Source organism: Geodermatophilus sp. SYSU D00663 (assembly GCF_054050655.1).
This window is the reverse complement of record NZ_JBJGZT010000001.1, coordinates 113314-225507: the sequence shown is the minus strand read 5'-3', so window position 1 is coordinate 225507 and position 112194 is coordinate 113314. Positions and strand designations below refer to the sequence as shown.

121 protein-coding genes and 4 tRNA genes (2 of these 125 cut by a window edge) are annotated in these 112194 nt (G+C 73.9%); 105 read left to right on the top strand and 20 right to left on the bottom strand.

The annotated features are described in order from the left end of the window. On the bottom strand, positions 1 to 1259 hold the 5' portion of the coding sequence (locus ACI79Z_RS01130; protein WP_456901424.1) for an isochorismate synthase. 16 nt of this gene lie to the left of the window's left edge; the window shows 1259 of its 1275 coding nt (coding positions 1-1259); the start codon lies at positions 1257 to 1259; its stop codon lies off the left edge, out of view. Positions 1260 to 1295: 36 nt separating this feature from the next. Between ACI79Z_RS01130 and ACI79Z_RS01125 the strand changes: the two genes are divergently transcribed. From ACI79Z_RS01125 to ACI79Z_RS01035, 19 genes are all read left to right on the top strand, one after another. Next, positions 1296 to 2015 carry a demethylmenaquinone methyltransferase gene (locus tag ACI79Z_RS01125; RefSeq protein ID WP_456901423.1) on the top strand — a complete coding sequence of 240 codons (720 nt, stop codon included), beginning with the start codon at positions 1296 to 1298 and terminating at the stop codon, positions 2013 to 2015. 212 nt (positions 2016 to 2227) lie between these two features. Continuing rightward, positions 2228 to 2914 (top strand): phosphoribosyltransferase, encoded by a 687-nt coding sequence (locus ACI79Z_RS01120; RefSeq protein ID WP_387987838.1) that lies wholly within the window; start codon positions 2228 to 2230, stop codon positions 2912 to 2914. 40 nt (positions 2915 to 2954) lie between these two features. After that, on the top strand, positions 2955 to 4229 hold the full coding sequence (locus ACI79Z_RS01115; RefSeq protein WP_456901422.1) for a geranylgeranyl reductase family protein: 1275 nt from the start codon (positions 2955 to 2957) through the stop codon (positions 4227 to 4229). A 152-nt stretch (positions 4230 to 4381) separates the two neighbouring features. Continuing rightward, on the top strand, positions 4382 to 4744 hold the full coding sequence (locus ACI79Z_RS01110; RefSeq protein ID WP_456901421.1) for an NADH-quinone oxidoreductase subunit A: 363 nt from the start codon (positions 4382 to 4384) through the stop codon (positions 4742 to 4744). 15 nt (positions 4745 to 4759) lie between these two features. Further along, positions 4760 to 5437: a NuoB/complex I 20 kDa subunit family protein gene (locus ACI79Z_RS01105; RefSeq protein WP_456901420.1), complete on the top strand. Its 678-nt coding sequence runs from the start codon at positions 4760 to 4762 to the stop codon at positions 5435 to 5437. Then, the gene (locus tag ACI79Z_RS01100; protein ID WP_456901419.1) at positions 5434 to 6171 is read left to right on the top strand and encodes an NADH-quinone oxidoreductase subunit C; all 738 of its coding nucleotides are present in this window, start codon (positions 5434 to 5436) and stop codon (positions 6169 to 6171) included. Before ACI79Z_RS01105 ends, ACI79Z_RS01100 begins: the two co-directional genes overlap by 4 nt. Next, the gene (locus ACI79Z_RS01095; protein WP_387987835.1) at positions 6168 to 7490 is read left to right on the top strand and encodes an NADH-quinone oxidoreductase subunit D; all 1323 of its coding nucleotides are present in this window, start codon (positions 6168 to 6170) and stop codon (positions 7488 to 7490) included. The genes ACI79Z_RS01100 and ACI79Z_RS01095 overlap by 4 nt, the downstream gene beginning before the upstream one ends. Before the next feature lie 73 nt (positions 7491 to 7563). Then, a complete protein-coding gene (nuoE, locus tag ACI79Z_RS01090; RefSeq protein WP_387987834.1) occupies positions 7564 to 8586 on the top strand; it encodes an NADH-quinone oxidoreductase subunit NuoE in 1023 nt (340 codons plus the stop codon). Positions 8587 to 8590: 4 nt separating this feature from the next. Further along, complete coding sequence (gene nuoF, locus ACI79Z_RS01085; protein WP_387987833.1) at positions 8591 to 9919, top strand: NADH-quinone oxidoreductase subunit NuoF; 1329 nt, start codon at positions 8591 to 8593, stop codon at positions 9917 to 9919. Beyond that, complete coding sequence (locus tag ACI79Z_RS01080) at positions 9916 to 12402, top strand: NADH-quinone oxidoreductase subunit G (protein WP_456901418.1); 2487 nt, start codon at positions 9916 to 9918, stop codon at positions 12400 to 12402. The genes nuoF and ACI79Z_RS01080 overlap by 4 nt, the downstream gene beginning before the upstream one ends. Continuing rightward, entirely contained in the window at positions 12399 to 13934 is a 1536-nt protein-coding gene (gene nuoH / locus ACI79Z_RS01075; RefSeq protein WP_456901417.1) for an NADH-quinone oxidoreductase subunit NuoH, read from the top strand. Before ACI79Z_RS01080 ends, nuoH begins: the two co-directional genes overlap by 4 nt. Further along, positions 13927 to 14574 carry an NADH-quinone oxidoreductase subunit NuoI gene (gene nuoI / locus ACI79Z_RS01070; RefSeq protein WP_456901416.1) on the top strand — a complete coding sequence of 216 codons (648 nt, stop codon included), beginning with the start codon at positions 13927 to 13929 and terminating at the stop codon, positions 14572 to 14574. Before nuoH ends, nuoI begins: the two co-directional genes overlap by 8 nt. After that, a complete protein-coding gene (locus ACI79Z_RS01065) occupies positions 14571 to 15374 on the top strand; it encodes an NADH-quinone oxidoreductase subunit J (protein WP_456901415.1) in 804 nt (267 codons plus the stop codon). The genes nuoI and ACI79Z_RS01065 overlap by 4 nt, the downstream gene beginning before the upstream one ends. Further along, positions 15371 to 15670, top strand: coding sequence for an NADH-quinone oxidoreductase subunit NuoK (gene nuoK / locus ACI79Z_RS01060; protein ID WP_387987828.1), 300 nt, complete (start codon positions 15371 to 15373; stop codon positions 15668 to 15670). Before ACI79Z_RS01065 ends, nuoK begins: the two co-directional genes overlap by 4 nt. Before the next feature lie 17 nt (positions 15671 to 15687). Then, positions 15688 to 17595, top strand: a complete 1908-nt coding sequence (gene nuoL, locus ACI79Z_RS01055) for an NADH-quinone oxidoreductase subunit L (protein WP_387987827.1) — start codon at positions 15688 to 15690, stop codon at positions 17593 to 17595. Positions 17596 to 17629: 34 nt separating this feature from the next. Further along, a complete protein-coding gene (locus tag ACI79Z_RS01050) occupies positions 17630 to 19243 on the top strand; it encodes an NADH-quinone oxidoreductase subunit M (protein WP_456901414.1) in 1614 nt (537 codons plus the stop codon). Beyond that, complete coding sequence (gene nuoN / locus ACI79Z_RS01045; protein WP_456901413.1) at positions 19243 to 20772, top strand: NADH-quinone oxidoreductase subunit NuoN; 1530 nt, start codon at positions 19243 to 19245, stop codon at positions 20770 to 20772. Before ACI79Z_RS01050 ends, nuoN begins: the two co-directional genes overlap by 1 nt. Then, positions 20772 to 21830 (top strand): polyprenyl synthetase family protein, encoded by a 1059-nt coding sequence (locus tag ACI79Z_RS01040; protein ID WP_456901412.1) that lies wholly within the window; start codon positions 20772 to 20774, stop codon positions 21828 to 21830. Before nuoN ends, ACI79Z_RS01040 begins: the two co-directional genes overlap by 1 nt. 12 nt (positions 21831 to 21842) lie before the next feature. After that, positions 21843 to 23105: a PQQ-dependent sugar dehydrogenase gene (locus ACI79Z_RS01035; RefSeq protein WP_456901411.1), complete on the top strand. Its 1263-nt coding sequence runs from the start codon at positions 21843 to 21845 to the stop codon at positions 23103 to 23105. A 130-nt stretch (positions 23106 to 23235) separates the two neighbouring features. Here ACI79Z_RS01035 and ACI79Z_RS01030 read toward each other — a convergent pair whose 3' ends face one another. Next, a complete protein-coding gene (locus ACI79Z_RS01030; protein WP_456901410.1) occupies positions 23236 to 23895 on the bottom strand; it encodes a pyridoxamine 5'-phosphate oxidase family protein in 660 nt (219 codons plus the stop codon). A gap of 90 nt (positions 23896 to 23985) precedes the next feature. Between ACI79Z_RS01030 and pdxR the strand changes: the two genes are divergently transcribed. Next, positions 23986 to 25392, top strand: a complete 1407-nt coding sequence (gene pdxR, locus ACI79Z_RS01025; RefSeq protein ID WP_456901461.1) for a MocR-like pyridoxine biosynthesis transcription factor PdxR — start codon at positions 23986 to 23988, stop codon at positions 25390 to 25392. A gap of 3 nt (positions 25393 to 25395) precedes the next feature. Here the strand turns inward: pdxR and ACI79Z_RS01020 are convergent, their stop codons facing one another. After that, positions 25396 to 26508: a 2-oxoacid:ferredoxin oxidoreductase subunit beta gene (locus tag ACI79Z_RS01020; RefSeq protein WP_387987820.1), complete on the bottom strand. Its 1113-nt coding sequence runs from the start codon at positions 26506 to 26508 to the stop codon at positions 25396 to 25398. After that, positions 26505 to 28448, bottom strand: coding sequence for a 2-oxoacid:acceptor oxidoreductase subunit alpha (locus ACI79Z_RS01015; protein WP_387987818.1), 1944 nt, complete (start codon positions 28446 to 28448; stop codon positions 26505 to 26507). The genes ACI79Z_RS01020 and ACI79Z_RS01015 overlap by 4 nt, the downstream gene beginning before the upstream one ends. Positions 28449 to 28650: 202 nt before the next feature. Between ACI79Z_RS01015 and htpX the strand changes: the two genes are divergently transcribed. Beyond that, positions 28651 to 29526, top strand: coding sequence for a zinc metalloprotease HtpX (gene htpX / locus ACI79Z_RS01010; RefSeq protein WP_456901409.1), 876 nt, complete (start codon positions 28651 to 28653; stop codon positions 29524 to 29526). 7 nt (positions 29527 to 29533) lie between these two features. Here htpX and ACI79Z_RS01005 read toward each other — a convergent pair whose 3' ends face one another. Beyond that, a complete protein-coding gene (locus ACI79Z_RS01005; protein ID WP_387987814.1) occupies positions 29534 to 30574 on the bottom strand; it encodes an anti-sigma factor RsbA family regulatory protein in 1041 nt (346 codons plus the stop codon). A gap of 92 nt (positions 30575 to 30666) precedes the next feature. Beyond that, on the bottom strand, positions 30667 to 31158 hold the full coding sequence (locus ACI79Z_RS01000; RefSeq protein ID WP_387987812.1) for a YajQ family cyclic di-GMP-binding protein: 492 nt from the start codon (positions 31156 to 31158) through the stop codon (positions 30667 to 30669). An 89-nt stretch (positions 31159 to 31247) separates the two neighbouring features. Between ACI79Z_RS01000 and ACI79Z_RS00995 the strand changes: the two genes are divergently transcribed. Then, positions 31248 to 31329, top strand: a tRNA-Tyr gene (locus ACI79Z_RS00995). A 69-nt stretch (positions 31330 to 31398) separates the two neighbouring features. Here ACI79Z_RS00995 and ACI79Z_RS00990 read toward each other — a convergent pair. Further along, entirely contained in the window at positions 31399 to 31842 is a 444-nt protein-coding gene (locus ACI79Z_RS00990) for a pilus assembly protein TadG-related protein (RefSeq protein WP_456901408.1), read from the bottom strand. Between the two features lie 524 nt (positions 31843 to 32366). Between ACI79Z_RS00990 and ACI79Z_RS00985 the strand changes: the two genes are divergently transcribed. The 7 genes from ACI79Z_RS00985 to ACI79Z_RS00955 all read left to right on the top strand — a co-directional run bounded on the left by ACI79Z_RS00985 (position 32367) and on the right by ACI79Z_RS00955 (position 37813). Then, positions 32367 to 34916 carry a putative bifunctional diguanylate cyclase/phosphodiesterase gene (locus tag ACI79Z_RS00985; RefSeq protein ID WP_456901407.1) on the top strand — a complete coding sequence of 850 codons (2550 nt, stop codon included), beginning with the start codon at positions 32367 to 32369 and terminating at the stop codon, positions 34914 to 34916. An 85-nt stretch (positions 34917 to 35001) separates the two neighbouring features. Further along, positions 35002 to 35074: transfer RNA gene (locus ACI79Z_RS00980), tRNA-Thr, on the top strand. Positions 35075 to 35119: 45 nt separating this feature from the next. Next, positions 35120 to 35193 (top strand) — tRNA-Met (locus ACI79Z_RS00975). Between the two features lie 100 nt (positions 35194 to 35293). Next, complete coding sequence (gene rpmG / locus ACI79Z_RS00970) at positions 35294 to 35458, top strand: 50S ribosomal protein L33 (RefSeq protein WP_387987806.1); 165 nt, start codon at positions 35294 to 35296, stop codon at positions 35456 to 35458. Between the two features lie 32 nt (positions 35459 to 35490). After that, positions 35491 to 35937: an FAS1-like dehydratase domain-containing protein gene (locus ACI79Z_RS00965; RefSeq protein ID WP_456901406.1), complete on the top strand. Its 447-nt coding sequence runs from the start codon at positions 35491 to 35493 to the stop codon at positions 35935 to 35937. Beyond that, positions 35934 to 36362, top strand: coding sequence for a MaoC family dehydratase (locus ACI79Z_RS00960; protein WP_387987802.1), 429 nt, complete (start codon positions 35934 to 35936; stop codon positions 36360 to 36362). Before ACI79Z_RS00965 ends, ACI79Z_RS00960 begins: the two co-directional genes overlap by 4 nt. Further along, entirely contained in the window at positions 36359 to 37813 is a 1455-nt protein-coding gene (locus ACI79Z_RS00955) for a M1 family aminopeptidase (protein WP_456901405.1), read from the top strand. Before ACI79Z_RS00960 ends, ACI79Z_RS00955 begins: the two co-directional genes overlap by 4 nt. A 1-nt stretch (position 37814) precedes the next feature. Here the strand turns inward: ACI79Z_RS00955 and ACI79Z_RS00950 are convergent, their stop codons facing one another. Continuing rightward, complete coding sequence (locus tag ACI79Z_RS00950) at positions 37815 to 39047, bottom strand: pyridoxal phosphate-dependent aminotransferase (RefSeq protein ID WP_387987798.1); 1233 nt, start codon at positions 39045 to 39047, stop codon at positions 37815 to 37817. A gap of 276 nt (positions 39048 to 39323) precedes the next feature. Between ACI79Z_RS00950 and ACI79Z_RS00945 the strand changes: the two genes are divergently transcribed. From ACI79Z_RS00945 to ACI79Z_RS00850, 20 genes are all read left to right on the top strand, one after another. Beyond that, a tRNA-Trp gene (locus ACI79Z_RS00945) sits at positions 39324 to 39396 on the top strand. 142 nt (positions 39397 to 39538) lie between these two features. Continuing rightward, positions 39539 to 40084 carry a preprotein translocase subunit SecE gene (gene secE, locus ACI79Z_RS00940; RefSeq protein ID WP_387987796.1) on the top strand — a complete coding sequence of 182 codons (546 nt, stop codon included), beginning with the start codon at positions 39539 to 39541 and terminating at the stop codon, positions 40082 to 40084. A gap of 42 nt (positions 40085 to 40126) precedes the next feature. Beyond that, a complete protein-coding gene (nusG, locus tag ACI79Z_RS00935; RefSeq protein ID WP_387987794.1) occupies positions 40127 to 41032 on the top strand; it encodes a transcription termination/antitermination protein NusG in 906 nt (301 codons plus the stop codon). Positions 41033 to 41087: 55 nt separating this feature from the next. Next, positions 41088 to 41519, top strand: coding sequence for a 50S ribosomal protein L11 (gene rplK / locus ACI79Z_RS00930; protein WP_387987792.1), 432 nt, complete (start codon positions 41088 to 41090; stop codon positions 41517 to 41519). A gap of 131 nt (positions 41520 to 41650) precedes the next feature. Further along, complete coding sequence (gene rplA / locus ACI79Z_RS00925) at positions 41651 to 42370, top strand: 50S ribosomal protein L1 (protein WP_387987790.1); 720 nt, start codon at positions 41651 to 41653, stop codon at positions 42368 to 42370. 401 nt (positions 42371 to 42771) lie between these two features. Further along, the gene (gene rplJ / locus ACI79Z_RS00920) at positions 42772 to 43380 is read left to right on the top strand and encodes a 50S ribosomal protein L10 (protein ID WP_456901404.1); all 609 of its coding nucleotides are present in this window, start codon (positions 42772 to 42774) and stop codon (positions 43378 to 43380) included. A gap of 16 nt (positions 43381 to 43396) precedes the next feature. Continuing rightward, a complete protein-coding gene (rplL, locus tag ACI79Z_RS00915) occupies positions 43397 to 43792 on the top strand; it encodes a 50S ribosomal protein L7/L12 (RefSeq protein ID WP_387987787.1) in 396 nt (131 codons plus the stop codon). A gap of 278 nt (positions 43793 to 44070) precedes the next feature. Beyond that, the gene (locus ACI79Z_RS00910) at positions 44071 to 45201 is read left to right on the top strand and encodes an ABC transporter ATP-binding protein (RefSeq protein WP_387987785.1); all 1131 of its coding nucleotides are present in this window, start codon (positions 44071 to 44073) and stop codon (positions 45199 to 45201) included. Beyond that, positions 45198 to 46013: an MlaE family ABC transporter permease gene (locus ACI79Z_RS00905; RefSeq protein WP_456901403.1), complete on the top strand. Its 816-nt coding sequence runs from the start codon at positions 45198 to 45200 to the stop codon at positions 46011 to 46013. Before ACI79Z_RS00910 ends, ACI79Z_RS00905 begins: the two co-directional genes overlap by 4 nt. Before the next feature lie 4 nt (positions 46014 to 46017). Then, entirely contained in the window at positions 46018 to 46887 is an 870-nt protein-coding gene (locus ACI79Z_RS00900; protein ID WP_456901402.1) for an MlaE family ABC transporter permease, read from the top strand. Between the two features lie 7 nt (positions 46888 to 46894). Continuing rightward, a complete protein-coding gene (locus tag ACI79Z_RS00895) occupies positions 46895 to 48295 on the top strand; it encodes an MCE family protein (RefSeq protein WP_456901401.1) in 1401 nt (466 codons plus the stop codon). Next, complete coding sequence (locus tag ACI79Z_RS00890; RefSeq protein ID WP_387987781.1) at positions 48292 to 49329, top strand: MCE family protein; 1038 nt, start codon at positions 48292 to 48294, stop codon at positions 49327 to 49329. The genes ACI79Z_RS00895 and ACI79Z_RS00890 overlap by 4 nt, the downstream gene beginning before the upstream one ends. After that, positions 49329 to 50363, top strand: coding sequence for an MCE family protein (locus ACI79Z_RS00885; protein WP_456901400.1), 1035 nt, complete (start codon positions 49329 to 49331; stop codon positions 50361 to 50363). Before ACI79Z_RS00890 ends, ACI79Z_RS00885 begins: the two co-directional genes overlap by 1 nt. Beyond that, positions 50360 to 51601, top strand: coding sequence for an MCE family protein (locus ACI79Z_RS00880; RefSeq protein ID WP_456901399.1), 1242 nt, complete (start codon positions 50360 to 50362; stop codon positions 51599 to 51601). The genes ACI79Z_RS00885 and ACI79Z_RS00880 overlap by 4 nt, the downstream gene beginning before the upstream one ends. Continuing rightward, positions 51598 to 52866 carry an MCE family protein gene (locus ACI79Z_RS00875; protein ID WP_456901398.1) on the top strand — a complete coding sequence of 423 codons (1269 nt, stop codon included), beginning with the start codon at positions 51598 to 51600 and terminating at the stop codon, positions 52864 to 52866. The genes ACI79Z_RS00880 and ACI79Z_RS00875 overlap by 4 nt, the downstream gene beginning before the upstream one ends. Then, complete coding sequence (locus ACI79Z_RS00870; RefSeq protein ID WP_456901397.1) at positions 52863 to 54131, top strand: MCE family protein; 1269 nt, start codon at positions 52863 to 52865, stop codon at positions 54129 to 54131. The genes ACI79Z_RS00875 and ACI79Z_RS00870 overlap by 4 nt, the downstream gene beginning before the upstream one ends. A gap of 58 nt (positions 54132 to 54189) precedes the next feature. Next, positions 54190 to 54771 (top strand): hypothetical protein, encoded by a 582-nt coding sequence (locus ACI79Z_RS00865; RefSeq protein ID WP_456901396.1) that lies wholly within the window; start codon positions 54190 to 54192, stop codon positions 54769 to 54771. Between the two features lie 5 nt (positions 54772 to 54776). After that, on the top strand, positions 54777 to 55553 hold the full coding sequence (locus ACI79Z_RS00860; protein ID WP_456901395.1) for a hypothetical protein: 777 nt from the start codon (positions 54777 to 54779) through the stop codon (positions 55551 to 55553). A 384-nt stretch (positions 55554 to 55937) separates the two neighbouring features. Continuing rightward, on the top strand, positions 55938 to 59447 hold the full coding sequence (gene rpoB, locus ACI79Z_RS00855; protein ID WP_456901394.1) for a DNA-directed RNA polymerase subunit beta: 3510 nt from the start codon (positions 55938 to 55940) through the stop codon (positions 59445 to 59447). 96 nt (positions 59448 to 59543) lie between these two features. Next, positions 59544 to 63449 carry a DNA-directed RNA polymerase subunit beta' gene (locus tag ACI79Z_RS00850; protein WP_387987766.1) on the top strand — a complete coding sequence of 1302 codons (3906 nt, stop codon included), beginning with the start codon at positions 59544 to 59546 and terminating at the stop codon, positions 63447 to 63449. A gap of 158 nt (positions 63450 to 63607) precedes the next feature. Here ACI79Z_RS00850 and ACI79Z_RS00845 read toward each other — a convergent pair whose 3' ends face one another. From ACI79Z_RS00845 to ACI79Z_RS00835, 3 genes are all read right to left on the bottom strand, one after another. After that, complete coding sequence (locus ACI79Z_RS00845) at positions 63608 to 64651, bottom strand: LLM class F420-dependent oxidoreductase (RefSeq protein ID WP_387987764.1); 1044 nt, start codon at positions 64649 to 64651, stop codon at positions 63608 to 63610. A 78-nt stretch (positions 64652 to 64729) separates the two neighbouring features. Then, complete coding sequence (locus tag ACI79Z_RS00840; protein ID WP_387987762.1) at positions 64730 to 64960, bottom strand: hypothetical protein; 231 nt, start codon at positions 64958 to 64960, stop codon at positions 64730 to 64732. A gap of 146 nt (positions 64961 to 65106) precedes the next feature. Continuing rightward, positions 65107 to 66072: a chymotrypsin family serine protease gene (locus tag ACI79Z_RS00835; RefSeq protein WP_387987760.1), complete on the bottom strand. Its 966-nt coding sequence runs from the start codon at positions 66070 to 66072 to the stop codon at positions 65107 to 65109. Positions 66073 to 66697: 625 nt separating this feature from the next. Between ACI79Z_RS00835 and rpsL the strand changes: the two genes are divergently transcribed. From rpsL to truA, 37 genes are all read left to right on the top strand, one after another. Beyond that, entirely contained in the window at positions 66698 to 67072 is a 375-nt protein-coding gene (rpsL, locus tag ACI79Z_RS00830; protein WP_012950487.1) for a 30S ribosomal protein S12, read from the top strand. Between the two features lies 1 nt (position 67073). Next, positions 67074 to 67544 carry a 30S ribosomal protein S7 gene (rpsG, locus tag ACI79Z_RS00825; protein WP_075013303.1) on the top strand — a complete coding sequence of 157 codons (471 nt, stop codon included), beginning with the start codon at positions 67074 to 67076 and terminating at the stop codon, positions 67542 to 67544. A gap of 103 nt (positions 67545 to 67647) precedes the next feature. Continuing rightward, complete coding sequence (gene fusA, locus ACI79Z_RS00820; protein WP_387987757.1) at positions 67648 to 69747, top strand: elongation factor G; 2100 nt, start codon at positions 67648 to 67650, stop codon at positions 69745 to 69747. A 93-nt stretch (positions 69748 to 69840) separates the two neighbouring features. Continuing rightward, on the top strand, positions 69841 to 71034 hold the full coding sequence (gene tuf, locus ACI79Z_RS00815) for an elongation factor Tu (RefSeq protein ID WP_387987755.1): 1194 nt from the start codon (positions 69841 to 69843) through the stop codon (positions 71032 to 71034). A 166-nt stretch (positions 71035 to 71200) separates the two neighbouring features. Further along, a complete protein-coding gene (rpsJ, locus tag ACI79Z_RS00810) occupies positions 71201 to 71506 on the top strand; it encodes a 30S ribosomal protein S10 (RefSeq protein ID WP_014742859.1) in 306 nt (101 codons plus the stop codon). Positions 71507 to 71522: 16 nt separating this feature from the next. After that, positions 71523 to 72188 (top strand): 50S ribosomal protein L3, encoded by a 666-nt coding sequence (rplC, locus tag ACI79Z_RS00805; protein ID WP_387987752.1) that lies wholly within the window; start codon positions 71523 to 71525, stop codon positions 72186 to 72188. Continuing rightward, the gene (gene rplD, locus ACI79Z_RS00800; RefSeq protein WP_456901393.1) at positions 72185 to 73003 is read left to right on the top strand and encodes a 50S ribosomal protein L4; all 819 of its coding nucleotides are present in this window, start codon (positions 72185 to 72187) and stop codon (positions 73001 to 73003) included. Before rplC ends, rplD begins: the two co-directional genes overlap by 4 nt. Beyond that, positions 73000 to 73302 (top strand): 50S ribosomal protein L23, encoded by a 303-nt coding sequence (rplW, locus tag ACI79Z_RS00795; RefSeq protein WP_100497379.1) that lies wholly within the window; start codon positions 73000 to 73002, stop codon positions 73300 to 73302. The genes rplD and rplW overlap by 4 nt, the downstream gene beginning before the upstream one ends. A 41-nt stretch (positions 73303 to 73343) precedes the next feature. Beyond that, entirely contained in the window at positions 73344 to 74177 is an 834-nt protein-coding gene (gene rplB / locus ACI79Z_RS00790) for a 50S ribosomal protein L2 (protein ID WP_387987748.1), read from the top strand. 24 nt (positions 74178 to 74201) lie between these two features. Continuing rightward, a complete protein-coding gene (rpsS, locus tag ACI79Z_RS00785; protein ID WP_089402109.1) occupies positions 74202 to 74483 on the top strand; it encodes a 30S ribosomal protein S19 in 282 nt (93 codons plus the stop codon). Positions 74484 to 74509: 26 nt separating this feature from the next. After that, on the top strand, positions 74510 to 74989 hold the full coding sequence (gene rplV / locus ACI79Z_RS00780; RefSeq protein WP_456901392.1) for a large ribosomal subunit protein uL22: 480 nt from the start codon (positions 74510 to 74512) through the stop codon (positions 74987 to 74989). Continuing rightward, complete coding sequence (gene rpsC / locus ACI79Z_RS00775; protein ID WP_387987745.1) at positions 74989 to 75894, top strand: 30S ribosomal protein S3; 906 nt, start codon at positions 74989 to 74991, stop codon at positions 75892 to 75894. Before rplV ends, rpsC begins: the two co-directional genes overlap by 1 nt. Positions 75895 to 75897: 3 nt before the next feature. Next, positions 75898 to 76314 carry a 50S ribosomal protein L16 gene (rplP, locus tag ACI79Z_RS00770; RefSeq protein ID WP_387987743.1) on the top strand — a complete coding sequence of 139 codons (417 nt, stop codon included), beginning with the start codon at positions 75898 to 75900 and terminating at the stop codon, positions 76312 to 76314. Continuing rightward, the gene (gene rpmC, locus ACI79Z_RS00765) at positions 76314 to 76547 is read left to right on the top strand and encodes a 50S ribosomal protein L29 (protein WP_387987741.1); all 234 of its coding nucleotides are present in this window, start codon (positions 76314 to 76316) and stop codon (positions 76545 to 76547) included. Before rplP ends, rpmC begins: the two co-directional genes overlap by 1 nt. Further along, a complete protein-coding gene (gene rpsQ, locus ACI79Z_RS00760; protein ID WP_387987740.1) occupies positions 76544 to 76843 on the top strand; it encodes a 30S ribosomal protein S17 in 300 nt (99 codons plus the stop codon). Before rpmC ends, rpsQ begins: the two co-directional genes overlap by 4 nt. Before the next feature lie 221 nt (positions 76844 to 77064). After that, the gene (rplN, locus tag ACI79Z_RS00755) at positions 77065 to 77433 is read left to right on the top strand and encodes a 50S ribosomal protein L14 (protein ID WP_387987738.1); all 369 of its coding nucleotides are present in this window, start codon (positions 77065 to 77067) and stop codon (positions 77431 to 77433) included. A gap of 2 nt (positions 77434 to 77435) precedes the next feature. Continuing rightward, the gene (gene rplX, locus ACI79Z_RS00750; RefSeq protein ID WP_456901391.1) at positions 77436 to 77789 is read left to right on the top strand and encodes a 50S ribosomal protein L24; all 354 of its coding nucleotides are present in this window, start codon (positions 77436 to 77438) and stop codon (positions 77787 to 77789) included. A gap of 2 nt (positions 77790 to 77791) precedes the next feature. Then, on the top strand, positions 77792 to 78376 hold the full coding sequence (rplE, locus tag ACI79Z_RS00745; RefSeq protein ID WP_387987736.1) for a 50S ribosomal protein L5: 585 nt from the start codon (positions 77792 to 77794) through the stop codon (positions 78374 to 78376). Between the two features lie 22 nt (positions 78377 to 78398). Beyond that, entirely contained in the window at positions 78399 to 78584 is a 186-nt protein-coding gene (locus tag ACI79Z_RS00740; protein WP_012950469.1) for a type Z 30S ribosomal protein S14, read from the top strand. A gap of 122 nt (positions 78585 to 78706) precedes the next feature. Beyond that, on the top strand, positions 78707 to 79111 hold the full coding sequence (gene rpsH / locus ACI79Z_RS00735; protein ID WP_456901390.1) for a 30S ribosomal protein S8: 405 nt from the start codon (positions 78707 to 78709) through the stop codon (positions 79109 to 79111). Positions 79112 to 79125: 14 nt separating this feature from the next. Further along, positions 79126 to 79665, top strand: a complete 540-nt coding sequence (gene rplF, locus ACI79Z_RS00730; protein WP_387987731.1) for a 50S ribosomal protein L6 — start codon at positions 79126 to 79128, stop codon at positions 79663 to 79665. Beyond that, positions 79665 to 80072: a 50S ribosomal protein L18 gene (gene rplR / locus ACI79Z_RS00725; RefSeq protein WP_387987729.1), complete on the top strand. Its 408-nt coding sequence runs from the start codon at positions 79665 to 79667 to the stop codon at positions 80070 to 80072. The genes rplF and rplR overlap by 1 nt, the downstream gene beginning before the upstream one ends. Positions 80073 to 80112: 40 nt before the next feature. After that, positions 80113 to 80727, top strand: a complete 615-nt coding sequence (gene rpsE / locus ACI79Z_RS00720) for a 30S ribosomal protein S5 (protein WP_387987727.1) — start codon at positions 80113 to 80115, stop codon at positions 80725 to 80727. A gap of 1 nt (position 80728) precedes the next feature. Continuing rightward, positions 80729 to 80908: a 50S ribosomal protein L30 gene (rpmD, locus tag ACI79Z_RS00715; protein WP_387987725.1), complete on the top strand. Its 180-nt coding sequence runs from the start codon at positions 80729 to 80731 to the stop codon at positions 80906 to 80908. Between the two features lie 13 nt (positions 80909 to 80921). Next, the gene (gene rplO / locus ACI79Z_RS00710) at positions 80922 to 81365 is read left to right on the top strand and encodes a 50S ribosomal protein L15 (protein ID WP_387987723.1); all 444 of its coding nucleotides are present in this window, start codon (positions 80922 to 80924) and stop codon (positions 81363 to 81365) included. A gap of 183 nt (positions 81366 to 81548) precedes the next feature. Next, positions 81549 to 82859 carry a preprotein translocase subunit SecY gene (gene secY / locus ACI79Z_RS00705; RefSeq protein WP_387987721.1) on the top strand — a complete coding sequence of 437 codons (1311 nt, stop codon included), beginning with the start codon at positions 81549 to 81551 and terminating at the stop codon, positions 82857 to 82859. Continuing rightward, positions 82859 to 83467, top strand: a complete 609-nt coding sequence (locus ACI79Z_RS00700) for an adenylate kinase (protein WP_387987719.1) — start codon at positions 82859 to 82861, stop codon at positions 83465 to 83467. Before secY ends, ACI79Z_RS00700 begins: the two co-directional genes overlap by 1 nt. A 70-nt stretch (positions 83468 to 83537) precedes the next feature. Next, positions 83538 to 84341 (top strand): type I methionyl aminopeptidase, encoded by an 804-nt coding sequence (gene map, locus ACI79Z_RS00695; RefSeq protein WP_456901389.1) that lies wholly within the window; start codon positions 83538 to 83540, stop codon positions 84339 to 84341. Between the two features lie 314 nt (positions 84342 to 84655). After that, complete coding sequence (gene infA, locus ACI79Z_RS00690) at positions 84656 to 84877, top strand: translation initiation factor IF-1 (protein WP_012950459.1); 222 nt, start codon at positions 84656 to 84658, stop codon at positions 84875 to 84877. A gap of 73 nt (positions 84878 to 84950) precedes the next feature. Continuing rightward, positions 84951 to 85064 carry a 50S ribosomal protein L36 gene (gene rpmJ / locus ACI79Z_RS00685; protein WP_012950458.1) on the top strand — a complete coding sequence of 38 codons (114 nt, stop codon included), beginning with the start codon at positions 84951 to 84953 and terminating at the stop codon, positions 85062 to 85064. A gap of 15 nt (positions 85065 to 85079) precedes the next feature. After that, positions 85080 to 85460: a 30S ribosomal protein S13 gene (gene rpsM / locus ACI79Z_RS00680; RefSeq protein ID WP_089402121.1), complete on the top strand. Its 381-nt coding sequence runs from the start codon at positions 85080 to 85082 to the stop codon at positions 85458 to 85460. A 95-nt stretch (positions 85461 to 85555) separates the two neighbouring features. Further along, entirely contained in the window at positions 85556 to 85963 is a 408-nt protein-coding gene (gene rpsK / locus ACI79Z_RS00675) for a 30S ribosomal protein S11 (RefSeq protein WP_012950456.1), read from the top strand. Between the two features lie 35 nt (positions 85964 to 85998). Beyond that, on the top strand, positions 85999 to 86625 hold the full coding sequence (gene rpsD / locus ACI79Z_RS00670; RefSeq protein WP_089402122.1) for a 30S ribosomal protein S4: 627 nt from the start codon (positions 85999 to 86001) through the stop codon (positions 86623 to 86625). A gap of 162 nt (positions 86626 to 86787) precedes the next feature. Further along, positions 86788 to 87864, top strand: a complete 1077-nt coding sequence (locus ACI79Z_RS00665) for a DNA-directed RNA polymerase subunit alpha (RefSeq protein ID WP_387987713.1) — start codon at positions 86788 to 86790, stop codon at positions 87862 to 87864. A gap of 147 nt (positions 87865 to 88011) precedes the next feature. Then, entirely contained in the window at positions 88012 to 88650 is a 639-nt protein-coding gene (rplQ, locus tag ACI79Z_RS00660; protein ID WP_456901388.1) for a 50S ribosomal protein L17, read from the top strand. Next, positions 88647 to 89024, top strand: a complete 378-nt coding sequence (locus ACI79Z_RS00655; RefSeq protein ID WP_387987711.1) for a hypothetical protein — start codon at positions 88647 to 88649, stop codon at positions 89022 to 89024. Before rplQ ends, ACI79Z_RS00655 begins: the two co-directional genes overlap by 4 nt. 4 nt (positions 89025 to 89028) lie before the next feature. Continuing rightward, on the top strand, positions 89029 to 89880 hold the full coding sequence (gene truA, locus ACI79Z_RS00650) for a tRNA pseudouridine(38-40) synthase TruA (RefSeq protein ID WP_456901460.1): 852 nt from the start codon (positions 89029 to 89031) through the stop codon (positions 89878 to 89880). Here truA and ACI79Z_RS00645 read toward each other — a convergent pair. Beyond that, on the bottom strand, positions 89877 to 90572 hold the full coding sequence (locus ACI79Z_RS00645; protein WP_387987709.1) for an NAD(P)H-binding protein: 696 nt from the start codon (positions 90570 to 90572) through the stop codon (positions 89877 to 89879). The genes truA and ACI79Z_RS00645 overlap by 4 nt on opposite strands. Continuing rightward, entirely contained in the window at positions 90569 to 91159 is a 591-nt protein-coding gene (mobA, locus tag ACI79Z_RS00640; RefSeq protein ID WP_387987707.1) for a molybdenum cofactor guanylyltransferase, read from the bottom strand. Before mobA ends, ACI79Z_RS00645 begins: the two co-directional genes overlap by 4 nt. A 41-nt stretch (positions 91160 to 91200) precedes the next feature. Between mobA and fdhD the strand changes: the two genes are divergently transcribed. Further along, positions 91201 to 92031: a formate dehydrogenase accessory sulfurtransferase FdhD gene (fdhD, locus tag ACI79Z_RS00635; protein ID WP_387987705.1), complete on the top strand. Its 831-nt coding sequence runs from the start codon at positions 91201 to 91203 to the stop codon at positions 92029 to 92031. Positions 92032 to 92131: 100 nt separating this feature from the next. On the opposite strand, the gene ACI79Z_RS00630 is transcribed toward fdhD, so the two are convergent. From ACI79Z_RS00630 to moeA, 3 genes are read right to left on the bottom strand one after another with little or no spacing between them, the layout of a single operon-like run. Next, complete coding sequence (locus tag ACI79Z_RS00630) at positions 92132 to 92635, bottom strand: MogA/MoaB family molybdenum cofactor biosynthesis protein (protein ID WP_387987703.1); 504 nt, start codon at positions 92633 to 92635, stop codon at positions 92132 to 92134. After that, a complete protein-coding gene (gene moaC / locus ACI79Z_RS00625) occupies positions 92632 to 93099 on the bottom strand; it encodes a cyclic pyranopterin monophosphate synthase MoaC (protein WP_387987701.1) in 468 nt (155 codons plus the stop codon). The genes ACI79Z_RS00630 and moaC overlap by 4 nt, the downstream gene beginning before the upstream one ends. Beyond that, positions 93096 to 94289: a molybdopterin molybdotransferase MoeA gene (gene moeA, locus ACI79Z_RS00620; protein ID WP_387987699.1), complete on the bottom strand. Its 1194-nt coding sequence runs from the start codon at positions 94287 to 94289 to the stop codon at positions 93096 to 93098. Before moeA ends, moaC begins: the two co-directional genes overlap by 4 nt. Before the next feature lie 69 nt (positions 94290 to 94358). Here moeA and ACI79Z_RS00615 point away from each other — a divergent pair, with 69 nt between their 5' ends. The 11 genes from ACI79Z_RS00615 to ACI79Z_RS00565 all read left to right on the top strand — a co-directional run bounded on the left by ACI79Z_RS00615 (position 94359) and on the right by ACI79Z_RS00565 (position 105608). After that, on the top strand, positions 94359 to 95324 hold the full coding sequence (locus tag ACI79Z_RS00615) for a PfkB family carbohydrate kinase (protein WP_387987696.1): 966 nt from the start codon (positions 94359 to 94361) through the stop codon (positions 95322 to 95324). A 76-nt stretch (positions 95325 to 95400) separates the two neighbouring features. Then, positions 95401 to 95886 carry a beta-class carbonic anhydrase gene (locus ACI79Z_RS00610; RefSeq protein ID WP_387987695.1) on the top strand — a complete coding sequence of 162 codons (486 nt, stop codon included), beginning with the start codon at positions 95401 to 95403 and terminating at the stop codon, positions 95884 to 95886. 319 nt (positions 95887 to 96205) lie between these two features. Next, on the top strand, positions 96206 to 96649 hold the full coding sequence (rplM, locus tag ACI79Z_RS00605) for a 50S ribosomal protein L13 (RefSeq protein ID WP_387987693.1): 444 nt from the start codon (positions 96206 to 96208) through the stop codon (positions 96647 to 96649). Beyond that, positions 96646 to 97065: a 30S ribosomal protein S9 gene (gene rpsI, locus ACI79Z_RS00600; protein WP_387987691.1), complete on the top strand. Its 420-nt coding sequence runs from the start codon at positions 96646 to 96648 to the stop codon at positions 97063 to 97065. The genes rplM and rpsI overlap by 4 nt, the downstream gene beginning before the upstream one ends. A gap of 11 nt (positions 97066 to 97076) precedes the next feature. Further along, a complete protein-coding gene (gene glmM, locus ACI79Z_RS00595; RefSeq protein WP_387987689.1) occupies positions 97077 to 98426 on the top strand; it encodes a phosphoglucosamine mutase in 1350 nt (449 codons plus the stop codon). A gap of 68 nt (positions 98427 to 98494) precedes the next feature. Then, positions 98495 to 99334, top strand: a complete 840-nt coding sequence (locus tag ACI79Z_RS00590) for a DUF427 domain-containing protein (protein ID WP_387987687.1) — start codon at positions 98495 to 98497, stop codon at positions 99332 to 99334. An 88-nt stretch (positions 99335 to 99422) separates the two neighbouring features. Beyond that, positions 99423 to 101297 carry a glutamine--fructose-6-phosphate transaminase (isomerizing) gene (glmS, locus tag ACI79Z_RS00585; RefSeq protein WP_456901387.1) on the top strand — a complete coding sequence of 625 codons (1875 nt, stop codon included), beginning with the start codon at positions 99423 to 99425 and terminating at the stop codon, positions 101295 to 101297. Between the two features lie 120 nt (positions 101298 to 101417). Further along, positions 101418 to 101810: a holo-ACP synthase gene (locus ACI79Z_RS00580; protein WP_387987683.1), complete on the top strand. Its 393-nt coding sequence runs from the start codon at positions 101418 to 101420 to the stop codon at positions 101808 to 101810. After that, positions 101807 to 103261 carry an NAD(P)H-hydrate dehydratase gene (locus tag ACI79Z_RS00575; protein WP_456901386.1) on the top strand — a complete coding sequence of 485 codons (1455 nt, stop codon included), beginning with the start codon at positions 101807 to 101809 and terminating at the stop codon, positions 103259 to 103261. Before ACI79Z_RS00580 ends, ACI79Z_RS00575 begins: the two co-directional genes overlap by 4 nt. Next, on the top strand, positions 103258 to 104388 hold the full coding sequence (gene alr / locus ACI79Z_RS00570) for an alanine racemase (protein ID WP_456901385.1): 1131 nt from the start codon (positions 103258 to 103260) through the stop codon (positions 104386 to 104388). Before ACI79Z_RS00575 ends, alr begins: the two co-directional genes overlap by 4 nt. Next, positions 104388 to 105608, top strand: coding sequence for an alpha/beta fold hydrolase (locus tag ACI79Z_RS00565; protein ID WP_456901384.1), 1221 nt, complete (start codon positions 104388 to 104390; stop codon positions 105606 to 105608). The genes alr and ACI79Z_RS00565 overlap by 1 nt, the downstream gene beginning before the upstream one ends. 4 nt (positions 105609 to 105612) lie before the next feature. On the opposite strand, the gene ACI79Z_RS00560 is transcribed toward ACI79Z_RS00565, so the two are convergent. Continuing rightward, positions 105613 to 106422, bottom strand: coding sequence for a TIGR04222 domain-containing membrane protein (locus ACI79Z_RS00560; protein WP_387987675.1), 810 nt, complete (start codon positions 106420 to 106422; stop codon positions 105613 to 105615). Between ACI79Z_RS00560 and ACI79Z_RS00555 the strand changes: the two genes are divergently transcribed. The 7 genes from ACI79Z_RS00555 (at position 106312) to tsaD (ending at position 110978) form a co-directional block, all read left to right on the top strand. Next, the gene (locus tag ACI79Z_RS00555) at positions 106312 to 106911 is read left to right on the top strand and encodes a uracil-DNA glycosylase (RefSeq protein WP_387987673.1); all 600 of its coding nucleotides are present in this window, start codon (positions 106312 to 106314) and stop codon (positions 106909 to 106911) included. The genes ACI79Z_RS00560 and ACI79Z_RS00555 overlap by 111 nt on opposite strands. Continuing rightward, complete coding sequence (gene tsaE / locus ACI79Z_RS00550; RefSeq protein ID WP_456901383.1) at positions 106908 to 107357, top strand: tRNA (adenosine(37)-N6)-threonylcarbamoyltransferase complex ATPase subunit type 1 TsaE; 450 nt, start codon at positions 106908 to 106910, stop codon at positions 107355 to 107357. Before ACI79Z_RS00555 ends, tsaE begins: the two co-directional genes overlap by 4 nt. 73 nt (positions 107358 to 107430) lie before the next feature. Next, positions 107431 to 108153, top strand: a complete 723-nt coding sequence (locus ACI79Z_RS00545; RefSeq protein WP_456901382.1) for a hypothetical protein — start codon at positions 107431 to 107433, stop codon at positions 108151 to 108153. A 241-nt stretch (positions 108154 to 108394) separates the two neighbouring features. Next, a complete protein-coding gene (locus ACI79Z_RS00540) occupies positions 108395 to 108760 on the top strand; it encodes a GNAT family N-acetyltransferase (RefSeq protein ID WP_456901459.1) in 366 nt (121 codons plus the stop codon). 11 nt (positions 108761 to 108771) lie between these two features. Beyond that, positions 108772 to 109407 (top strand): tRNA (adenosine(37)-N6)-threonylcarbamoyltransferase complex dimerization subunit type 1 TsaB, encoded by a 636-nt coding sequence (gene tsaB / locus ACI79Z_RS00535; protein WP_456901381.1) that lies wholly within the window; start codon positions 108772 to 108774, stop codon positions 109405 to 109407. Between the two features lie 73 nt (positions 109408 to 109480). Continuing rightward, on the top strand, positions 109481 to 109948 hold the full coding sequence (rimI, locus tag ACI79Z_RS00530) for a ribosomal protein S18-alanine N-acetyltransferase (protein WP_387987665.1): 468 nt from the start codon (positions 109481 to 109483) through the stop codon (positions 109946 to 109948). Continuing rightward, the gene (gene tsaD, locus ACI79Z_RS00525) at positions 109941 to 110978 is read left to right on the top strand and encodes a tRNA (adenosine(37)-N6)-threonylcarbamoyltransferase complex transferase subunit TsaD (protein ID WP_387987663.1); all 1038 of its coding nucleotides are present in this window, start codon (positions 109941 to 109943) and stop codon (positions 110976 to 110978) included. Before rimI ends, tsaD begins: the two co-directional genes overlap by 8 nt. Here tsaD and ACI79Z_RS00520 read toward each other — a convergent pair. The 3 genes in view from ACI79Z_RS00520 to ACI79Z_RS00510 are tightly spaced (at most 32 nt apart) and all read right to left on the bottom strand, a layout consistent with a single transcriptional unit that may run on beyond the window. After that, a complete protein-coding gene (locus ACI79Z_RS00520; RefSeq protein WP_456901380.1) occupies positions 110968 to 111453 on the bottom strand; it encodes a Clp protease N-terminal domain-containing protein in 486 nt (161 codons plus the stop codon). The two genes, tsaD and ACI79Z_RS00520, sit on opposite strands and share 11 nt — an antisense overlap. Then, entirely contained in the window at positions 111453 to 111695 is a 243-nt protein-coding gene (locus tag ACI79Z_RS00515) for an RNA polymerase subunit sigma-70 (protein WP_387987661.1), read from the bottom strand. Before ACI79Z_RS00515 ends, ACI79Z_RS00520 begins: the two co-directional genes overlap by 1 nt. A gap of 32 nt (positions 111696 to 111727) precedes the next feature. Beyond that, positions 111728 to 112194 carry the 3' end of a THUMP-like domain-containing protein gene (locus ACI79Z_RS00510; protein WP_456901379.1) on the bottom strand. 748 nt of this gene lie beyond the right edge of the window, so the window shows 467 of its 1215 coding nt (coding positions 749-1215); the start codon falls outside the window, past its right edge; its stop codon occupies positions 111728 to 111730.

The following is a 112194-nucleotide window of genomic DNA, read 5'->3' as shown; positions in this document are numbered from 1 at the left end:
GCCTGGAAGGCGGCGAACTTCGACTGGGTCTCGGCGAGCTCGGCCGCCGGGTCGGAGCCGGCGACGATGCCGCAGCCGGCGAACAGCCGGGCCGAGCACGGGTCGTCGTCGACCAGCTGCGCGCAGCGGAGGGCCAGCCCGAACTCGCCGTCCCCTCGGGCGTCGAGCCAGCCCACCGGCCCGGCGTAGCGGCCGCGGTCCATGCCCTCCAGCTCGGCGATGACCCCGGCGGCGGCCTCGGGCGGGGTGCCGCAGACGGCGGCGGTGGGGTGCACGGCGTCGACCAGCTCCAGCAGCCCGGCGCGGCCGCGGGCGCCCGAGCGGCGCTGGGTGCCGACGACGTCGGTGGCCAGGTGCCGCACGTTGGGCAGCGTGAGCAGCGAGGGCTGCTCCGGCACCGACAGCGCGGTGCAGAACGGGTCGAGCGCCCGCACGAGCGAGTCGACGGCGAGGGCGTGCTCGGCGCGGTCCTTGGCGCTGGCCAGCAGGCCGGCCGCGAGCCGCTCGTCCTCGGCGCCCGCGCCGCGCGGGGCGGTGCCGGCCAGCACCCGCGCCGACAGCTGCCGGCCGGTGCGGCGCAGCAGCAGCTCGGGGGTGGCGCCGAGCAGCCCGTCGACGGCGAAGGTCCAGCAGTCGGGGAAGCGGGTGGCCAGCCGGTCGAGCAGGCGGCGGGGGTCCAGCGGCACGTCGGCGGTGACCAGCAGGTCGCGCGCGAGCACCACCTTGGCGAGGTCACCGGCGCCGATGCGGCCGATCGCGGCGGACACCGCGCCGCACCACGAGGCGGGGTCGAGCGCGCCGTCGGCGTAGCGCAGCCGCCCCGGCGCGGGGGTCAGCGGCTCGCGGGCCGCCGCCAGCACGTCGCCCGGGTCGGCGTCGCCGGTCGTGGTCACCCAGGCGACGCCGTCGCGGCGGCCGACGACGACCTCGGGGACGACGAACACCGACGTCTCCCGCGCGGGGTCGAACGCGACGCTCGCGAACACGACCGGCCCGGAGCCGGGCACGCCCACCTCGTCGTCGACGGCGAGGGCGGCGCTGCGGTCGGCCCACCAGGCGGCGGCCTCGGCCAGCGCGCCGGGACCGGAGACCTCGAGGCGGTCCGCCTCGCCCCAGCCGACCAGGCCCTCGCCGCGGCGCACCCAGGACAGCGCGCCCCCGCGCGGCAGCAGCGCCAGCAGGCCGGGGGAGTCGGGCAGCGCGACCGTGGTCACGGCGGGCGCGGCGGCGTCCGGGGTGGTCACCGCCGCTGCCGTCACGTCCCCCAGCGTAGGCAGCCGGTAGCGTCGTCCGCCGTGGCAGACCGGCGAGACAGCGCACACACCGCCGGGTCGAGGGCCGGGCTGGACAAGCAGCCGCACGAGGTCGCGGCCATGTTCGACGGTGTCGCCCGCCGCTACGACCTCACCAACACCGTGCTCTCCGGCGGTCGCGACGCCGCCTGGCGGCGGGCCACCCGCGAGGCGCTGGGCGCCCGGCCGGGGGACCTCGTCCTCGACGTCGCCGCCGGCACCGCCGTCTCCACGGTGGAGCTCGCCGCCGGGGGCGTGCGCGCCGTCGCCTGCGACTTCTCCCAGGGGATGCTGCTGGCCGGCGCGGGACGGCCGGTGCCCAAGGTGGCCGGCGACGCGATGGCGCTGCCGTTCGCCGACGCGAGCGTCGACGGGCTGGTCGTCTCCTTCGGCCTGCGCAACGTGGCCGACCCCGACGCCGCGCTGCGCGAGTTCGCCCGGGTCGTCCGGCCGGGCGGGCGGCTCGTCGTCTGCGAGTTCTCCAGCCCCACCTGGAAGCCGTTCCGCACCGTCTACACCGAGTACCTCATGCGGGCGCTGCCGCGGATCGCCCGCGCGGTGAGCAGCAACCCCGACGCCTACGTCTACCTGGCCGAGTCGATCCGCGCCTGGCCCGACCAGCCGGCGCTCGCCGCCCGCATCCAGGCCGCCGGGTGGACCGACGTCGCCTGGCGCAACCTCACCGGCGGCGTCGTCGCGCTGCACCGCGCCGTCCGCCCCTGACGGGCCGCCGGCGAGGGCTCCCGCGGCACGCCCACGGGGATAGCGTCGCCGCATGACGACACCGACACCGATGCCCGAGCCGCCCGGTCCGTCGCCGTCCCCGGTCGACCCGATCTCCCCGCCGTCGCCGGCCCCGCTGCCGCAGCCGAGCCCCACCGACCCGAGCGCCCCGCCGCCGTCGGGACCCCAGCCCGTCTGACCCGGGCCGCGCGGTGGACGGCCGCCCGTACCGCGACCGGCGCGACGCCGGCCGGCAGCTCGCCGCGCGCCTGACCGACCCCGCCCGTCCCCCCGCCGTGCCGCTCGGCCCCGACGCGCTCGTCCTCGGCCTGCCCCGCGGCGGCGTCCTGGTCGCGGCCGAGGTCGCGGCGGCGCTCGGCGCGGAGCTCGACGTGGTCGCCGTCCGCAAGCTCGGCCTGCCCGAGCGGCCGGAGCTGGCCATGGGCGCGCTGGCCGCGGTGGGGGAGACCGTCGAGAGCGTCCGCAGCGAGTCCGTCCTCGCCCGCAACCCCGTCGGACCGGCCGCCGCGGACGAGGTGCGCCGCTCCGAGCTCGCCGAGCTGCGCCGGCGCCAGCTCGCCTACCGCGGCGACCGGCCGCCGCCCGCGCTCGCCGGCCGCACCGCCGTCCTCGTCGACGACGGGCTGGCCACCGGCTCCACCATGCGCGCCGCCCTCGCCGCGGTCCGCGCGGCCGGCCCCGCCGCGGTCGTCGTCGCGGTGCCCGTCGGGGCGCCCGACGTGTGCGCCGACCTGTCCGTGCTGGCCGACGAGGTCGTCTGCCCGGTCACCCCGCACCCGTTCGGCGCGGTGGGCCGCTACTACGACGACTTCGGCGAGACGTCCGACGACGAGGTGCGCGCCGCGCTCGCCGGCGGCTCCGGCGGGGGGCCCGCCTAGGCTCGGGACGACCGCAGACCGAGCACCGAGGGGGCCGCGCGTGACGAGTCCGACCGCCGGGGGCAGCGCCGACGTCGTGGTGGTCGGTGCGGGGCCGGCCGGGTCGGCCGCGGCCTGGACGCTGGCCACCGCCGGGCTCGACGTCGTCGTGCTGGAGAAGGCGCGCTTCCCGCGGGAGAAGGTCTGCGGCGACGGCCTGACCCCGCGCGCGGTGAAGGCGCTCGACGAGATGGGGATCGACGTCTCCCCGGAGGCCGGCTGGGTGCGGCACCGGGGCCTGCGGGTCTTCGGCGGCGGCCGGGTCGTCGAGGTCGACTGGCCGCAGCTGTCCTCCTGGCCCGGCTACGGGCTCATCCGGCCGCGGAAGGACCTCGACCCGATGCTCGCCGAGCACGCGGTGGCCGCCGGCGCCCGGCTCGAGCAGGAGGTCACCGTCACCGGCCCGCTGCTGGACGACGCCGGCCGGGTCGTGGGCGTGCACGCGCAGGCCGGCCCGGACAGGGAGGCGGTGACCTGGCGGGCGCCGCTGGTCGTCTCCGCGGAGGGCCTGTCCGGCCGGCTGGCCAAGGCGATCGGCCTGACCCGCCGCGAGGACCGCCCGCTCGGCGTCGCCGTCCGCCGGTACGTCGAGACGCCGCGCGGCGAGGACCCCTACCTCGACATCTCCTTCGACCTCTCCGCCGAGGGCCCCACCGCCGACTCGATGCCCGGCTACGGCTGGTCCTTCGGCATGGGCGACGGCACCGCCAACGTCGGCTTCGGCCTGCTCGACATCCGCCGCGGCGGCGAGACCGACGCCCGCACCGTGCTGCGCCGCTGGCTGGCCACCCTGCCGCCGGAGTGGCAACTGGGCGAGGAGCACGCGGTCACCCCGCTGCGCGGCGCCGGCCTGCCGATGGCGCTCAACCGCGGGCCGGCCTACACCCGCGGCCTCCTGTTGGCCGGCGACACCGCCGGCGTGGTCAACCCGTTCAACGGCGAGGGCATCAGCTACGCGCTGGAGACCGGCCGCATGGCCGGGGAGACGGCGGCCGCGGCGCTCGCGACACCGGAGGGGCCGGCCCGCGAGGCGGTGCTGCGCCGCTACCCCGAGCGGCTGCGCGAGGCCTACGGCCGCCACCACCGGCTCGGGATGGCCTTCCTGGCCCTGCTCGACCGGCCCGGCCTGGTCCGCTTCGCCACCGCGCACGGGCTCGAGCGGCCGGCGATGGTGAACGCCGCGCTGCGGCTGATGGGCAACCTCTCCGACGGCCGCGACGGCGACCGCTTCGACCGCGTGGTCGCCGTCCTCACCCGCCTAGCGCCGTCCGTCTGAGGAGCGCCGGAAGCGGTCCGTGACCGGACCGTGACCCGGGGATGTGAACTCACTCACCCCCTGCGCTTCACTTGCCGCCCCCGGCGGCATAGGCTCGTGGCGCGAGTTTGTGAATTTCTTCACAAGCCCACGAGCCGCCGAGGGAGGCGCCGGTGCTGTCGTCCTACGTCCCGATCGTGGGGCTGTTCGCGCTCGCCGCGGCCTTCGCGCTGTTCTCGGTGACGGTCGCGCCGTTCGTCGGTCCGCGCCGCTACAACCGGGCGAAGCTCGAGGCGTACGAGTGCGGCATCGAGCCGGTCGACCAGCCGCTGCACGGCGGCCGCTTCCCGGTGAAGTACTACCTGACGGCGATGCTCTTCATCGTCTTCGACATCGAGATCGTCTTCCTCTACCCGTGGGCCGTCGCCAACGACGCGCTGGGTGTCTTCGGCCTGGTCGAGATGGTGGTCTTCATCGCCACCGTCTTCCTCGCCTACGCCTACGTCTGGCGCCGCGGCGGCCTCGAGTGGGACTGACGGAGGGGAGCTGACGTGGGTCTCGAGGAGAAGCTGCCGAGCGGCTTCCTGCTGACCACGGTGGAGAAGCTGGTCAACTGGACGCGCAAGTCCTCGCTGTGGCCGGCCACCTTCGGCCTGGCGTGCTGCGCCATCGAGATGATGGCCACCGGCGCCGGCCGGTACGACCTGGCCCGCTTCGGCATGGAGGTCTTCCGCGCCTCCCCGCGCCAGGCCGACCTCATGATCGTCGCCGGCCGGGTGAGCCAGAAGATGGCGCCGGTCCTGCGGCAGATCTACGACCAGATGCCCGAGCCGCGGTGGGTGCTCGCCATGGGCGTCTGCGCCAGCTCCGGCGGCATGTTCAACAACTACGCGGTGGTGCAGGGCGTCGACCACGTGGTGCCGGTCGACATGTACCTGCCCGGCTGCCCGCCGCGCCCGGAGATGCTCATGGACGCGATCCTCAAGCTGCACCACAAGATCCAGAACGAGCCGCTCGGTCCGAAGCGGGCCCGCCGGCTCGAGGAGGAGCGGGCCGAGGGCCGCGCCCCCGACCTGCTGGTCGAGATGCCCTCCAGCGTCCGCGCCGACAAGGCCAAGCGGGCGGCCTACGAGCAGGCCGCGGCCCTCGGGCGCACGGGCCAGTTCGCGATCGAGCAGCGCGGGGGCGACGCCGTCCTCCTGCCCGGACCGCGCGGCGGGTCCCGGTGACCGGCCCCGGCGACCGCAGCGGCGCCGACGCCTCGCAGGGCGCCGCGGCCGCGGGCGGCGGCTTCCGCAAGGGCGCGTTCGGCGTCAGCGGCAGCGGCGACACCTCCGGGTTCGGCGGCCTGGTCCGCGTCGAGCCCGGCGGCGCGGTCGCGCTGCACTCCACCGACCGCCCCTACGGCGGCTGGTTCGACGAGGTGACCGACGCGCTGATCGACGCCGTCGGCGCGGCCACCTACGCCGCCGCCGTGCACCGCGTCCTCGTCGACCGCGGGGAGATCACCTACTTCGTCGCCCGCGAGCACCTGCTCACCCTGGTCCGGGCGCTGCGCGACGACGACGCCCTGCGCTTCGAGCTGTGCAGCAGCGTCTCCGGCGTCGACTACCTCGACAGCGGCGGCCCCGCGGTGGACGCCGGCCGGCCGCGGCTGCACGTCGTCTACCACCTGACCTCGATGACCTACCGGCGGCGGATCCGGCTCGAGGTCGCCGTCACCGCCGAGGACCCGCACGTGCCGTCGGTGTCCTCGGTCTACCCGACGGCGGACTGGCACGAGCGGGAGACGTACGACATGTTCGGCGTCGTCTTCGACGGCCACCCGGCGCTGACCCGGATCCTCATGCCCGACGACTGGGACGGGCACCCGCAGCGCAAGGACTACCCGCTCGGCGGCGTGCCGGTGGAGTACCACGGCGCGACGATCCCGCCGCCCGACACCCGGCGGAGCTACCGATGAGCACCACCTACGACCCGTACGCCGGCTCGCGGGAGACCACCGAGGGGCGGGTCTACACCGTCACCGGCGGCGACTGGGACCAGGCCTTCGGCGCGGACCTCTCCGGCGAGGAGCGGCTCGTCGTCAACATGGGGCCGCAGCACCCCTCGACGCACGGTGTCCTGCGGCTGGTCCTCGACCTCGAGGGCGAGACGGTGACCAAGGCGCGGGTGGTCATCGGCTACCTGCACACCGGCATCGAGAAGAACACCGAGTACCGCAACTGGGTGCAGGGCACGACCTTCGTGACGCGGATGGACTACCTGTCCCCGCTGTTCAACGAGGCCGGCTACTGCATGGCCGTCGAGAAGCTGCTCGGCATCGAGGTGCCGCAGCGCGCGCAGACCATCCGCGTGCTGGTGATGGAGATCAACCGGATCGCCTCGCACCTCGTGGGCCTGGCCACCGGCGGCATGGAGCTGGGCGCGCTCACCGGCATGACCAACGGCTTCCGCGAGCGGGAGCTGTGCCTCGACCTGCTCGAGGAGATCACCGGGCTGCGGATGAACCACGCCTACATCCGGCCCGGCGGCGTCGCCCAGGACCTGCCGGCCGGCGTGGAGGAGTCGATCCGCGAGTGGCTCGAGGTCATGCCGGAGCGCCTGGCCGGCTACCACAAGCTGCTCACCGGCCAGCCGATCTGGCAGCGGCGGCTCAAGGACGTCGGCTACCTCGACGTCACCGGCTGCCTGGCGCTCGGCGTCACCGGGCCCGTGCTGCGCGCCACCGGGCTGCCCTGGGACCTGCGCCGGACGGAGCCCTACCTCGGCTACCAGGACTACGACTTCGAGGTCCCCACCGCCGACACCAGCGACGCCTGGGGCCGCTACCTGGTCCGGATGGCCGAGATGTTCGAGTCGCTGAAGATCGTCCGCCAGGCGCTGGACCGGCTCGAACCCGGCCCGGTGATGGTCGAGGACCGGAAGATCGCCTGGCCCGCGCAGCTGTCGCTGGGCGCCGACGGCATGGGCAACTCCCTCGAGCACGTCCGCCACATCATGGGCACCTCGATGGAGGCCCTGATCCACCACTTCAAGCTGGTCACCGAGGGCTTCCGGGTGCCGGCCGGCCAGGTGTACGTGCCGATCGAGTCACCGCGCGGGGAACTCGGCTACCACGTGGTCAGCGACGGCAGCACCCGGCCGTGGCGCGTCCACGTGCGCGACCCCAGCTTCGTGAACCTCCAGGCGACCGCGGCCATGAGCGAGGGCGGGATGATCGCCGACGTCATCGCCGCCATCGCCTCCATCGACCCCGTGATGGGAGGGGTGGACAGGTGAGCGAGCTCGCGAGGTCCCCCAGGAGCACAGCAGCGCCGCGAGCGGCGTCGACGAGCGCCGGCGAGGAGAAGCCGTGAGCGCGCTCCCCGGGTCCCGGGAGGGCGCGGCGACGACGGGGCTCGTCGACAGCCCCGTCGAGCCGACGCCGGCGGACCTGCCGCCGCTGACCGAGCAGGCCTGGCTCGAGGCGCGGGAGATCACGACCCGCTACCCGCAGCCGCGCTCGGCGCTGCTGCCGATGCTGCACCTGGTCCAGAGCTACCAGGGCTACGTGACGCCGGAGGGCGTCGCGCTGTGCGCCGAGGTGCTGGGGCTGACCAAGGCCGAGGTCGGCGCGGTCGCGACCTTCTACACGATGTACAAGCGCCGCCCGACCGGCCGGCACCTGGTCAGCGTCTGCACCAACACGCTGTGCGCCGTCCTCGGCGGGCAGCGGATCATGGACGCGCTGTCCGCCGACCTCGGCGTCCACCACGACGAGACGGCGGCCGACGGCTCGGTCACCCTCGAGCACGCCGAGTGCCTGGCCGCCTGCGACTACGCGCCCGTGGTCACCGTCGACTACGAGTTCTACGACCAGCAGGACGTCGAGAGCGCCCGGGCGCTGGTCGCCGCGCTGCGCCGCGGGGAGAAGCCGCACCCCACGCGCGGCGCCCCGCTCACCGACTTCCGCGGGGTCTCCCGGCAGCTGGCCGGCTTCTCCCAGCACGCCGACGCCGGGGCCGCGCGCGCCGCCGTCGACGCGCCGGGCGAGTGGGGGCCGACGCTGGCCGGCGTCCGGCTGGCCGCCGAGCGCGGCGAGTCCGCCCCGCCGATGAGCGGCCCCGAGCCGGAGCCCGCCGACGCCGGCGAGCCCGCGGACACGGTCGCGCCGTCCGGCGACACCGGGCAGACGCCGGAGGAGGAGGCCGCCGACGCCCGCGTCGCCGCCGCCGACAACCCGGCCGAGCGGGCCGGCGCCGCGCAGGCGCACCCCGACCGCGGCACCGAGTACGGCCGGCGCACCCCCGGCGGCGACCGTCCCACCCCCGACACCCCCGCGGGCACCGAGCCGGGCACCTCCGGCCAGGGGCCCGCGACCCAGCGGGAGGCCTGACCCGATGCCCCTCACCCCCGTCCTCACCTCGCGCTGGGGCGCCGAGCAGCCCTGGCGGCTGTCCACCTACGAGTCCCTCGACGGCTACGCCGCGCTGCGCACCGCGCTGTCGATGCAGCCCGACGAGCTGGTCTCCCTGGTCAAGGACTCCGGCCTGCGCGGCCGCGGCGGCGCAGGCTTCCCCACCGGCATGAAGTGGAGCTTCATCCCGCAGCCCAAGCCGGGGGAGACGCCCACCGGGCCGGCCGCGATGCCCAAGTACCTCGTGGTCAACGCCGACGAGGGCGAGCCCGGCACCTGCAAGGACCTGCCGCTGATGATGACCGACCCGCACTCCCTGGTGGAGGGCGTGATCATCTCGGCGTACGCGATCCGCTGCCGGTTCGCCGTCATCTACGTCCGCGGCGAGGCGGTGCACGCCCACCGCCGGCTGGTGTCCGCCGTCGAGGAGGCCTACGCGGCCGGCTACCTCGGCAGCGACGTCCTGGGCTCGGGCTACGACCTGGAGCTGGTCGTGCACGCCGGCGCCGGGGCCTACATCTGCGGCGAGGAGACGGCACTGCTCGACTCGCTCGAGGGCTACCGCGGCCAGCCGCGGCTCAAGCCGCCGTTCCCCGCGGTCGCCGGGCTCTACGGCGCCCCGACGGTCATCAACAACGTCGAGACGCTGGCCACCGTGCCGTTCGTCGTCCGCGGCGGCGCCGACTGGTTCAAGCGGTTCGGGCCGGAGAAGTCGCCCGGGCCGAAGATCTACTCGCTGTCGGGCCGGGTGACCCGCCCCGGCCAGTACGAGGCGCCGATGGGCACCACGATGCGCGAGCTGCTGGAGATGGCCGGCGGCGTGCGGGCCGGGCACGAGCTCAAGTTCTGGACGCCGGGCGGCTCCTCGACGCCGTACTTCACCGCCGAGCACCTCGACGTGCCGCTCGACTTCGACTCGGTCGCCGCCGCGGGCTCGATGCTCGGCACGACGGCGCTCATGGTGTTCGACGAGACCGACTCGATCGTCGAGGCCACGCTGCGGTTCACCGAGTTCTACGCGCACGAGTCCTGCGGCAAGTGCACGCCCTGCCGCGAGGGGACCTACTGGCTGGTGCAGGTGCTGCGGCGGCTGGTCGACGGCCGCGGGACGGCGGCCGACCTCGACCTGCTCACCGACACCTGCGACAACATACTCGGCCGCTCGTTCTGCGCCCTCGGGGACGGCGCGACCAGCTGCATCACCAGCTCGCTCAAGTACTTCCGCGACGACTACGTCGCCCTGCTGCCGCCGGAGGAGCAGGCCCGCCTGGGCCGCTCGCTGCGGCTCGAGCCCGTCGGAGTCGCCTCGTGACGCTCACTCCCACTGCCCCCGAGCCCGCGCCGGCGGTGCCGCCGGGCGTCCCCGGCCCGCACACCCCGCCGGACGCCGTCCGCTGCACCATCGACGGCTTCGACGTCGCGGTGCCCAAGGGGACGCTGATCATCCGCGCCGCGGAGATGGTCGGCATCCAGATCCCGCGGTTCTGCGACCACCCGCTGCTCGACCCCGTCGGCGCCTGCCGGCAGTGCCTCGTCGAGGTGGAGGGCCAGCGCAAGCCGGTGGCCTCCTGCACCATGCCGGTCACCGACGGCATGGCGGTGAAGACGCAGCTGACCAGCCCGGTCGCCGACAAGGCGCAGCAGGGCACGATGGAGCTGCTGCTGATCAACCACCCGCTGGACTGCCCGGTCTGCGACAAGGGCGGCGAGTGCCCGCTGCAGAACCAGGCCATGAGCAACGGCCGCGCCGAGACCCGCTTCGTCGACGTCAAGCGGACCTATCCCAAGCCGCTGCCGATCAGCAGCGAGATCCTGCTCGACCGCGAGCGCTGCGTGCTGTGCGCCCGCTGCACCCGGTTCTCCCAGCAGGTGGCCGGCGACCCGTTCATCGAGCTGTTCGAGCGGGGCGCGCTGGAGCAGGTCGCCGTCTACGAGGACGAGCCGTTCTCCTCCTACTTCTCCGGCAACACCACCCAGATCTGCCCGGTCGGCGCGCTCACCAGCGCGCAGTACCGGTTCCGGTCGCGGCCGTTCGACCTGCGCAGCGAGCCCTCGGTGTGCGAGCACTGCGCGTCGGGCTGCTCCATGCGGACCGACTACCGGCGCGGCAAGGTCATGCGCCGGCTGGCGGGGGAGGACCCGGCGGTCAACGAGGAGTGGACCTGCGACAAGGGCCGCTTCGCCTTCCGCTACGCCGCCACCAACGACCGGCTCACCACCCCGCTGGTCCGCCGCGGCGGCGTCCTGGAGCCCGCCTCCTGGCCGGACGCGTGGGCCGCGGCCGCCGAGGGCCTGCGCGCGGCGCGGGCCGCGGGCGGCGTCGGGGTGCTGCCGGGCGGCCGGCTGACCGTCGAGGACGCCTACGCCTGGGCGAAGTTCGCCCGCGTGGCCCTGGGCACCCACGACGTCGACGCCCGCGCCCGCGCGCACTCCGCCGAGGAGCAGGCGTTCCTCGCCGCGCACGTGGCCGGTACCGGCCCCGGGCGCGGGGCGGTCACCTACGACGACCTCACCGCCGCCCCGGCCGTGCTGCTGGCCGGCTTCGAGCCGGAGGAGGAGTCGCCGATCGTCCTCCTCCGCCTGCGCCGGGCGGTGCGCAAGGGCGGGCTGGCCGTCTACGACCTGGCGCCGTTCGCCACCCGCGCGGCGCAGAAGCTGCAGGCCACCGTGCTGGTCACCCGGCCCGGCGAGGAGGCCCGCGCGCTCGCGGCGCTGGCCGAGGGCAGCTGGGGCGGCCCGGCCGTCGAGGCGCTGCGGCAGCCCGGCGCGGTCGTGCTGGCCGGCGAGCGGCTGGCCGAGGTGCCCGGCGCGTTCACCGCGCTGGCCGCCCTCGCCCGCGCCACCGGCGCCCGCCTGGCCTGGGTGCCGCGGCGGGCCGGGGAGCGCGGCGCCGTCGAGGCCGGCGCGCTGCCCGCGCTGCTGCCCGGCGGCCGGCCGGTCGAGGACCCCGTCGCCCGCGCCGAGGTGGCCGCGCTGTGGGGCGTGGACCCCGCCGACCTGCCGGCGTTCCCGGGCCGGGACACCACCGGCATCCTCACCGCGGTCCGCGACGGCCGGCTGGCCGGCCTCGTGGTCGGCGGCGTGGACCCCGCCGACCTGCCCGACCCCGCGCTCGCGGCGGCGGCGCTGGCCGCGGCGTCGTTCGTCGTCAGCCTCGAGCAGCGGCCGACCGCCGTCACCGAGCACGCCGACGTCGTCCTGCCGGTGGCCGCCGCGCCGGAGAAGGCCGGCAGCTACCTGGACTGGGAGGGCCGGGTGCGGTCCTTCGACGCCACGCTGCACGGCACCGGCCAGCTCCCCGACGGCCGGGTGCTGCACGGCCTGGCCGAGCACCTCGACGCCGACCTGCGGCTGCCCACCCCCGACGCGGCCCGCGCCGAGCTCGCCCACCTCGGCGACACGAGCGCCCGCGCCGAGGGCGGCCTCGACGTGCCGCCGGCCGTGGCGCCGGAGCCGGGCGAGGGGGAGGCGCTGCTGGCCTCCTGGCGGCAGCTGCTCGACGTCGGGACGCTGCAGCGCGACGAGCCCGAGCTCGCCGGCACCGCCCGCCCGCCGGTGGTGCGGATCAGCGCCGCGCGGGCCGCCGGGCTCGGTGTGGCCGACGGCGCCCCGCTCACCGTCACCGGCGCCACCGGCTCGGTCACCCTGCCCGTCTGCGTCACCGAGATGCCCGACGACGTGGTGTGGCTGCCGATGCGCTCACCCGGCAGCGAGCTGCGCACCGGCCTCGGCACGGCGCCCGGCGGCGTCGTCCGGCTGAGCGCTCCCGGATCGAGCGCGGGAGGTGCCGCGTGACCCTGCTCGCCGCCGCCGACCAGCCGACGCTCGAGGACTTCGGGCACGACGTCTGGTGGATCGTGCTCGTCAAGATCGTCGGCGTCTTCGTCGTGCTGGTCCTGATGACGCTGTTCGCGATCGTGTTCGAGCGCAAGGTCGTCGCCCGCATGCAGCAGCGCATCGGCCCCAACCGGGTCGGCCCGCGCGGCTACCTGCAGAGCCTCGCCGACGGGCTGAAGCTGGCGTTCAAGGAGGACATCCGGCCCGCGATGGCGGACAAGCCGGTCTACTTCCTGGCCCCGGTCATCGCGACCATCCCCGCGTTCCTGGCCTTCTCGGTCATCCCGCTGGGCCCGGTGGTCAGCATCTTCGGCCAGCAGACCCCGCTGCAGCTCACCGACGCCCCCATCGGCGTCCTCGTCGTCCTGGCCTGCTCGGCGATGGGCGTCTACGGCATCGTGCTGGCCGGCTGGGCCTCGGGCTCGACCTACCCGCTGCTCGGCGGGCTGCGCAGCGCCGCCCAGATGGTCAGCTACGAGATCGCGATGGGCCTGTCGATCGTCGCGGTGTTCCTCTACGCCGGGTCGATGTCGACCTCGGAGATCGTCGCCGCCCAGGCCGACGGCAACCGGCTGTCGTTCTTCGGGCTGGAGTTCACCGGGCCGAGCTGGTTCGCCGTCCTGCTGCCGGTCAGCTTCGTCATCTACGTGATCGCCGTCGTCGGCGAGACCAACCGGGCGCCGTTCGACCTGCCCGAGGCGGAGAGCGAGCTGGTCGGCGGCTTCCACACCGAGTACTCGTCGCTGAAGTTCGCGCTGTTCTTCCTCGCCGAGTACATCAACATGGTCACCGTCTCGGCGCTGGCCGCGACGCTGTTCCTCGGCGGCTGGCGGGCCCCGTGGCCGATCTCGATCTGGGACGGCGCCAACTCCGGCTGGTGGCCGCTGCTGTGGTTCTTCCTCAAGGTCGCCGCCGCGCTGTTCGTGTTCATCTGGCTGCGCGGGACGCTGCCCCGGCTGCGCTACGACCAGTTCATGCGCTTCGGCTGGAAGGTCCTGGTGCCGACGGCGCTGGCCTGGATCCTCGCCGTCGCCACCATGCGCACCGTCTCCCGCGAGGCGGACCTGTCCACCGGCCAGGTGGCGGTGTTCGTCGGCGTGCCGATCGCGCTGCTGGTGCTGCTCGGGCTGTCGGTCGCCAGCCGGGCCAGCAACCGCGACACCCGGCTCATGGCCGAGGACGCCGCGGCCGGCGGCGTCCACGCCACCGACCCCGACCCCGACCCCGAGGTGCTGCCCCCGGCCGGCCCGCGGCACCGGCCGGCGCAGCGCACCGGCCCGGCCCGCGCCGAGGGCGGCTTCCCGGTGCCGCCCATGGACCTCGTCGTGCCGCCGTCGCCACGGCTGCGCCGCGCCGAGCCGGTGGGCGCGCGTCCCGAGGGCGGCGTGGTCAGCAGCGGCCGCCGAGCCGCCGGCAGCACCACGGGCAGCACCACGGGCAGCACCACGGGCAGCACGGCCACCAGCGCACAGGAGGAGACCGATGCCTGACCAGGACCCGGCGACCGGCGGCGAGTCGAAGGGACTGGCCCAGGCGGCCCGGGGCGGTGAGGTCGAGCGGGCCGGCGGCGGCACGCCCGCGCCACACCGCAGCCTGCTGCCGGCGCCCGGCCAGGGCTTCGGCGTCACCTTCGCCCAGATGTTCAAGAAGGTGACCACCGAGGAGTACCCCGACGTCCCCAAGGTGACCAAGCCGCGCTACCACGGCCGGCACGTGCTCAACCGGCACCCCGACGGGCTGGAGAAGTGCGTCGGCTGCGAGCTGTGCGCCTGGGCGTGCCCGGCCGACGCGATCTACGTCGAGGGCGGGGACAACACCGAGGACGCGCGCTACAGCCCCGGTGAGCGGTACGGCCGCGTCTACCAGATCAACTACCTGCGCTGCATCTTCTGCGGGCTGTGCATCGAGGCCTGCCCCACCCGCTCGCTGACGATGAGCAACGACTTCGAGCTGGCCGACGACAACCGGCAGGACCTGATCTACACCAAGGAGCAGCTCATGGCCCCGCTGCTGCCCGGCATGGAGGCCCCGCCGCACCCGATGCGCCTCGGTGACGACGAGAAGGCCTACTACGTGCGCGACCCGCAGCAGGGCTCGCCGGCCGAGCCGGTGACGGTGGAGCGGGCATGACCGAGGTCGTCATCGGCACCGGCGAGGCCGTCGTCTTCTGGATCCTGGGCCCGGTCGCGCTGGCCGGGGCGCTGGGGATGGTGTTCAGCCGCAACGCCGTCCACTCGGCGCTGTGGCTGGTCAACACGATGCTCGCCCTGGGCGTGTTCTACGTCGTCCAGTCCGCGCCGTTCCTCGGCGCCGTGCAGATCATCGTCTACACCGGCGCGATCATGATCCTGTTCCTGTTCGTGCTCATGATGGTCGGCCGGGACTCCTCGGACTCCGTGGTCGAGACGCTGCGCGGGCAGCGGGTGGCGGCCACGGTGCTCGGCGTCGGGTTCGCCGGGCTGGTCGGCGCCGGCATCGCCCGCGCCACGCAGGACACCCCGGTCGCGGGCCTGTCCGACGCGCAGGGCGGCACCGGCAACATCGACTCGATCGCCGAGCTGCTGTTCACCCGCTACCTGCTGGCCTTCGAGGTCACCAGCGCGCTGCTGATCACCGCCGCGGTCGGCGCGATGGTGCTCGCGCACATCGAGCGCGAGCCCGGCACCCGGCGGACGCAGAAGGAGCTCTCCCGCGCCCGGTTCCTCACCGACCGGCCGCAGACGCTGCCCGGCCCCGGCGTGTACGCCCGCGCCAACTCCGTCGCCGCCGGGGCGCTGCTGCCCGACGGCGGGGTCGCGGAGGACAGCCTGGCCACCGGCATCGAGCCCCAGGAGGTCGACCAGATGCCCCGTCCCACCGGCCGGGCGCAGCTCGGCAGCCCGGACGCCGCCCTCGGCACGCTCGACCCGGCACCGGAGGACCGGCGGTGAGCCTCACGCACTACCTGGTGCTCGCGGCGATCCTGTTCACCGTCGGCGCCGTCGGGGTGCTGGTGCGGCGCAACGCGATCGTCGTGTTCATGTGCGTCGAGCTGATGCTCAACTCGGTCAACCTGACACTGGTCACCTTCGCCCGGGCCTCCGGCACCGTCGACGGCCAGATCATGGCGTTCTTCGTCATGGTCGTCGCCGCCGCGGAGGTCGTCGTCGGCCTCGCGATCATCATGTCGATCTACCGGACCCGCCGGTCGGCGTCGGTCGACGACGCCAACCTGCTCAAGTACTGACGGGAGCCGGCACCCCCATGGAATCCGCCGTCGCCGCCGAGGGCCTGCTGTCGGCCTCGTGGCTGGTCATCGCACTGCCGCTGCTCGGGGCGGCGGTCCTCCTCCTGGGCGGGCGCCGCACCGACCGCTGGGGCCACCTGCTGGGGACGGCGACCGTCCTGGCCGCGTTCGTGGTCGCGCTGCTGGCCACCGTGCAGCTGGCCGGCCTGGAGGAGCGGGCGGTCGACGTCGACCTGTTCACCTTCCTGTCGGTGGGCTCGCTCGACGTGCAGGCCGGGCTGCTGGTCGACCCGCTGTCGGCCACCTTCATGCTGCTGATCACCGGCGTGGGCGGGCTCATCCACGTCTACTCCGTCGGCTACATGGCGCACGACCCGCGGCGGCGCCGGTTCTTCGCCTACCTGAACCTGTTCGTCGCGGCGATGCTGCTGCTGGTCCTCGGCGACAACTACGTGGCCCTCTACGTCGGGTGGGAGGGCGTCGGCCTGGCCTCCTACCTGCTCATCGCCTTCTGGCACGAGCGCCCCGCCGCGGCCACCGCCGCGAAGAAGGCCTTCGTGATGAACCGGGTCGGCGACGTCGGCCTGGCGCTGGCGATCTTCGTGATGTTCGCCCAGCTCGGGACGGTCTCCTACGAGGGCGTCTTCGGCGGGGTCGGCGCCCTGGCCGGCGGCACGGTGACGGCGCTCGGCCTGCTCCTGCTGCTCGGCGCGTGCGGCAAGTCCGGCCAGTTCCCGCTGCAGGCGTGGCTGCCCGACGCCATGGAGGGCCCGACGCCGGTCTCGGCACTCATCCACGCCGCGACGATGGTCACCGCCGGCGTCTACCTCATCGCCCGCTCCGCGCCGATCTACGACCTGACGCCGACCGCCCGCGCCGTCGTCCTGGCCGTCGGCGCGGTCACGCTGCTCTACGGCGCGGTCGTGGGCTGCGCGTACGACGACATCAAGAAGGTGCTCGCGTACTCCACGGTCAGCCAGATCGGCTACATGTTCCTGGCCGTGGGCCTGGGCCCGGTCGGCTACGCCGCGGCGATCGCCCACCTGCTCACCCACGGCTTCTTCAAGGCCGGGCTGTTCCTGGGTGCCGGGTCGGTCATGCACGCGATGGGCGACCAGGTGGACATGCGCCGCTTCGGTGGGCTGGCGCGAAAGCTGCCGGTCACCTTCGTCACCTTCGGCCTGGGCTACCTCGCGCTGATCGGGTTCCCGTTCCTGTCCGGCTACTGGACCAAGGACGCGATCATCGAGGCGGCGCTGGACCGCGGCGACGGGTGGGGCTGGCTGCTCGGCGCGGTCGCCGTCGTCGGCGCCGGGCTGACCGCCTTCTACATGACCCGGCTGGTGCTGATGACGTTCCTCGGCCGGCCGCGGTGGACCGAGGGCCGGCACCCGCACGAGGCGCCGACGGTGATGACCGCGCCGATGGTGGTGCTCGCCGCCGGCTCGGTGGCCGCCGGGTTCCTGCTGGTGCAGGTGTTCCCGCTCGACGAGTGGCTCGCCCCGGTGTTCGGCGAGCCCGAGGAGGCCGCGCACGTGGTCGCCCCGGCCGTCGTCGGGATCGTGGTGACCGCGGTGATGCTGGTCGGCGTCCTGGCGGCGTGGCTGTTCGTCGGCCGCCGCGAGGTCCCCGAGGTCGCCCCGGCCCGCGTCTCGCCGGTGGTGCGCGCGGCGCGGCGGAGCCTCTACGCCGACACGGTCAACGAGTCGCTGTTCATGCGGCCGGGCCAGTGGCTCACCCGGGCGCTGGTGTGGGTGGACAACCGCGGCGTCGACGGCGCGGTCAACGGCCTGGCCGCCACGCTCGGCGGCTCGTCGTCGCGGCTGGGCCGGGCGCAGACCGGGTTCGTCCGGTCCTACGCGCTCGGGATGCTCGGCGGCGCGGTCCTGGTGGCCGGGGCGCTGCTGGCGGTGACGGCCGGGTGAGCGAGCCGGGCTCTCAGGAGAGGACGACGACAGAGTGAGCGACTCCCTGCTCCTGGTCGCGATGCTGGTGGTGCCCGCGGTGGGCGCCGCCGTCGTCGCGGCGCTGCCCCGCGCGAACACGGCGCTGGCCCGGCAGCTCGCCCTCGGCGTCAGCCTGGTCGTGCTGGTGCTCGCGGTGCTGGCCACGGTCGCGTTCGACCCCGACGGCGACCGGTTCCAGCTGACGACGTCGGTGCCGTGGATCGAGGGCTTCGGCGTCGACTTCGCCCTCGGCGTCGACGGCATCGCCCTGGTCATGCTGCTGCTGGTCGGTGTGCTGGTGCCGGTGGTCGTGCTCGCCTCCTGGCGCGACGAGCCCACCGGCCGCCGCTCGATGCGGACGTTCTTCGCCTGGCTGCTGCTGCTCGAGGCGTGCATGGTCGGCGTCTTCGCCGCCACCGACGTCTTCCTCTTCTACGTCTTCTTCGAGGCGATGCTCGTCCCGATGTACTTCCTCGTGGGCAGCTTCGGCGGCCCGCGCCGGCAGTACGCGGCGGTCAAGTTCTTCCTGTACAGCCTGGTCGGCGGACTGGTCATGCTCGCCGCGGTCATCGGCCTGTACGTCGTCAGCGAGGCGGCGGGCGACGGGACGTTCGCCTTCGAGTCGCTGCGGCAGCTCGACATCGACCCGGCCGCCCAGCGCCTGCTGTTCCTCGGCTTCTTCGTCGCCTTCGCGATCAAGGCGCCGCTGGTGCCGCTGCACACCTGGCTCCCCGACGCCGGTGCCGAGGCCCCGATCGGCGGCGCGGTGCTGCTCGTCGGCGTCCTCGACAAGGTCGGCACGTTCGGGTTCCTGCGCTACTGCCTGCCGCTGTTCCCCGACGCCTCCCGGGAGTTCGCCCCGCTGGTGCTCGTCCTCGCCGTCGCCGGCGTCCTCTACGCCGCGCTGCTGGCGATGGGGCAGAGCGACATGAAGCGGCTGGTGTCCTACACCTCGATCGCGCACTTCGGCTTCATCGCCCTCGGCGTCTTCGCCTTCACCACCGAGGCCGGCACCGGCGCGGTGCTGTACATGGTCAACCACGGCATCGCGACCGGCCTGCTGTTCCTCGTCGTCGGGATGCTCATCGCCCGCGGCGGCTCCCGGCTGGTCGGCGACTACGGCGGCGTGGCCACGCGGGCGCCGAAGCTGGCCGGGGTGTTCCTGGTCGCGGGGCTCGCGTCGCTCGCGCTGCCGGGCACCAACAGCTTCGTCAGCGAGTTCCTCGTGCTGATCGGCTCGTTCCCGACCCGGCCGGTGTTCACGGTCCTGGCCACCGTCGGGATCATCCTGGCCGCGCTCTACGTCCTGCTGCTCTACCAACGGACCATGCACGGCCCGCCGCGCGGCGTGCTCTTCCCGGCCGACGACGAGCCGGCCCCGGCCCCCGCGGGCGGCGCGCACGGCGCGACGGCGACCCTGACCGCCCCGGCCCGGGCGACGGCGCGGCTGCGCGACCTGACCCGCCGCGAGACGGCCGTCGTCGCCCCGCTCGTGGCCCTGGTCATCGTGCTGGGCGTCTACCCGCAGCCGCTGATCCGGCTGATCGAGCCCGCCGTCGCCGCCACCATGAGCGACGTCGGCGCCGACCCGGCCGGCGTCGACGCTCCGACCGAGGGGACCGACTGATGACCATCGAGGCCCCCGACCTCTCCTTCGCCGCGCTCGCGCCGCTGCTGTTCGTCCTCGGCGCCGCGTGCGTCGGCGTGCTCGTCGAGGCGTTCGGCCCGCGCGACACCCGCCACCCGGTGCAGGTCGCCGTCGCGCTGGTCGGCACCCTCGGCGGGCTGGTCAGCACCCTGCTGCTCGCAGGCACCCGTGAGGTGACCGCCGGGGGAGCGCTCGCCGTCGACGGCGCCGGGCTGTTCCTGCAGGCCACCATCGCCGGGCTCGGCGCGCTGTCGCTCCTGCTGTTCGCCGAGCGCAACCTCGACCCGGCCCGCTCCGCGTTCGTCGTCTCCGCCGCGGTGCCCGCGGGCAGCGTCCGCGACCGCGAGTTGCTCACCGTGCAGCGCGTGCAGACCGAGGTCTACCCGCTGGCCACCTTCGCCATCGGCGGCATGATGCTGTTCGTCACGGCGAACGACCTGCTGCTGATGTTCGTCGCGCTCGAGGTGCTCAGCCTGCCGCTGTACCTGATCAGCGGCCTCGCCCGCCGGCGCCGGCTGCTGTCGCAGGAGGCGGCGGTCAAGTACTTCCTGCTGGGCGCCTTCGCCTCGGCGTTCTTCCTCTACGGCCTGGCGCTGGTCTACGGCGCCACCGGCAGCGTCCGGCTCTCCGCGGTCCGCCAGGCGGTCGCGGCCGGCGGGGGCGGCACGCTCGCCGTCCTCGGCCTGGCGCTGCTGATCGTCGGGCTGCTGTTCAAGGCCAGCGTGGCGCCGTTCCACACCTGGACGCCGGACGTGTACCAGGGCGCGCCCACCCCGGTCACCGCGTTCATGGCCGCCTGCACCAAGGTCGCCGCCTTCGGCGCGATCCTGCGGCTGCTCTACGTCGCGTTCGGCACCGAGGAGTGGACCTGGCGGCCGCTGGTCTACGCCGTGGCGATCGTCTCGATGGTCGTCGGCGCGGTCCTCGGGCTCACCCAGACCGACCTCAAGCGGATGCTGGCCTACTCGTCGGTCGCGCACGCCGGGTTCCTGCTCACCGGCGTCCTCGGCTACCCGGGGACGGGCCTGTCGGCCGTGATGTTCTACCTGCTGGTCTACGGCCTGACCACGCTCGGCGCGTTCGCCGTCCTCACCCTGGTGCGCAGCGGCGACGGCGAGGCCACGCACCTGTCGCAGTGGGCGGGCCTCGCGCAGCGCTCGCCGGTCACCGCCGCGGTGATGAGCCTGTTCCTGCTCGCGCTCGCCGGCATCCCGCTCACCAGCGGCTTCACCGGCAAGTTCGCCGTCTTCCGGGCGGCGATCGAGGACGGCGCCTGGCCGCTGGCGCTGGTCGCGCTGCTGGCGAGCGCGGTGGCGGCGTTCTTCTACCTGCGGGTGATCGTGCTCATGTACTTCTCCGAGCCGGCCGCCGACGGTCCCACGGTCGGCGTCCCCGGGCTGCCCACCACCGTCGTCCTCGCGGTGACCGCCGCGGCCACCCTGGTCCTGGGGATCGTCCCCGGGGCGGTGCTCGGTCTCGCCGATCGGGCGGCTATCTTCGTCGGTTGATGACCGGACCCCGTGCCGCCGTCGACGGGATCGCCCCGGCCGAGGTCTGGCACCGCATCTCGACCCCCGCCTCGACCATGGGCCCCTGGCTCCCGGGCGGGGCCCTCGGCGACTCGCTGGCGGAGGGGCTGGCCAACGTGGAGGCGGCGCTGGCCACCGCGGTGGCCAGCGAGCACCCGTTCGTCTCCGAGGCCGCGGGCCACCTCATGGCCGCGGGCGGCAAGCGCTTCCGCCCGATGCTCGCGCTGCTGGCCGCCCACCTGGGCGACGCGCACGCGCCGGACGTCGTGCGGGCCGCCGTCGTCTGCGAGCTCACCCACCTGGCCACGCTGTACCACGACGACGTCATGGACGAGGCCGCCGTCCGCCGCGGGGCGCCCAGCGCCAACAGCCGGTGGACCAACAGCGTCGCGATCCTCACCGGCGACTTCCTGTTCGCCCGCGCCTCGGACCTGCTCGCCGACCTCGGCCCCGAGGCGGTCCGCATCCAGGCGCGCACGTTCGAGCGGCTGGTCACCGGCCAGATCCGGGAGACCGTGGGCGCCCGCCCCGGCGAGGACCGCGTGCAGCACTACCTCGAGGTGCTGGCCGACAAGACCGGCTCCCTGGTCGCCACCTCGGCCCGCTTCGGCGCCAGCTTCGCCGGCGTCGACGCCGACCTGGTGGGCGCGCTGACCCGCTTCGGCGAGGAGGTCGGCGTCGCGTTCCAGATCTCCGACGACCTGCTCGACATCGTCAGCCAGGACGGCGCGTCGGGGAAGGCGCCCGGCACCGACCTGCGGGAGGGCGTCGCCACGCTGCCCGCGCTGATCGCGCTGGCCGGGGACGACCCCGCCGACGCGCGGCTGCGCGAGCTGGTCTCCCGCCCGCTGTCCGACGACACCGAGCACGCCGAGGCGCTGGCGCTGCTGCGGGGGTCCGCGGCGCTCGACCGCGCCGGCGCGGTGCTGCGGGACTACGCCGACCGCGCCCGGTCCTCGCTGTCCGCCGTGCCGGCCGGTGAGGTGCGGGACGCGCTGTCGGCGCTGTGCGACTACGTGGTCACCCGGACCAGCTGACGAAGGACCCCCGTGCCCCCCACCGCCCGCACGCTCGCGGCGGGCCGCTGCGCGAGGGCCACGGTCCTGGCCGCCGTCCTGGTGCTGACCGGCTGCTCGGGGGCCGGGGGAGCCGACGGGGCCGACGCGACCGGCGACCTGCCCGGTGCGCAGGAGGACGAGGCGGCCACCGCGGCCCCCGACGGCGGGGTGACCGCGCCGGGCGGCCTGCCCGAGCTGCGTGTCGAGACCGTCCTCGACGGGCTCGACCACCCGTGGGACGTCGCCCAGGCGCCCGACGGCACCCTGCTGGTCGACGAGCGCGGCGGCGGCCTCACCGCGGTGCTGCCCGACGGCACCGCCCGGGCGCTCGAGGCCGACTTCTCCGACCTCTTCGCCGACGGCGAGACCGGCCTCATGGGACTGACCCTCGACCCGGCCTTCGCCGGCAACCGCCGGCTCTACACCTGCCAGGGCGTGCGGGAGGACGGCGGCGCGGAGATCCAGGTGATCGCCTGGACCGTCGACGCCGGCTGGACCCGCGCCGCCCGCGTCGCCGACCCGCTGGTCGACGACATCCCGGTCAACGAGCGCACCGGACGGCACGGCGGCTGCCGAGTCCGCTTCGCGCCCGACGGCGCGCTGCTCGTGGGCACCGGCGACAACGCCGTCGGCAGCAACCCCCAGGACCGCTCGACGCTCGCCGGCAAGGTGCTGCGGGTCGACCCCGCCACCGGCGGGCCCGCGCCGGGCAACCCGTTCGCCGACGACCCGGACCCGGTCACCCGGTTGCTGCTGAGCTACGGGCACCGCAACGTGCAGGGCATCGCCGTCCAGCCGGGGACCGGGGAGGTCTACACCGTCGAGCAGGGGCCCGACCGCGACGACGAGGTGAACCGGTCGGTGCCCGGCGGCAACTACGGCTGGGACCCCGACGGCGCCGACGGCTCCTACGACGAGAGCGTGCCGATGACCGATCCCGGGCTGCCCGGCGCCGTCCCGGCGGTCTGGTCGTCCGGGGACCCGACGATCGCCACCAGCGGCGCCGACTTCCTCAGGGGGATCCAGTGGGGCGGCTACGACGGGCTGCTGCTCGTGGGGGTGCAGAAGGACACCGGCGTGCTCGCGCTGCGGATCGACGACCAGGGACGGCTGACCGAGCAGTTCCGGATGCCGGGACTCGAGGACCGCTTCGGCCGCATCCGGACGCCCCGGCTCGGCGTCGACGGCGCGCTGTACGTCACCACCGACAACGGCGGCGGCGAGGACGTCCTCCTGCGTGTGACACCCGCGTAGCGGGAACGGCTCAGCGCCGCGATCGGCCCCGGTGCAGGGGCCCGCGCCGAGCGTGCGGGGCGTGGGGGCACCGAGGTCCTCCCGGGCACCTGGCCGCGGTGTCGGCCGGCGGGCCGCCGGTGTCACGGCGTCAGACCCGCCGGCGGAGGACGCGCTCGGGTACCGGGGTCCCGTCGGGCAGCAGCGGGCAGGGCTCGGGCTCCCCGACGACGGTGCGCAGCGGCAGCACGCCGGCCCACACCGGCAGGCCCAGGTCCTCCTCGTCGTCGACCGGCGGCCCGGTGCGGACCTTGACGCTGGCCTCGGTCAGGTCCAGCGCGAGCACCGCCGTCGCCGCGGCCTCCTTCCGGGACGGCTGCCGGGTGGCCGTCCACGACCCGGGCGCCAGGTGCTCGGTCAGCACCGCGAAGGCGCGCAGCCGCTCCTCGGGGTCGGTGACCGGCCGGGCGGTCCCGTGCACGACGGCGCAGCGGTAGTTCATCGAGTGGTGCATGGCCGAGCGTGCGTACACGATCCCGTCGAGGTGGGTGACCGTGAAGCAGGCCGGCGCCCCCGCCGCGGCCGCCCGCAGCGTCGCCGCTCCCGTGGACCCGTGCAGGTACAGCGTGTCGCCGTCGCGCCCGTAGCCGGTCGGCAGCACGACCGGGGCGTCGCCGAGGACGACGCCGAGGTGCCCGACCAGGCCGGCGTCGAGGACGGCGTAGAGGTCGGCGCGGTCGGTACGGGCGCGGTCGGACAGCCGCCGGAGGGTGCTGCGCGGGGTCGGGGACAGGGGCGTCGGAGTGGTCACGGCTCCAGCCTGCGTGGCGGAGTGGCCTGCCGGAAGGGCCAGTACGCTGCCGGTCGACCAGGCCAATCGGAGCGGAGGTCACCCGTGGACATGCCCCCGGTCGTCCTCGACCGCAGCGCCGGCCGCCCGCTCGCGGTGCAGCTCGCCGACGCCCTGCGCACCGCGGCCGCCGGCGGCGTGCTGCGCCCCGGCGACCGGCTGCCGTCCACCCGCGAGCTGGCCGCGGCGCTGCGGGTCAGCCGCACCGTGACCGCCGCCGCCTACGACCAGCTCGTCGCCGAGGGCTGGGCCGCCGGGCGGCAGGGCGCGGGGACCTTCGTCGTCGGCGCCGCCCCCGCCGGACGGCCGGCGCCGCCGCCCCGGCCCGGCCCGGCCCACACGCCCCCCGCGGCGGTCGACCTCCGGGCCGGGTCGCCGTGCCTGGAGGTGCTCGACCGCGCCGCCTGGCGCCGGGCCTGGCGGGCCGCCGGGGACGAGCCCCCCGACGCTGCACCCGAGCCCGCGGCCGATCCCGCCTTCCAGGCCGCGGTCACCGGGCACCTGCTGCGGCACCGCGGCCTGCCGGTGGACCCCGCCGACGTGCTCGCCACCGGGGGGACCTCCGCCGCCGTCACCGAGGTCGCCCGGCTGCTGCCGCCGGGCAGCCGGGTCGGCGTGGAGGACCCCGGCTACCAGCGGGCGGCCGGGGCGCTGCGCGCGGCCGGCGTCGAGGTGGTGCCCTGCCCGGTCGACGGCGACGGCCTGGTCGTCGACGCCGTCCCGGACGGGCTGGCCGCGGTCTACTGCACGCCGGCCCACCAGTGGCCCCTGGGCCGGCGGATGTCGGCGGGCCGCCGCGTGGCGCTGGTCGCCCGCGCGCGGGCCGAGGGCTGGTGGGTGCTGGAGGACGACTACGACGGCGAGCTGCGCTACGACGTCGCCCCGCTGCCGCTGCTGGCCGCCCTGGCCCCCGACGTCGTGGTGCACCTCGGCACCAGCAGCAAGATCGTCAGCCCGACCCTGGGCACCGGCTGGCTGGTGGCGCCGCCGGCCCTGCGGGCGGAGCTCGTGGCCGCCCGGACGGCGACCGGCACCCGGCCCGCCCGCGCCGGCCAGCGGGTGCTCGCGGCGCTGGCGTCCTCGGGCGACCTGGCCCGGCACCTGCGGCGGCTGCGCCGGGAGCTGTCCGAGCGGCGGGCCCTCGTGCTGCGGGAGCTGGCCGCCGGAGGCGTGGCCGTCACCGGGGACCCGGCGGGCGCGCACGTGTTCGTCCCGCTCCCGGATCGTGCGGCCGAGGAGGCGGTGGTCGCCGCCGCGGCCGTCCGCGGGCTCGCCGTCGACGGGCTGGCCCGGCACCTGACCGGACCGGGGCCGCACGGCCCGGCCGCCGGCCTGGTCCTGGGCTTCGCCGCCCCGTCCCGCGCCGGGTTCACCCGGGCGCTCCCCGCGCTGGCCGAGGTCGTCGGAGGACGCGACCGGCCCGCCCTCCGCGAGGAGGACGGGCCGGTCGGGAGCTGACGACTACGCGGACACGGTCCAGGTGTCGTTGCCGGCCAGCAGCGCGTCGAGGTCGCCGCCGCCACCGGTGCGGGCCTCCTCGAGCTGGTCGAGCATCATCCGGTCGTAGGTGGGCTTGCGCACCGACCGGAAGACGCCCATCGGCGTGTACCGCAGGTCCTGGCTGGACAGCCGCGACAGCGCGAACGCGTAGGAGGGGTCCTGGCGGGTCGCGTCGTGGACGACGATCTCGCTCGCGTCGACCTGGTTGGTCTCGGCGATCCGCAGGCCCCCGAACTCGTCGCGGACCACGCACGAGGCGCCGTCCGGGCCGAACACCAGCGGCTCGCCGTGGACCAGCGGGATCGTCCACATCGGGCCGGTGGCCGGGTCCTTGAGCAGGTCGAAGGCGCCGTCGTTGAAGATGTTGCAGTTCTGGTAGATCTCCACCAGCGCGGTGCCCTCGTGCTCGGCCGCCTGCCGCAGCACCTCGGTGAGGCCCTTGCGGTCGGAGTCCATCGCCCGCCCGACGAACGTGGCGTCGGCGCCGATGGCCAGCGAGACCGGGTTGAACGGGTGGTCCAGCGAGCCCATCGGGGTGGACTTGGTGACCTTGCCGACCTCGGACGTGGGGGAGTACTGACCCTTGGTCAGCCCGTAGATCCGGTTGTTGAACAGCAGGATCGTCATGTTCACGTTGCGGCGCAGCGCGTGGATCAGGTGGTTGCCGCCGATCGACAGCGCGTCGCCGTCACCGGTCACGACCCACACCGACAGGTCCGGCCGCGAGGCGGCCAGGCCGGTGGCGATGGCCGGGGCGCGGCCGTGGATCGAGTGCATCCCGTAGGTGTTCATGTAGTACGGGAACCGCGACGAGCAGCCGATGCCCGAGACGATGACCATGTCCTCGCGGGCGATGCCGAGCGAGGGCAGGAAGCTCTGGACCGCGTTGAGGATGACGTAGTCACCGCACCCCGGGCACCAGCGCACCTCCTGGTCGGTTTTCATGTCCCTGGCCTTGAGGGCGGTCTGCTTCTCGCCCTGGGTGGTCACGGAGTCGGCGATCGCCTGCTGGATGCGCGCGTCGATCGGGGTGCCCGGCATGCCGAGGTCGTGGACGTGCGGGGAGGTGGTCACTGCTGGCCTCCGGTGCTGGCCGTCGGAGTGGTGGAGTCGATGACGTCCTGGACGACCCCGGCCAGCTCGGCGGCCCGGAAGGGCAGCCCGCGCACCTGGGTGTGGCTCTGGACGTCGACGAGGTACTTCGCGCGGAGCAGCAGTGCGAGCTGCCCCATGTTCATCTCGGGGCAGACGACCCGGTCGTACCGGCTCAGCACCTCGCCGAGGTCGGCCGGCATCGGGCTGACGTGCCGCAGGTGGATCTGGGCGACCTTGCGGCCCGAGCGCCGGATCCGCCGGCAGGCGGCGCCGATCGGTCCGTAGGTGGAGCCCCAGCCGATGACGGCGACCCGCGCGTCGCCGTCGGGGTCGTCGACGTCGGTGGGCGGGATGTCGGCGGCGATGCCGTCGACCTTGGCCTGCCGCAGCCGGGTCATGAGGTCGTGGTTGGCCGGGTCGTAGGAGATGTTGCCGGTCCTGTCGGCCTTCTCCAGCCCGCCGATGCGGTGCTGCATGCCCGCGGTGCCCGGGATCGCCCACGGCCGGGCCAGGGTCTCGGGGTCGCGCAGGTAGGGCAGGAACTCCGGCGTCCCGTCGGCGGTGGCGCCGTTGGGCTCGGTGGCGAACTCCACCCGCAGGTCGGGCAGCTCGTCGGCCGCCGGGATCGCCCACGGCTCGGCGCCGTTGGCCAGGTAGCCGTCGGACAGCAGCATGACCGGCGTCCGGTACTTCAGCGCGATCCGCGACGCCTCGAGCGCGGCGTCGAAGCAGTCGGCCGGGGAGCGCGGCGCGATCACCGGCAGCGGCGCCTCGCCGTTGCGGCCGAACATCGCCTGCAGCAGGTCCGACTGCTCGGTCTTGGTGGGCAGGCCGGTCGAGGGCCCGCCGCGCTGCACGTCCACGATCACCAGCGGCAGCTCGGTCATGACGGCCAGGCCGATGGTCTCGGACTTCAGCGAGACGCCGGGGCCCGACGTCGTCGTGATGCCCAGCGCGCCACCGAACGAGGCGCCCAGCGCCGCGCCGATGCCGGCGATCTCGTCCTCGGCCTGGAAGGTGCGCACGCCGAACGCCTTGTGCCGGGACAGCTCGTGGAGGATGTCCGACGCCGGGGTGATCGGGTAGGCGCCGAGGAACACCGGCAGGCCCGACCGCTGGCCGGCGGCGACCAGCCCGAGGGCCAGCGCCTGGTTGCCGGAGATGTTGCGGTAGCGGCCCGGCGCCATGGGGGCCGGCTTGATCTCGTAGGAGACGGCGAAGGCCTCGGTCGTCTCGCCGTAGTTGTAGCCGGCGCGGAAGGCCGCGATGTTCGCCGCGGCGATCTCCGGCTTGCGGCGGAACTGCCGCTCGAGGAAGCGCACGGTGCCCTCGGTGGGCCGGTGGTACATCCAGCTCAGCAGGCCGAGGGTGAACATGTTCTTGCTCCGCTCGGCCTCCTTCTTGCCGAGCCCGGAGTCCTTGAGCGCCTCGAGGGTCATCGAGGTCAGCGGCACGGCGACGACCTGCCAGCCGTCGAGCGAGCCGTCCTCGAGGGGGTTGGTCGCGTAGCCGACCTTCGCCAGGTTGCGCGGGGTGAACTCGTCGCTGTCGGCGATCACCAGCCCGCCGCCGGGGAGGTCGGAGAGGTTGGCCTTGAGCGCCGCGGGGTTCATGGCGACCAGCACGTCCGGGGCGTCGCCCGGCGTCATGATGTCGTGGTCGGCGAAGTGCAGCTGGAAGGAGCTGACGCCGGGCAGGGTCCCCGTCGGCGCGCGGATCTCGGCGGGGAAGTTGGGCAGCGTCGACAGGTCGTTGCCGAAGGACGCCGTCTCGCTGGTGAACCGGTTGCCGGTCAGTTGCATGCCGTCGCCGGAGTCCCCGGCCAGCCGGATGACGACGCGGTCGAGTTCGACGACGCTCTTGACGAGCCCGCCGGGGGCCGAGCTGCCGGGCGTGAGGGGCGATCCGGTGACGGTCATCAGGGTTACCTCCGACGGCTCAGGTTACGGGCCGGGTTCGCGCGCCGGTCCTGTGAAGCGGCTCACGGGACCCGCCGTCGCGGGCGGCGCTCTCGACACCAACCCTCCCCGACGGACGGGTGTTCCGCTCCACTCCCGTCCGTGACGGGGGTCGCAGCCCGGGGCCGGGAACGGCGGTCGCGGCCGTTCCGTTCACCGGGGCGTGCGGCGATGGGACAACGGGGTGCGGACCGCGCTCCTCCTGGGCCTGGTGGCCGGTCTCGCCCTCGCCGCCGGGGCGCTGGTGGGCGGGCGGGGCGGTCTGCTCGTGGCGCTCGTCGTCGCGCTCGGGGTGAACGGCTGGGCCTGGTGGTCCTCCGACCGGCTGGCCCTGCGCGCGATGCGGGCCTTCCCGGTCACCGAGACGCAGGCGCCGGGCCTGTACGCGATGGTGCGGGAGCTGGCCACCCAGGCCCGCCAGCCGATGCCGCGCCTCTACGTGAGCCCCACCGACCAGCCCAACGCCTTCGCCACCGGGCGCACGCCGCGGCGGGCCGCCGTCTGCTGCACCCAGGGCATCCTCGAGCTGCTCGACCGCCGGGAGCTGCGGGCGGTGCTCGCCCACGAGCTCTCGCACGTCCGCAACCGCGACGTCCTGGTCGGCTGCGTCGCCGGAGCCCTGGCCAGCGTCGTCACCTACCTGGCGCACCTGGCCACGTTCGCCACGCTGTTCGGCGGCCGCTCCGACGACGACCGCGACGGCGGCGTCCTCGGGACCCTGCTGCTGGTGCTGCTCGGCCCGCTGGCCGCCGGGCTGGTGCGGCTGGCGGTCACCCGCGGCCGCGAGTACGAGGCCGACGCCGACGGCGCCCGCCTCAGCGGTGACCCGCTGGCCCTGGCCAGCGCCCTGCGCCGCATCTCCGCCGTCGCCTCGGCCCGGCCGCTGCCCGCCGACGACCGGCTGGTCGCGCAGAGCCACCTCATGATCGCGGCACCTGTCCGCGCCGTGGGCCTGGCGGCGTTGTTCTCCACCCACCCGCCGATGGCCCAGCGGATCGCCCGGCTGGAGCGGATGGCGGGGGAGTCCGGCCGCGGCTGACCCGGCGTCAGGTCCAGGACGTCGACAGGCGGACGCTGGTGCCGGCGTCGTCGCGGCGGATCGCCACGTGGTCGCACAGCTGGCGGGCCAGCCACAGGCCCATCCCGCCGTGGGACAGGTCCTCCCCGTGCGCGGGCCCGTAGCCGGCGAACGGGTCGTCCAGGCCGCGGCCGGAGTCGCGGACCGTGGCCACCAGCCGCCCGGGCGCCGTCCACAGCCGCAGCCCGGCGGGCGGGGAGCCGTGCCGGACCGCGTTGGAGGTCATCTCGTCGACCGCCATGAGGAAGTCCTCGAGCACGTCGGCCGGCCCGTCGACGGAGTCCAGGTGGGCGCGGACGGCGTGCCGCAGCCCGGCGTAGTCGGTGATGTCGTCGTCGGCCAGCGCCGGGGCCGTGGCCTCCAGCGGCTCGTCGGGCACCGGCAGGGCCCGCAGGTAGGCGGCCGGGTCGACGTAGTCGGGGTTGGCCGCCCGGCCGTCGGGGGTGACGACCCCGGGGTGGGTGTGCAGCGCGGAGGTCAGCAGCGGGTCGGGGAGGGCGGAGCTGAACACGCACAGCCCCCACAGCGGGAGCGGGGCGAACGCGTCGTTGATGACCGACTCGTAGGCCTGCCACTCCCGCCAGTCGGCAGGGGTGGCGCCGAAGTCGACCTCGCCCACGCACCGGACCAGCCGGCCGGACGCGGCGTGCTGCTCGGCGAACCGGCGGAAGGCCGTGATCGCCGTGGGGGTGCGGGACCGGTAGAGGCGGTGCCGCTCGACGACGACCACCCGCGGGTCCCGGCCGACGGCCTCCCACAGCGGACCGGCGGTCCCCGGCCCGGTCGCGATCACGGCCGCGTCCCCGGCCTCCAGGCCCTCGAGCAGCCACGGCGCGGCCGCGGCGGCGACGTCGTCGGCCGTGTCGTAGACGAGCGCGTCGTGCCGTGAGCCCGCGGGCGGCAGGGAGCCCGCGTCGTGTGCGTCGTGGCCGGCGGCGGCGGAGCCGTCGCGGCGCACTGCACCGTCCCCGGGCTCCCCACCGGTCCGCCGGCTCCCGTGGAGGACCATCGCGTCCACGGTAACCGGCCCCTCCCGGGTGTTCGTGCGCCCGCGGACCGCGACCGCCCGATCGGGGCGGTCGCGGTCCGCGGGTCGGCCGGTCAGCGGTAGTTGTCGAACTGGAGGGCGACGTCGAGGTCCTGTGCGCGCAGCAGGCGCTGCACCTCCTGCAGGTCGTCCCGCTTCTTGCCGCTGACGCGGAGCTGGTCGCCCTGGATCTGGGCCTGGACGCCCTTGGGGCCCTCGTCGCGGATGATCTTCGCGATCTTCTTCGCGACGTCGGACTCGATGCCCTGCTTGATCCGCGCCGACAGCTTGTAGGCCTTGCCCGAGGACTGCGGCTCGTCGGCGTCGAGGGCCTTGAGCGAGATGCCGCGCTTGACGAGCTTGTCCTTGAACACGTCGAGGGCGGCGTTGACCCGCTCCTCGGTGTCGGCCTGGAGGAGGACGCCGTTCTCCCCGGCCCAGGCGATGCTCGCGTTGGTCCCGCGGAAGTCGAAGCGCTGGGCGAGCTCCTTGCCCGCCTGGTTGATGGCGTTGTCGATCTCCTGGTGGTCGACCTTGCTCACGACGTCGAAGGACGAGTCGGCCATGTCTGCTCCTCACCCCGCGCGGAGGACCCGCGACGGGACCTCGTCGGGCCGTCGCCGGCCCGTCTTGTACGCTCTCCCCGTGGGTCCACGGCGGGTTGCCCGAGTGGCCAATGGGAGCGGACTGTAAATCCGTCGGCTTAGCCTACGAAGGTTCGAATCCTTCACCCGCCACCCCTCGCAGAGCGGCCCCCGACCGGCAGGTCGGGGGCCGCTCCCGCGTTCCGGGCCCGCGTCCCCGGCTCAGGGCAGCGTCGGCGCCTGCGCGCCGGCCACCGCGGTGACCTCCAGCGGCCGTCCGCCCAGGAACAGCCAGCCGAAGGCGATCTGCACCGACCGCGTGCAGCGGACCGTGACCTCGGTGCCGTCGGTCTCCGCCGACCAGGCGTCCAGGGCGGTCCCGCCGTCGGCCAGGTGGTCGGCGACGGCGGCCCGCGCCGTCTCGCCGGTCAGGGGCAGCGCCGTGTCCACGCCCGTGGCGTAGACCCGCCCCTCGTCGGTCCGGTTGGCGGCGGCCAGTGCCGCGCCGTCGCACACCGCCTGCACGTCCTGGTGCTCGAGGAAGGCGTCGGACGCGGCGACCGCACCCAGCGCCATGAAGGCGGCGACCAGCCAGCAGACGAGGACGAACGGCATCGCGGAGCCGCGCTCCGCCTCGCCGCCGACCGGCCTCCCGCCTCCCCGCACGGCGGCAGCGTAGGTGTGGCGCGGCTCCGGCGGACCGCCGTCCACGGACCCGGTCGATCACACGGGCACCACCTGTCACCCGTGCCGGTGACGAGTTGCTGATCAACAACCACTGTCCGTAGTGACACTACGGCCCGTCACCCGTTCGTGATGCTCCGTGCTTGCCTCGCCCGAGTGAGGGCAACGATGGTTCCGGGCGCGGTCCGTACTCGAACGACGCTCTGCCCCCGCGCCTGGGTGACAGCCGCATCTGCCAGCTGTCTTTTCCATGCCTGAGGAGGCGTCATGAACGAGCGTGGTGCGAAGTGGGCTCGCGGGGCCAAGTGGGCGCGGGGCGCCAAGTGGGCCCGGGGTGCGAAGTGGGCTCGCGGAGCCAAGTGGGCCTGATCCGCGGCTGACCCCGTCCCGATCGGGACGGGGTCACGGGTGGGGCGTCCGCCCTCCCTCCTTGGGGTCGGATCGGTTCTGGGGGGCGGCCTGCGCTGTTAGCCTCGGCGCCGCCTCTTCCCTCCTCACAGATCCGGATGACCTTGGCGAGTCGCGCGCGTGTCACGCCCCGTCGTGTCGGCGCGCTGCTGCCCCTGGGTGTGATCGCCGCCGCCGGCGTCGTCCTCGCGACGGTCGCCGGCCTGCTGGTCTTCCCCGCCGCGCCGGCCGAGTTCCGGCTGGCGCCCTTCCTCGTCGTCGTGGCGGCCTTCTTCGCCACTGACATGGTCTCCCTGCACGTGGAGTTCCGGCGCCAGACGGTGGCGTGGTCGGTGAGCGAGCTCGCCCTGACGATCGCGCTCGTCGAGTTCGGCGGCGTCTGGGCAGCGGTGGCCCGGGTGGTCGGGCTCGGCGCGAGCATGGCCTACCAGCGCTACGCCTGGGCGAAGATGGTCTACAACCTCGCGGTCGCCGTCATCGAGGTGGCTGCGGCCGTCACCGTGCTGCAGGTGCTGCCGTTCGGGGCGCTGGAGGACCCGCTCAGCTGGGTGAGCCTCCTGGTCGCCGTCCTGGTCGCCGACCTCGTGGGCGCTCCCCTCGTCGTGGCGGCCATCCGACTCAGCGGTGGCAACCCCACGTGGCGGCTGTGGAAGGAGCTGTTGCTCCCGATCGGGGTCGTCGCTCCCTTCGCCGTCTCCGTCGGGCTGGTGGCCGCCCTCCTCAACGCCCGGACCGGCTGGGCGGCCTTCCTCATCGCCCCCGCGGCGGTGGCGGTCATCCTGCTGTTCCGGCGGTTCGCCCAGGTCTCCCGGGCGGGGCAGGGGCTGGAGCAGATCTACGACTTCGCCCGGCGGATCGAGTCCGTGTCGCCCGACGAGGACGGGCCGCTCGAGATCGCGGTCGCGGTCAAGGAGCTGCTCAACGCGGACAAGGTCGCGCTGTGGCTGCCGCCCTACCTCGACGAGCCGCCGCGGCTGGTCGTGGCCGGCGACGGCGGCGTCACCTGGTACGACGGGCCGGCCGACCCCGAGGACGTCCTGCGCCAGCGGGTGCTGACGCCCGGGTCCACCGAGCCGGTCCTGGTGACCGCCGGCCGCGCGACGCCGGCCGAGTCCGCCGCCCTGACCCGCCGCGGCGCCCAGGAGGTCCTCGGCGCCCCCGTGGCGACCGCGGCCGGCGAGCCCGGCTACCTCGAGGTGTGCGACCGGCGCAGCGACGTCGTCTCCTTCTCCGGCAGCGACCGCTCCGCGCTGGACTCGATGCTGACCCACGTCAACGCGGCGATCCGCCAGCAGCAGCTGCTCACCCAGATCCGCTACGACGCCGACCACGACCGGCTGACCGGGCTGCCCAACCGGCAGCGGCTGGCCGCCGAGATCGACCAGATGCTCGGCGCCGACCCGGTCGGTGCGCGGGCCGGGCTGGTGCTCGCCGCGCTGGACAACCACACCGAGATCGTCGACACCCTCGGCCACGCCGCGGCCGACGAGCTGCTGCTGGTCACCGCCGGCCTGCTGCGCGAGCACGCCCCGCCGGCCGCGCTCGTCGCGCGGATGGAGGGCGAGCAGTTCGCCGTCCTCCTGCCGGGGCTGTCCCTGCCGGCGACCGAGCGGGCCGCCCGGCGGCTGCGCGAGGCCACCTCCACCCGGGCGCGGGTCGCCGGCCTGGACCTGGAGGTCACGCTGACCATCGGCGTGGCGGCCGCGCCGGTCCACGGCACGGACTCCGGCACGCTCATGCAGCGGGCCGACGTCGCGCTGCTGGCGGCCGCCTCCGAGAGCGGCGGCGTCGCCAGCTACCACCAGGTGCTGGACCAGCAGAGCCTGCGCCGCCTGCAGCTGGGCACCGAGCTCGAGCAGGCCATGGCCGACGGGCAGATCAGCGTCGTCTTCCAGCCGATCATCGACGCCCGGACCTCCGACATCGTCTCGGTGGAGACCCTCGTGCGCTGGGCGCACCCGCGGTTCGGCGCGATCCCGCCGGACGACTTCATCCACCTCGCCGAGCAGATCGGCCGCATCGGCCCGCTCACCGACCACGTGCTGGACCTCGCGCTGGCCCGCTGCCGGCGGTGGCTGGACCAGGACATCGCGCTGTCGGTCGCGGTGAACCTCTCCGCGCGCTGCCTGGCCGAGCCGGACCTGGTCGAGCGGGTGCAGCGCGCGCTGCGCCGCCACGGCGTCCCGGGGGAGCTGCTCATCCTCGAGCTGACCGAGGGCAGCGTCGTCGACGACTCGGTCCGCTCGGGCACCGTCCTCACCGACCTGCACGCCCTGGGCCTGCGGCTGTCGATGGACGACTTCGGGACCGGCTACTCGTCCCTGTCGCAGCTGCGGCAGCTCCCGATCGACGAGGTGAAGATCGACAAGTCCTTCGTGCTGGGGATGTCCACCAGCCAGGGCGAGTCGTTCATCGCCCGCTCGATCATCGAGCTCGCGCACAACCTCGGCCTGCGCGTGGTGGCCGAGGGCGTCGAGGACGAGCTGACCCGCAAGCTGCTCACCGAGATGGGCTGCGACAAGCTCCAGGGCTTCCTGGTCAGCCGGCCGCTGGCCGACGAGATGCTGGAGAAGTGGCTGCTCGCGCGCACCGGTGTCCGGTCCGCCGCGCCCGGCGCCCAGCACCGCCGGCTGTTCGTCCGCGCCTGACTGTTACAGTCGTCTGGCACACCCCGGAGGGGGTGCGAGACCGCCGGAGACGGTGGGGTAGAGTTCCCTCCGGCTCAGTGAGCACGCCCCTTTAGCTCAGTCGGCAGAGCGTCTCCATGGTAAGGAGAAGGTCTACGGTTCGATTCCGTAAAGGGGCTCCGACCCACCGGTCCTGTCGCGAGACCGGGCCGCGCGGTCTTCCCGGCGGTGTAGCTCAGCCTGGCAGAGCAAGCGGCTCATAATCGCTGTGTCACCGGTTCAAATCCGGTCACCGCTACCCCAGACGGACCCCGTACCCCGGGGTCCGTCGCCGTGTCGGCACCCGCCGCCACGGTCCCCGGCCTCCGGGCCGGTCCGCACAAGGCGAGGAGTGCCCCGTGGCAGCCACCGACGTCCGTCCGAAGATCACCCTGGCCTGCCAGGAGTGCAAGAGTCGCAACTACATCACCCGCAAGAACCGGCGGAACGACCCCGACCGGCTCGAGCTGAAGAAGTACTGCCCGCGGGACAAGAAGCACACGGTCCACCGCGAGACCCGCTGACGCCGGTCCGCGAGGAGCGAGGGAGGGCGGGAGTGGCGCTGGACGCAGGACTGGTCGGGCGCGGCTACCCGCCCTCCGCCGTCTACGAGGTCGGTCGCGCCAAGATCGCCGAGTTCGCCGCCGCCGTCGGCGCGGCCGACCCGGTGCACACCGACCCCGACGCCGCCCGCGCGCTCGGGCACCCCGACGTCGTCGCGCCGCCCACCTTCGCCATCGTGGTCACCCTGGGCGCCGCCGACGTCGTGCTCGCCGACCCCGACGTGGCCCTCGACTACAGCCGGGTGGTGCACGGCGAGCAGCGCTTCACCCACCACCGGCCGATCCGCGCCGGGGACCGGCTGGTGAGCACCACGACCATCGAGGCCGTGCGCAGCGTGGCCGGCAACGACCTGCTCACCACCCGCGTCGACGTCGCCACCGAGGACGGCGAGGCCGTCTGCACCGCCACCTCGATGCTCGTGGCGCGGGGGACGGCGTGAGCGCCCGGCTGCGGGCCGCCGACGTCGCCGTCGGCACCGAACTGCCCGAGCAGACGCACCGGGTCACCCGCGCGGACCTCGTCCGCTACGCCGGCGCCTCCGGTGACCTCAACCCGATCCACTGGAGCGACCGGGTCGCCACCGGCGTCGGCCTGCCCGGCGTCATCGCCCACGGGATGCTCACGATGGGGCTGGCCGCCCGCGCGGTGACCGACTGGGCCGGCGACCCCGGCGCCGTCGTCGAGTACCAGGTCCGCTTCGGCCGCCCGGTGGTCGTGCCCGACGACGACACCGGCGCCGAGGTCACCGTCCGCGGGAAGGTGGGCGCCGTCCTCGACGGCGGCCGGGTGCGCGTGGACCTCACGGTCACCAGCGGCGGCGAGAAGGTGCTGTCCCTCGCCCGCGCCACCGTCGCACTGGCATGACCCCCCGGCGGGCAGTGCCGGCCGCGGCCGCGGCCCTGCTCCTGCTGGCCGGCTGCGGCACCTCCTTCACCGAGACGCTCGCCGCGGAGGACACCCCGACGGCGGCGCCGTCGTCCCCGGGCCAGGAGGGGGACACCGGTGGCGACGACGCCCCGAGCTGCCCGGCCGAGCGCGCCGAGCCCGACCCCGACCGCCCCGTCGTCGACCTGGAGTTCCGGCTCTCCGACGACGGGCGCACCGTCACCGGCACCGAGAACGTCGTCTTCACCCCGGACCGCGCCACCGACGAGATGGTGTTCCGGCTGGTGCCCAACAGCCCCGGCGCGGCCGAGCTCGGCAACAGGATCACCGTCGACGACGTCCGCGGCGACGACGTCGACCAGGCCGGCTACGAGGACGCCGGCGCCGAGGGGCCGGGCGGGCTCTACGTGCTCCAGCTCGACGGCGAGCTCCCGGCCGGCGAGTCCACCGAGGTGGAGCTGGACTTCACCGTCTCCCTCGGCGGCAGCGGCTTCGAGCGGCTCGGCACGGCCGAGGACGTGTCCTGGTGGGCCAGCGGGTTCCCGCTGCTGGCCTGGGAGCCCGGCGTGGGCTGGGCGCGCGACCCGTTCGTCGGCATCATCGGCGAGACCGCCACCAGCCCGGTCGCCGACACCACGATCAGCGTCTCGGCGCCCGAGGACCTCGTCGTCCTGATGACCGGCGACCAGGACGAGCCCTCCGCGCCCGAGGACGGCCGGCGCACCTGGACCTCGCACGAGCCGGTCGCCCGCGACGTCAGCGTCGCCGCCGGGGAGTTCCGGACCGCCACCCTCACCTCGCCGGGCGGCGTCGAGATCACCACCGGGGTGCTGCCGGACTCGCGGACCGGCCCGGGCGAGCTCGCCGACTGGGCCAGCGAGGACGTGACCGCCCTCGCCGACCGGTTCGGCCCCTTCCCGTACGACACCCTCACGGTGCCGCTGCTGCCGGACCAGGGCGGCGGCATCGAGTACCCGAGCTCGATCCTGCTCGCCGGCGCCAGCCGGGTCGTGCTCGAGCACGAGGTCGCGCACATGTGGTTCTACGGGATGGTCGGCGACTCCCAGTTCCGCGACCCGTGGCTCGACGAGGCCTTCGCCACCTACGCCGAGAGCGACGGCGACGTGTCCCGGGAGCGGCTCGACGCGACCCTGGCCGCCCCGGGCGACGTGGGCGCGGCGATGGACGAGTTCTCCGACAGCGGCAGCTACTTCGACGTCGTCTACGCCAAGGGCGGCGCCGCGCTGCTGGCCGCCCGCGAGGCCGCCGGCGCCGCGGAGTTCGACGCGGCGCTGCGCTGCTACGTCCAGCTCAACGCGTGGACGATCGCCACGCCCGCCGACCTGGCGCAGGCGCTGGCCGACCTCCCGGCCGCCACCGAGGTGCTGGTGGCGGCCGGTGCCCTCGACGAGGACGACCTGCCGGACTGAGTCAGCCGAGCAGGCGCTGCAGCCGGCCGACGCCCTCGGCCAGGTCGTCGTCGCCGAGCGCGTAGGACATCCGCACGTAGCCCGGCGTGCCGAAGGCCTCCCCGGGGACGACGGCGACCTCGGCCTCCTCCAGCACGATCTCGGCGAACTCCGCGCTGCTCGACGCGGTGCGCCCGTTGATCGGCCGGCCGAGCAGGCCCTTCACCGACGGGTACACGTAGAAGGCGCCCTGCGGCTCCGGGCAGGTGATGCCGGGGATCTCCCGCAGCATCGACACGATGGTCTTCCGGCGCCGGTCGAACGCCGTCCGCATCGCGTCCACCGCCGACAGGTCACCGGTCAGCGCGGCCACCGCCGCCGCCTGGGACACGTTGGCGACGTTCGAGGTGGCGTGCGACTGCAGGTTGGTCGCGGCCTTGACGACGTCGGCGGGGCCGACGATCCAGCCGACCCGCCAGCCGGTCATCGCGTAGGTCTTGGCCACCCCGTTGACGACGACGCAGCGGTCGGCGAGCCCGGGGACCACGACCGGCATCGACGGGGCGGTGACCCCGCCGTAGGTGAGGTGCTCGTAGATCTCGTCGGTGAGCACCCACAGCCCGGCCTCCAGGGCCCAGCGGCCGATGGCCTCGACCTGGTCGGGCGGGTAGACCGCGCCGGTCGGGTTGGACGGCGAGACGAACAGCAGCACCTTGGTGCGCTCGGTGCGCGCGGCCTCGAGCTGCTCGACGGAGACGAGGTAGCCGCTGTCCTCGTCGGCGACCACGGGCACCGGCACGCCGCCGGCCAGCCGGATCGCCTCCGGGTAGGTGGTCCAGTACGGCGCGGGCACGAGGACCTCGTCGCCGGGGTCGAGCATCGTGGCGAACGCCTCGTACACGGCCTGCTTGCCGCCGTTGGTCACCAGCACCTGCGCCGGCGTGACGGTCAGGCCCGAGTCGCGCGCCGTCTTGGCGACGATCGCCTCCTTGAGCGCGGGCAGGCCGCCGGCCGGGGTGTAGCGGTGCATCGCCGGCTGGCGGGCCGCGGCGATCGCCGCCTCGACGACGTAGTCCGGCGTCGGGAAGTCCGGCTCACCGGCGCCGAAGCCGATGACCGGCTTGCCCGCCGCCTTGAGCGCCTTGGCCTTCGCGTCCACCGCGAGCGTGGCGGACTCGGCGATGGACCCGATGCGCCGGGAGACGCGGCGCTCGGCGGGGGAGAGGGCGGACTCCGACGGGGAGACGGCGGTCATGGGTCCATCGTGTCAGGCGCCACGCCGCGGGGCCCGTCAGTTCCCGGTCCTCCGCAGCGCGACGTGCGGGACCGCCGCGGACGGCACCACCCCGGTGACCCCTGCGCGGGGGGTCCTCCGGAGCGCGGTCACGGACCGGTCCCGCGGTCCCGTACACTGGCAACCCTGGGGCGTTCGACCCCGCCACCGGCGTGCCCCGGATCCTCCCGGGACCGGCGCGCCGACGGCGAGGCCCGACCGTCCCGGGGCAGCCCGGGGTCACCGGCCCCGGGCACTAGGGGTGTAGCTCAATTGGCAGAGCAGCGGTCTCCAAAACCGCAGGCTGCAGGTTCAAGTCCTGTCACCCCTGCCCGTGCCGCCGGCCCGTCCCGGCGGGCAGCACGACCCGGCACGACCGCGCACCGGCTCCCCGGACGCGGCCGCCGGCCGGCGAGCACCACACCAGACGGCCCGACAGCAGCGGCCACCAACCACGACGCGAGCGAGGCGCAGTGAGCGAGAAGCCGGGCCGCGGGGAGGACCCCCGCACCGCCTCGGACGCCGAGCTGACCGACGAGCAGCTCGACCGCGAGGCCCCGGGCGTCGAGGACGCCGCCGAGCTGGAGGCCGCCGAGGACGAGGTCGCCGCCGAGGCGGAGTCCGAGGAGGACAAGGTCGTCAGCACGCCGGCCCGTCGCCGCGGCGGCCGGATCACCGCCGGCGACGACGAGGACGACGAGCCCGCCGCCCCGCGCACCCGCCGCCCCGCCCGCGAGGGAACCGCCGGCAGCCGTCCCGCCGGCCGCGCCACCGAGGGCTCGGGCACCCGGTCCCGGGCCGCCGCGCAGCGGGCGCGGGCCGAGGAGGTCCGGCAGAGGCGCAACCTGCGCCGGTTCCTGCGCGAGGTCGTCGCCGAGCTCCGCAAGGTCATCTGGCCCGGCCGCCGGGAGCTGATCACCTACACGACCGTCGTCATCCTCTTCGTGGCGTTCATGGTGGCGCTCGTCGCGGGCCTCGACGTCCTCTTCGCGCAGGGCGTGCTCGCCGTCTTCGGCTGACCGCCCCCTGCGCCTGACCGCACCCGACAAGGAAGAGACCCCGTGACCGACCCCCGCGAGCCCTTCGACACCGACAGCGACGTCGAGGCCATCGACCTCGACGACGAGCGGATGGACGTCCGCGGCAGCGTCGACCTCGAGACCGGCGCGGACCAGGCCGGCTCCGCCGAGGGGTCGGCCGACACGGCCGACCAGGACACCGCCACCGGTGTCGCCGACGTGACCCCCGCGGTCGAGGGCGGCGGCCGCGACAGCCTGGTCGGCGACCCGCTGGCCGCGCCGGCCCCCGACCACGACCCGGTCGTGACCGAGGCCCTGGCCGAGGCGGAGGCCGCGGACGAGGACCCGCGCGAGACGCTCAAGCGGACCCTGCGCACGCAGTTCGGCGACTGGTACGTCATCCACTCCTACGCGGGCTACGAGAACAAGGTGAAGACCAACCTCGAGTCCCGCATCCAGTCGCTGGACATGGAGGACTACATCTTCCAGATCGAGGTGCCCACCGAGGAGGTCACCGAGATCAAGAACGGCAAGCGCACCCAGGTCAACCGGAAGAAGCTGCCCGGCTACCTGCTCGTCCGGATGGACCTCAACGACGAGTCCTGGGGCGCGGTCCGCAACACCCCCGGCGTCACCGGCTTCGTCGGTGCCACCTCGCGGCCCTCGCCGCTGTCGATCGACGAGGTCGTCAACCTGCTGGTGCCCGACGCCCCGCCGCAGGCGGCCAAGGCGACCGAGGCGACCTCGCCCGCGGCGGCGTCCGCGCCGACCGCCGTCGTCGACTTCGAGATCGGCGAGTCGGTGACCGTCATGGACGGCCCGTTCGCCACCCTCCCGGCGACCATCAACGAGATCAACGCCGAGCAGCAGAAGCTGCAGGTGCTGGTCTCCATCTTCGGCCGGGAGACGCCGGTCGAGCTGTCGTTCACCCAGGTCGCCAAGATCTGAGTGCGCCCGAGCACCACCCCGGCCGTTCGAGCCTGAGTCACACGAGAAGGAAGTCATGCCCCCCAGGAAGCGGTTGACCGCGGTCATCAAGCTCCAGATCAACGCCGGTGCGGCCACCCCCGCGCCGCCCGTGGGTCCGGCGCTCGGCCAGCACGGCGTCAACATCATGGAGTTCTGCAAGGCGTACAACGCCGCCACGGAGTCGCAGCGCGGCAACGTGGTCCCGGTCGAGATCTCGGTGTACGAGGACCGCTCGTTCACCTTCGTCACCAAGACCCCGCCGGCCGCCCGCATGCTGCTCAAGGCCGCGGGTGTCGAGAAGGGCTCGGGCGAGCCGCACAAGACCAAGGTCGCCACGGTCACCCGCGACCAGGTCCGCGAGATCGCGCAGACGAAGATGCCCGACCTCAACGCCAACTCGCTGGACGAGGCCGAGCGGATCATCGCCGGCACCGCCCGGTCGATGGGCATCACCGTCACCGGCTGACGGAAGCCGCCGGGAACCGGCGGCATCGCACCACCCGGGGCTCGCCCGAGCCCCGCGCACCTGTGGGAGGGCCTGCGCCAGGCCCGCACACCACGCGATCCCCGCACCCGCGGCGGGGGAGAGGAACCACCATGGCGAAGCACGGCAAGAAGTACCTCGAGGCGGCCTCCAAGGTCGACCGCCAGAGCCTGTACAGCCCGCTGCAGGCGGCGGGGCTGGCGAAGGAGACCTCGCCGACCACCTATGACGCCACCGTCGAGGTGGCCATGCGGCTGGGCGTCGACCCGCGCAAGGCCGACCAGATGGTCCGCGGCACGGTCAACCTGCCCCACGGCACCGGCAAGACCGCCCGCGTCATCGTCTTCGCGACCGGTGACAAGGCCGCCGAGGCCGAGGCCGCCGGCGCCGACGTCGTCGGCTCGGACGACCTGATCGCGCGCATCCAGGAGGGCTTCCTGGACTTCGACGCCGCGATCGCCACGCCCGACCAGATGGCCAAGGTCGGCCGGATCGCCCGCATCCTGGGCCCCCGCGGCCTGATGCCGAACCCCAAGACCGGCACCGTGACGCCCGACGTCACCAAGGCCGTCGCGGACATCAAGGGCGGGAAGATCAACTTCCGCGTCGACAAGCAGGCCAACCTGCACCTGGTGATCGGCAAGACCTCCTTCGACGAGACCAAGCTCGTCGAGAACTACGCCGCCGCCCTCGACGAGGTGCTGCGCGCCAAGCCGGCCGCGGCCAAGGGCCGGTACCTGAAGAAGGTCACCATCTCCACCACGATGGGCCCGGGCATCCCGGTCGACCCGAACCGCACCCGCAACCTGACGGTGGACGAGCCCACCGCCTGACGAAGGACCTCGTCCTCCCCACCCTTCGCGAGCTCAGGGCGGGCCCCGGGACGAGGCCGTTCCAGTACGTCACCACGGGGCCCCGCAGCGCACGTGCGCTGCGGGGCCCTGGCGCGTCCGGGCCCGCCCGCGGGTGAGGACGGCGACAGCGGCGTCCGCGCGGCACCGTGTACGCTGGGCGGCGTTCCCCCCACGACCGCTGGTCGTCGCACGTCCGCGTGCGATCGAAGGTCCCGGATCCCCGGGCGGCCCGCGCAGGAGGACGGTTCGATCGCCGCGGCGCCCCGTGCCCGCGTCATTCGCCCCGTGCGCCCTGCGCCGGGGCGTTCCTCGTCTCCGGGCCCCGATCGTCCGCTGCCGTGCGGCGCACGGGTGGTCACCCGTCCGACGAGAGGAGGCCCATGCCCACGCAGGCGAAGGCCGCGGTGATCGACGAGATCACCGAGCGGTTCCAGAAGTCCAGCGCGGCCGTGCTCACCGAGTACCGCGGGCTGACCGTGTCGCAGCTGACCCAGCTGCGGCGTTCCCTCGGTGCGGGCAGCAGCTACGCCGTCGTCAAGAACACCCTGACGAAGCGGGCGGCGGACTCGGTCGGCCACACCGACCTGGCCCCGCTGCTCAACGGCCCGACCGCGATCGCGTTCATCGAGGGCGACGTCGTCGAGGCCGCCAAGGCCATCCGCGACTTCGCGCGCGCCAACCCGCTGCTCGTCGTCAAGGGCGGCGTCGTCGAGGGCCGCACCGTCAGCCCCGCCGAGGTCACCGCCCTCGCCGACGTCGAGCCGCGCGAGGTGCTGCTGGCCAAGCTGGCCGGCGCGATGAAGGGCAACCTGACCAAGGCCGCCGGCCTGTTCCAGGCCCCGCTGTCGCAGGTCGCCCGCCTGGCCGCGGCGCTGCAGGAGAAGAAGGAGTCCACCGAGGGCTCCGCCGCTCCCGCCGCCGACACCACTGCTGCCGACACCACCACCGACTCCGCTGACGCCGCGGACACCGCGGCCAGCACCGACTGACCCCCTAGGAGAGATCATGGCCAAGCTGTCCAGCCAGGAGTTGCTCGACGCGTTCAAGGAGATGACGCTGCTCGAGCTGTCCGACTTCGTGAAGCAGTTCGAGGAGACCTTCGAGGTCACCGCGGCTGCCCCCGTCGCCGTCGCGGCCGCCCCGGCCGCCGGTGGTGCCGGTGACGGCGGTGCCCCCGCCGCCGAGGAGCAGGACGAGTTCGACGTCATCCTCGAGGCCGCCGGTGACAAGAAGATCCAGGTCATCAAGGAGGTGCGCGGCCTGACCTCGCTCGGCCTCAAGGAGGCCAAGGACCTGGTCGACGGCGCGCCGAAGCCGGTCCTGGAGAAGGTCGCCAAGGACGCCGCCGAGAAGGCCAAGGCCGCCCTCGAGGGCGCCGGCGCCACCGTCACCGTCAAGTGACGCCGTCCCCGGCCTGAGCCGGGGACCAGCACCACCCAGCACGCCACAGGGGCCGCTCTCCTCCGGGAGGGCGGCCCCTGTCGCGTCCGCCCCCCTCGGTGGGGTGGCGTGACAGCGAGCCGTGTCACGTCGGACGAGTGACGCACGTAACCTCCCCCTCCGGTCCTCGTTACCCGTGAGTACGAGGAGCGGTGTCCCCGGCGCACGGGGACCCGCGCCGGGACGCGGTCCCGGGGCCCCGCCGCGCGGACCCCGGATCAGGGCGAGGGAGGTCGACGGTGGGCGTCGCGGTCCAGGTCGAGGGGCTGACCAAGTCCTTCGGCAGCCAGAACATCTGGAGCGACGTCACCCTCACGCTGCCGCCCGGGGAGATCTCCGTGCTGCTGGGCCCCTCGGGCACCGGCAAGTCGGTCTTCCTCAAGTCGCTGGTGGGGCTGCTCAAGCCCGAGCGCGGCTCGATCGTCATCACCGACACCGACATCGTCCGGTGCGGCGAGGCGCGGCTCTACGAGGTCCGCAAGCTGTTCGGTGTCCTGTTCCAGGACGGCGCGCTGTTCGGCTCGATGAACCTCTTCGACAACATCGCCTTCCCGCTGCGCGAGCACACGAGGAAGAGCGAGTCCGAGGTCCGCCGCATCGTCCTCGAGAAGATGGACATGGTCGGCCTGCAGGGCGCCGAGGGGAAGCTGCCCGGCGAGATCTCCGGCGGCATGCGCAAGCGCGCCGGCCTCGCCCGCGCGCTGGTGCTCGACCCCGAGATCATCCTGTTCGACGAGCCGGACTCCGGCCTGGACCCGGTCCGCGTCGCCTACCTCAACCAGCTGATCGTCGACCTCAACGCGCAGATCGACGCCACCTTCCTCATCGTCACGCACGACATCGGCACCGCCCGCACCGTGCCCGACAACCTCGGCCTGCTCTACCGCAAGCACCTGGCCATGTTCGGCCCGCGCGAGCAGCTGCTCACCTCGCAGGAGCCGGTCGTCCAGCAGTTCCTCAACGGCCGCCGCGAGGGCCCGATCGGCATGAGCGAGGAGAAGGACGTCGCGCAGGTCGAGGCCGAGATGGCCGCCCTGCAGGCCCGCGGCGGCGACCGGCACAACGGCGTCGGGCCCAAGGGCGCCGTCGGCGGCGACGCCGTCCCGCCGCAGCTCGACCCGTCCCCGGGCCTGCCCGAGCGGCGCGCCCAGCGCCGCCGGCAGGAGCGCGTGGCCCGCATGCTGCACGAGTTCGACCCGGCCACCGCCACGGCGATCCGCGACTCCCTGCCCGAGGACCTGCTCGCCCAGGTCGACGCCGGCGTGTTCGCGCCGACGACGGACGCCGCCGGCCGGCACCGGGACACCACGCAGGCGGTCGGCGCGACGGCGGCCGGCGGCTCCCTGCCCGGTCCGCGGAGCGGCCGGTGACGGCCACCGGGAAGCCGGAGGCGCCGGGCCTGCTCGACGGGAAGCTCTCCCCGGCCCGGCCGCTGCGCGCCAGCGGCACGCTGTTCGCCTTCGCGCTCGACACCTTCCGGGCGCTGCCCAGGCGGCCCTTCCAGCTGCGCGAGTTCGTCCAGCAGACCTGGTTCGTCGCCAGCGTGACCATCCTGCCGACGGCGCTGGTCGCGATCCCCTTCGGCGCGGTCATCGCCCTGCAGCTGGGCTCCCTGACCCGCCAGCTCGGCGCCCAGTCCTTCACCGGTTCGGCGTCGGTGCTGGCCGTGCTGCGCGAGGCCAGCCCGATCGTCACCGCGCTGCTCATCGCCGGCGCCGGCGGCTCGGCCATCTGCGCCGACCTCGGCGCCCGCAAGATCCGCGACGAGATCGACGCCATGGAGGTGCTCGGGATCAACCCGATCCAGCGCCTCGTCGTCCCCCGGGTGCTGGCCGCGATGCTCGTCGCCACCCTGCTCAACGGCCTGGTCAGCGTCGTCGGCGTGGCGGGCGGCTACTTCTTCAACGTCGTCCTGCAGGGCGGCACGCCGGGCGCCTACCTGGCGTCCTTCGGCGCGCTCGCGCAGGTCGAGGACTTCTGGTCCGGCGAGATCAAGGCCCTCGTGTTCGGGCTGATCGCCGGGATCGTCGCCTCCTACAAGGGCCTGCGCGCCGGCGGCGGGCCCAAGGGGGTCGGCGACGCGGTGAACCAGTCGGTGGTCATCACCTTCCTGCTGCTGTTCGCGGTGAACTTCGTGATGACGGCGATCTACTTCCAGCTCGTCCCGCCGAAGGGGCAGTGACCCGGTGGCGCTGCTCTCCCCGGTCGACCGGGTCCGCGTCGGCGTGCGCCGGCTGGTCCGCCGCGTCCACGGCCGACCGATGGACACCCTCGAGGACCTCGGCGACCAGCTGTCCTTCTACGGCCGCGCCCTGGGCTGGACGCCGCGCACGCTGCGCCGCTACAAGCGCGAGACGTTCCGGCTGCTGGCCGAGGTCACCTTCGGCACCGGCGCGCTGGCGGTCGTCGGCGGCACCGTCGGCGTCATCGCGTTCCTGTCCTTCTTCACCGGCACCGAGGTCGGCCTGCAGGGCTACGCCGCCCTCGACCAGCTCGGCACCTCGGCGTTCACCGGCTTCCTCTCGGCGTACTTCAACACCCGGGAGATCGCCCCGCTGGTCGCCGGCCTGGCGCTGTCGGCCACCGTCGGCTGCGGCTTCACCGCCCAGATCGGCGCCATGCGGATCAACGAGGAGATCGACGCCCTCGAGGTCATGGGCGTCCCCTCGCTGCCGTTCCTGGTGACCACCCGCATCGTCGCCGGGTTCGTCGCGGTCGTCCCGCTCTACGTCATCGGCCTGCTGAGCAGCTACTTCGCCACCCGGACCATCACCACCGAGGCGTACGGGCAGTCGGCCGGCACCTACGACCACTACTTCAACCTCTTCCTGCCGCCGCAGGACGTGCTGTGGTCGTTCGCCAAGGTGCTCGTCTTCGCCGTCGTGATCATCCTGAGCCACTGCTACTACGGCTACCGGGCCGGCGGCGGCCCGGCCGGCGTCGGCCTCGCCGTGGGCCGGGCGGTGCGCTTCTCGATCGTGGCGGTCATGGTCATCGACCTGTTCCTGTCGCTGGCCATCTGGGGTTCGACGACGACCGTCCGGATCGCGGGGTGAGCGGGAGATGAGCGGGGGCAGGGGCGCGGTGGTGCGCCGTCGGCTGCAGGGCGTGGCGTTCCTCGTCGTCCTGGTGGTGCTGCTCGCGCTGACCGTGGCGCTCTACACCAAGGCCTTCACCGACACCGCCCGCGTGGTGCTGCACGCCGACACCGTGGGCAACCAGCTGCAGGAGGCCTCCGACGTCAAGGTGCGCGGGGTGATCGTCGGCGAGGTGCGCTCCGTCGAGGCCTCCGCCGGGGGCGCGACGATCGAGCTGGCCATCCGGCCCGAGCACCTGGACCGCATCCCCGCCGACGTCACCGCCCGGCTGCTGCCCAAGACGCTGTTCGGCGAGCGCTACGTGTCCCTCGTGGTGCCCGAGCGGCCCTCGGGGGAGCGGCTGGCCGACGGCGACGAGATCGGCCAGGACCGCACCGAGAACGCCGTCGAGCTGCAGCGGGTCATCGACGACCTGCTGCCGCTGCTGCGGGCGGTGCAGCCGCAGGACCTCAGCTCCACGCTCGGCGCGGTGGCCTCGGCGCTGCGCGGGCGCGGTGACCGGCTGGGGGAGAACCTCGCCTCGATCGGCCGCTACGTCGGCGAGCTCAACACCGTGCTGCCCGAGCTGCAGGCCGACATCAGCGGGCTGGCCGACGTCGCCGACACCTACGACTCGGCCGCCGACGACCTGCTGGCCGTGCTCGACGACCTGGCGGTGACCTCGCAGACGCTGGTCGACCAGTCCGAGCAGCTGCGGCGCACGTTCACCGTCGTCGGCGCCTCGTCGGCGACCGCGGCCGGCTTCCTGGAGACCAACGAGCAGAGCCTGATCTCGCTGGCCGCCACCTCGCGGCCGGTGCTCGGGCTGTTCGCCGAGTACTCACCGGAGTACCCGTGCCTGCTCGACGGCCTGGCCCGGTTCAAGCCGATGATCACCGAGGCCTTCGGCGGCGACGGCGACCCCGCGCTGAACCTGGACATCACCGTGACGCTGCCGCCGCGCAACCCCTACCAGCCCGGCGACCAGCCGGCGTACCTCGACCGGTCGGGGCCCGACTGCCAGGGCCTGGACGACATCGACGCGATCATCGCGGCCGCCGACCGGGGCGAGTACTACTGCCCGGTGCCGCCGGTGGACGGCGTCGACTCGGTGGACAACCCGTACAGCGGCAACCCGAACTGCCTGGGCGGCCGGGGACCCGAGGACGTCCCCGCCGGCGCCGGGGAGCCCGACGGCAACGTGACCACCGACCTGTCCGCCTTCGGGAACTCGGTGCCGGGCCGGCTGGCCGGGTCGACGGCGGAGCTGGACTTCGTGCGCAGCATCCTCGGCTACCAGACCGGCGTGGAGCCCGGCGAGGTCTCCGACCTGGCCGCCTCGACGATGGCGCCGCTGCTGCGGGGGACCCAGGTGGCGCTGCGATGAGGGGCCTCGCCGCGCCGCTGACCAAGCTGGCCGTGTTCGCCCTGGTGACCGTGCTCGCCAGCTACGTCCTGGTCAGCACCATCACCAACGCCGGCCACGGCGAGCCGCTGGAGTACCGGGCGCAGTTCACCGACGTCGCCGGCCTGGTGGAGGGCGACGAGGTGCGCATCGCCGGCGTCCGGGTGGGCCAGGTGACCGCCATCGGCCTGTCCGAGCAGACCGACCGGCCGGTGGCCGAGGTGACCGTCGCGGTCGACTCCGACGTCCCGCTGCCCACCTCGGTGCTGGCGACCATCCGCTACCGCAACCTCGTCGGCCAGCGGTACGTCGCGCTGACCGAGGGAGAGGGGGCGGCCGGGCGCACCCTCGAGGAGGGCGACACCATCCCGCTGGCCCAGACGGAGCCGGCGCTGGACCTCACCACGCTGTTCGGCGGGTTCCAGCCGCTGTTCCAGGCCCTGTCGCCGCAGGACGTCAACCGGCTGTCCTTCGAGATCGTCCAGGTGTTCCAGGGCGAGGGCGGCACGGTGGAGAGCCTGCTCGGCCACGTCGGCTCGCTTACCTCGTCGCTCGCGGACAAGGACGCCGTCATCGGCAGCGTCATCGACAACCTCACCTCGGTGATGGGCACGGTCGCCGCCCGGGACGAGCAGCTGTCGTCGCTGGTCGTCTCGCTGCAGCAGTTCGTCTCCGGGCTGAGCGAGGATCGCGACGCGATCTTCGACTCGCTGCAGACCATCGACGGCCTCGCGGTGAGCACCGCCGGGCTGCTCGAGGACGCCCGGGCGCCGCTGGCGGCGGACGTCGAGGGCCTCGGCGACCTGGCCGGCAACCTCGCCGACACCGGCGACGTCCTGGAGGACTTCCTGCAGCTCGCACCGACCAAGATCGACCTGATCACGCGGACCGCCGTCAACGGCAGCTGGTTCAACTTCTACCTGTGCGGGGCGTCCGGCACGGTCACCCTGCCCGGCGCGAGCGAGCCGAGCACCATCCCCGCGGGCGGGCTGTCCTCCGGCGCGAGGGGGTGCTGATGGCCCGCCGTCCGGCCAAGCCGTTCCGCGACCGCAACCCGGTCGTCATCGGGGCGGTCAGCCTCTCGCTGATCGCGCTGCTGGTGCTGCTCGCCTTCAACGCCCGGTCGCTGCCGCTCATCGGCGGGGGCACCGTCTACCGCGCCCAGTTCTCCGAGGCCGCGGGCCTCCGGCCCGACGACCCGGTGCGCGTCGCCGGCGTCAAGGTCGGCCAGGTCGAGAGCTTGGCGCTGGAGGACGGCGCGGTCACCGTCGAGTTCCGCGTCCGCGACGCGTTCGTCGGCGACCGGTCCGAGGCGGCCATCAAGATCGAGACGGTGCTCGGCGCGAAGTACCTGGCGCTGGTCCCGCGCGGCGCGACGCCGCTGGACCCCGAGCAGCGCATCCCGCTGCAGCGCACCGCCTCGCCCTACGACGTCGTCGAGGCCTTCGCGGACCTGTCCACCACCGTCGACGACATCGACACCGCCCAGCTGGCGAGCTCCTTCGAGGTGCTGTCGGAGACCTTCGCCGACACCCCCGACGAGGTCCGGACCTCCCTGGACGGGCTGGCCCGGCTCTCGGACACCATCGCCTCGCGGGACGCCCAGCTGCGCGAGCTGCTGTCGGCCACCCGGGACGTGACCCAGGTCCTGGCCGACCGCAACGGCGAGTTCACCCAGCTCGTCCTGGACTCCAACACCCTGCTCACCGAGGTGCAGGAGCGCCGGGCGCTCATCGACTCGATCCTCACCAACACCCAGACGCTGGCCCAGCAGCTGACGGGGCTGGTCGCGGACAACCGCGAGGCCCTCACCCCGGCGCTGCAGCAGCTGTCGGCCGTCACCGACATCCTGTCGCGCAACCGCCAGGCCCTCGGGCAGACCGTCGCCGACCTGGCGCCCTTCGTCCGGGTCTTCACCAACACCCTGGGCAACGGCCGCTGGTTCGACAGCTTCGTGGAGAACCTGCTGCCCGGCGCCGTCGGGTCGGTGCTCTGCGGGGGCGCCGCCCAGGTGCCCGGGGGTCTCGTCTCCTGCGAGGAGGGCCGGTGACCGGGTCCCTGCAGCGCGGTGTCGCCCTGGTCGCCGCGCTCGTGCTGGTCGGCGCGGTCGGCTGGACCGTCCTGCGGCCGGCCGGCCAGATCCGGGTCACCGCGTACTTCGGCCAGGCCGTGGGCGTGTACCCGGGCGGCGACGTGCGGGTCCTCGGCATCGACGTCGGCGAGATCACCGACGTCGTCCCGATGGGCGACCGGGTGCGCGTCGACATGCTCGTCGACGACGAGTACGACATCCCGGCCGACGCCGACGCGGTCGTCCTCGCGCCGTCACTGGTCAGCGACCGGTACGTGCAGTTCTCCCCGGTCTACGACGGCGGCCCGACGCTGGAGGACGGCGCCGAGCTGGACCTGTCGCGCACGGCCACGCCGGTCGAGCTGGACGCGGTGTACGGCGCCCTCGACGAGCTCTCGGCCGCCCTCGGCCCGACCGGCGCCAACGCCGACGGCGCGCTGCAGGACCTGCTGGCCACCGGCGCGGACAACCTCGAGGGCAACGGCGACGCGCTCAACCGGACGCTGACCGGGTTCTCGACCGCGGTGCAGACCCTGGCGGAGAACCGCGACGACCTGTTCGGGTCGGTGGAGAACCTGCAGGCGTTCACCTCGGCGCTGGCCACGATCGACACCCAGGTCGGCCAGTTCAACGACAACATGGCCGCGGTCGCCGCCCAGCTCGAGGGCGAGCGGGAGGACCTCGCCGCCGCGGTGCAGCTGCTGTCGCAGGCGCTGGGGGAGATCGCCACGTTCGTGCAGACCAACACCGCGCTGCTGACGACGAACGTCGACCGGCTGGCCGACGTCACCCTCACCCTGGTCCAGCAGCGGCAGGCGCTGGCCGAGGTGCTCGACGTCGCCCCTGCCGCGCTGGGCAACGTCGCGCACGCCTACAACCCCGACTACGGCACGCTCGACACCCGCGACAACTCGCTGGGCTCGGCCAACCCGGAGGTCGTGGTCTGCCAGCTGCTGGCCCAGGCCGGCCGGCTGCGGATCGCGGGCGTGGACCCCACCGACCTGACCGCGTTCCTGCAGCTGCCGCCGACCGAGCAGGTCTGCCTGCGGCTGCTCTCGGGCGACCCCGGCAACGACGGGCAGCTCGACGACCTCAACGGCAACGGCGTGCCCGACCTGCAGGAGCTGCTCGGCACCCTGTTCGGCCGCGGCACCACCCCGCGGGCCGGCGGCACCCCGCTGGTCGGCCTGCCGCTGGTGCCGGGGGCGCAGCGGTGAGCGCGCTGGGCCGGCGGGCGGTCGCGCTGGGTGCCGGGGTGCTCCTGCTGTCCGGCTGCGGCTTCCGCGGCGCCTACTCCCTCGACCTCCCCGGCGGCGCGGACGTCGGCGACGACCCGTACACGGTGCAGATCCAGTTCCTCGACGTCCTGGACCTCGTCCCGCAGGCCGGTGTCCGCGTCGCCGACGTCCCGGTCGGCCGGGTGCAGGACGTCTCGCTGGGGGAGGACTGGACCGCCCTGGTCACCGTCGAGATCAACGGCGACGTCGACCTGCCGGCCAACGCGGTCGCGATGATCCAGCAGTCCTCGCTGCTGGGGGAGAAGTACGTGGAGCTGGCCGCCCCGGGCACCGAGACGCCCACCGGCGAGCTCACCGACGGCGCGCTCATCGGCCTGGACCGCACCAACCGCAACGTCGAGGTCGAGGAGCTCCTCGGCGCGCTGTCGCTGGTGCTCAACGGCGGGGGGCTGGCCCAGCTGCAGACGATCAGCCGGGAGCTGGGTGACGCCCTCGAGGGCCGCGAGGACGCCGTCCGCGCCACCCTCGCCCAGCTCGACACGTTCATCGCCGGCCTCGACCAGCAGCGCGACGAGATCGGCCGGGCGCTGGACAGCGTGGACGCGCTGGCCGAGTCCCTCGCCGCCCGCACCGGGACCATCGAGACGGCGCTGGACACCATCGGGCCGGGCCTCGACGTCGTCACCGAGCAGCGCGACCTGCTCGTCTCGATGCTCGACAGCCTGTCCCGCCTCGGCGACGTCGGCACCCGGGTCATCCAGCAGGCCGGCGCGGACACCGTGGCCGACCTGCAGCTGCTGCAGCCGATCCTCACCCAGCTGGCCGCCGCGGGGCCCGACCTCGCCGAGTCGCTGGACCTGCTGCTCACCTACCCGTTCCCGGCCAGCTCGCTGTCGGCGCTGCAGTACCGGCCCGACGCGCGGACCGGCGGCTACGGCCTGTTCACCAACATGACGGCCAACCTGGACCTCGACCTGCGCGAGCTGCTGTGCCGCTACGTCGTCGACCCGGTCACCGGCGGCCTGGAGACCCTCGACCCGCAGGACCTGGCCGGCGACACCTGCGGCAGCGCCGGCACCCCGCCGGCCGACTCCGGAGGCGCCGGCACCGGCTCGTCGTCGCCGGCGCAGTCGCTCGCGCCGGGGCTGGGCGGGCTGGCCGGCACCGTCCTCGGCGGCGGCACCGGCGGCGCGCCGGCCGGCCTGCCCGGGCTGCCCGGCATCCCGACGGGAGGCACGCCGTGATCACCCGCAAGGTCAGGCTGCAGCTGCTCGCGTTCACCGCGGTCGCGCTGCTGGGCATCTCCTACGTCGGCTTCACCTACGTCGGCCTCGACCGGGTGCTGCTCGGCAGCGGCTACGACGTCGCCGCCGACTTCGCCGACTCCGGTGGCATCTTCGTCAACGCCGAGGTCACCCACCGGGGCGTCGCCGTGGGCCGGGTCAGCGACATGCAGCTCACCGACGACGGCGTCCGGGTCACGCTGACCATCGACCCCGACGCCGACCCCATCCCGGCCGACACCGACGCCGTCGTGGCCACCCGCAGCGCCGTCGGCGAGCAGTACGTCGACCTGCGCCCGGCCACCGCCGACGGGCCGTACCTGGCCGACGGCGCGGTCATCCCGCAGTCGCGCACGGCCATCCCGATCCCGGTCGAGCAGCTGCTGCTCCACGTCGACCAGCTGGTCACCTCGATCGACCCGGAGGACCTGCGCGTCGTCGTCGACGAGCTCGGCCGCGCCTTCGCCGGCGCCGGCGACGACCTGACCCGGCTCATCGACAACGGCGACCTGCTGCTGGCCCGCGCCGAGGAGTCGCTGCCGCAGACGCTGCGGCTGATCACCGACGGGCGGACCGTGCTGCAGACCCAGGCCGAGAGCCGCTCGGCGATCGAGCAGTGGGCCGCCGACCTGCGCGCGGTCAGCGACACGCTGGTGGAGATCGACCCCGACCTGCGCGGCCTGGTCGTCAACGCGCCCGACGCCGGGGCGGCGCTGCAGGACCTGGTGGACGACGCGGGGCCCGGCCTCGGCTCCCTGGTGCGCCACCTCGACGTCCTCAACGGCGTCACCATCCCGCGCCTCGACGGCGTCGAGCAGATGCTCGTCACCTACCCCGACGCGGTCAGCGGCGGGTTCAGCGTCGTCCGCGACGACGGCGGCACGATGCGCGCGCACTTCGGCCTCGTGCTCAACAGCGACGACCCGCGGGCCTGCACCAGCGGCTACGTCTCCACCGGGCAGCTGCCCAGCCCGGGGTCGGTGGCCGGGCTGGACGTCGACTCCGTCGGCTGCGACGTCGTGGACGGCGCGGACCCGACCCCGGGCGACGGCGTGGACGAGTCGGGCTCGAACATCCGCGGCGAGCAGAACATCGGCCGCGACGGCGGCGTCGGCTCGCCCGGGCCGCAGGGCCGGGCCGGTGTCGGCGCGCCGGTGGCCTCGGTGGCCGACGACGTCCTCGGCGGCCTGCTCGGTGCCCTCCCCTTCGCACGGACGGCGGGCTGAGTACGTCATGCTCATCACCCAGAGCACTCGACACGACACGGGACGAGAGGAGGACGCGGTGACGCGCGCCGGGCAGGACACCGCGACGACCCCCGACGAGGTCCCCGCCGACCCCTCCGCCGACCCCTCCGCCGCCGACGACGCGCCGCGCGCCCGCCGCCGGCTGTCGGTCCCGCTGGTGCCCGTGCTCGCGGCGCTGCTCGTGCTGCTGCTCGCCGCGGCCGGGTGGCTGTGGCTGACCCGCGAGGACGAGTCACCGGTGCGCACCGACAGCTACGTGCAGGTGCTGCAGGCGGCCCGCTCGGGGATCGTCGACCTGACCTCCTTCGACGCGGTCACCATCGACGACGACATCGAGCAGGTGCGCCGCGTGGCCACCGGCGACCTGCGCGACGAGTCCCTGGCCCAGCTGCAGGACCGCCGGCAGGAGCTGGTCGACGCCCAGGCGGTCGTGCAGACCGAGGTCGTCGGCGCGGGCGTGGTCAGCGCCGACGAGGACTCCGGCACCGTGCTGCTGGTCATCCGGTCGACGCAGCAGAGCACCGCCAGCCCGCAGGCCCAGGTGCTGCGCTACCGCATCCAGGTGGAGCTCGTGCGCGAGGACGGCCGCTGGCTGCTGTCCGGGATCTCGGGGAGGTGACCGGCGTGAGCGAGACCCCGGGGGAGCGCCCCCGCCCCACGCCGCGCCCGCGCGCGGACCGGCCCCGCCCGTCCCCGCGCCCCCGGGTGGCCGGCAGCCGCCGGGACCGGGAGGAGGCCCGCGCCCAGGCGCCGGAGGCATCCGTCACCGAGGTGCCGGCCGAGGCGCCCGCCCGGCACGGCGCCCGCCGCGCCCGCGCCGAGCGCCCCGCCCGGACCCGCACGGTCCCCGAGCCGTCGTCGCGGCGTCGTCGCCGGCTGCCGCTGGTGGCGGTCCTCACGGTGCTGTGCGTGCTCGCCGCCGGTCTCGTCGGCCTCCTGGCCTGGCAGCGGCTGGACCCCGCGCACGTCTCGCCGTCGGTGTTCGCCGCGGCGCGCGAGGACGTGCAGGCCCTCTACGCCTACGACTACCGGGACTCCGAGGGCAGCGTGCAGCGCAAGCTCGACGTCCTGACCGGCGACCTGCGGGACCAGTACGAGCAGGACCTGTCCCAGGGCGGGATCGTCGACACCTACGAGCAGGTGTCGGCCACCACGCGGTACGAGGTGCTCGACGTCGGCCTGCAGCAGGTCTCCGACGACCAGGACAGCGCGACCGTCGTCGTCTTCGGCCAGTACGTCGTCGAGTCGGTGAACAGCGGGACCCAGCCCGCCCCCGAGGGGTCGGAGTGCACGGTCACCCCCGAGGGCGCGCAGTCGTGCACCCAGACCGTCCAGGTGCAGCTGGCGAGGGTCGACGGCGACTGGAGGATCAGCGACCTGACCCTGCTCACGACCGGCTGATCCGGGGGCCGCGGGCCGGGCCGGCTCGCGCTCCGCGCGGCGTGGCGGAGACAGCGGGGCCCCCGGACTGGCATCATGGCCGCGCGGAACGCCGCCCGGTCTGCCGGACGCCGTCCTTCCCGGAGTGTGGCGGGGCTCGCCCCCCACCCCCCGACGTGGACAGCGTGCGCGAGCAGGGGTAGGGTTCTCTGTTGCGCTGCCCCCTGACTGCCTGCCCGCCGAGACGGGTCACCTGGGCTGCCCGGGATCCCCTCCCGGCACCTGGGCGACACCCCGTTCCCCAGCGGGCCGGACGCCGCGGACAGCCCCGCCATCACCGACGACGACCCAGGACGAACCCGCACCCACCGCCCGCACGTCGTGAGGTCCTTGGAAGGACGCATCTTGGCAGGCTCTCGCCCCACCAGCATCTCCCCCAGCACGACCGAGTCCGGCGGCTTCGGCCAGCAGAACCAGACTCCCCAGGCCGGCCCCCGCACCGGAGAGGCCGACCAGCAGAAGATCCCCGGCGCGCCGCTGCGCGTCTCGTTCGCGAAGATCTCCGAGCCCCTCGAGGTGCCGGATCTGCTCGCCCTGCAGACCGCGTCCTTCGACTGGCTGGTCGGCAGCCCCGAGTGGCGCGCCACCCTCTCGCCCGAGGAGCAGGCGACCGCCGTCGGCGGCCTGGCCGAGATCCTCGAGGAGATCTCCCCGATCGAGGACTTCAGCGGCTCGATGTCGCTGTCCTTCTCCAACCCGCGCTTCGAGGACGTCAAGGCGTCCCTCGAGGAGTGCAAGGACAAGGACATGACCTACGCGGCGCCGCTGTTCGTCACCGCCGAGTTCATGAACAACACCACCGGCGAGATCAAGAGCCAGACGGTGTTCATGGGCGACTTCCCGATCATGACGAACAAGGGCACGTTCGTCATCAACGGGACCGAGCGCGTTGTCGTCTCGCAGCTCGTGCGCAGCCCCGGCGTCTACTTCGACAAGACCCTGGACAAGACCTCCGACAAGGACGTCTTCAGCGCCAAGGTCATCCCCAGCCGTGGTGCGTGGCTGGAGTTCGACGTCGACAAGCGCGACACCGTCGGCGTCCGCATCGACCGCAAGCGCCGCCAGCCGGTCACCGTGCTGCTCAAGGCGCTGGGCTGGACCGAGGACCGCATCCGCGAGCACTTCCAGTGGTCGCCGACCGTCCTCGCCACCCTGGAGAAGGACCACATCGCCGGGCAGGACGAGGCCCTGCTCGACATCTACCGCAAGCTGCGGCCGGGCGAGCCGCCGACGCGGGAGAGCGCCCAGGCGCTGCTGGAGAACCTCTTCTTCAACCCGAAGCGCTACGACCTGGCGAAGGTCGGCCGCTACAAGGTGAACAAGAAGCTCGGCGTCGAGGTCCCGCAGGGCACCCTGACGCTGACCGAGGACGACATCGTCGCCACCATCGAGTACGTCGTGCGGCTGCACGCCGGCGAGCCCGACCACGGCGTCGACGACATCGACCACTTCGGCAACCGCCGCCTGCGCACCGTCGGCGAGCTGATCCAGAACCAGATCCGGGTCGGCCTCTCCCGCATGGAGCGCGTCGTCCGCGAGCGGATGACGACCCAGGACGTCGAGGCGATCACGCCGCAGACCCTGATCAACATCCGGCCGGTCGTCGCCTCCATCAAGGAGTTCTTCGGCACCAGCCAGCTCTCGCAGTTCATGGACCAGACCAACCCGCTCGCGGGCCTGACCCACAAGCGCCGCCTGTCGGCGCTGGGCCCGGGTGGTCTGTCGCGTGAGCGGGCCGGCATGGAGGTCCGCGACGTGCACCCGAGCCACTACGGCCGGATGTGCCCGATCGAGACCCCTGAGGGCCCGAACATCGGCCTGATCGGCTCGCTGTCGGCCTACGGCCGGGTCAACGCCTTCGGCTTCATCGAGACCCCCTACCGGCGGGTCGAGAGCGGCGTCGTCACCGACCAGATCGACTACCTGACCGCCGACGAGGAGGACCGCTTCGTCGTCGCCCAGGCCAACTCGCCGCTGGACGCCCAGGGCCGGTTCGCCGAGGACCGCGTCCTGGTCCGCACCAAGGGCGGTGAGGTCGACTACCTGTCGCCCGAGCAGGTCGACTACATGGACGTCTCGCCGCGGCAGATGACCTCGGTCGCGACGGCGATGATCCCGTTCCTCGAGCACGACGACGCCAACCGCGCGCTCATGGGCGCCAACATGCAGCGCCAGGCCGTCCCGCTGCTGCGCAGCGAGGCGCCGCTGGTCGGCACCGGCATGGAGCTGCGGGCCGCCGTCGACGCCGGCGACGTCGTGGTGGCCGAGAAGGCCGGTGTGGTCGAGGACTCGACCGCCGACTACGTCACCGTCATGGCCGACGACGGCACCCGGCAGACCTACCGGCTGCTGAAGTTCCGCCGCTCGAACCAGGGCACCTCGATCAACCAGACCCCGATCGTCGAGGAGGGTCAGCGGGTCGAGGTCGGCCAGGTCATCGCCGACGGGCCGTGCACCGACCAGGGCGAGATGGCGCTGGGCAAGAACCTGCTCGTCGCCTTCATGCCGTGGGAGGGCCACAACTACGAGGACGCGATCATCCTGTCGCAGCGCCTCGTGCAGGACGACGTCCTGTCCTCGATCCACATCGAGGAGTTCGAGGTCGACGCCCGCGACACCAAGCTCGGTGCCGAGGAGATCACCCGGGACATCCCGAACGTCTCCGAGGAGGTCCTCGCCGACCTCGACGAGCGCGGCATCATCCGCATCGGTGCCGAGGTCGTCCCCGGCGACATCCTCGTCGGCAAGGTCACGCCCAAGGGCGAGACCGAGCTGACCCCCGAGGAGCGGCTGCTCCGGGCGATCTTCGGTGAGAAGGCCCGCGAGGTCCGCGACACGTCGCTGAAGGTCAAGCACGGTGAGTCCGGCAAGGTCATCGGCGTCCGCGTGTTCTCGCGCGAGGACGGCGACGAGCTGCCCGCCGGCGTCAACGAGCTGATCCGGGTCTACGTCGCCCAGATGCGCAAGATCTCCGACGGCGACAAGCTCGCCGGGCGCCACGGCAACAAGGGCGTCATCGCGAAGATCCTGCCGCAGGAGGACATGCCGTTCCTCGAGGACGGCACCCCGGTGGACATCGTCCTCAACCCGCTCGGCGTCCCGGGCCGGATGAACGTCGGCCAGGTCCTCGAGACCCACCTCGGGTGGATCGCCAAGTCCGGCTGGCAGGTCGAGGGCACGCCCGAGTGGGCGGCCAACCTGCCCGAGCAGGCGCGCCAGGCGGAGCCGGGCACCCGGACCGCGACGCCGGTGTTCGACGGCGCCCGCGAGGAGGAGATCATCGGCCTGCTGGGCTCGACGATCCCCAACCGCGACGGCAACCGGATGGTGCAGGAGACCGGCAAGGCGCGGCTGTTCGACGGTCGCTCCGGCGAGCCCTTCCCCGAGGCCATCTCGGTGGGCTACGTCTACATCCTGAAGCTGCTGCACCTGGTCGACGACAAGATCCACGCCCGGTCGACCGGCCCCTACTCGATGATCACGCAGCAGCCGCTGGGTGGTAAGGCGCAGTTCGGTGGCCAGCGCTTCGGTGAGATGGAGTGCTGGGCGATGCAGGCCTACGGCGCGGCCTACGCGCTGCAGGAGCTGCTGACCATCAAGTCCGACGACATCCTGGGCCGCGTCAAGGTCTACGAGGCCATCGTCAAGGGCGAGAACATCCCCGAGCCGGGCATCCCCGAGTCGTTCAAGGTGTTGCTCAAGGAGCTGCAGTCGCTCTGCCTCAACGTCGAGGTCCTCTCCGGCGACGGGCAGGCGATCGAGCTGCGTGACACCGACGACGAGGTGTTCCGGGCCGCGGAGGAGCTGGGCATCGACCTGTCCCGCCGCGAGCCCTCCAGCGTCGAGGACGTGTGATCGGCCGCCGGCCGGCCCTCCTCGTGACGGGCCGGCCGGCGTCCCCAGCCAACGACTAGAAGTGCAGTAACGAGCCCCGGGAAAGGGGTCCACTCAGTGCTCGACGTCAACTTCTTCGACGAGCTCCGCATCGGTCTGGCCACCGGCGACGACATCCGCCAGTGGTCGCACGGTGAGGTGAAGAAGCCCGAGACCATCAACTACCGGACGCTGCGCCCGGAGAAGGACGGTCTCTTCTGCGAGAAGATCTTCGGTCCCACGCGGGACTGGGAGTGCTACTGCGGCAAGTACAAGCGCGTCCGCTTCAAGGGCATCATCTGTGAGCGCTGCGGCGTCGAGGTGACCCGGGCCAAGGTCCGCCGCGAGCGGATGGGCCACATCGAGCTGGCCGCGCCGGTCACCCACATCTGGTTCTTCAAGGGCGTCCCCTCGCGCCTGGGCTACCTGCTCGACCTGGCGCCCAAGGACCTCGAGAAGATCATCTACTTCGCCGCCTACCTGATCACCTCGGTCGACGACGAGGCGCGCCACCGCGACCTCCCGACCATCGAGGCCGAGATCAGCGCGGAGAAGCACAACCTCGAGAGCCGGCGCGACGCCGACGTCGAGGCCCGCCAGCAGAAGCTCGAGGCCGACCTGGCCGAGCTCGAGGCGGAGGGCGCCAAGTCCGACGTCCGCCGCAAGGTGCGCGAGGGCGGCGAGCGCGAGATGCGCCAGCTGCGCGACCGCGCCCAGCGGGAGATCGACCGCCTCGAGGAGGTGCTCGACACCTTCCGCAAGCTCGAGGTCAAGCAGCTCATCGCCGACGAGGGCCTGTACCGGGAGCTGCGCGACCGGTTCGGCGAGTACTTCGAGGGCGGCATGGGTGCCGCTGCCCTGCAGAAGCTGCTGGCCGACTTCGACCTCGACGCCGAGGCCGCCTCGCTGCGCGAGACCATCCGCAACGGCAAGGGCCAGCGCAAGCTGCGGGCCCTCAAGCGGCTGAAGGTCGTCGCGGCGTTCCAGCAGACCCGCAACTCGCCCATGGGCATGGTGCTGGACTGCGTCCCGGTCATCCCGCCGGACCTGCGCCCGATGGTGCAGCTCGACGGTGGCCGCTTCGCCACCAGCGACATGAACGACCTGTACCGCCGGGTCATCAACCGGAACAACCGGCTCAAGCGGCTGCTCGACCTCGGCGCGCCCGAGATCATCGTGAACAACGAGAAGCGGATGCTCCAGGAGTCCGTGGACGCGCTGTTCGACAACGGCCGCCGCGGCCGTCCGGTCACCGGCCCGGGCAACCGCCCGCTGAAGTCCCTGAGCGACCTGCTCAAGGGCAAGCAGGGCCGGTTCCGCCAGAACCTGCTCGGCAAGCGCGTCGACTACTCCGGCCGGTCGGTCATCGTCGTCGGCCCGCAGCTGAAGCTGCACCAGTGCGGCCTGCCGAAGCAGATGGCGCTGGAGCTGTTCAAGCCCTTCGTCATGAAGCGGCTGGTCGACCTCAACCACGCGCAGAACATCAAGTCCGCCAAGCGCATGGTCGAGCGCGCCCGTCCCGTCGTGTGGGACGTGCTCGAGGAGGTCATCACCGAGCACCCGGTGCTGTTGAACCGGGCGCCGACGCTGCACCGCCTGGGCATCCAGGCCTTCGAGCCGCAGCTGGTCGAGGGCAAGGCCATCCAGATCCACCCGCTGGTCTGCACGGCCTTCAACGCCGACTTCGACGGTGACCAGATGGCGGTCCACCTGCCGCTGTCGGCGGAGGCGCAGGCCGAGGCCCGCATCCTCATGCTGTCCAGCAACAACATCCTGAGCCCGGCCGACGGTCGCCCGATCACCGCGCCGACCCAGGACATGGTGCTGGGCCTGTACCACCTGACCACCCTGGTGCCGAGCCGGCACGAGGCCGACGGTGGCCGGCCGGCGGCCTTCGGGTCGACCGCCGAGGCGATCATGGCGTTCGACAAGGGCGCCCTGGGCCTGCAGGAGCGGGCGCTGATCCGCCTCGACGAGGTGTTCGGCGTCGACAACGGCAAGGTCAACCCCGCGTGGGAGCAGCCCGCCGACTGGACCCCGGGTGCCCCGGCGCTGGTCGAGACCAGCCTGGGCCGCGTGCTGTTCAACGAGGCCCTGCCCGAGGACTACCGCTTCGTCAACTACCAGGTGCCGAAGAAGGAGCTCGGGGCGATCGTCAACGACCTCGCCGAGCGCTACCCCAAGGTGCAGGTCGCGGCGACGCTGGACGCCCTCAAGTCGGCCGGCTTCCGCTGGGCGACCCGCTCGGGCGTCACGATCGCCATCGACGACGTCGTCACCCCGCCGGCCAAGCAGGAGATCCTCGACCGGCACGAGGCCGAGGCGCGGGGCATCGAGCGGCAGTACGAGCGCGGTGTCATCACCGACGCCGAGCGCCGCGGCGAGCTGATCGAGATCTGGACCCGCGCGCGGGCCGAGGTCTCCCAGGCGATGGTGGACAACTTCCCGACCACCAACCCGGTCTGGGTCATGGTCAACTCGGGTGCCCGAGGCAACATGATGCAGATCAGCCAGATCGCCGGCATGCGCGGCCTGGTGGCCAACCCGAAGGGCGAGATCATCCCGCGGCCGATCAAGGCCAACTTCCGGGAGGGTCTGTCCGTGCTGGAGTACTTCATCTCCACGCACGGTGCGCGCAAGGGTCTGGCCGACACCGCGCTGCGGACCGCGGACTCCGGGTACCTCACCCGCCGGCTGGTCGACGTCTCGCAGGACGTCATCATCCGCGAGGAGGACTGCGGCACCGAGCGCGGCGTGGTCATGCCGATCGCGACCGTCGTCGACGGTGTCCTGACCCGGGACGCGCACGTCGAGACCAGCGTCTACGCCCGCTCCCTGGCCGCCGACGTGGTGGCCGAGGACGGCACGCTGATCGCGCAGGCCGGCCAGGACCTGGGTGACGTGCTGATCGGCCAGCTGGTCGACGCCGGCGTCGCCGAGGTCAAGGTCCGCTGCGTCCTGACCTGCGAGTCCCTGCTGGGCACCTGCGCGACCTGCTACGGCCGGTCGCTGGCCACCGGCAAGCTCGTCGACGTCGGCGAGGCGGTCGGCATCATCGCCGCCCAGTCGATCGGTGAGCCCGGCACCCAGCTGACGATGCGCACCTTCCACACCGGTGGTGTCGCGGGTGAGGACATCACCCACGGTCTGCCGCGTGTCGTGGAGCTCTTCGAGGCCCGCGTCCCCAAGGGCAAGGCCCCGATCGCCGAGCTGGCCGGCTCCGTCCGGATCGAGGACGGCGAGCAGTTCCGCAAGCTGACCATCACCCCGGACGACGGCTCCGACGAGGTCGTCTACGACAAGCTGTCGCGCCGGTCGCGGCTGCGGGTCGAGGACGGCGCCCACGTCGAGGTCGGCGAGCAGCTCACCGAGGGTGCGGTGGACCCGCACGAGGTGCTGCGGATCATGGGCCCGCGCGAGGTGCAGCTGCACCTGGTCCGCGAGGTCCAGGAGGTCTACCGCAGCCAGGGCGTGTCGATCCACGACAAGCACATCGAGGTGATCATCCGCCAGATGCTGAAGCGGGTGACCATCATCGACTCGGGCGCCACGGAGTTCCTCCCCGGCGCGCTGGTCGAGCGGACGCTGTTCGAGACCGAGAACCGCCGCGTCGTCGCCGAGGGCGGCGAGCCGGCCTCGGCCCGCCCGGTGCTCATGGGCATCACCAAGGCCTCGCTCGCCACCGAGTCGTGGCTGTCGGCCGCCTCCTTCCAGGAGACGACCAAGGTGCTCACCGACGCCGCCATCCAGGGCAAGAGCGACTCGCTCCTCGGCCTCAAGGAGAACGTGATCATCGGCAAGCTGATCCCGGCGGGTACGGGCATCAGCCGCTACCGGAACATCACGGTCGAGCCGACCGAGGAGGCCCGCGCCGCCGTCTACACGATGGCCGGGTACGACGACGGGCAGTACTACAGCCCGGACGTCTTCGGGTCGGGCTCCGGTGAGGCCGTGCGCCTCGAGGAGTACGACTGGCGGGGCTGACGAAGGACCTCCCTCTCCCCACCGTTCGCACGCTCACGGCGGGCCCCTGAGGGAGGCCGTTCCAGCACCTCACGTGAGAAGGGCCCCGCAGATCGCGAGATCTGCGGGGCCCTTCCGCGTGTCAGGGGAGCGGCTGCGTCACGTGACGCAACACCGGCCTAGCGGTCGGCCAGCTTCCGCATGGTCTCCACCGTCCGCAGCCGGCCCTCACGGCTGTCGTCCAGGGGCTGCAGCGCGATGGTGGTGACACCGGCCTCCGCGTAGGCGGCCACCCGCTCGGCCACGTAGGACTCCGGCCCGATCAGCGACACCCTGCGGACGAACTCCTCGGGCAGCGCCGCGGCCGCCTCGTCCTTCTTCCCGTCCAGGTAGAGGTCCTGGACGGTCCCGGCGGCCTCCTCGTAGCCGTAGCGGCGGGCGAGGTCGTTGTAGAAGTTCTTCCCCCGGGCGCCCATGCCGCCGACGTAGAGGGCCAGCTGCGGCCGCACCAGGTCGTGCAGGTGGTCGACGTCCTCGCCGATCGCCACCGGGACGCCGCAGATGACCTGCAGGTCCCCGAGCGCGGGGTCGCGCTTGGCCTTCCCGGCGCGCAGCGAGTCGCCCCAGACGTCGTCGGCGCGCTCGGGCATGAACCAGATCGGCTCCCAGACCTCGGCGATCTCGGCGGCGAGCTCCACGTTCTTGGGGCCGAGCGCGGCGAGCATCACCGGGATGCGCTCGCGCACCGGGGTGTTGATCAGCTTCAGCGGCTTGCCGAGGCCCGTGCCCTGCTCGGCCGGCAGCGGCACCGTGTACTTCGGCCCCTCGTGCACGAGCCGCTCGCGGCGCCACACCTGCCGGCAGATCTCCACGACCTCGCGGGTGCGCTGCAGCGGGGCGTCGTAGGGGACGCCGTGCCAGCCCTCGATGACCTGCGGGCCGGAGGCGCCCAGGCCCAGGGTGAACCGCCCACCGGAGACGAAGTCCAGGCCGGCCGCGGTCATGGCCGTCAGGGCCGGCGTCCGGCTGTAGATCGGCAGGATCGCGCTCATCAGCTCGACCCGCTGCGTGACGGCGGCCAGGTAACCGAGCTGGCTGACGGCGTCGAAGGTGTAGACCTCCGCGCACATCGCGAGGTCGAGCCCGGCGGCCTCGAGGTCGACGATTTCCGCCGCCGTCTCCTGGAAACCCCCCGCGTAACTGGCCTGGATGCCGATGCGCACCTGCACTCCTCTGGTCGGCGGCGCCCGCGTCGGCGCCTCCGGCGACCGTAGCGGGTGCGCGCGGGCGGGCCCGGGGGCTCAGGCGGTGCGGCTGCGCAGCGGGCGGATGACGCCGACGACCTCGGTGACGACCCGGACGCCGTCGACGTCGCGGGGGACCAAGCCGGCCGCGTCGGCGTCGGCGACGTCGACCTTGACGACGTAGCCGCTGTCCCGCCGGGCCAGGCCGATGCCGACGACCCCCGGCTGGGCGGAGAGCTGGTCGGCGAGGACGCCCTTGGCGGCGCGGGCGGCGGCACGGTCGGTCACGAGGTCTCCTCGCTGACGCCCGCGCGCCGGGTGCCCGGGACGAGGGAGGTCCCGGACGGCCGTGCGGGCTCGGTCACCTCCCCATGGTGCCTCGTTCCCGCCCGGAGCGACATCCCCCTGACCTGGGGGACGACCTCAGGAGGAGGTCAGGAGGCGACCCACTCCGCCCCCAGGGTGGCCAGCACGGTCGACAGGGGGTTGGCGAAGGTCAGCCCGGCGCCGTTGCGGCCGCCCTGGTCGCTGCCGGCGAACAGCAGGCCCAGCGGGACGCGGTCGGCACTGCGCCAGATGACCGAGCCGCTGTCCCCGCCCGCGGAGAACGGCCCCGACAGGCCCTCGATCTCGATCTGGTCGTCGAAGACGTGCACGCCGTCGTCGTACTGGACGGCGACCCCGTCGACCTCCACCGCGGTGACCCGCCCGCGGGTGTGCCCGGTGGTGCGGCCGACCTTCTCGACCTCCTCGTCCGGCTCCACCTCCAGCCCGTCGGCCACGGTGCCGGCCAGCGGGCCGCCGGGGAGCCGGCCGGGCTCGGCCTCGACGCCCGCGTCCAGGACGGCGACGGCGGCGTCGACCTTGTTGCGCCCCTCGGTGAAGCGCTCGAAGGCGGTCAGCGTGGCCACCCGGTCGGCCGGGACGCCGCCGTCGGCCGGCCCCGGCTGCAGCACCGCGTCCCCCACCGCCCCGGCGTCGCTGGCGGCGAGGACGTGGTTGTTGGACAGGATCGCCAGCCGCCCCTCCACCCGGACGAAGCCGCCCAGCGTCCCCGCCGTGACGGCCGGGTGGGCCACCGACAGTCCCGGGTGCAGCGGGCGCGTGCGCCGCTGCAGCTCCGCCGGGGTGGGGGAGGACAGCGGCACTATCGGCCCGGTCACCCGGACGTCGATCTCGGCTCGCACCACGTCGTCGAGGTCGGTGAGCAGCACCCGGGCGTCGTCCTCGGCCGCCACGCGGATCGCGAGGTGCACCCGCCCGGGGGCGACGGGTGCCAGCCCGATGGCCGGCCGCGTCCACACGCGGCCGCCGAGGTCGCTGGCCCGGACCGGGGGGAAGCCCTCGGCCAGGCGCGCGGACAGCCGCGCCTTGAGCTCGCGCGCCGTGTCGATCAGCACCAGGACCTCCGTAGCGGTGAGTGGTCTCGTTGGGACCGACGGTAGGGGCAGGGTCCGACAGTCGCGCGCCCACCGGGGAACGGAGGCGCGGTCGCGCTCCCGGGCGACGTCCCCTGGCGCGCGGCCCCGGCCGCGGTATGGTGCGACCTCCCCCGGGGCCGTGCGGCACGGTCCCCGCGGCGGCCGGGAATGGCCGGCAGCGCCGCGTCGTTGTCCCCGTCGAACGGGCCCGGGTGGCAGGCAGACCCTGCCCGCTCGGCTCCCGGGACCCGGCTTTGACCGCCTCCCAGCACGCGGGTATCGTGGTCAGCCGTGCCCAGGGTGCCCTGGGCCTGCTCCCGTTCGCGGTGCGCCTGGGTGTCCGGAGGTCCGCCTCCTGGCCGCGGGTCCGCCCCGGTGGGCCGTCCACGGAGGACGGTGTCCGGAGGTGGCGGCGCCGAGTCGCGGGGGGCGACCAGTCCGGTTCGACCGCCGGCCGGTCCTGGGGAAGGCGACACGCCCGACCGCGGGGACCGGTGAGTGGCTCGTGACCCGGGCGGACGACCCCGGCAGGACCGGCACCGGCGACACGACAGCAGCACCGTCCACAGCACGACCCAGCGCAGGTAGGAGATCCAGGCCACCCATGCCCACGATCAACCAGCTGGTCCGCAAGGGCCGCGAGGACAAGGTCGAGAAGACCAAGACCCCGGCGTTGAAGGGCTCCCCTCAGCGTCGAGGCGTGTGCACCCGCGTGTACACCACGACGCCGAAGAAGCCGAACTCGGCGCTCCGCAAGGTCGCTCGCGTCCGCCTCACCAGTGGCATCGAGGTGACCGCCTACATCCCGGGCGTCGGCCACAACCTGCAGGAGCACTCGATGGTGCTCGTGCGCGGCGGCCGCGTGAAGGACCTCCCGGGTGTGCGTTACAAGATCATCCGTGGCTCGCTCGACACCCAGGGTGTCCGCAACCGCAAGCAGGCTCGCAGCCGGTACGGCGCGAAGAAGGAGAAGAGCTGACATGCCGCGCAAGGGCCCCGCGCCGCGCCGTCCGCTGGTCAACGACCCGGTCTACCAGTCGCCGCTGGTCACCCAGCTGGTGAACAAGGTCCTCGTCGACGGTAAGCGCTCGGTCGCCGAGTCGATCGTCTACGGCGCCCTCGAGGGCTGCCGCGCCAAGACCGACACCGACCCGGTGGTCACGCTCAAGCGCGCGCTGGACAACGTCAAGCCGGCCCTCGAGGTCCGCAGCCGCCGCGTCGGTGGCGCGACCTACCAGGTCCCGGTCGAGGTCCGCGCCTCCCGCAGCACCACCCTCGGCCTGCGCTGGCTGATCCAGTACAGCCGGGCGCGCCGCGAGAAGACGATGACCGAGCGCCTCATGAACGAGCTGCTCGACGCCAGCAACGGCCTCGGTGCCGCGGTCAAGCGCCGCGAGGACACCCACAAGATGGCCGAGTCGAACAAGGCCTTCGCGCACTACCGCTGGTAGTCGCACCCCCGCTGGTGACACCCGTCCACCAGCACCCGCCGGCGGGGACGCCGGGCCACCCCCGGACCACCGCACGCGGACCAGAGACAAAGAGGAGTGAGACATGGCCAGCAACGAGGCCCAGCTCGCCAAGACCCGCAACATCGGGATCATGGCGCACATCGACGCCGGCAAGACCACGACGACCGAGCGCATCCTCTTCTACACCGGCATCAACTACAAGATCGGTGAGGTCCACGACGGCGCGGCCACGATGGACTGGATGGAGCAGGAGCAGGAGCGCGGCATCACCATCACGTCCGCCGCGACGAAGTGCTCCTGGAACGGCCACGACATCAACATCATCGACACCCCGGGGCACGTCGACTTCACCGTCGAGGTGGAGCGGTCCCTGCGCGTGCTCGACGGTGCGGTGGCCGTCTACGACGGTGTCGCCGGCGTGGAGCCGCAGACCGAGCAGGTCTGGCGGCAGGCGGAGAAGTACGGCGTCCCGCGCATGTGCTTCGTCAACAAGCTCGACCGGACCGGCGCGAACTTCTTCCGCTGCGTCGACATGATGGTCGAGCGGCTCGGCGCCAACCCGGCCGTGCTGCAGCTGCCCATCGGCGCCGAGGCCGACTTCATCGGCGTCGTCGACCTGGTGCAGATGCGCGCGCTCACCTGGCGCGGGGAGACCAAGATGGGCGAGGACTACGCCATCGAGGAGATCCCCGCCGAGCTCGCCGACCAGGCCGCCGAGTACCGCGACAAGCTGCTCGAGACGATCGCCGAGACCGACGACGCGATCATGGAGGCCTACCTGGGCGGCGAGGACATCCCCGTCGACCAGCTCAAGGCCGCCATCCGCAAGGCGACCATCGCCGCGCAGATCAACCCGGTGCTCACCGGCACGGCGTTCAAGAACAAGGGCGTGCAGCCCCTGCTCGACGCCGTCGTGGACTACCTGCCCAGCCCGCTGGACATCGAGGCCATCGTGGGCACCGCCCTCGACGGCGAGACCGAGGTCCTGCGGCACGCCGACGAGGACGAGCCGTTCTCGGCGCTGGCCTTCAAGATCCAGACCGACCAGCACCTCGGCAAGCTGACCTACGTCCGCGTCTACTCGGGCCGGCTCAACTCCGGGTCCCCGGTGCTCAACAGCACCAAGGACCGCAAGGAGCGGATCGGCAAGATCTACCAGATGCACGCCAACAAGCGCGAGGAGCGCGAGGGCGTGGGCGCCGGCCAGATCGTCGCCGTCGTCGGCCTGAAGCAGACGACCACGGGTGACACCCTCTGCGACCCGCAGAACCCGGTGATCCTCGAGTCGATGACCTTCCCGGCCCCGGTCATCTCGGTCGCGATCGAGCCCAAGACCAAGGGTGACCAGGAGAAGCTCGGCACCGCCATCCAGAAGCTGGCCGAGGAGGACCCGACCTTCCAGGTCCGCCTCGACGAGGAGACCGGTCAGACGGTCATCTCCGGCATGGGCGAGCTCCACCTGGAGATCCTGGTCGACCGCATGCGGCGCGAGTTCCGCGTCGAGGCCAACGTCGGCAAGCCGCAGGTCGCCTACCGCGAGACCATCCGCAAGGCGGTCGAGAAGGTCGACTACACCCACAAGAAGCAGACGGGTGGGTCCGGCCAGTTCGCCAAGGTGCAGGTCAGCATCGAGCCGCTCGAGGTCAGCGGCGACGGCCCGACCTACGAGTTCGTCAACGCCGTGACCGGTGGTCGCATCCCGAAGGAGTACATCCCCTCGGTCGACCAGGGCATGCAGGACGCCATGCAGTACGGCATCCTCGCCGGCTACCCGATGGTCGGCGTCAAGGCGACCCTCGTCGACGGCCAGTACCACGAGGTCGACTCCTCGGAGATGGCCTTCAAGATCGCCGGCTCGATGGTCTTCAAGGAGGCCGCCCGCAAGGCCAGCCCGGCCCTGCTCGAGCCGATGATGGCCGTCGAGGTCGTCACGCCCGAGGACTACATGGGTGACGTCATCGGCGACCTGAACTCCCGGCGCGGGATGATCCAGGCGATGGAGGAGCGCTCCGGCGCCCGCGTCGTCCGGGCCCTGGTCCCGCTCTCGGAGATGTTCGGCTACGTGGGCGACCTGCGCAGCCGCACCCAGGGGCGGGCGAGCTACACCATGGTGTTCGACTCGTACGCCGAGGTCCCGCAGAACGTGGCCAAGGAGATCATCGCCAAGGCCACCGGCGAGTGACCCGCCGGGCGGGGTACGTCCCCGCCCGGCACCCCCAGCAAGCCCACCCCAGAGTTCCCGCGCACGACGCGAGACCACGAGGAGAGGAACCCAGTGGCCAAGGCCAAGTTCGAGCGGACCAAGCCGCACGTCAACATCGGCACCATCGGGCACATCGACCACGGCAAGACCACGCTGACCGCGGCGATCACCAAGGTGCTGCACGACAAGTACCCGGACCTCAACGAGGCGTCGGCCTTCGACCAGATCGACAAGGCGCCCGAGGAGAAGGCCCGCGGCATCACGATCTCGATCGCCCACGTCGAGTACCAGACGGAGAACCGTCACTACGCGCACGTCGACTGCCCCGGGCACGCCGACTACATCAAGAACATGATCACCGGTGCGGCGCAGATGGACGGCGCCATCCTGGTGGTCGCCGCGACCGACGGCCCGATGCCGCAGACCAAGGAGCACGTCCTCCTGGCCCGCCAGGTCGGCGTCCCCTACATCGTCGTGGCGCTGAACAAGGCCGACATGGTCGACGACGAGGAGATCCTCGAGCTCGTCGAGCTGGAGGTCCGCGAGCTGCTGTCCGAGTACGAGTTCCCGGGCGACGACGTCCCCGTGGTCCGCGTCTCGGCGCTGAAGGCCCTCGAGGGCGACGCCGAGTGGGGCGACAAGCTCATGGAGCTCATGGACGCCGTCGACACGGCGATCCCCGAGCCGCAGCGTGAGATCGACAAGCCGTTCCTCATGCCCGTCGAGGACGTCTTCACCATCACCGGTCGCGGCACCGTCGTCACCGGTCGCGTGGAGCGCGGCATCGTCAAGGTGTCGGAGGAGGTCGAGATCGTCGGCATCCGCCCGTCGTCGACCAAGACCACCGTCACCGGCGTCGAGATGTTCCGCAAGCTGCTCGACCAGGGCCAGGCCGGCGACAACGTCGGTCTGCTGCTGCGCGGCATCAAGCGCGAGGACGTGGAGCGCGGCCAGGTCGTCGTGAAGCCCGGCTCGATCACCCCGCACACCAACTTCGAGGGGTCGGTCTACATCCTCTCGAAGGACGAGGGTGGCCGTCACACGCCGTTCTTCAACAACTACCGTCCGCAGTTCTACTTCCGGACGACCGACGTCACCGGCGTCGTGACCCTGCCGGCCGGCACCGAGATGGTCATGCCGGGCGACAACACCGAGATGACGGTCGAGCTCATCCAGCCGATCGCCATGGAGGAGGGCCTGCGGTTCGCCATCCGTGAGGGTGGCCGCACCGTCGGCGCCGGTCGCGTCACCAAGATCCTCAAGTAACACCCGACGGGCGGCGGCGCACCCCTGCGCCGCCGCCCGTCCCCGGGTGTGCGTGCTGCGTGTGTGCACCGCCACCCTCCCCGCTGGGGCCGGACCGGATGACGTCCGGACGCACCCGGCGTTCCCCAGCTAGCAGAACAGCGATCGGCAGGAGCGAGAGACAGCGATGGCGGGACAGAAGATCCGCATCAGGCTGAAGGCCTACGACCACGAGGCGATCGACGCCTCTGCGCGGCGCATCGTCGACACGGTGACCAAGACCGGTGCGCGCGTCGTCGGCCCGGTGCCGCTGCCGACGGAGAAGAACGTGTACTGCGTCATCCGCTCGCCGCACAAGTACAAGGACTCGCGCGAGCACTTCGAGATGCGCACGCACAAGCGGCTCATCGACATCCTCGACCCGACGCCGAAGACGGTCGACGCGCTCATGCGCATCGACCTGCCGGCCTCGGTCGACGTGAACATCCAGTAAGGAACCGAGTCCAGTCATGGCGAGTACGTTCCGCGGGCTCCTCGGCGAGAAGCTGGGGATGACCCAGGTCTTCGACGAGAACAACCGCATCGTGCCGGTGACCGTCGTCAAGGCGGGCCCGAACGTGGTGACGCAGGTGCGCACCCCCGAGGTCGACGGCTACTCGGCCGTCCAGCTCGGCTTCGGCGAGATCGACCCCCGCAAGGTGAACAAGCCCGAGGGTGGCCACTTCGCCAAGGCCGGCGTGACGCCGCGCCGCCACGTGGTCGAGCTGCGCACCGAGGACGCCGGTCAGTACACGACCGGCCAGGAGCTCACCGTCGACGTGTTCGACGGCGTGGCCAAGGTCGACGTCATCGGGACCAGCAAGGGCAAGGGCACCGCGGGTGTCATGAAGCGGCACGGCTTCCGTGGCCTCGGTGCCGCCCACGGCACCCAGCGCAAGCACCGGCACCCCGGCTCCATCGGCGGTGCCTCCACCCCCGGCCGCGTGTTCAAGGGCCTGAAGATGGCCGGCCGCATGGGTGCGGTCAAGACCACGACGCTCTCGCTCACCGTCCACAAGGTGGACACCGAGCGCGGCCTGCTTCTGATCAAGGGCGCCATCCCCGGCCCGAAGGGCGGCCTCGTGCTCGTCCGCTCGGCCGTCAAGGGTGGCCCCGTGGGGAGTGACAACCAGTGACCCAGTCGACCGCGACCGAGGCGGCGCGCGCCGACCGCCAGGTCGACGTCCGCACGCCGGCGGGGGAGACCTCCGGCAGCGTCACGCTGCCCGGTGACCTGTTCGACGCGAACGCGAACGTCGCGCTCATGCACCAGGTCGTCGTCGCCCAGCTGGCCGCGGCCCGCCAGGGCACGCACGCGACCAAGACGCGCGGCGCCGTCAGCGGCGGTGGCGTCAAGCCGTACCGCCAGAAGGGCACCGGCCGTGCCCGGCAGGGCTCGATCCGCGCGCCGCAGTTCGCCGGCGGTGGCACGGTCCACGGCCCCCAGCCGCGCGACTACTCACAGCGCACGCCCAAGAAGATGAAGGCCGCCGCCCTGCGCGGCGCCCTCTCCGACCGGGCGCGCGCCGGCCGCGTGCACGTCGTCACCACCTTCGTCGACGGCGACGCCCCGAAGACCAAGGCGGCCATCGCCACGCTCGACGCCGTGACGGGTGCCAAGCGGGTGCTCGTGGTCCTCGACCGCGACGACGTCCTCAACTGGGTGAGCCTGCGCAACGAGCCGCGCGTGCACCTGATCGAGGCCGGCCAGCTCAACACCTACGACGTCCTGGTCAGCGACGAGGTGGTCTTCACCGAGACGGCGCTGGCCGAGTTCGTCGCCGGCCCGCACAGCGGCAGCGGCGGCAAGGGCGGCACCTCGCTGACCAAGCCGGACCTGACGACGCCGGACATCCCCGGCGCCATCCCGTCCATCCAGCCGGCCGAGGGCACGACCGACCTGGACCTCGAGCAGAACGAGGCCACCGACACCACCGAGGAGAAGGCGTGAGCGTCCGCGACCCCCGGGACGTCCTGCTGTCGCCGGTCATCTCGGAGAAGAGCTACGGGCTGCTGGACGAGAACCAGTACACGTTCGTGGTGCTGCCCGAGGCCAACAAGACACAGATCAAGATCGCGGTCGAGCAGGTCTTCAACGTGAAGGTCCTCGGCGTGAACACCATCAACCGCCAGGGCAAGCGCAAGCGCAGCCGGGGCAACAAGCTCGGCAAGCGCAAGGACACCAAGCGGGCCATCGTCTCGCTGGCGCCCGGCGACCGGATCGAGATCTTCGGGGGCCCGGGCGCCTGAGCCCGGACCGCCGGACCAGAGACAGAGGAACCGAGTCAGCAATGGCTATCCGCAAGTACAAGCCGACGACGCCGGGCCGCCGTGGCTCCAGCGTCGCCGACTTCGCCGAGGTCACCCGCGACCACCCCGAGAAGTCGCTGGTCCGGCCGCTGCACGGTCGCGGCGGGCGCAACGTCCACGGGAAGGTCACCGCTCGCCACCAGGGCGGCGGCCACAAGCGCGCCTACCGCGTCATCGACTTCCGTCGGGCGGACAAGGACGGCGTGCCGGCGAAGGTCGCGCACATCGAGTACGACCCGAACCGCACCTCCCGCATCGCGCTGCTGCACTTCGCCGACGGCGAGAAGCGCTACATCATCGCGCCGGCCCGCCTGAAGCAGGGCGACACGGTGGAGTGCGGCCCCTCGGCCGACATCAAGCCGGGCAACAACCTGCCGCTGCGCAACATCCCCGTCGGCACGGTCGTGCACGCGATCGAGCTGCGGCCGGGTGGTGGCGCGAAGATCGCCCGCTCCGCCGGCACCAGCGTCCAGCTGGTCGCCCGCGAGGGCCGCTTCGCCCAGCTGCGCATGCCCTCGGGCGAGATCCGCAACGTCGACGTGCGCTGCCGCGCCACCGTCGGCGAGGTGGGCAACGCCGAGCAGTCGAACATCAACTGGGGCAAGGCCGGCCGCATGCGGTGGAAGGGCAAGCGCCCGACCGTCCGCGGTGTCGCCATGAACCCGGTGGACCACCCGCACGGTGGTGGTGAGGGCAAGACCTCCGGTGGTCGCCACCCGGTGAACCCGAAGGGCAAGCCGGAGGGCCGCACGCGCAAGCGCAAGGCCAGTGACGCCCTGATCGTGCGCCGCCGGCGCACCAACAAGAAGCGCTGAGCGGGTTAGAGGAGTCCGACAGACATGCCACGCAGCCTGAAGAAGGGCCCGTTCGTCGACGACCACCTGCTCAAGAAGGTGGACGCGCAGAACGAGAAGGGCACCAAGACGGTCATCCGGACCTGGTCCCGCCGCTCGACGATCATCCCGGACATGCTCGGCCACACCATCGCCGTGCACGACGGTCGCAAGCACGTCCCGGTCTTCGTGACCGAGGCGATGGTCGGGCACAAGCTCGGCGAGTTCGCTCCGACCCGGACCTTCCGCGGTCACGTCAAGGACGACCGCCGGTCGCGGCGCGGCTGAGCCCGGTCCCGAGAGAGAGACTTGAGATGACTTCCCAGCTGGGAGAGGAGACGCAGGTCGCCCGGGCCGTCGCCCGCGGCGTCCGCGTCACCCCCATGAAGGCACGCCGGGTGGTGGACCTCATCCGCTACCTGCCCACCGACGAGGCCCTGGCCCTCCTGCGGTTCGCCCCGCAGTCGGCCAGCGAGCCGGTGGCCAAGGTCGTCGCCAGCGCCGTCGCCAACGCCGAGCACAACCTGCGGCTGGACCCGGCCGCGCTCGTCGTCAGCGCCGCCTACGTCGACGAGGGCCCGACCATGAAGCGGATCCGGCCGCGCGCCCAGGGCCGCGCCTACCGCATCAACAAGCGGACCAGCCACATCACCGTCGAGGTGAGCGAGGTCGGCTCCAGCGCCGACCTCGCCGGCAAGTCCCGCACCGCCCGCCGGCGCACCGGCCAGTCCGGCCCGGCGACGCAGCAGCAGGGCACGCAGCAGCGCTCCAACACGAGGGGAGGGACCCGCTAGTGGGTCAGAAGGTCAACCCGCACGGGTTCCGCCTCGGCATCACCACCGACTACAAGTCCCGGTGGTACGCCGACAAGCTGTACAAGGACTACGTCAAGGAAGACGTGGCCATCCGCAAGCTCATGACCAAGGGCATGGAGCGCGCCGGCATCTCGAAGGTGGAGATCGAGCGCACCCGTGACCGGGTCCGGGTCGACATCCACACCGCCCGGCCGGGCATCGTCATCGGCCGCCGCGGCGCCGAGGCCGACCGCATCCGCGGCGAGCTGGAGAAGCTCACCGGCAAGCAGGTGCAGCTGAACATCCTCGAGGTCAAGAACCCCGAGGCCGACGCCCAGCTCGTGGCCCAGGCCGTGGCCGAGCAGCTGTCCAGCCGCGTCAGCTTCCGCCGCGCCATGCGCAAGGCCATGCAGTCGGCCCAGCGCAGCCCGCAGGTCAAGGGCATCCGGGTGCAGTGCTCCGGGCGCCTGGGCGGCACCGAGATGAGCCGGTCGGAGTTCTACCGCGAGGGTCGCGTGCCGCTGCACACCCTCCGGGCGAACATCGACTACGGCCTGTACGAGGCCCGCACCACCTTCGGCCGCATCGGCGTGAAGGTGTGGATCTACAAGGGCGACGTCAGCGGCTCGCGTGCCGAGCGCGAGGCCCTCGAGGCCCTCGCCGCCCGGCAGCAGCGCCGGGAGCGCCCGCAGCGCCCCCGCCGGTCGGGCTCCAGCGGCACCACCGCCGGTGGTACCGAGGCCGGCCGCGCCGCCGCCGAGACGTCGACCGGTCCGGAGACCGGCGACAGCACCGTGGCCGTGACCTCGGGTGAGGTCGCGCCTGAGCAGACCGTCGCCGAGGCCGCCGGCCCCGAGGCGACCGCCGCGGCCGAGACGACCGCGACCGAGAACACGGAGGGCTGACACGTGCTGATCCCCCGGCGCGTCAAGCACCGCAAGCAGCACCACCCGGACCGCTCCGGCCGGGCCAAGGGCGGCACGGCGATCAACTTCGGTGAGTACGCCATCCAGGCCCTCGAGCCGGCGTACGTGACCAACCGGCAGATCGAGTCCGCCCGTATCGCCATGACCCGGCACATCCGCCGTGGCGGCAAGGTCTGGATCACGATCTACCCGGACCGCCCGCTCACCAAGAAGCCGGCCGAGACCCGCATGGGTTCCGGCAAGGGCTCCCCGGAGTGGTGGGTCGCCAACGTCAAGCCGGGCCGCGTCATGTTCGAGCTGTCGGGTGTCCCGGAGTCGGTGGCCCGCGAGGCCATGCGCCGCGCCATCCACAAGCTGCCCATGAAGGCTCGCTTCATCACGCGTGAAGGAGAGGTGTGATGGCCGCCGGTCTGACCGCCCCGGAGCTGCGCGAGCTCTCGGCCGAGGAGCTCGCCACGCGGCTGCGTGAGCACAAGGAAGAGCTGTTCAACCTGCGCTTCCAGGTGGCCACCGGCCAGCTGGACAACAACCGGCGACTGCAGACCGTCCGCCGCGACATCGCCCGGATCTACACGATCATGCGCGAGCGCGAGCTGGGTCTCTCGGTCGCCCCGAACGAGGGTGTGGCATGAGCGAGCCCCAGAACACCGCTGTCGCCAGCGGCCCCGGCCTGGCCGGCCGCGGCTACCGCAAGGTCCGCGAGGGCCTCGTGGTCAGCGACAAGATGGACAAGACCATCGTCGTCGAGGTCGAGGACCGCGTGAAGCACGGCCTCTACGGCAAGGTCATCCGTCGCACCAGCAAGCTGAAGGCCCACGACGAGCAGGGCGTCGCCGGCATCGGTGACCGCGTGCAGATCATGGAGACCCGGCCGCTGTCGGCCACCAAGCGGTGGCGGCTGGTCGAGGTCCTCGAGAAGGCCAAGTAACACCCGTCGGGGGTCCGCGGGCCCTGTGACCCACGCCCTGCGGGGCGGGTCGCGGGACCGGGTACCCTGGACGACTGGCGCCCCTCCGGGTGAGCGCCACATCCCGGTACCCGTGTCGGACGCACCGGCGGCATCAGTCGCCGGTGCGTCCGCGCGTGGGTACCGGACAGCCGGTTCACCGTTCCGGCCCGGCTGTCACCACTGAGATTTGGGAGTAGGACGTGATCCAGCAGGAGTCGCGGCTCCGGGTCGCCGACAACACCGGTGCGAAGGAGATCCTCTGCATCCGGGTGCTCGGCGGGTCCGGGCGGCGCTACGCCGGCATCGGCGACGTCATCGTGGCGACCGTCAAGGACGCGCTGCCCGGTGCCGGCGTCAAGCGCGGCGACGTCGTCAAGGCCGTCGTCGTCCGCACGCGGAAGGAGCGTCGTCGTCCCGACGGCTCCTACATCCGCTTCGACGAGAACGCCGCGGTGATCATCCGCGACAGCGGCGACCCGCGCGGTACGCGCATCTTCGGTCCCGTCGGCCGCGAGCTGCGCGACAAGCGCTTCATGCGGATCATCTCGCTCGCCCCGGAGGTGCTCTGACCATGGCTGCCAAGAAGACCCCGCCGGCCAAGACGCCGGGCATGAAGGTGAAGAAGGGCGACACCGTGGTGGTCCTGTCCGGCAAGGACAAGGGCGCCCGGGGTCGCGTGATCGCCGCCTACCCCAAGCTGCAGAAGGTCCTCGTCGAGGGCGTCGGCCGCGTCAAGAAGCACACCCGCATCAGCTCGAACCAGCGGGGCGCGCAGCAGGGCGGCATCGTCACCCAGGAGGCTCCCATCCACGTCAGCAACGTGATGGTGATCGACTCCGAGGGGACGCCGACCCGGGTCGGTTACCGCCAGGACGAGGAAGGCCGCAACATCCGGGTGTCGCGGCGGACCGGTAAGGACCTCTGACGATGACTGCACCCACCCGTGAGCTCCCGCGCCTGCTGGCGCACTACCGCGAGTCGATCGTGCCGGCCCTCCAGGAGGAGTTCGGCTTCGAGAACGTCATGCAGATCCCGCGGCTGACGAAGATCGTCGTCAACATGGGCGTCGGCGAGGCGACCCGCGACGCGAAGCTGATGGACGGCGCGGTCCGCGACCTCACCGCCATCACCGGCCAGCGCCCGGCCGTCGTCCGGGCCCGCAAGTCCATCGCCCAGTTCAAGCTGCGCGAGGGCATGCCCATCGGCGCCAAGGTCACCCTCCGCGGCGACCGCATGTGGGAGTTCCTCGACCGGCTCCTGGCGCTGGCCCTGCCCCGCATCCGAGACTTCCGCGGCCTGAACGCCAAGCAGTTCGACGGGCACGGCAACTACACGTTCGGGCTGACCGAGCAGTCGATGTTCCGCGAGATCGACGTCGACAAGATCGACCGTCCGCGCGGCATGGACATCACGCTGGTCACCACCGCCACGAACGACGAGGAGGGTCGCGAGCTGCTCCGCCTCCTGGGCTTCCCGTTCGCCGGCCAGCCCGTCGTCACCACCATCCGCTGAGCCGGGCCGAGGAGACAGACAGATGGCCAAGAAGGCGCTGATCAACAAGGCGGCCCGCAAGCCCAAGTTCGCGGTCCGCGGCTACACCCGCTGCCAGCGGTGCGGTCGTCCGCACTCGGTCTTCCGCAAGTTCGGCCTGTGCCGGATCTGCCTGCGGGAGATGGCGCACGCCGGCGAGCTGCCGGGCGTGAGCAAGTCCAGCTGGTAGTCCGCACCACCCGCCCCGCGCGCTGACCGCGCGGGGCGGGCCCCCAGCTCCACCGTTCGCCGAGAGGCCCACGCGAGGGACGCGTGAGGAACCGCGGCGAGAGAGGCACGACACCCATGACGATGACCGACCCGATCGCGGACATGCTCACGCGGCTGCGCAACGCGAACACGGCCTACCACGACTCGACGCGCATGCCGTCGTCGAAGCTCAAGACGCACATCGCCGAGATCCTCCAGCAGGAGGGCTACATCGCCGGCTGGCGCGTCGAGGACGTCGAGAAGGACGGCGCCACCCGCAAGGAGCTGGTGATCGACCTCAAGTTCGGCCCCAACCGCGAGCGCAGCATCGCCGGGGTGCGCCGGGTGTCCAAGCCGGGCCTGCGGGTCTACGCGAAGTCGAACGCCCTGCCGAAGGTCCTGGGCGGCCTGGGGGTGGCCATCATCTCCACCTCGACCGGGCTGCTGACCGACCGGCAGGCGACCAAGAAGGGCGTGGGCGGGGAAGTCCTCGCCTACGTCTGGTAAGAGGAGCGAGCGAGATGTCACGGATCGGACGACTGCCGGTTCCCGTGCCCGGTGGCGTGGACGTCACCATCGACGGCCAGACGGTCAGCGTGAAGGGCCCCAAGGGCACCCTCTCCCACACCGTCGCGGCGCCCATCACGGTCGCCCGGGGCGAGGACGGCACGCTGAGCGTCCAGCGGCCCGACGACGAGCGCGAGAGCCGGGCGCTGCACGGCCTGTCCCGCACCCTGATCGCCAACATGATCACCGGCGTCACCGAGGGCTACACCAAGACCCTCGAGATCGTCGGCGTCGGCTACCGCGTCCAGGCCCGCGGCTCGGACCTGGAGTTCGCGCTCGGCTACAGCCACCCGGTGCCGGTGCGTGCCCCGGAGGGCATCACCTTCACCGTCGAGTCGCCCACCCGCCTGCGGGTGACCGGCATCGACAAGCAGCAGGTCGGCCAGGTGGCCGCCAACATCCGCGGCCTCCGCAAGCCCGACCCGTACAAGGGCAAGGGCGTCCGCTACCAGGGCGAGGTCGTCAAGCGCAAGGTCGGGAAGACGGGTAAGTGATGGCACAGACCGAGAAGGCCGCTCGGGTGCACACGCCCGTCGGCACCGACATCAGCACCGCGCGCCGCGTCTCGCGGCTGCGCCGCCACAACCGGCTCCGCAAGCGGGTCTCCGGCACGCCGGACCGCCCGCGCATGGTGGTCAACCGCAGCACGCGGCACATCCACGTGCAGGTGGTGGACGACACCGCCGGCCGTACGCTGGTGAGCGCCTCGACGCTCGACGCCAGCCTGCGCGGCGCCGAGGGCGACAAGTCCGCCCTGGCCCGCCGGGTGGGCGCCCTGGTCGCCGAGCGCGCCCAGGCCGCCGGCATCACCAAGGTCGTCTTCGACCGCGGGGGCAACCGCTACCAGGGCCGCATCGCCGCGCTGGCCGACGGCGCGCGTGAGGGCGGGCTGGACTTCTGATGAGCAGCACCGCCAACCAGCAGATCGAGAGGGACGTCTGATGCCAGGACCACAGCGACGCGGCGGCGGCGCCGGCGGCGGCAACGACCGCCGCGACCGTCGTGACGGCGGGCGGGGGCCCGGCGGCGCGCCTGCCGAGAAGAGCAACTACATCGAGCGCGTGGTCGCCATCAACCGCGTGTCGAAGGTCGTCAAGGGTGGTCGGCGCTTCAGCTTCACCGCCCTGGTGATCGTCGGCGACGGTGACGGCACCGTGGGCGTCGGCTACGGGAAGGCCAAGGAGGTGCCCGCGGCGATCGCCAAGGGCGTCGAGGAGGCCAAGAAGCACTTCTACAAGGTGCCGCGCATCGCCAGCACCATCCCGCACCCGGTGCAGGGTGAGGCCGCTGCCGGTGTCGTGCTGCTCAAGCCGGCCAGCCCCGGTACCGGTGTCATCGCCGGTGGCCCGGTGCGCGCCGTCCTCGAGTGCGCCGGCATCCACGACGTGCTCTCGAAGAGCCTCGGCTCGTCGAACCCGATCAACATCGTGCACGCCACCATGCAGGCGCTGAAGGAGCTCGTCCGGCCCGAGGAGATCGCCGCCCGCCGCGGGCTGCCCCTCGAGGACGTCGCCCCGGCCGCCATGCTGCGGGCGCGTGCGGGCCAGGGGGTCTGACATGGCGCAGCTGAAGGTGACCCAGGTCCGGTCGGCGATCGGCACGAAGCCCAACCAGCGGCAGACGCTGCGGTCCCTGGGCCTCAAGCGGATCAACGACACGGTCGTGCAGGAGGACCGTCCCGAGATCCGCGGGATGGTCGCCACGGTGACGCACCTCGTCGCCGTCGAAGAGATCTGAGCAGGGACTCGTCATGACTCTCAAGGTCCACCACCTGCGTCCGGCCCCGGGCGCCCACACCCCCAAGACGCGCGTCGGCCGGGGTGAGGGCTCCAAGGGCAAGACCGCCGGTCGCGGCACCAAGGGCACCGGGGCGCGCGGCAACACCTCCGCGCGCTTCGAGGGCGGCCAGACGCCGCTGCACATGCGGCTGCCCAAGATGTCCGGCTTCAAGAACCCGAACAAGGTCGTCTTCCAGGTCGTCAACCTCGACCGGATCGCGTCCCTGTTCCCGCAGGGCGGGCACGTCGACCCCGACACGCTCGCCGACGCCGGCGCGGTCCGCCGCGGCCAGCCGGTGAAGGTCCTCGGCACCGGTGAGCTGGGCGGCGTCCAGGTCACCGTGCACGCGCACGCCTTCTCGGCCTCCGCCGCCGAGAAGATCGCCGCGGCCGGGGGCAGCACCACCCGCATCTGACCGCCGACGACCCCCGGGTGCCCCATCGCCCCGGGGGTCGTCTGCTGTCCGGCCCGCGCGCCCCCGCGTCCGGGCCCCGGGGAGTCGCCCGCCCCGCCCGCCGGTGTGCCACCGGTGAGGGAGGGTGTGACCGGCGCGACCCCCGTCGTTGCTAACCTCATCCGACCGAGCAGGGGAGGGCACGTGCTGCAGGCGTTCGCCGCGGCGTTCCGGACGCCAGACCTCCGGCGCAAGTTGCTGTTCTCCCTGGCGATCATCGCCGTGTACCGGCTGGGCGCCTCGGTGCCCGGCCCGGGGGTCTCCGTCGAGGCCATCAACAGCTGTCTCGAGCAGGCGCAGGCGGGCAGCCAGCGCGACGTCTACTCGCTGGTGAACCTGTTCTCCGGCGGGGCGCTGCTCCGGCTGTCGATCTTCGCGCTGGGGATCATGCCGTACATCACCGCCAGCATCATCGTGCAGCTGCTGGTCGTGGTGATCCCGCGGTTCGAGCAGCTGAAGAAGGAAGGGCAGTCGGGCCAGCAGAAGCTGACCCAGTACACCCGCTACCTGACGATCGCCCTGGCGATCCTGCAGAGCACCGGGATCATCGCCCTGGCCCGCAGCGGCCAGCTGTTCCCCGGCTGCCAGCAGGACATCATCCCGTCGGACAGCATCTGGACGACGGTCGTCCTCGTGGTCGCCCTGACCGCCGGCACCGCGGTGATCATGTGGCTCGGCGAGCTGCTCACCGAGAAGGGGATCGGCAACGGCATGTCCGTGCTGATCTTCACCTCGATCGCGGCCCGCATCCCCGCCGAGGGCGGCTCGATCCTGCAGACCCGCGGCGGCGTCGTCTTCGCCGTCGTCTGCGCCTTCGCCCTGCTGATCATCGGGGCCGTCGTCTACGTCGAACAGGCGCAACGGCGCATCCCGGTCCAGTACGCCAAGCGCATGGTCGGCCGCCGCATGTACGGCGGCACCTCGACCTACCTCCCGCTCAAGGTGAACCAGGCCGGCGTCATCCCGGTCATCTTCGCCTCGTCGCTGCTGTACCTCCCGCAGCTGATCACCCAGCTCCAGGGTGACGAGACCGGCCCGGTCCGGCAGTTCTTCGAGAACTACGTCATCGACCAGAGCAGCCCGGTGCACGTCGCGCTGTACTTCGGCCTGATCGTGTTCTTCACGTACTTCTACGTGTCGATCACGTTCAACCCGGAGGAGCGGGCCGACGACATGAAGCGCTACGGCGGCTTCATCCCCGGCATCCGCCCGGGCCGGCCGACGGCGGAGTACCTGCAGTACGTGCTGTCCCGGATCACCCTGCCCGGGTCGATCTACCTGGGGATCGTCGCGGTGCTGCCGAACTTCTTCCTGTCGATCACGCAGCAGGGGGCGAACCAGAACTTCCCGTTCGGCGGGACCGCAGTGCTGATCATGGTGGGAGTGGGCTTGGAGACCGTGAAGCAGATCGAGACGCAGCTCAACCAGCGCAACTACGAAGGGTTCCTGAAGTAGTGCGCATCGTGCTGCTGGGCCCGCCGGGAGCCGGCAAGGGGACCCAGGCCCAGATCATCGCCGGCCAGCTCGGGGTGCCCGCCATCTCGACGGGCGACATCTTCCGCGCCAACGTCAGCGGGCAGACCGAGCTCGGCCGCAAGGCCAAGGTCTACATGGACGCCGGCGACCTCGTCCCGGACGAGATCACCGTCGCGATGGTCAAGGACCGGCTCGCCGAGCCCGACGCCAAGGCCGGGTTCCTGCTCGACGGCTTCCCCCGCACGATCGCCCAGGCCGAGCAGCTGCGCGGCTCGCTCGAGGAGCTCGGGCACGGGCTCGACCGCGTCGTCGAGCTGGTCGTCGAGGAGGAGGAGCTGGTGCGCCGGCTCTCCGGCCGCCGGATGCTCGTCGACGGCGAGTGGGTGCAGCGCGACGACGACAGGCCCGAGACCGTGCGGCACCGCCTCCAGGTCTACCGGGAACAGACCGCCCCGCTGTCCGGGTTCTACGACGGCGAGGGGTTGCTGTCGCGCATCGACGCGATCGGCACCATCGAGGAGGTCACCGCCCGGGTGATGACCGCCCTGGGCCGGCCCGTCCAGCCCGGGCAGCCGAGCGACGGCTGAGGGGACGGCGCCGCCCATGTCGGCCGGGATCCTGACCCGCCTCCCGCTGCTGGCGAAGTGGAGTGGACGCATGATCCAGATCAAGACACCGCACGAGATCGAGCTCATGCGCGGCGCCGGCCTCGTCGTCGCCAAGGCGATCGCCGCCGTCCGCGCCTCGGTCCGCCCCGGCGTGACCACCGGGGAGCTCGACGCGATCGCCGAGGACGTCATCCGGTCGTCCGGGGCGATCCCGTCGTTCCTCGGCTACCACGGCTTCACCGGCAGCATCTGCGCGTCGATCAACGACGAGGTCGTGCACGGCATCCCGGACCCGGAGCGCACCCTCGCCCAGGGCGACAACATCTCCATCGACTGCGGCGCCATCCTCGACGGTTGGCACGGCGACTCGGCGGTCACGGTGACCGTCGGTCCGCCGTCGGCCGAGGACGCCGCGCTCATCGACGTCACCGAGCGGTCGATGTGGGCCGGGCTGGCGAGGGCCGTGGCCGGCGGCCGGCTGACCGACATCAGCTCCGCGGTCGAGCAGGTCGTCACCGCCGAGGCGCACCCGTACGGGATCGTCGACCACTACGGCGGGCACGGCATCGGCACCGAGATGCATCAGGACCCGCACGTCCTCAACTACGGCCGGCCCGGTCGCGGCCTGCGGCTGGTCCCCGGCCTGGCGCTGGCGATCGAGCCCATGGTGACCGTGGGCGACCCGGCCACCGCCGAGCTCGAGGACGGCTGGACCGTGGTCACCAAGGACGGCTCCCGGGCCGCCCACTTCGAGCACACCGTCGCCATCACCCCCGAGGGGCCCTGGGTCCTGACGGCGGAGGACGGCGGCGTCGCGGGACTGGCCCCCTTCGGGATCACCCCGCGCACCTGAGCCGGCCTCCTCGCCCCACCACTCGCGGGCTCGTGACGGGACTCCCCCGAGGGGGGCCGGCGGCCCACCCGGGGTGTTCCGTTGTGACAGAGGCCGGGTTGGAGCGCCCCGCTGCAGCGGGGTACAGTGAACGACGGCGTTCGCGCCGTCCTGTCGTCGTGCTGTGGCCGCACGACCCGGGACGCCCTCGCGGGAGCGCCTGCACCACCTGATCTGCAACCACCGCGTTCGACCCGACCGGCATCCGGCGCGGTCGCATGCGACTCCAGCACCACACCAACCAGCACCACCGAGTCAGGGAGGCCGTGTCGGGCATGGCGAAGAAGGACGGGGCCATCGAGGTCGAGGGTCGCGTCGTCGAGCCGCTGCCCAACGCGATGTTCCGGGTCGAGCTGCAGAACGGGCACCGGGTGCTCGCCCACATCAGCGGCAAGATGCGCCAGCACTACATCCGCATCCTGCCCGAGGACCGCGTCGTCGTGGAGCTCTCGCCCTACGACCTGACCCGCGGTCGCATCGTCTACCGCTACAAGTGACCGCCGCCGGCGCGGGGCACCTCCGGGTGCCGCGTGGGCGGCCATCGATCGACAGGAATGAGGGGCGGCACCGGTGAAGGTCCAGCCGTCGGTGAAGAAGATCTGCGACAAGTGCAAGGTGATCCGCCGGCACGGCCGGGTCATGGTCATCTGCGACAACGCCCGCCACAAGCAGCGGCAGGGCTGAGGGAGTACCTGAGACATGGCACGACTGGCCGGCGTCGACCTGCCCCGCGAGAAGCGGATGGAGATCGCGCTCACCTACATCTACGGGATCGGCAAGGCGCACGCCAAGGAGACCCTGGCGGCGACCGGCGTCAGCCCGGACCTGCGCGTCAAGGACCTCGGCGACGAGGACCTGCTGAAGCTGCGCGACTACATCGACGAGCACTTCCGCGTCGAGGGTGACCTCCGCCGCGAGGTGGCCGCGGACATCCGCCGCAAGATCGAGATCGGCGCCTACCAGGGCCTGCGGCACCGCCGTGGCCTCCCGGTGCACGGTCAGCGCACCCGCACCAACGCGCGCTCGAGCAAGGGCCCGCGCAAGACCATCGCCGGCAAGAAGAAGGCCGGCAAGAAGTAAGCCGCGCAGCGGCCCGTCGCGGCGACCCGGGAGGGCGGGAGCGGCGGGCTGCGCGCGTGTTTCCAGGCCATACGTCAGAAGGAATCCGGAGAGACATGCCTCCCAGGGCTCGCGCCGCGGCCGGTGCCAAGAAGGTCCGCCGCAAGGAGAAGAAGAACGTCGCCCACGGCGCCGCTCACATCAAGAGCACGTTCAACAACACGATCGTGTCGATCACCGACCCGACCGGCAACGTGATCAGCTGGGCCTCGGCCGGCCACGTCGGCTTCAAGGGCTCGCGCAAGTCGACGCCGTTCGCCGCCCAGATGGCCGCCGAGAACGCCGCGCGCAAGGCCCAGGAGCACGGCATGCGCAAGGTCGACGTCTTCGTGAAGGGCCCGGGCTCGGGCCGCGAGACCGCGATCCGCTCGCTGCAGGCCACCGGCCTCGAGGTGGGGCAGATCCAGGACGTGACGCCGCAGCCGCACAACGGCTGCCGCCCCAAGAAGCGCCGCCGGGTCTGACCGGCCACTGACGAGAAGAACGAGGAGTACCTGACGTGGCCCGTTACGCCGGAGCCGACTGCCGCATGTGCCGGCGCGAGAAGATGAAGCTGTTCCTCAAGGGCAGCAAGTGCGAGTCCCCGAAGTGCCCGATCGAGATCCGGCCCTACCCGCCGGGCGAGCACGGCCGGGGCCGCAGCAAGGACAGCGAGTACCTCCTGCAGCTGCGCGAGAAGCAGAAGGCCCGCCGCATCTACGGCGTCCTCGAGAAGCAGTTCCGCGGCTACTACGAGGAGGCCAACCGCAAGACCGGCAAGACCGGTGAGGTCCTGCTGCAGATCCTCGAGTCCCGCCTGGACAACGTCGTGTACCGGGCCGGCTGGGGCGAGAGCCGCGACATGGCCCGCCAGCTGGTCAAGCACGGCCACATCCGGGTCAACGGCCGCAAGGTCGACATCCCGTCCTACCGGGTCAGCGCGAACGACATCATCGAGGTCGCCGAGAAGTCGCGGCGGATGGTGCCCTTCGAGATCGCCCAGGCCCGCGCCGGCGAGCGCCCCGTGCCGCCGTGGCTGGAGGTCATCAGCGGCCAGCTGCGCGCCGTCGTGCACAGCGTCCCGGCCCGCCAGGTGATCGACACCCCGGTGCAGGAGCAGCTGATCGTCGAGCTCTACTCCAAGTAAGCAGAAGGACCCCGCTGCAGGGTCCCACCGCTCGCACGCTCGCGGCGGGACCCTGCAGAGGGGCCGACGGCCCCGGCGGGCGGACCGATGTCCGCCGGGGCCCGCACCACCCCCTCACGGCGTCATATGGCGGGCGCCGGAGGACCCAAGGGAGAACACACGATGCTCATCGCACAGCGTCCGACGCTGACCGAGGAGACCCTCACCGAGCAGCGCTCGCGGTTCGTCATCGAGCCGCTGGAGCCCGGCTTCGGCTACACCCTCGGCAACTCGCTGCGCCGCACCCTCCTGTCCTCGATCCCCGGCGCTGCCGTCACCAGCATCCGGATCGAGGGCACCCTGCACGAGTTCACGACCGTGCCCGGGGTCAAGGAGGACGTCACCGAGATCATCCTCAACCTCAAGGGCCTGGTCGTCAGCTCCGACTCCGACGAGCCGGTGACCATGTACCTGCGCAAGCAGGGCCCCGGTGAGGTCACCGCCGCCGACATCGCGCCCCCGGCCGGTGTCGAGGTGCACAACCCCGACCTGCACATCGCCACCCTCAACGGCAAGGGCCGCCTCGAGATCGAGCTGGTCGTCGAGCGGGGCCGCGGGTACGTCCCGGCGCCGCAGAACAAGCAGCCCGGCCAGGAGATCGGCCGCATCCCGGTCGACTCGATCTACTCGCCGGTCCTCAAGGTCACCTACGCCGTCGAGGCCACCCGCGTCGAGCAGCGCACCGACTTCGACCGCCTCGTGGTCGACGTCGAGACCAAGCCCTCGATCGCGCCGCGCGACGCCATCGCCTCCGCCGGCTCCACGCTGGTCGAGCTGTTCGGCCTGCTGCGCGAGCTGAACGTCGACGCCGAGGGCATCGAGGTCGGCCCCAGCCCGGCCGAGGCCGCCGACATCGCGAACTTCTCGATGCCGATCGAGGACATGGACCTCACCGTCCGGTCCTACAACTGCCTCAAGCGCGAGGGCGTGCACACCGTCGGTGAGCTGGTCACCCGCTCGGAGGCCGACCTGCTCGACATCCGCAACTTCGGGGCCAAGTCGATCGACGAGGTCAAGATGAAGCTGGCGGCCATGGGCCTGGCGCTCAAGGACAGCCCGCCCGGGTTCATCCCGACCTCGGTCGAGAGCTACGACGAGGGCTACGAGACCGACGCCTACCAGGGCCACGGCGAGTACGGCACCGAGTACGGGCAGGTCCAGTACGACGACGGCTCCTACCAGGAGACCGAGCAGCTCTGACGCTGCACCGGCCGGGCGGCGGGACGACCGCCGCCCGGCCGGACCGCGTGGGCCCGCCGTGCGCAGGCCCGCCACACTGACGAAAGCGACAGCACCACCCGGATGCAGCCGGCAGACGCCCGCCCGGCCGCGTGAGGAAGGACCGACATGCCCACCCCCACCAAGGGCCCCCGTCTCGGCGGGTCCCCCTCGCACGAGCGGCTGATGCTGGCCAACCTGGCCACGTCGCTGTTCGAGCACGGGCGGATCACCACCACCGAGGCGAAGGCGAAGCGGCTGCGCCCGTTCGCCGAGAAGCTGGTCACCTTCGCCAAGCGCGGTGACCTGCACGCGCGCCGCCAGGTGATGACGGTCATCCGGGACAAGGACGTCGTCCACCACCTGTTCGCCGAGATCGGCCCGCGCTTCGAGAACCGGCCCGGCGGCTACACCCGCATCACCAAGGTCGGCCCGCGCAAGGGCGACAACGCCCCCATGGCCGTCATCGAACTCGTCGAGGCGCTGACCGTGGCCCAGCAGGCCGTCGGTGAGGCCGAGCGCGCCCGCGGCACTCGCTTCGCCGCTGGCGCCGGCGCGGCCGCCGCCTCCGGTGAGGTCACCGCGGACGCCGTCGAGACCGCCGCGGCCGACGAGGACACCACGGGGGCCGACGAGGACACCACCGAGGCCGCGGACGCCGACGCGACCGAGGCCGAGCCCACCGACGCCGAGGCGAGCGACGCCGACGACACCGCCGTCGCCGCGGACGCCGAGGCCCCGGCCGGGGACGCGGACGGCGCCAAGTGAGCGAGCAGCCGGGCCAGGGCGGCGACGCCGGCGCGGCCGGGGTCTCCGCCGGCGGCGGCGACCAGGGCGCGACGTTCGAGGGCGAGACCACCGGTCCCGGTGGCGACACCTCGCCGGCCGTGACCTCCGGTGAGGTCGACGCCGAGGCGCAGGAGGTCGTGACCGACCTCTACAACCCGGACGGCGAGCGCCAGGACGACGGCGACGTCACCCCCGAGCCCAGGGCCGAGAACCTGGCCGTGGTCGAGGACCCGGTGCTGTCCCCGGACGTGGCCGCCGCGGCGGCCGCGGAGATCGAGGCAGCGGAGATCGGGGACGCCGCGACCGCGGGCACCCACGCCCCCGGCGGCGAGTCCGCGCCCGACCCGAAGTGACCCGCTGCTGAACACCGAGCACCACCGCGACGAGCCCGCTCCCGATCCCGGGGGCGGGCTCGTCCGTCTCCGGCTGTCCGTCGCCTACGACGGGACGGACTTCTCCGGCTGGGCGCGCCAGCCCGGCCGGCGCACCGTGCAGGGCGAGCTGGAGATCGCGCTGGCCACCGTGCTGCGCGCGCCGGTCGAGCTGACCGTCGCCGGCCGCACCGACGCCGGCGTGCACGCCACCGGCCAGGTCGCGCACGCCGACGTCCCGCGCGCCGCCTGGGAGGAGCAGCGCGAGCGCCTGGTCCGCCGGCTGCGCGGCCTGCTGCCGCCGGACGTCGCGGTGCCCGCCGTGACGGAGGCGCCGCCCGGGTTCGACGCCCGCTTCGGCGCCCTGGCGCGGCACTACGTCTACCGGCTCACCGACAGCGACGCCGGGCCCCCGCCGCTGCGCCGGGCGGACACCGTCGGCTGGCCCCGCCGGCTCGACGCCGCCGCCATGGACGCCGCCGCCCGCCTCGTGACCGGCGAGCACGACTTCGCCGCCTTCTGCCGCCGCCGCGAGGGCGCCACGACCGTCCGCACGCTGCTGGAGCTGGCCGCGGCCCGCGACGGCGACCTGGTGACCGTCAGGGCCTCCGCGGACGCCTTCTGCCACTCGATGGTGCGCAGCCTCGTCGGCGCGCTGGTCGCCGTCGGGGAGGGGCGCCGGGCGCCGGAGTGGCCGGCCGGCCTGCTCGACCGCCGGGAGCGGGCGGGCGAGGTCGTCGTCGCCCCGCCCGGGGGGCTCACGCTGGTACGGGTCGACTACCCGGCCGACGCCGACCTCGCCGCCCGCGCGCTGGTCACCCGCGCCCGGCGCGACTAGGGGAGGGCGGCCACGGCGTCGGCGACGGGGGTGTCGCCGGACACCAGCTCCACCACCTCGTTCGTCTTGCCGGAGTCGAGGAAGGCCAGCAGGACCGCGGCGACGTCATCGCGGGGGACCTCGCCGTACTCGACGCCGTGGGCGAGGGTGACCCGGCCGGTGCCGGGCTCGTCGGTCAGCCGCCCGGGCCGCACGATCACGGTGTCCAGCGCGGGGCGCGGCAGGATGACGTCCTCGGCGCGCAGCTTCGCCTGCAGGTAGACGGCGAACACCGGGTCCATGCCCTTCGGCGTCCCCTGCCGGGCCTGCTCGACGCCCATCGAGGACACCAGCAGGTAGGGGCGGACGCCGGCGCGCTCGGCGGCGTCGGCCAGCAGGACCGCGGCGCCGTGGTCGACGGTGTGCTTGCGCTCCGCGCCGCTGCCCGGGCCGGCGCCCGCGGCGAACACGACGGCGTCGGCGCCGCGGACGACCTCCGCGACGTCGTCGACCGAGGCGGACTCGAGGTCCAGCACCGCGGGCGTGACGCCGTCGGCCTCGAGGTCGGCGGTGTGGTCGGGGTTGCGGACGATGCCGACGACGGTGTCCCCGCGCCCGGTGAGCAGCCGGCCGAGGCGACGGGCGACCTGACCGTGGGCACCGGCGATGACGACGCGCATGCGCAGGCCGTACCCGGCGGCCGGGGCGGTCACCCGCCGGCGTCCCTGCGGGCCCGGGCGAGGTCGGCGGGGGTGTCGCAGTCGGTCCACGGCGGCGGGGTGCCCGGCTCCCGGGCGGGGGACCAGCGGGTGACCGTCAGCCGGCCGACCACCCGGCGGACCGGCACCGGGCCGTCCGCGCCGGCCACGGCCGCCCGGAGGGCCGCGGTCCGCCAGACGCCGAGCAGGTACTGGTCGCGGCCGGCGTCGTCGACGACCAGGACGCCGTCGGCGGTCAGCCGCGCCCGCAGGTCGCGGAGCAGCCCGGGGGTCACGAACGGCAGGTCGCCGGCGAGGACGGCGACCACCGCGGTGTCGACGACGGCGAGCCCCGCGCGCATCGCGGCCACCGGCCCGCCGCCGGGCGGCCGCTCGCGGACGACGCGGACGCCGTCGGGGACCGGCTGCGGCGGCCCGACGACGACCCGCGACGCGGCGTCGGGGACCGCGGCGAGGACGGCGGCGAGCATCGTGCGGCCGCCCACCTCCAGCTGCGGCTTGGCCTGCCCGCCCAGCCGGGCCGCGCGGCCGCCGGCCAGGACCACCGCCGCGTAGGGCTGGAGCGGGTCCGGCGCGGTCACGGTCCGACCGTAGGGGCCGCGCATGGGTACCGTCGCCGTTCGTGGGACGAGTCACCAGCCGCACCCCCGTGCTGCGCATCCGGGGCCCCGTGCGCACCACCCGGCCCGACACGGTGGCCGCCGAGGAGCCCCTGGAGATCCGGCTGGCCGGGTCGCCCCTGGCGGTCACCATGCGCACGCCCGGCGCGGACTTCGACCTGGTGCACGGCTTCCTGGCCACCGAGGGCGTCATCGGCGGCGTCGAGGACGTCGCCGGGCTGCGCTACTGCGACTCGGTGGACGCCGAGGGCCGCAACACCTACAACGTCGTCGACGTCGACCTGGCGCCGGGTGTGGAGCCGCCGGACACCGCGCTGGACCGCAACTTCCTCACCTCGAGCTCGTGCGGCGTCTGCGGCAAGGCGAGCATCGACGCGATCCGCACCCGCACGCGGTACGACGTCGCCGGTGACGGCACCCGGCTGGAGCTGGCCACGCTGCTGGCGCTGCCCGACCGGCTGCGCGCTGCGCAGGAGGTGTTCACCAAGACCGGTGGCCTGCACGCGGCGGGGCTGTTCACCGCCGACGGCGACCTGGTGGCGCTGCGCGAGGACGTCGGCCGGCACAACGCGGTGGACAAGGTGGTGGGCGACGCGCTGCGCGCCGGCCGGATGCCGCTGGCCGGGCACGTGCTCATGGTCAGCGGCCGGGCCAGCTTCGAGCTGACGCAGAAGGCGGCGATGGCCGGCATCCCGGTGCTCGCCGCGGTGTCGGCGCCGTCGTCGCTGGCGGTGGAGCTGGCCGCCGACGTCGGCATCACGCTGGTCGGCTTCCTCCGCGGCGACGGCTGCAACGTCTACACCCGCCAGGAGCGCATCGTCCTGCCCGACTGACGGCGAGCGTGTGCGCCCACGCCGGTTCTCGGGCCGAGGAACACCGCGCGTACGCACACGCTCGTCGACGCGGCCGGTCAGGGGACGACGTCGAGGCCGATCAGCCACCCCGGGGGTGGTCGCCGCCGCGGAGCTGGCTGACCACGTGGGGGAGCAGCGGGCCGAGGACGGCGAGCCCGTCGCGCACGCCGCCGGGGGAGCCGGGCAGGTTCACGACCAGCGTCCGCCCCGCGGTGCCGGCGATGCCCCGGGACAGCACCGAGGTCGGCACCTTCCCCTCCCCGTGGCGGCGCACCGCCTCGGCCAGCCCGGGCGCCTCCCGCTCGACCACCGCGCGGGTGGCCTCGGGCGTGACGTCGGTGGGGGAGAGCCCGGTGCCACCGGTGGTGAGGACGACGTCGGCACCGGAGGCCACCGCCTCGCGGAGGACGGCGGCCAGCGCGCCGACGTCGTCGGGGCGCACGTGCGGCCCCTCGACGACGAACCCGAGCGCCCGCAGCCCCTCGGCCAGCGCCTGCCCGCTGCGGTCCTCGTAGACCCCGGCCGAGGCGCGGTTGGACGCGGTGACGACGACGGCCCGCGCGTCCGCGGGGAGCTCGCTCACCGCCGCCACTCCCCGCTCTTGCCGCCGGACTTCGCGAGCAGCCGCACGTCGGTGATCGAGGCCCGCGGGTCCACGGCCTTGACCATGTCGATCACCGTCAGCCCCGCCACGGCGACCGAGGTCAGCGCCTCCATCTCCACGCCGGTGCGGTCGGCGGTGCGGGCGGTGGCGGTGATCTCCACGGCGTCGTCAGTGACCTCGACGTCGACCGTCACGCCGTGCAGCGCGATCGGGTGGCACAGCGGCACGAGGTCCGGCGTCCGCTTGGCCCCGGCGATGCCGGCGATCCGCGCGACGGCGACGGCGTCGCCCTTGGGCACGCCCTCCCCGCGCAGCAGCGCCACCACCTCGGGGCTGACCAGCACCCGGCCGGCGGCGGTGGCCTCGCGGGCGGTCACCGGCTTGGCGGAGACGTCGACCATCCGGGCGGCGCCCTTCTCGTCGACGTGCGTCAGCTCGCTCACTGCAGGGCTCCCTCGATCAGGACGACGTCGACCTCGGCGCCCGCGGGCAGCTCGGTGACGTCCTCGGGCACGACGACCAGGCAGTTGGCCCGGGCCAGGTGGGCGACCAGGTGCGAGCCGGGTCCGCCGACCTGGGAGACGCGGCCGGCGTCGTAGCGGCCGCGGAGGAACTGCCGCCGCCCGGCGGGGGAGCGCAGCGGCGCGGTGAGCACCGCGGGCGCGCGCAGCCGGCCGGGCGCGGAGTGCCCGAGCGCCCGGCGCAGCGCCGGGCGGACGAACACCTCGAAGGACACGAACGAGCTCACCGGGTTGCCGGGCAGCGTGACCACGGGGACGCCGTCGACCGTGCCGCAGCCCTGCGGGCCGCCCGGCTGCATCGCGACCTTGACGAACTCGACCGTGCCGAGGGTGCGGAACGCGTCCTTGACCACCTCGTAGGCGCCCGCGCTGACCCCGCCGCTGGTGACCAGCAGGTCGGCCTCGGCCAGCTCGGCGCGGACGGTGGCGAGGAACTGGCCGACGTCGTCGGGCACGAAGTGCAGCCGCCGCGCGGTGCCCCCGGCGTCCTCGGCGGCCGCGCACAGCAGCAGCGAGTTGGACTCGTAGACCTGACCGGGCAGCAGCGGCTCGCCCGGCTCGACGAGCTCGCTGCCGGTGGACAGCACCAGCACCCGCGGGCGGCGGCGCACCCACAGCGTCCGGGCGCCGACCGCGGCGGCCAGGCCGAGCTGCGCGGCGCCGAGCGGGCCGCCGGCCTCCAGCGCGACGGTGCCGGCGGTGATGTCCTCCCCGGCGCGGCGCAGGTGGGTCCCGGCGGCGGGGGCGTCGCGGATCTCGACGACGTCGGTGGCCGCGTCGGTGAGCTCCACGGGGACGACGACGTCGGCGCCCGGGGGCAGCAGCGCGCCGGTCATGATCCGCTGCACGGTGCCCGGCGCCAGGGGGACGACGTCGGTGCGGCCGGCCGGGACGTCGTCGGCCACCGGCAGCCGGGCGGGGAGCGCGCCGAGCTCGGCGGAGCGGGCGGCGTAGCCGTCCATCGCCGAGTTGTCGAAGCCGGGCAGCGGCACCTCCGCGACGACGTCGCGGGCGAGGACCCGGCCGTGCGCCGCGGCCAGCGGCACCTCCTCCTCCCCGAGCGGGGCGAGCAGGGCGGCGACCGCCGCCTGGTGTTCCTCGACCGTGCGCACGCGGTCATCCTGGCGGATGGGCCCCGGCCCGGCTGGCGGGTGCCCGGGGCCGCGGGCAGCGTGGGCGGCATGACCGACGTCGTCGTGCTCGGGCAGGCCGGGCGGGACCTGGTGCTGCAGGTCGGGCGGCTGCCGTCCGCGGGCGGCTCGGCGGAGGTGCTCCGCCGGATCGAGGTGCTCGGCGGCAAGGGCGCCAACCAGGCGGTGGCACTGGCCCAGATGGGCGTCCCGGTGGCGCTGGTCGGCGTGGTGGGGGACGACGGCGACCCGCTGCTCGCCCAGGCCCGCGCCGACGGCGTGGACGTGTCCGGCGTGCGCCGGCGGCCGGGCGTCCCCTCTGCGCTGCTGGTCGACGTGGTGGGGCGCGGCGGCGCGCGCCGGCTGCTCGAGGACGTCCCGGACGGCGTGCTGCTCACCGCCGGCGACGTCGCCGCGGCCGCCGACCTCGTGGCCGGGTGCCAGGCGCTGTCCCTGCAGATGCAGCAGCCGGGGGAGGCGGTGCGCGCGGCGCTGGACCTGGTCCGCCCGGACGCGCTCGTCGTCGCCGACGGCGCCCCCGCCGACGACGCCACCCGCGACGCGCTGCTGGCCCGCGCCGCCGTGCTGCGCGCCGACGCCGCGGAGGCCGCGCTGCTGGTCGGCCGGGACCTCGACGGCGTCGACGACGTCCGGGAGGCCGCGCTCGAGCTCCGGGCGGCCGGACCGCGGCTGGTGGTCCTGTCCGCGGGCGCCGACGGCGAGGTGGTCGCCTGGCGCGCCGGTGGGTCGCGGGCCACGGGCGGCGCGGACCGGCCGGCCGACGGGGTGGTCCGCGTGCCGCTGTCGGACAGCGACCCCGTCGACCCGACCGGCGGCGGGGACGCCCACGTCGCCGGGCTGGTCGCCGCGCTGCTGGGCGGTGCCGGCCCGGCCGAGGCCGCGCGGACCGCCTCGGCGGCGGCCACGCTCACCGTCCGACGGCTCGGCGGCCGCCCGGACCTCTCCCCGGCGGCGCTCGCCGGCCAGGTCGCCCGCGAGCGGGTGGTGGAGGCATAGGAAGCTGTCCCCACGTCCGCGCGCCCGAGGCGTGCGGAGAGCTTTCACTGCCTGACCACACGAGAGGAGCGCCCACGTGGCCGAGTACGAGCGGATGCTGGCCGCCAACGAGGAGTGGGCCCGCGACTTCCGGGGCGGGCTGCCGGTGGCCCCGGCGCGCAGGGTCGCCGTCGTCGCCTGCATGGACTCGCGCATGCCGCTGTTCCCGCTGCTCGGCCTGGCCGTGGGCGACGCGCACGTCATCCGCAACGCCGGCGGCGTGGTCACCGAGGACACCATCCGCTCGCTGACCATCTCCCAGCACGTGCTCGGCACGCGCGAGATCGTGCTGGTGCACCACACCGACTGCGGCCTGCAGAAGACCGACGACGCCTCGTTCGCCGACCTGGTCGAGCAGGCCACCGGCGTCCGGCCGCCGTGGCCCGCGCGCGCGTTCACCGACGTCGACGAGGACGTCCGCGAGTCGATCCGGCTGCTGCGGGAGAGCCCGTTCCTGCTGTCCAAGGAGATCTGCGGCACCGTCTACGACGTCGAGACCGGGCTGCTGCGCCGGGTCGGCTGACCCCCGACCGGGCGGGCGCCTGCGTCCCCGGGTGTGCGACCTGCGCAGACGCCGCCCTCGGCTCCCGCCCGTGACGGGGACACGGGGACGGCGGCTGGGCGCCGCGGTGGCCGGGGCGGTGCTGCCGGCCCAGCGCGACCTCGGCACCGGCTGAGGGAGGACCCCGTCCCTGACGGGGCCGTTCCAGCACGTCATCCGGCTGGTATCGTCGTCGGCTGGTGCGCGGCCGCCGGCTGGTGCGCGCGCGCCGTCGGCGTCTCCCGTCCTCGGTGAGGCGATCCCACCAGCCACCCCGACGACGACGGAGGACACGAGCGCCGTGCGCACGTACTCACCCAAGCCCGGCGAGGTCACCCGCGCCTGGCACGTCATCGACGCCACCGACGTGGTGCTCGGTCGACTCGCCAGCCAGGTCGCGACCCTGCTGCGCGGCAAGCACAAGCCCCAGTTCGCCCCGCACGTCGACGTCGGTGACTTCGTCGTCGTCGTGAACGCGAACAAGATCGCCCTCACCGGCTCCAAGCGCGACCAGAAGACCGCCTACCGGCACTCCGGCTACCCGGGCGGCCTGCGCGCGATCAACGTCGGCGACCAGCTGCGCACCCACCCCGACCGCGTCGTCGAGCGCGCGGTGAAGGGCATGCTGCCGCACAACAGCCTCGGCCGGCAGATGATCAAGAAGCTGAAGGTGTACGCGGGCCCCGAGCACCCGCACGCCGCCCAGCAGCCCCAGACGTTCGAGATCAAGCAGGTGGCCCAGTGACCTCCCCCCTCACCGTGACCGACGCCGAGGGGCGCCCGGTCCAGACCGTCGGCCGGCGCAAGGAGGCCGTCGTCCGGGTGCGCCTCGTGCCCGGCACCGGCCAGTTCCGCCTCAACGGCCGCAGCCTCGAGCAGTACTTCCCGAACAAGGTGCACCAGCAGCTCATCCGCGAGCCGTTCGTGACCCTGGAGAAGGCCGAGCAGTACGACGTCGTCGGCATCCTCAAGGGCGGCGGCGTCACCGGCCAGGCCGGCGCGCTGCGCCTGGCGATCGCCCGCGCCCTCATCGAGGTCGAGGCCGAGGACCGCCCGGCCCTCAAGAAGGCCGGCTTCCTCACCCGCGACGCGCGGGTCAAGGAGCGCAAGAAGTACGGCCTCAAGAAGGCCCGCAAGGCTCCTCAGTACTCGAAGCGCTGACCGGCACCGCCGTGGGTCGCCTCTTCGGGACCGACGGCGTCCGGGGTCGGGCCAACGCCGACCTCACGCCGGAGTTGGCCCTGTCGGTGGCGCGTGCCGCCGCCAACGTGCTCGCCGACCGCGACGGGACCTCGCGTCCCGTCGCGGTCGTCGGGCGTGACCCCCGCGCCAGCGGGGAGATGCTCGAGGCCGCCGTCGTGGCGGGCCTCGCGAGCGCGGGTGCGGAGGTGCTGCGCGTGGGCGTGCTCCCCACCCCGGCCGTCGCGTTCCTCACCGCCGAGACCGGCGCCGACCTCGGCGTCATGATCTCGGCGAGCCACAACCCGATGCCCGACAACGGCATCAAGCTGTTCAGCCGCGGCGGCCACAAGCTGCCCGACGCGGTCGAGGCGGCGATCGAGAGCACCCTCGCCACCTCCCGCCGGAGCACCGACGGCCACCGCCCGACCGGTGCCGACATCGGCCGGGTCCGCGACCTGCCCAGCGCCGTCGAGGACTACGCCGAGCACCTGCTGTCGACGCTCCCGGCGTCGGTGTCCGGACTGCGCCTGGTCGTCGACTGCGCGCACGGCTCGGCCGCCACCGTCGCCCCCGACGTCTACCGCCGCGCCGGCGCCGAGGTCACCGTCATCGGCGGCGAGCCCGACGGCTGGAACATCAACGACGGCATCGGCTCCACCCACCTGGGCCCGCTGACCGACGCCGTCCGCGAGACCGGCGCGGACCTCGGCATCGCGCACGACGGCGACGCCGACCGCTGCCTCGCGGTCACCGCCGACGGGCGGGTGGTCGACGGCGACGCGATCCTCGCCGTCTGCGCGCTGGCGCTCAAGGAGCGCGGCGAGCTGGCCCGGGACACGGTCGTCGCCACGGTGATGAGCAACCTCGGCTTCCACCACACGATGCGCGACGCCGGCATCGCGGTGCACACCACCGCCGTCGGCGACCGCTACGTCCTCGAGGCGCTGCGCGAGCAGGGGCTCAGCCTCGGCGGGGAGCAGAGCGGCCACCTGGTCTTCCTCGACCACGCCACCACCGGCGACGGCCTGCTCACCGGCCTGTCGCTCCTGTCCCGCATGGCCGCCACCGGCGCCTCGCTCGCCGAGCTGGCCTCGGTGGTGCGCCGGCTCCCGCAGACCCTGGTCAACGTCCCGGTCCGCGACCGCATCCGGGTCGTGGAGAGCGAGGCCGTGGGCGGCGCGGTCAACGCCGCCGAGGCCGAGCTCGGGGACGACGGCCGGGTGCTGCTGCGGCCCTCCGGCACCGAGCAGCTCGTGCGCGTGATGGTCGAGGCGCCCACCCAGGAGCTCGCCGACGCGATCGCCTCCCGGCTGGCCGCGGTCGTCGCCGCCGTCGACTGACCGCCGGGCTGGACCGGGGCGCCGCCCCGGGACGAGCATGGCGCCCACCGGCCCGGCGGGAGGACGCGATGACCGTGCGGATGCGCGACCTGGTCGGCGGGGCCGTCGGCCGGCTCCGGTACGAGCCCACCGCCAAGCGGGTGCGGGCCGAGGCCGACGGCGTCGTCGTCGCGCTCACCGACCGGGCGCTGCTCGTGTGGGAGCCGCGGCGGGTGGTGCCCGCGTACGCCGTCCCGCGCGAGGACCTGCGCGGGACCCTCGCGCCCGCCCCGGCCCCGCCCCCGGACGTCCCGGCGGGCACCGGCTTCGCCGTCCCCGACGTGACCGAGCTGCGCGTGCTCGACCCCCGGGTCCCGTTCTCCGTGCGCAGCACGCCGGGGGAGCCGGTGGCGGTGCGGGTACCGGGCAGCGACCGCGTCGTCGAGGGGTTCTGCCCGGCGGACCCGGCGCTGGCCGGCTACGTCGTCCTGGACTTCGGCGGCTGCGACGCCTGGTACGAGGAGGACGAGCCGCTGCACGGGCACCCGCGCGACCCGTTCCACCGGGTCGACGTCCGGGCCGGGTCGCGGTCGGTGCGGGTGTCGGCCGGCGGGGAGCTGCTGGCGGCCTCCTCCCGGCCGCGGCTGGTGTTCGAGACCCTGCTGCCGGTGCGCTGGTACCTGCCGGCCGAGGACGTCGTCGCCGACCTGGTGCCCAGCGAGACGCGCACCTGGTGCGCGTACAAGGGCCAGGCGGAGTACTGGTCGGTGCGGACCGGCGACGGGCTGGTCCCGGACGCGGTGTGGAGCTACCGGGACCCGCTGCCCGACGCGGCCGGGCTGCGCGGGCTGCTGTGCTTCTTCGACGAGCGCTTCGACGTGGCCGTCGACGGCGTGCCCCGCCCGCGCCCGGTGACGCCCTGGTCCTGACCGGCCCGGTGGGGCGGGTGGGACGGGCTCCGCGTCTCACACCGCAGGGGGACGGATCGGTCCCCCTTCCCCGGTAGCCTCGATACACATGTGCGGCATCGTGGGTTACGTCGGCCCCCAGAACGCCCTGGACGTCGTCCTGGAGGGCCTGCGCCGGCTCGAGTACCGCGGATACGACTCCGCGGGCGTGGCCGTCCGGGTGGACGGCGACGGCTCCGGGGAGCTGGCGTCGGCCAAGAAGGCGGGCAAGCTGGCCAACCTGGAGAAGGTCCTGGCCGACGACCCGCTGCCGGAGTCGACGCTGGGCATCGGGCACACCCGCTGGGCCACGCACGGCGGCCCGACCGACCGCAACGCCCACCCGCACCTGTCGGCCGACGGCCGGGTCGCGGTCATCCACAACGGGATCATCGAGAACTTCGCGCACCTGCGCGCCGAGTGCGAGGCCGCCGGCGCCGAGATGCGCTCGGAGACCGACACCGAGGTCGTGGCGCACCTGCTGGCCGCCGCCTACGCGGAGCTGCCCGCGGGCCCGGGCCGGTTCGCCGAGGCGATGCGCCTGGTCAGCCGCCGGCTGGAGGGCGCGTTCACCCTCGTCGCGGCGCACGCCGACGAGCCCGACACGCTGGTGGCCTCCCGCCGCAACAGCCCGCTGGTGGTCGGCGTCGGCGACGGCGAGTACTTCCTCGGCTCCGACGTCGCGGCGTTCATCGCGCACACCCGCGAGGCCCGCGAGCTCGGCCAGGACCAGGTCGTCGAGATGGACCGCACCCGCGGCCTGACCGTCACCGACTTCGAGGGCGCGCCCGCCGAGCCCGCCGCCTACACCGTCGACTGGGACGCCGCGGCCGCGGAGAAGGGCGGCCACGACTGGTTCATGCTCAAGGAGATCGCCGAGCAGCCGCAGGCGGTCGCCGACACCCTGCGCGGGCGCCTCGGCGACGACGGCGAGCTGCTCCTCGACGAGGTGCGGCTGTCCGACCAGGACCTGCGCGACGTCGACAAGGTCTTCGTCGTCTCCTGCGGCACCAGCTACCACGCCGGGCTGATCGCCAAGTACGCCATCGAGCACTGGACCCGCATCCCGGTCGAGGTCGAGGTGGCCAGCGAGTTCCGCTACCGCGACCCGGTGCTCGACCGCTCCACGCTGGTCGTCGTCATCAGCCAGTCCGGCGAGACGATGGACACCCTCATGGCGCTGCGGCACGCCAAGGAGCAGAAGGCCCGCGTGCTGGCCATCTGCAACGTCAACGGCTCGACGATCCCGCGCGAGTCCGACGCCGTGCTGTACACCCACGCCGGCCCGGAGATCGCCGTCGCCTCGACCAAGGCGTTCCTGGCGCAGATCGTCGCCTGCTACCTGGTCGGGCTGTTCCTCGCCCAGGTGCGCGGGATCAAGTACGCCGACGAGGTCGGCTCGATCGTCCAGCAGCTGCAGCGGCTGCCCGAGGCGGTCGAGCAGGTGCTGACCCAGATGGAGCCGGTGCGGGAGCTGGGCCGGTCGCTGGCCGACGCGGACACGGTCCTGTTCCTCGGCCGCCACGTGGGCTTCCCGGTGGCGCTGGAGGGCGCGCTCAAGCTCAAGGAGCTGGCCTACATCCACGCCGAGGGCTTCGCCGCCGGCGAGCTCAAGCACGGCCCGATCGCGGTCATCGACGAGGGCACGCCGGTGGTGGTCATCGCGCCGTCGCCGGCCGGGCGCAGCGTGCTGCACGGCAAGGTCGTCTCCAACATCCAGGAGATCCGGGCCCGCGGGGCGCGCACCATCGTCATCGCCGAGGAGGGCGACGACGACGTCGTCCCCTACGCCGACCACCTCATCCGGGTGCCGCGCACGCCCACCCTGCTCGCCCCGGTGGTGACCACGGTGCCGCTGCAGATCCTCGCCTGCGAGATCGCCGACACCCGCGGCTTCGACGTCGACCAGCCCCGCAACCTGGCCAAGAGCGTCACCGTCGAGTGAGCTCGTGCACGATCAGGTGAGCTGATCGTGCTGCGTCCTGGCTCGCCGTCGGCGGTGAGCCAGGACGCGTGGCGGTGAGCCAGGACGGCGCGTCCGGCGGGCGCACGGCAGACTGGCCCGGTGATCGTCGGGGTCGGGATCGACGTGGTCCCCGTGACCCGTTTCGCCGAGTCGCTGGAGCGCACCCCCGGGCTGCGGGACCGGCTGTTCACCGCGGACGAGCAGACGACGCCGTCCGGCAGCCCCCGCACCGCGGAGTCGCTGGCCGCGCGGTTCGCCGCCAAGGAGGCGGTCGCCAAGTCCCTCGGCGCGCCCGGTTCGCTGCACTGGCACGACGTCGAGGTCATGGTCGGCGAGCGCGGCCGCCCGCACCTGGAGGTGCGCGGCACGGTCGCGAAGCGGGCCGCGGACCTCGGCATCAGCAGCTGGCACCTCTCGCTCAGCCACGACGGCGGCATCGCGTCGGCCGTGGTCGTCGCCGAGGGCGGGGCCGGGCGGGAGGGGGCGCCGTGATCGGGCTGTCCACCGTCGCGGAGGTCCGCGCCGCCGAGGACGTGCTGCTGGCCCGCACCCGCGAGGGCGCGCTCATGCAGCGGGCGGCGACCGGCCTGGCCACCGTCTGCCTGCGGCTGCTCGGCCGGGCGCCCGGCGCGCGGGTCACCGTCCTCGCCGGCGGCGGCAACAACGGCGGCGACGCGCTGTTCGCCGGCGCGCGGCTGGCCGCCCGCGGCGCCCGGGTGACCGCCGTGCTGCTCGCCCCGGACCGCGCCCACCCCGCCGGGCTGGCGGCGCTGCGCCGCGCCGGCGGGCGGGTGACCGGCCCGGACGGGCCCGACGGGCTGGACCGCGCCGACCTCGTCCTCGACGGGATCGTCGGCATCGGCGGCCGCGGCGGGCTGCGGCCGGACGCCGCCCGGCTGGCCGACCGCGCCGCCACCGGGCCGGGCACCACCGTCGCCGTCGACGTGCCGAGCGGTGTGGACGCCGACACCGGCGCGGTCGAGGGCGCCGCGTTCGCCGCCGTCCACACGGTCACCTTCGGCGCGGTGAAGCCCGGGCTCGTCGTCGGCGAGGGCCGCGGGTACGCGGGCACGGTGCACCTGGTCGACATCGGCCTGGGCCCGCACCTGGCCCCGGCGCGGGCGCACCAGCTCACCGACGACGACGTCGCCGCGCACCTGCAGCCGCCCGGCGACGTCGACGACAAGTACTCCCGCGGCGTCGTCGGGATCGTGGCCGGCTCGGCCACCTACCCCGGCGCCGGGGTGCTGTGCACCGGGGCGGCGCTGCGCACCCGGCCGGGGCTGGTCCGCTACGCGGGCACCGCGGCCGAGGGCGTGCGCGCCGCCTGGCCCGAGGCGATCGTCACCGCGGGCCGCCCCGGCGACGCCGGCCGCGTGCAGGCCTGGGTGGTCGGCCCCGGCACGGGCACCGACGACGACGCCCGCAGCGTGCTCGCCGAGGTGCTGGCCACCGACCTGCCGGTGGTGGTCGACGCCGACGCGCTGACGATGGCCGCCCGCGAGCCGGACCTCGTCCGCCGCCGGGCCGCGCCCACCGTGCTCACCCCGCACGACCGCGAGTTCGAGCGCTTCGGCGTCGCGGTCGGCGCCGACCGGGTCGGCAGCGCCCGCCGGCTGGCCGCGGACCTCGGCGCGGTCGTGCTGCTCAAGGGCAGCGCCACCGTCGTCGCGGACCCGGGCGGGACCGCGTTCGTCAACGGCACCGGCACCCCGGAGATGGCCACCGCCGGCACCGGGGACGTGCTCTCGGGGATCCTCGGCGCCCTGCTGGCCACCGGCACCCCGGCCGCGGAGACCGCGGCGGCGGCCGCTCACCTGCACGGCCGCGCCGGTCAGGTCGCCGCCGAGACCGGGCCGCTGGTCGCCGGCGACCTGGTGCGGCGGCTCTCCGAGACGGTGGGCCGGGTGCGCGGCACCGGCCTGCGAGACTCGGGGGTGTGAGCGAACCCCGGGCCGAGGTGGTCGTCGACCTCGACGCGATCGCGGCGAACACCGCCGTGCTGCGCGAGCGGGTCGGCCGGCCGCTGATGGCGGTGGTCAAGGCCGACGGATACGGGCACGGGCTGGTGCCCGCGGCCCGGGCGGTGCTGGCCGGTGGTGCCGACGCGCTCGGCGTCGCCGTGCTCGAGGAGGCGCTGGCGCTGCGTGCCGCGGGGGTGACCGCGCCGCTGCTGGCCTGGCTGCACACCCCCGGCACCGACTTCGCCCCGGCGCTGGAGGCCGACGTCGAGCTGTCGGTGAACGCGGAGTGGGGGCTGGCCGAGGTGGTCGCCGCCGCCCGCGCCACCGGCCGGGCCGCGCGGCTGCACCTGTTCGCCGACACCGGCCTGTCCCGCGAGGGCGCCACGACGGCCGACTGGCCGGGCCTGGTCGCCGCGGCCGCCCGCGCGCAGGCCGACGGCGAGGTCGAGGTCGTGGGGCTGTGGAGCCACATGGCCTACGCCGACGCGCCGACCCACCCGACGATCGGCGCCCAGGTGCGGGTGTTCGACGAGGCCGTGGACCTCGCCCGCGGGGCCGGGCTGGACGGGCGCCGGCACCTGGCCAACTCCGCGGCCACCGTGGCGCTGCCGGACACCTGGTACGACATGGTCCGACCCGGCGTCGCCCTCTACGGCCTGGACCCGCTCGGCGGCGACCCGGCGGTCCACGGCCTGCGGCCCGCGATGACCGTGCGCGCGCGGGTCGCGCTGACCAAGCGGGTGCCCGCGGGCGTCGGGGTCTCCTACGGCCACACCTACTCGCCGGTGACCGAGACCACGCTCGCGCTCGTGCCGGTCGGGTACGCCGACGGGGTGCCGCGGGCGGCGGGCAACCGGGCGCCGGTGCTCGCCGGCGGCGCCCAGCGCACCATCGCCGGGCGGGTGTGCATGGACCAGTTCGTGCTCGACGTCGGCGACGCCGCCGTGGCGCCGGGTGACGAGGTGGTCCTCTGGGGTCCCGGCGACCGGGGCGAGCCCACCGCGCAGCAGTGGGCCGACGCGGTCGACACCATCCACTACGAGCTGGTCACCCGGGTCGGCGGACGGTTCACCCGCCGGCACGTCGGGTCCGCGGGGGCGGTCTGATGGCACGCAGCAGGGGACCGGTGCGGCGCGCGGCCGCCCCGGCGCGGTCCGGTGTCGCCGGGGCGCTGGAGCGGCACCCGGCTGCCGGGGTCGCCGGGGCCGTCGTCGGCCTGGCGGCGGCGACCACCGCCGTCGGCGTGGCCGTCGCCCGGATCGCCACCCGGCGGGTGCGCGCGGAGCGGCTGAGCCCCGCCGGGGCGCTGCCGGAGGGCGCCACCGCCGCCGAGCTGCGGGAGGACGACCCGCTCGGCCCGGCCTCCCGCCGGGCCGACCGCACCGCGCTGGTCCAGGCCGACGACGGCGTGCTGCTGGCGGTGGAGGAGGTCGGCCCGCTCGACGCGCCGCTGACCGTCGTCTTCGTGCACGGCTACACGCTGTCGATGGCGTCGTGGACGTTCCAGCGGCGGTCGCTGGGCGCGCAGCTGGCCACCGCCAACGGGCACCGCCCCGCGGCCCGGCTGGTGTTCTACGACCAGCGCGGCCACGGGGGCTCCACCCGGGGCCCGGCCGAGAACTCGACGATCGAGCAGCTGGCCCGCGACCTCGCCGCCGTCGTCGAGACCCGGGTGCCCGAGGGTCCGGTCGTGCTCGTCGGCCACTCCATGGGCGGCATGACCGTCATGGGCCTGGCCGAACTGCACCCGGAGCTGTTCGGCACCAAGGTCGTCGGCGCGGCCCTGGTGTCGACGTCGAGCGGCAACCTGGCCGACCTCGACTTCGGCCTGCCCGAGTTCCTCACCCGCCTGCGTGCCGCGGTGCTGCCGGTCGCGGCCTGGACGATGCGCCGCCGGCCGGCGTTCGCCGAGCGCACCCGCCGGCTGGCCGCCGACGTCGTCTCCGCGGCCACCTGGTCGCTGTCGTTCTCCTCCACCGACGTCGACCCGCGGCTGGGCCGCTACGTGGACGCGATGATCGGCGGCACGCCGGTCGACGTGATCGCGGAGTTCTACCCGGCGCTGGCCGGCCTCGACGAGACCGGCGCGCTGCAGCCGCTGCGCAGCGTGCCGACGCTGGTGCTCACCGGTGACGCGGACAAGATGATCCCGAAGGCGCACAGCGACACCCTCGTGGAGCTGCTGGGCGGCGAGGGCCCGATGGTCGAGTACGTCGTCGTGCCGGACGCCGGGCACCTGGTCCCGCTGGAGCGGCCCGAGGAGGTCACCCGGGCGCTGTCCGGCCTGCTGCGCCGCGTCGCCGCCGGGGTGCCCGTGCGGGACTGAGCCCTCAGCCGCGGGCGTCGTACAGGCGGCCCATCAGCTCCTCGCGGGTGCGGTGGGCGGCCTCGCAGCCGTCGGCGAAGGTCAGCTCCCACGGCGTCCCGGCGCCGGGCACGACCGGGCGGCGCGGGGGCGCCACCACCGCCGCCCGCAGCGCCGGGTCGGGAAGCCGCTGCACGCCGTCGAGCGCCACCCGCCGCACCGGGTCGCCGTCGCCGGCCCGCGCGTCCCGCAGCAGCCGCCGGCCCGCGGCGGTCGGGCCGAGCAGCCGGCCGAGCAGCCCCTCGTGCCGCAGCCGCCGCACGACCTCGGTCACCCGGTCGTCGCCGAGCGCACGCCAGCGCACGGTCTCCACCGAGCGGCGGCCCCGCGCCCCGACGGCGTCGAGGACCGCGGCCTCGACCGGGTGCCGGCGCCGCGGGGAGACCACCTGCAGCTCGCCCGGGGCGACGGCGCGCACCCGGCCGGTGACCACCAGGGCGACCAGCGCGGTGTCGACCACCCGCTGCGTCCCGCCGGCGAGGCAGGCGACGTCGTACACGTCCGGTTGCGGCGTCATGGCGGCTCCTCCCGGCGCGGGGTCCCGAGCACAGGGTGAGGCTCCCGGGCCGCGGAGGGAAGCCCGGAGGCCCGGCCGCAGCGGCCCCCGTAGGGTCGGCGCGTGGCCGCCTCCCGTCCGCCCCGGTTCGACGCCGAGACCCGGGCGATGGCCGAGGAGGTCGCGCGCACCGCCGCCGCGGCCGCCGGCTGGCCGGAGCTCGCCGCGGCCGCCACCCCCTGCGTCGCCTGCCCCGAGCTGGCCGCCACCCGGCAGCACGTCGTCGTCGGGGACCCGCCGGTGCGCGGCCGGGCCCGGTTCGCGCTGGTCGGGGAGGCGCCCGGCGCCAACGAGGACGAGACCGGCCGGCCCTTCGTCGGGAAGTCGGGGCAGCTGCTGGACCTGCTGCTCGCCGAGGCGGGGCTGGACCGCGCCGAGGCCGCGGTGCTGAACATCGTGAAGTGCCGGCCGCCCGGGAACCGGACGCCGAAGACCTCCGAGGTGGCCCGCTGCAGCGGCTGGCTGCGCCGCCAGCTCGAGCTGCTCGACCCGCCCGTCGTCGTGGCGCTCGGGCTGTCGTCGGCCAAGTGGTTCCTCGGGCCGCGGACCGTGCTCGCCGAGGCCCGCGGCCGCCCGCACGACGTCGGCGGCCGCGCGGTCTGGGCGACCTACCACCCGTCGGCGGCGATCCGGTTCGGCCCGGCCGGGGCGCCGCGGGCGGGGCTGCTCGAGGACCTCACCTCGGTGGCGCGGAGCCTGGCCCCATGAGGCGCGAGCACGAGCTGCCCACCCCCGAGGACACCCGGGCGCTGGGCGCGGCGCTCGCCGCGGTGGTGCGGCCGGGCGACCTCGTCGTCCTCACCGGCCCGCTGGGGGCGGGCAAGACCGCGCTCACCCAGGGCCTCGGCGCCGCGCTCGGGGTGACCGAGCCGGTCACCTCGCCCACCTTCGTCATTGCCCGCGTGCACCGCGGCGGGCGGCTCCCGCTGGTGCACGTGGACGCCTACCGGCTCGGCAGCGTGGCCGACGTCGACGACCTCGACCTCGACGCCTCCACCGAGGAGTCGGTGACGGTGGTCGAGTGGGGCGCCGGGCTGGTCGAGCGGCTGGCCGACGAGCACCTCGAGGTCCGGCTGGACCGCCGTGACGACGACGTCCGCACCGCGGTGCTGGTCCCGCACGGCCCCGGCTGGGAGGCGCGCCTCGACGGCTGAGGACCCTTCCCGGATCGGGATCGGGCGGATTTCAGTCGCGGCCGCACCCTGCCGATGAGCGGACGTGCTCCCCGTGTCCACGACCTCCGTTCCCTCCGCCGGCCGCGGCGCCTCGACGACCGGCGCGCCCGCCGGGTGCGATCCGGGTGCAGCGGGCCGCCGCCTCCTGCGCCGGGTCACGACCGCCGCCGTCGCCGCCGGGCTCGTCACGCTCACCGCGGGCTGCGCGGACGCCGGTGTCGGCGCCGCCGCGCACGCCGCGACGGTCACCCCGTCCGCGCCGGCGACCGCCCCGACGACCGTCAACGGCCTCGCCGTGGAGCAGGAGGCCGCCGCTGCCGCCGTCCGTGAGGCGGAGCGCGTCGCCGCCGAGCAGGTGGCCGCCGAGCACGTTGCAGCCGAGCAGGTCGCAGCCGAGCAGGCGGCCGGCGAGGCCGCAACGGGTGCCTCGCGGCAGACCGCCCCGCCGCAGCCGGCGCGGGGCTCCTCGGGCGCTGCGGCGACGCCCTCCCGCCCGGCGTCGACGCCGGCCCCCGCCCCCGCACCGGCTCCCGCTCCCGCCCCGGCTCCCGCGCCGCAGCCGCAGGTCGACTCCTGGGTGAGCCTGACGGGCAAGTCGTGCACCTTCGACGGCAGCACGTACGTCATGGCCTTCACGATCGTCTGGTCCGACGGCCACACCGCGCGGGTCGGCAGGTACACCTCCAGTGGCCCGTACATCGCCAACCTCTACACCGACTACGCGGGTGAGGACCTCTGGACGGTGGTCCCGGAGGACCAGGAGTTCGCCTGCTGACCGGCGACCCCACGCCGACGGGCGGTCCTCGGACCTGCTCCTGCCCGTCCCGCCCCGGGCACCGTGCGGGTGTGGACGGACGTCGCGGGAGCTGTCCGGATCGGTCGCCGTGACGCCGCGGGTCGAGGTGCCGGCGCTGAGCGGCCCGGTGCTCGCGGCCCTCGCCGACGGCGACACCACCCCGGCGCCGGTCCCGCTGCCGCCGGCGTTCGCGGCCCCGGAGTAGGCGCCGGTGTGGCGGATGCGGGCCGCGCAGGTGACCGCCGACCCGTCGGCCGCCGCGTGGGTGACCGGCGTCGTCCGGGACGTCGCCCGCGGCCCGGCCGTCGGCCGCGCCGGCTTCCACGGCCCGCCCGACGCCCGCGGGACGGTGGAGATCGGCTACGCCGTGCTGCCGGAGCACCGGCGCCGCGGCTGCGCGCGGGCGGCCCTGGCCCTGCTGCTGGACCGGGCGCGGCGCGCGCCGGGCGTCGCGGTCGCCCGGGTGTGCACCGCGCCGGGCAACGCGGCGTCGCGGGCGGTCGCGCTCCCGTTCGGCTCCCTCGAGGTGGGGGAGCAGGTCGACGGGGTCGACGGCCCCGAGGTCGTGTACGAGCCGTCGGTCTAACCTGGCGAGCCGTGCTCGTCCTCGCCCTCGACACCGCGACCCCCACCCTCGTCGCCGGGGTCGCCCGCCGCACGGCCGGCGCCGTCGAGGTGCTCGCCGAGCGGGCGGTGCCCTCGGGCAACCGGCACGCCGAGCTGCTCGTCCCCGCCGTCCGCGAGGCGCTGGCCGCGGCCGGGCTGACCCTCGCCGATGTTGGCGCCGTCGTCACGGGCCTCGGCCCCGGGCCCTTCACCGGCCTGCGGGTCGGCGTCGTCACCGCCGCCGCGCTCGCCGACGCCCGCGGCGTCCCCGCGGTCGGGGTCTGCTCGCTGGACGCGGTCGGCTCCGGGCGCCGCACCGTGGTCACCGACGCCCGCCGCAGGGAGGTCTACTGGGCCGCCTACGACGACGCCGGCGCGCGGGTGGACGGTCCCGGCGTCGTCCGTCCCGAGGAGGCCGGCCTCCCCGGCCCGCTGGTCGGCGACCCGCGGTTCGCCGACCGGCTGGGCGCGCCGGTCGAGCCCGCCGAGGTGACCACCGCCGGGCTGCTGCGCGCGGCGGCGCCCCTGCTCGACGACCCGTCGTCGGCCGGGCCGCTGGTGCCGCTCTACCTCCGCCGCCCCGACGCCGTCCCGCCGACGTCGTTCAAGCCGGTGACCACCACGTGAGCGGGCTCGTGAGCTCGCGCGGGGGCGGAGCACCGGCGGTCGTCGGGCCGACGAGCGCCGGCGAGGAGGTCCGGTGAGCGTGCGGCTGCGGCCGATGCGGCTGGCCGACCTCGACGCGGTCCTCGCGCTGGAGGAGGAGCTCTTCGCGCCCGACACCTGGACCCGCGCGATGTACCGCGACGAGCTCGCCCGCACCGACACCCGCCACTACCTGGTCGCCGTCGACACGGACGACGGGGACGAGGGGGCCGTGGTCGGCTACGCCGGGCTCATCGCCTACGACGACGAGGCGCACGTGGCGACCATCGGCGTCGCGCGCGACCGGCAGGGCGAGGGGATCGGGGCGCGGCTGCTCGACGCGCTGCTCGCCGAGGCCGACCGGCGCAGCCCGGTGGTGCTGCTCGAGGTGCGGGCGGACAACGAGCTCGCGCAGGGCCTCTACCGCCGGCGCGGGTTCACCGAGATCGGCCGGCGGCGCGGCTACTACCAGCCGAGCAACACCGACGCGGTCGTGATGAGGAGGGAGAGGCTCCGTGGCTGACGAGCCGCTGGTCATCGGGTTCGAGACCTCCTGCGACGAGACCGGCGTCGGCGTCGTCCGCGGGCACACGCTGCTCGCCGACGCGCTGGCCACCTCGATGGCCGAGCACGAGCGCTTCGGCGGGGTCGTGCCGGAGATCGCCTCGCGGGCGCACCTGGAGGCGATGGTCCCGACGGTGCACCGCGCGCTGGCCGAGGCCGGGGTGTCCGCCGCCGACGTCGACGCCGTCGCCGTCACCGCCGGGCCCGGGCTCACCGGCGCCCTGCTGGTCGGGCTGGCCGCCGCCAAGGCGTACGCGCTCGCGCTGGACAAGCCGCTGTACGGGGTGAACCACCTGGCCGCGCACGTCGCCGTCGACGAGCTGCAGCACGGCCGCCTCGCCGAGCCGTCGCTGGCGCTGCTGGTCTCCGGCGGGCACAGCTCGCTGCTGCTGGTGCCCGACCTCGCCCAGGAGGTGCAGTCGCTGGGCCGCACGATCGACGACGCCGCCGGCGAGGCCTTCGACAAGGTCGCGCGCGTGCTGGGCCTGCCCTTCCCCGGCGGCCCGCCGATCGACCGGGCCGCGCGCGAGGGCGACCCGGCGGCGATCGACTTCCCGCGTGGGCTCACCGGCCCCCGCGACGCGCCCTACGACTTCAGCTTTTCCGGGCTGAAGACCGCCGTCGCCCGGTGGGTCGAGGCCCGGCGGAAGGCGGGGGAGCCGGTGCCGGTGGCCGACGTCGCGGCGTCGTTCCAGGAGGCGGTCGCCGACGTGCTGACCGCCAAGGCGGTGCGGGCCTGCCGCGAGCACGGCGTCGACCACCTGGTGCTGGGCGGGGGAGTGGCGGCCAACTCGCGGCTGCGGGCGCTGGCCGAGGAGCGCTGCGCGACGGCGGGGATCGTGCTGCGGGTGCCCAGCCCGCGGCTGTGCACCGACAACGGCGCGATGGTCGCCGCGCTCGGCTCGCGGCTGGTGGCCGCCGGCGTGGAGCCGTCGGCGCCGGAGTTGGGCGCCGATAGCTCGCTGCCGATCGACGTCGTCAGCCGCTGACGGCGCGGGCCGCGTCGCGCAGCCGGGCGCGGTCGACGCCGAGGTCGGCCAGCGCGCGGACCACCGTGCCGCGCTCGAGGTCGCACACCGCGGCGACGACGTGCGCGCCGCGCAGCGGGGAGCGCGCCGCCTTCGCCGCCGCGACCGCCGCCCGGAAGACCTGCTGCGCCTGCGGGGTCGAGCGCATCGGGCCGGTGGCGGGTCCGCGCAGCGCCGGCTCGCCGGTCGCGGCGCCGACCCCGACCGACGCGAGCGCGGCGGCGTGCGCGGCCTCGACGGCCGCGCGCAGCCGCTCGGCGTCGGTCCCGACCCGGGCGAGCGCGGCGGCGGCCGTGCCGTCCGGGAGCGCGGTGGCCGCGAGCAGGAGGTGCTCGGGGCCGGGCGTCGCCTCCCCGCTGCCGCGTGCCTCGGCCTCGGCACCGGTGAGCAGCGCCTCCACCGTCCGCAGGTCCCGCACCGCGGTGGCGATCCCCATCAGCTCTCTCCTCCTGGTCGGTGCCCGCGCCGCGCGCGGACCTCGGGGGCGAACCTCTTGTGGGCGGCCTGCGCGCTGATGCCGAGCGCCTCGCCGACCTGGGCCCACGTCCAGCCCCGGCCGACCGCCTCGACCACCGCCTCCACCTCGAGCCGGCCCGCGAGCCGGCGCAGGGCGACGACGGCAGCCAGCGCCTCCTCCGGGTCCTCGGGACCCGGCACGTCGACCCGTCCGACCGCCACGCTCGTCAACCTAGGTTGATGAGCGGATCCCGTCAACCCGGGTTGATGGCGCACACCAGGGCCGTGGGTGTGCCGGCGACCCGGGTGACGACGACGGTCGCCGTCCCGCTCCCCGGCCCGCGCAGCTGTCGCGCGAGGGTCTCCGGCTCGATCGCCGAGCCGCGCTTCTTCACCACCACCCGGCCCACGCCCCGGGTCCGCAGCAGCGCCCGCAGCCTCTTGAGGTGGAACGGCAGCACCTCGTCGACGCGGTAGGAGGTGACCCAGGGTGAGTCGGTCGCGGCGTCGGAGGTCAGGTAGGCGATCGTCGGGTCGACCAGCGTGGCGCCCAGCTCCGCGGCCACGAGCGACACGAGGCCCGACCGGATGACGGCGGGGTCGGGCTCGTGCAGCCACCCGCGGACCGGGCCGGTGTCGGCGGGGCCGGGGTCGGCGTCCGCGGTCAGCTCGTGCACCGCGCCGTCCCGGACGACGGTCGCCCGCCGCCACACCTCCGACA

What these genes read in the sequence shown, in the direction of transcription:
- rpsL (WP_012950487.1), top strand. Translation starts at nt 66,698, where the DNA reads ATGCCCACGATCAACCAGCTGGTCCGCAAGGGCCGCGAGGACAAGGTC.
- rplR (WP_387987729.1), top strand. Translation starts at nt 79,665, where the DNA reads ATGGCACAGACCGAGAAGGCCGCTCGGGTGCACACGCCCGTCGGCACC.
- nuoF (WP_387987833.1), top strand. Translation starts at nt 8,591, where the DNA reads ATGCCCCTCACCCCCGTCCTCACCTCGCGCTGGGGCGCCGAGCAGCCC.
- rplQ (WP_456901388.1), top strand. Translation starts at nt 88,012, where the DNA reads ATGCCCACCCCCACCAAGGGCCCCCGTCTCGGCGGGTCCCCCTCGCAC.
- ACI79Z_RS00885 (WP_456901400.1), top strand. Translation starts at nt 49,329, where the DNA reads ATGGCCCGCCGTCCGGCCAAGCCGTTCCGCGACCGCAACCCGGTCGTC.
- rplB (WP_387987748.1), top strand. Translation starts at nt 73,344, where the DNA reads ATGGCTATCCGCAAGTACAAGCCGACGACGCCGGGCCGCCGTGGCTCC.
- ACI79Z_RS00740 (WP_012950469.1), top strand. Translation starts at nt 78,399, where the DNA reads ATGGCCAAGAAGGCGCTGATCAACAAGGCGGCCCGCAAGCCCAAGTTC.
- ACI79Z_RS01015 (WP_387987818.1), bottom strand. Translation starts at nt 28,448, where the DNA reads ATGACCGTCACCGGATCGCCCCTCACGCCCGGCAGCTCGGCCCCCGGC.
- rplE (WP_387987736.1), top strand. Translation starts at nt 77,792, where the DNA reads ATGACTGCACCCACCCGTGAGCTCCCGCGCCTGCTGGCGCACTACCGC.
- ACI79Z_RS00565 (WP_456901384.1), top strand. Translation starts at nt 104,388, where the DNA reads ATGGCACGCAGCAGGGGACCGGTGCGGCGCGCGGCCGCCCCGGCGCGG.
- ACI79Z_RS00955 (WP_456901405.1), top strand. Translation starts at nt 36,359, where the DNA reads ATGACCCCCCGGCGGGCAGTGCCGGCCGCGGCCGCGGCCCTGCTCCTG.
- rpsM (WP_089402121.1), top strand. Translation starts at nt 85,080, where the DNA reads ATGGCACGACTGGCCGGCGTCGACCTGCCCCGCGAGAAGCGGATGGAG.
- rplV (WP_456901392.1), top strand. Translation starts at nt 74,510, where the DNA reads ATGACTTCCCAGCTGGGAGAGGAGACGCAGGTCGCCCGGGCCGTCGCC.
- ACI79Z_RS00950 (WP_387987798.1), bottom strand. Translation starts at nt 39,047, where the DNA reads ATGACCGCCGTCTCCCCGTCGGAGTCCGCCCTCTCCCCCGCCGAGCGC.
- nuoN (WP_456901413.1), top strand. Translation starts at nt 19,243, where the DNA reads ATGACCATCGAGGCCCCCGACCTCTCCTTCGCCGCGCTCGCGCCGCTG.
- rplF (WP_387987731.1), top strand. Translation starts at nt 79,126, where the DNA reads ATGTCACGGATCGGACGACTGCCGGTTCCCGTGCCCGGTGGCGTGGAC.
- ACI79Z_RS01005 (WP_387987814.1), bottom strand. Translation starts at nt 30,574, where the DNA reads ATGGTCCTCCACGGGAGCCGGCGGACCGGTGGGGAGCCCGGGGACGGT.
- rplC (WP_387987752.1), top strand. Translation starts at nt 71,523, where the DNA reads ATGGCGAGTACGTTCCGCGGGCTCCTCGGCGAGAAGCTGGGGATGACC.
- rpsG (WP_075013303.1), top strand. Translation starts at nt 67,074, where the DNA reads ATGCCGCGCAAGGGCCCCGCGCCGCGCCGTCCGCTGGTCAACGACCCG.
- rpsQ (WP_387987740.1), top strand. Translation starts at nt 76,544, where the DNA reads ATGAGCGAGCCCCAGAACACCGCTGTCGCCAGCGGCCCCGGCCTGGCC.
- ACI79Z_RS00555 (WP_387987673.1), top strand. Translation starts at nt 106,312, where the DNA reads ATGGCCGAGGAGGTCGCGCGCACCGCCGCCGCGGCCGCCGGCTGGCCG.
- glmS (WP_456901387.1), top strand. Translation starts at nt 99,423, where the DNA reads ATGTGCGGCATCGTGGGTTACGTCGGCCCCCAGAACGCCCTGGACGTC.
- ACI79Z_RS00540 (WP_456901459.1), top strand. Translation starts at nt 108,395, where the DNA reads ATGCGGGCCGCGCAGGTGACCGCCGACCCGTCGGCCGCCGCGTGGGTG.
- ACI79Z_RS01000 (WP_387987812.1), bottom strand. Translation starts at nt 31,158, where the DNA reads ATGGCCGACTCGTCCTTCGACGTCGTGAGCAAGGTCGACCACCAGGAG.
- rpsS (WP_089402109.1), top strand. Translation starts at nt 74,202, where the DNA reads ATGCCACGCAGCCTGAAGAAGGGCCCGTTCGTCGACGACCACCTGCTC.
- nuoL (WP_387987827.1), top strand. Translation starts at nt 15,688, where the DNA reads ATGGAATCCGCCGTCGCCGCCGAGGGCCTGCTGTCGGCCTCGTGGCTG.
- rplX (WP_456901391.1), top strand. Translation starts at nt 77,436, where the DNA reads ATGGCTGCCAAGAAGACCCCGCCGGCCAAGACGCCGGGCATGAAGGTG.
- ACI79Z_RS00890 (WP_387987781.1), top strand. Translation starts at nt 48,292, where the DNA reads ATGAGGGGCCTCGCCGCGCCGCTGACCAAGCTGGCCGTGTTCGCCCTG.
- ACI79Z_RS00985 (WP_456901407.1), top strand. Translation starts at nt 32,367, where the DNA reads ATGACCTTGGCGAGTCGCGCGCGTGTCACGCCCCGTCGTGTCGGCGCG.
- ACI79Z_RS00590 (WP_387987687.1), top strand. Translation starts at nt 98,495, where the DNA reads ATGACCGTGCGGATGCGCGACCTGGTCGGCGGGGCCGTCGGCCGGCTC.
- infA (WP_012950459.1), top strand. Translation starts at nt 84,656, where the DNA reads ATGGCGAAGAAGGACGGGGCCATCGAGGTCGAGGGTCGCGTCGTCGAG.
- rpsE (WP_387987727.1), top strand. Translation starts at nt 80,113, where the DNA reads ATGCCAGGACCACAGCGACGCGGCGGCGGCGCCGGCGGCGGCAACGAC.
- rpsK (WP_012950456.1), top strand. Translation starts at nt 85,556, where the DNA reads ATGCCTCCCAGGGCTCGCGCCGCGGCCGGTGCCAAGAAGGTCCGCCGC.
- ACI79Z_RS00665 (WP_387987713.1), top strand. Translation starts at nt 86,788, where the DNA reads ATGCTCATCGCACAGCGTCCGACGCTGACCGAGGAGACCCTCACCGAG.
- nuoI (WP_456901416.1), top strand. Translation starts at nt 13,927, where the DNA reads ATGCCTGACCAGGACCCGGCGACCGGCGGCGAGTCGAAGGGACTGGCC.
- ACI79Z_RS01040 (WP_456901412.1), top strand. Translation starts at nt 20,772, where the DNA reads ATGACCGGACCCCGTGCCGCCGTCGACGGGATCGCCCCGGCCGAGGTC.
- ACI79Z_RS01065 (WP_456901415.1), top strand. Translation starts at nt 14,571, where the DNA reads ATGACCGAGGTCGTCATCGGCACCGGCGAGGCCGTCGTCTTCTGGATC.
- map (WP_456901389.1), top strand. Translation starts at nt 83,538, where the DNA reads ATGATCCAGATCAAGACACCGCACGAGATCGAGCTCATGCGCGGCGCC.
- fusA (WP_387987757.1), top strand. Translation starts at nt 67,648, where the DNA reads ATGGCCAGCAACGAGGCCCAGCTCGCCAAGACCCGCAACATCGGGATC.
- rpsJ (WP_014742859.1), top strand. Translation starts at nt 71,201, where the DNA reads ATGGCGGGACAGAAGATCCGCATCAGGCTGAAGGCCTACGACCACGAG.
- ACI79Z_RS00520 (WP_456901380.1), bottom strand. Translation starts at nt 111,453, where the DNA reads ATGGGGATCGCCACCGCGGTGCGGGACCTGCGGACGGTGGAGGCGCTG.
- pdxR (WP_456901461.1), top strand. Translation starts at nt 23,986, where the DNA reads ATGCCCCCGGTCGTCCTCGACCGCAGCGCCGGCCGCCCGCTCGCGGTG.
- tsaE (WP_456901383.1), top strand. Translation starts at nt 106,908, where the DNA reads ATGAGGCGCGAGCACGAGCTGCCCACCCCCGAGGACACCCGGGCGCTG.
- rplA (WP_387987790.1), top strand. Translation starts at nt 41,651, where the DNA reads ATGGCGAAGCACGGCAAGAAGTACCTCGAGGCGGCCTCCAAGGTCGAC.
- ACI79Z_RS01095 (WP_387987835.1), top strand. Translation starts at nt 6,168, where the DNA reads ATGAGCACCACCTACGACCCGTACGCCGGCTCGCGGGAGACCACCGAG.
- rpsH (WP_456901390.1), top strand. Translation starts at nt 78,707, where the DNA reads ATGACCGACCCGATCGCGGACATGCTCACGCGGCTGCGCAACGCGAAC.
- rpmD (WP_387987725.1), top strand. Translation starts at nt 80,729, where the DNA reads ATGGCGCAGCTGAAGGTGACCCAGGTCCGGTCGGCGATCGGCACGAAG.
- ACI79Z_RS00895 (WP_456901401.1), top strand. Translation starts at nt 46,895, where the DNA reads ATGAGCGGGGGCAGGGGCGCGGTGGTGCGCCGTCGGCTGCAGGGCGTG.
- ACI79Z_RS00615 (WP_387987696.1), top strand. Translation starts at nt 94,359, where the DNA reads ATGACCGACGTCGTCGTGCTCGGGCAGGCCGGGCGGGACCTGGTGCTG.
- rplL (WP_387987787.1), top strand. Translation starts at nt 43,397, where the DNA reads ATGGCCAAGCTGTCCAGCCAGGAGTTGCTCGACGCGTTCAAGGAGATG.
- rplO (WP_387987723.1), top strand. Translation starts at nt 80,922, where the DNA reads ATGACTCTCAAGGTCCACCACCTGCGTCCGGCCCCGGGCGCCCACACC.
- rpmC (WP_387987741.1), top strand. Translation starts at nt 76,314, where the DNA reads ATGGCCGCCGGTCTGACCGCCCCGGAGCTGCGCGAGCTCTCGGCCGAG.
- rplJ (WP_456901404.1), top strand. Translation starts at nt 42,772, where the DNA reads ATGCCCACGCAGGCGAAGGCCGCGGTGATCGACGAGATCACCGAGCGG.
- rplK (WP_387987792.1), top strand. Translation starts at nt 41,088, where the DNA reads ATGCCCCCCAGGAAGCGGTTGACCGCGGTCATCAAGCTCCAGATCAAC.